Genomic DNA, 115,343 nt, shown 5'->3' with positions numbered 1-115,343 from the left:
CTCTCGATCGCCTTAGTATTCTCTACCTGACCACCTGAGTCGGTTTAGGGTACGGGCGGCTAGAACCTCGCGCCGAGGCTTTTCTTGACAGCATAGGATCACCCAATTCGCGCATACGCGCTATCTATCAGTTCTCAGGCTATGTGAACAGCGGATTTGCCTACTGTTCGCCCTACAACCTTGGACACGGTCAACCATCGCCGTGCTGGGCTACCTTCCTGCGTCACCCCTGTTAATACGCTTACCTAGTACCGGTTCGGGTCGCGCGCCGCTCTCGCGATGYCTCCCGAAGGAGACGGTGCGAGTTAAGGGCGCTTAGCATCACCGGGTTCGGTATGGGCGGTTCTTCGCCGGTAGGAGAATATCAACTCCTTGTCCATCGACTACGCCTGTCGGCCTCGCCTTAGGTCCCGACTTACCCAGGGCGGATTAGCCTGGCCCTGGAACCCTTGGTCATTCGGCGGACGGGTTTCTCACCCGTCTTTCGCTACTCATGCCTGCATTCTCACTCGTGTAGGCTCCACCGCTGGGTTACCCCGCGACTTCACTGCCCACACGACGCTCCCCTACCCATCCACACGCCTGGACCACGAAGGCCTAGCGTTTGTGTGAATGCCACAGCTTCGGCGGTGTACTTGAGCCCCGCTACATTGTCGGCGCGGAATCACTTGACCAGTGAGCTATTACGCACTCTTTCAAGGGTGGCTGCTTCTAAGCCAACCTCCTGGTTGTCTGTGCAACTCCACATCCTTTCCCACTTAGCACACGCTTAGGGGCCTTAGCTGGTGGTCTGGGCTGTTTCCCTCTCGACTATGGAGCTTATCCCCCACAGTCTCACTCCCGCGCTCTCACTTACCGGCATTCGGAGTTTGGCTGACGTCAGTAACCTTGTAGGGCCCATCGGCCATCCAGTAGCTCTACCTCCGGCAAGAAACACGCGAGGCTGCACCTAAATGCATTTCGGGGAGAACCAGCTATCACGAAGTTTGATTGGCCTTTCACCCCTAACCACAGGTCATCCCCCAGGTTTTCAACCCTGGTGGGTTCGGTCCTCCACGTAGTCTTACCCACGCTTCAACCTGCCCATGGCTAGATCACTTCGCTTCGGGTCTAGACCCAGCGACTCATTCGCCCTATTCAGACTCGCTTTCGCTACGGCTTCCCCACACGGGTTAACCTTGCCACTGAGCACTAACTCGCAGGCTCATTCTTCAAAAGGCACGCTGTCACCCCTGCTAGGGAGGCTCCAACGGATTGTAGGCACACGGTTTCAGGTACTATTTCACTCCCCTCCCGGGGTACTTTTCACCTTTCCCTCACGGTACTGGTCCGCTATCGGTCACTAGGTAGTATTTAGGCTTAGCAAGTGGTCTTGCCGGATTCACACGGGATTTCTCGGGCCCCGTGCTACTTGGGATCCCCTTCGGGAGGCCACGTCATTTCGTCTACGGGGGTCGCACCCTCTGTGCCGGGCCTTTCAATGCCCTTCGACTATAACGCGACTTTCTGACTCCCTGACCGGGTACCAGCCCGGTCTGAAAGGTCCCACAACCCCGCCCATGCAACGCCTGGTAGCTATCACACATGAACGGTTTGGCCTGTTCCGCTTTCGCTCGCCACTACTCACGGAATATCTCTTCCTGTCGGTACTGAGATGTTTCACTTCCCGACGTTCCCTCCACACACCCTATATATTCAGGTGCGGGTCACTGGACATGACTCCAGCGGGGTTTCCCCATTCGGAGATCCTCGGATCACGGTTCGTTTGCCAACTCCCCGAGGCTTATCGCAGGCTACAACGTCCTTCATCGGCTCCTAGTGCCAAGGCATCCACCCTGTGCCCTTAAAAACTTGACAACAAAAAATTGCAGAGAACAAAGATAAATCTTTGATCTTACAAAGATGCTCGCGTCCACTGTGCAGTTCTCAAGCTACGGACGATCCCACCCGCTCCCACGGCCTACCAACACAAGGTYGGCGGTTCACCCAGGAGACGCGATGGCCCGTTCAGAGCGACCCCACCCATGCGGGCGGTTCCCTCAGGACCCAACAGTGTGCTTGGCAAACCCCATCCCCCGTACCCGTGATGTTCCACCACCCACGCAAAGTGGACAGGTACTGACACGAACCGTCTTGGACGAAGCTCTTCGTTAATGTTCCACCCTTGAGCAACCATCCACCCACACGTTCGGTGAGCGCCATGGCCTCTGCACAACCAACCCGAGGGCCGGCTGTGAGTGATGCTCCTTAGAAAGGAGGTGATCCAGCCGCACCTTCCGGTACGGCTACCTTGTTACGACTTAGTCCCAATCGCCAGTCCCACCTTCGACAGCTCCCTCCACAAGGGTTGGGCCACCGGCTTCGGGTGTTACCGACTTTCGTGACTTGACGGGCGGTGTGTACAAGGCCCGGGAACGTATTCACCGCAGCGTTGCTGATCTGCGATTACTAGCGACTCCGACTTCATGGGGTCGAGTTGCAGACCCCAATCCGAACTGAGACCGGCTTTTTGGGATTCGCTCCACCTCGCGGTATCGCAGCCCTTTGTACCGGCCATTGTAGCATGCGTGAAGCCCAAGACATAAGGGGCATGATGATTTGACGTCATCCCCACCTTCCTCCGAGTTGACCCCGGCAGTCTCTTATGAGTCCCCACCATRACGTGCTGGCAACATAAGACGAGGGTTGCGCTCGTTGCGGGACTTAACCCAACATCTCACGACACGAGCTGACGACAACCATGCACCACCTGTACACCGACCTTGCGGGGCAACCATCTCTGGAAGTTTCCGGTGTATGTCAAGCCTTGGTAAGGTTCTTCGCGTTGCATCGAATTAATCCGCATGCTCCGCCGCTTGTGCGGGCCCCCGTCAATTCCTTTGAGTTTTAGCCTTGCGGCCGTACTCCCCAGGCGGGGCACTTAATGCGTTTGCTGCGGCACGGAACTCGTGGAATGAGCCCCACACCTAGTGCCCAACGTTTACGGCATGGACTACCAGGGTATCTAATCCTGTTCGCTCCCCATGCTTTCGCTCCTCAGCGTCAGTTGCGGCCCAGTGACCTGCCTTCGCCATCGGTGTTCCTCCTGATATCTGCGCATTCCACCGCTACACCAGGAATTCCAGTCACCCCTACCGCACTCTAGTCTGCCCGTACCCGATGCAAGCTCAAGGTTGAGCCTTGAGTTTTCACACCAGACGCGACAAACCGCCTACGAGCTCTTTACGCCCAATAATTCCGGACAACGCTTGCGCCCTACGTATTACCGCGGCTGCTGGCACGTAGTTAGCCGGCGCTTCTTCTGCAGGTACCGTCACTTGCGCTTCTTCCCTGCTGAAAGAGGTTTACAACCCGAAGGCCTTCATCCCTCACGCGGCGTCGCTGCATCAGGCTTGCGCCCATTGTGCAATATTCCCCACTGCTGCCTCCCGTAGGAGTCTGGGCCGTGTCTCAGTCCCAGTGTGGCCGGTCGCCCTCTCAGGCCGGCTACCCGTCGTCGCCTTGGTAGGCCATTACCCCACCAACAAGCTGATAGGCCGCGAGTCCATCCCAGACCGATAAATCTTTCCAGACACTCCCCATGCAGGGGCRTCTCATATCCAGTATTAGACCTCGTTTCCAAGGCTTATCCCAGAGTCTGGGGCAGGTTACTCACGTGTTACTCACCCGTTCGCCACTGATCCGACCAGCAAGCTGGTCATCACCGTTCGACTTGCATGTGTTAAGCACGCCGCCAGCGTTCGTCCTGAGCCAGGATCAAACTCTCCGTAAATGTTTGCTATCAACCCCCGAAGRRGCTAACAACCATACGAAGCGGACCCGAAGGTCCATAATCATGGCTACAAACCGAAAACATGACGTTTTCAATTCATACCAAATAAGAAGTCTCAACACGAACACACAACACACACCGAAGGTGCACACCATGCGCCCATGCAGGACAATTGGCATTAACTATCAAGCACACTGTTGAGTTCTCAAGCAACCGACACGCACCGACTCCAACCCGTTTCCAGGCCTTCACTCGGGGCAACTTCTTCAATTGGCATTAACTATCAAGCACACTGTTGAGTTCTCAAGCAACCGACACGCACCGACTCCAACCCGTTTCCAGGCCTTCACTCGGGGCAACTTCTCTAATCTACCAGACTCTTTCCGGCTTCTCAACCCACCGTTTCCGGTGAAGAAGATCTACCTGAGCCGACCTCCCAGGCGATCATCGAGCGACGCATGAGTGCCTCGTCAAGATCTTCAGGGTGGTCACCCGGGGGTTCCAGCCACTTCGCGGCGGCTCCTAGGAGCTTCGCAGTGGTGTCTGTTCCTCCCTGCCGGGCTGACTTCGAGAACATTACGTGGTGCGCCTCGGCTCCGTCAACTCCGTCCGGCTCGGCACCCCGTCGCCCCCTCCCCCTGCCCCGGGCGGGCGGCACGCAGGGGCGAGCGTCCGCGGCGCCGGTGGCTCACGGCCGGCCCGCCTGCATCACGGACCGGACGGCGCCGATCGCGCGGACCGGAACGAGACCTTGTCCCCCGGTCGGAGCTGTGCCGCGGTGTCGAGAGCATCCGCAGCGACCACCGCGATCACCGGGTAGCCGCCCGTGACGGGATGGTCCCGCAGGAACAGCACGAGGTTCCCGTCGGGCGGGACCTGGATCGCGCCGGGCACGAGTCCCTCGCTCGGCAGCTCACCGCCGCGACGGTGGATCGTCGGGCCCGAGAGGCGCAGCCCCACGCGGTTGCTCGCGTTCGAGACCTCGAACTCGCCCGCCAGCAGCGCGGCCCAGGCGTCGCCGCCGAACCAGTCGGAACGCAGCCCCGCACGCACTTCCAGGGCGACCCCCACGTCGCTCGTCGCCGAGGGCACGAGCCCTGCGGGCACCAGGTCGACGACCGGCAGGGCGGAGGGCCGCGGCCCGATCGCCACGAGGTCACCCGCGCGCAGCGGGGCCGGGCCGAGCTCGGCAAGGACGTCGTACGAGCGCGACCCGAGCACCGCAGACGCGGCGAACCCGCCACGCACACCGACGTACGTACGCGCTCCACGGACGGGGAAGCCCAGCCTCAGTACCGATCCGGGCCGCGCGAGGAGCAGCGCCTGCATCCCCACCGGCGTCCCGTCGAGCGTCGCGGGCGCCGGTGCTCCCGCGAGGGCGAACGTCGCCCGTTCGTGGAACCGCACGGCGAGCCCACCGAGCGTCACCTCGAGCACGGCCGCCGACTCGTCGTTCGCGAGCAGCCGGTTCACCAGGCGGAGGGCGCCCCGGTCCGTGGCACCCGACCGCCCGACGCCCGCGGCGGACCACCCCGGGCGTCCCCCGTCCTCGATCAGCGTGAGGAGCCCGGGCGCGAGGACCTCGACGCCGCGCGGCTCGTGGTGCCCGACCGGGGCGGTCCGCTCGGCGGCGCCGGGACTGCCGTGCACGGGTGCGTCCTGGAGGGATCGCCCCAGGCCGCCGGCCCGGGCACGGACGCCGGCCCCGGCGACATCGGCATCGGCACCGACACCGACACCGACACCGACACCGACACCGAGGTGATCACGGCCCCGCACCAGCCCGTCACCGTCAACACCACCGTCGCCACCGCCGTCACCACCGACCCTGATCCCGTCCCCCTCGGACGCAGCGCCCGGCTCGTCGGCGTCCAGCCGCTCGACCGCACGGAACCGCACCCTCGTGCCCGCGGTGAGCAGCGCGGGCGGGTCGCGGTCGACGTCGAAGAGCTCGACGTCCGTCCGCCCGAGCAGGCGCCAACCGCCCGGCGTCGCACGCGGGTAGACCGCCGTGAGGTCCCCCGCGAGCGCGACCGACCCCGCGGGCACGCGCGTCCTGGGCGTCGCGAGGCGGGGTGCGGCGATGGCAGGGTCCACCTCGCTCAGGTACCCGAAGCCCGGCATGAAGCCGCCGAACGCGACGACATACTCGCGTCCCGTGTGGCGTGCGACGACCTCGGCGACCGACAGGCCGGACCACGCGGCGACGTCGGGCAGGTCCTCCCCGTCGTAGACGACGGGGATCTCGACGACCGCGGCCTCTCCCGGGCCCACGTCCGCCCCCGGCGCCACGCCGCCCGGTCCGCCGGCGTGCGAGGCGACGCCCGTCCCCCCGTCCGCGCGTCGGGCGACCGAGGCCCAGGCCGCGCGGACCTCACCCTCGACGCGGCCCAGGTCCGCGGTGGTCGCCACGTCGTCGAGCAGCACGAGGACCGTGCGCGCCGCGGGCACGACGTCCGCGACGCCCTGCACGCGCCGCGCCCGCAGCGCGGCGGCGAGCGCGTGGACCTCGTCGAGCCCGGGCAGGTCGACCATGAGCGCCCGGTCGCCGTAGGGGCGCACCGGCAACCGGCTCGTCCCGTCCGCCGTGCCGCTCGTGGTCGCTCCGTTCGTCGCGGTCTCCCCCGCACGGTCCGCCGGCGTGCCACCGAACCGCGACCCACCGGCGCCGGTCGGCCTGCTCATCCGCCGAACCGCTGCACGACGACGCCGCTCGCCTCGAGCGTCCGGCGCACCTCGGTCAGGAGCGCGACCGCCCCGGGGGTGTCGGAGTGGATGCACACCGAGTCGGCCTCGACCGCGATCTCGCTGCCGTCGGCCGCCACCACCACGCCCTCGGTCACGAGGCGCAGCGCACGCTCGGCGACCTCGGCCGGGTCGTGCAGGACCGCACCCGGGGTGCCCCTCGGCACGAGCGACCCGTCGGGCGCGTAGCCACGATCGGCGAAGACCTCGTGCACCACGGGCAGCCCCGCCTCCCGGGCGAGCCGCAGCACCGCCGAGCCGGACATCCCGACGACCGGGAGCGTCGGGTCGTATCCCGCGACCGCGTCCACCACGGCGCGCGCCTGCTCCTCGTGCCGGACGATCGCGTTGTAGAGCGCGCCGTGCGGCTTGACGTACCGGACCCGGTCCCCCGCCAGGCGCGCGAACGCGTCGAGAGCACCGAGCTGGTACACGACGTCGGCCGTCAGGTCCGCGGGAGCCACGGCGAGGAAGCGGCGCCCGAAGCCCGCGAGGTCGCGGTACGCGACGTGCGCACCGATGTTCACGCCCCGCTCGACGGCGGCGCGTGTCACGGCGCGCATGATCATCGGGTCCCCGGCATGGAACCCGCACGCGACGTTCGCGCTGGTCACGAGGTCGAGCAGGGCGTCGTCGTCCGCGAGCGCCCACGGCCCGAACCCCTCGCCCAGGTCTGCGTTGAGGTCGATGCGGCGCGCGTCGGGCGCCGTGAGGTGTGCCATGTCCCCATCATCGCCGAGAACGCGTGCGCCCAGCAGGGTCCTCGACAGGTGTACCGCGGGCCTCGGACGACCCGGCGGGGGTCCTGAGCACGGCTGTCGGCCGTGACCTTCGTGGTCACGACCGGCTGTGTCCCGGGTTCGTCCGGCCCCGGTGGCCCTCGTCCTTGCGCTGGGAAGTGTCCTCAGGCCATCGAGGGTTCGGCGTCGACCAGGTCCGCACGGATCTCCTCACGCAGCTGGGGCGTGGGTTCGTGTCCGTGCTTGCTGATCATGTGGTCGTACGCGGCGTCGAGGACTTCCTCCTCCTCGCCGGCGATCGTCAGCGTGCAGTTGATCTCGCTGGGCGTGGTCCGGCAGTCGACCATCTTCCTCATGTGTTCTCACCTCCCCTCACGCGGGTCCCGTCGTCGGGGCTCCGGGCGGGGCGGCGTCCGTGGGCTGGGCGGGCGACGTCTCCGGTGCTTCCACCGTCCTCCGTGCGGGGCGAGGTGTCAACGGACGGCAGCGCTGCGGGCGTGGGGCACGCGCAGCACGCAGGCCCGACGGCGGAGCGCACCTCCCGCTCGTCGGTGCGCCCGGGTAGATTGCCGCGGGTGACGACCTCCCTGCGCCTCGCGACCCCCGACGACGCCGAGCGCCTCGCGGCGCTGGCCGCGATCACCTTCCCCCTCGCGTGCCCGCCCGGTTCCGACCCCGCGGCCGTCGCCGAGCACATCCGGACGCAGCTCTCCCCGGCACGCTTCGTGGCCTGGGCGAAGAGCGCCGACCACGCGCTGATCCTGGCCGAGGTCAGCGTCCCCAGCACCGGCACCGACACCGACGACAGTCCCGACAGCAGCAGCACAGGACGCGCCGACAGCGCCTCGGACTCCCGTCTCGTCGGCTACGCCCTGCTCGTGCGCGGCGTGCCCGACGACCAGGACATCGTGGCGGTCGTCGGCGACGAGCCCACGGTCGAGCTCTCCAAGATCTACGTGCACCCCGATTCCCAGGGCACGCGGGTCGCGAGCGACCTCATGCGGGCCGCGCTCGACGCGGCACCGGGACTCGTCGCGGACCGCGCGGTGTGGCTCGGCACCAACGGCGAGAACGCCCGGGCGCAGGCCTTCTACCGCAAGCACGGCTTCGCGGTCGCGGGCTCGCGGACCTACGTCGTGGGCGGCGAGTCGCACGACGACGTCGTGATGGTCCGCCCGCTCGGCTGAGCCACCGCGCGGCGCGCGTCGCGCACCGAGGTGGGCGACGCCGTCGGGCGACGGGACGACGGACGGGGCGGGACCCCGAAGGATCCCGCCCCGCCCGCTGCTGCGGTCGACCGGTCGGCCGACGCCGCCCGTCACTCTCTCGACGGTCCGGGTGATCGACCGGTCACCCGGTCACCCGCAGCTCGCGGCCCCGTAGGCGACGTCGAAGGTCGTCGTCCGACCCCCGGCCGTCGCGGTGACCTGTGCGACCCCTGCCTCCACCGCGCCGGCACGCGCGCTGAAGGACTGGTGCGCGGACTTCCCCGGCGCGACGCCGAGGAAGGTCTTGGTGCCGAACGGCGTCGTGACGACGATGTCCGCGGGGACGTCCTCGTCGTTGACCACACGGACCGAGACGTTGGCGGTCCGCCCCACGCACTGGGACCTGACCGTCGTGGTGACCTCGACCTCGGGCTCCGGCTCGGCCGTCAGGTCCTTGACCTGGACGTTGCGGAACGAGACGTCGTCACCGTTGCCGTGGTTCTGCAGCCCGATGTAGCCGGACGACAGGTCGCGCGACGGTGCGGTCGAGGTGAAGTCGTTGATCAGGGTCCCGTTGAGGAAGACCCGGATCCGCTGCCCCTCGACCGTGATCTCGTACGAGTTCCACTCCCCCGGCGCCTTGAGGACGGCGTCTCGGGCCGCGAGGTCGGCGCTCTGGAACGTGTAGATCGCACCGGTCGTGCGATCGTCGGCGTCCGTCGCGTCGATCTGGATCTCGTAGCCCTGGTTGACCGCGACCCACGGGTCGTTGCCCGGGTCGGGGAACCCGACGAAGACGCCCGAGTTGTCGTCCCCGGCCATCTTCCAGTCGAGCGTGAGGCTGTAGGCCTCGAGCTCCTCGGGGTACCAGAGCAGGCCCATGCCCCCGGTGGACAGCATGGAGCAGTCCTTCTGGAGCTCGAACCCGCCCGGCCCGGCCATCTTCCAGCCGGCGAGCGACTCGGCCGTGCCGTCGAAGAGCATGCGGTAGCCCTCCGCGGGCGTGGCCGGCTCGCAGACCTCGGGCTCGTCCTCGACGAACGTGACGTCGCTGAACGCGACCGTCGTGGGAGCCGTCTGGTTCTTGCCGAGCGCGAACGGCCCCGGCGCGATCCCTGCGAGCGTGTCGTTCGTGACCGGTGCGAGGTCCGTCCAGGTGACGCCGTCGAGCGACCAGGAGCCCGTGAAGGTGTCCTGGTCGCGCGTCAGGCGCACGTGGTACGTCTTGTCGGCCTCGCGGGGCAGGTCGGACACGCCGGGCTGCGGGTCCTGGACCACGTCGCCCTTCTCGCTGCGCGCCTCGAAGCCCACGGTCCCGGCAGCCGCCCCGTTGTGGATCACGCCCACCTTGACGTAGTTGGCCTGGTCCTTGAAGACCATGAGGCCGCCCTGGTGGTAGTTCTGCGTGAGGTCGGACGTGATGGTCGTCTCGACCGTCCACCGGTCACCCGTGACGATCTTGTTGCGCAGGATGTTCGGCACGGTCGAGTTGGTCGCGCCGAACACGTCGTCGTCCGTGGTGGTCAGGCGCAGCGCGCCGTCGCTCACCGCGAGCTTGGACGCGTCGGGGTTGACGACGTACCAGCGGCACGCGTCGAGCTCGGTGCCCTCGAACGTGTCGCTCGCCGTCGTGCCCTCGCACGTGGGCGGCGTGGTGCCGTCCACGAGACGCACGTAGTCGAACGCGACGTCGATCTGCGCCGCGCCCGCGAGCTTGCCGAGCGCGAAGACACCGACCCCGGCGTCCTGGGCCGCCGGGTTCTTCACGCCGCCCGGCAGCGCTGCCCAGGTCTGGCCGTTGTCGACCGAGACCTGGCCCGTGAACGTGTCACCGGCACGGGACAGCCGCAGCTGGTACTCGCCGTAGACCGGCTTGGCCAGGTTGTCGATCCCCGGCTGCGGGTTCTGCGTGACGTCCCCGACCTCGCTGCGCAGCTCTGCGCGCACCGAGCCGTCGTCGTTGCCGACCACGTCGAGCTTCACGTAGTTCTTCTCGTCGAGGTAGACGATGACACCGCCCTGCTGGGCCGACCGGACGAGCGGCGCCGTGAACGACGTCTCCACGGTCCAGGTGTCGCCCGGCTGGTCGGTCGTGACGATGTTGGGCACGGGCGAGTTCGCCGTGCCGTAGAAGTCGTCGTCGGTCGTGGTGACGACCCACTTGCCGTCGCGCACCTCGGCGAGGTCCGGGCGGTAGTTGTGGACGTCCCAGCGGCACGCGTCGATCGACGCGCCGAGGAACTCGTCCTCCGGCCCGCGCTGCGGGTCGGGCTCGGTGCACTCGAGCGCGCCGAACGTCGTCACCTTCACGGTGCCCGACGCCGAGGCGCCGGCCGGGTCGGTCACGGTCACCTTGGCCGTGAACGCGCCGCCCGTGGTGTAGGTGTGCGCGACCTGGGCACCGGTCCCGGTGCCGCCGTCGCCGAAGTCCCACGCGTAGGTGAGGTCGTCGCCGTCCGCGTCGGTCGCCGTGGCCGTGAAGGTCACGTCGAGCGGGGCGTCGCCCGTGGTGGGCGTGCCCGTGACCGCCGTGAGCCTCGGTGCCACGTTGTTCGCGGCCCCCTTGCCCGCGAAGTGGAGCGAGTCGACGTCGAACATGTCTCCCGAGCCCCCCGACGCCGAGCGCGCGACGAAGAACAACGTGTTCGTGCCGCCCGGGTCCGTGATCGGCACGACGTCGGACGACGCGTGCGTCTCCCAGCTGCCCGTCGAGCCCATCGTGATGGTCCCGAGGAGCGGACCGTCCGCCGCTCCGACGCGGACGTCGATCAGACCGCCCGCGTTGCCCGACGTGTAGCGCGCCGAGATGCCCGTGATGTCCTTGAGGTTCATCCGGTCGAACGCGAACCAGTCGCCCGCGGCGATGTAGCCGAGCTGCTTGGCCCCCTCGGCCGCGGCCTTGTCGACGACCTGGACACCCTGCTGGGCCGTGAAGTACTCGGCCTGCTTGGTGCGCGTGTGCAGGACGGCCTCGTCGTCGCTGCTGAGAGCCGGCACGCCCTCGGCGCCACCGTCGGTGTACGTCGCGTTGACGACCCCGAAGATGTTGGCGTCGAGCCCGTGGCCCTCGTCCTTGACGGTCGTCAGGACGCCCTCGCAACCGGTCGCGCTCGACAGCGGGTGACCGTGGTTGTCGTGGCCGAGGATGTACTCGACGACGACGTTGTCGCAGTCGACCTGCGTCCCGTCCTCGGCGTCCGTGACCGTGACCTTGAACGGCACCTGGTCACCGAAGTCGAAGAACTGCCCGTCCTGCGGCAGCTCGAGCGTCACCACGGGGGCGGTGTTGCCGACCGTGATCGTCGTGGTCGCGACGCCTGTCTTGCCGTCGGGGGCCGTGACCGTGAGACGGGCCGTGTACTGGCCCTTGGCGGTGTACGTGTGCGTCACGACGGCCTCGGTCGAGTCGACCGTGCCGTCCGAGTCCACGTCCCACGCGTACGTGAGCGGCAGGTTCTCGGGGTGCTGGGAGGCCGATCCGTCGAGGACGACCTCGAGCGGCACGCCACCGTTGGTCACCGACGCCTCGATCTCGGCGACCGGGGACCGTGAGCCCTTGACGTAGTCGATGCGGTAGACCGCGGAGTCCGCGGCGCCGCCGAAGTAGCCGCTGCCGTAGTCGAGCACGTACAGCGAGCCGTCCGGGCCGAACTCGAGGTTCATGGGCCGACGGATGTTCAGCCCGGTCAGCGCCGGGGCGAAGCCGGCAGGGCTGCCGTCCTCGTTGAGCACGGCCTCCTTGATCCAGCGCCGCTCCCACTCGTACAGCAGGGGCTTGCCGTCGTAGTACTGCGGGAACTTGGTCTCCGAGACGAGCTCGGGGTCGTAGTTGTAGACCACGGCGCCCATGGGCGACTCACCGCCCGAGCCGAAGGCCGGGACGTTGCCGCCGTCGTAGGGCTGCCAGGCGGCGATGGCCGGCGGCAGGTCCACGAGGCCCGTGTTGTTCGGGCTCGTGTTCTTGGGGGCGCTGCAGTCGAACGCCGCGCCCGAGGTGCCCGTCGCGAAGTCGTAGTCGACGTAGGGGACGTTGTCCCCCACGCAGTACGGCCAGCCGTAGTTGCCGGGCTCGGTGATGACGTTGAACTCGACCGATCCACCGGGGCCGCGGTTCGGGTTCGCCCCGCCCGCGTCGGGCCCGTAGTCACCGAGGTGCACGTAGCCCGTGGCCTTGTCGACCGAGAACCGGAAGGGGTTGCGGAAGCCCATCGCGTAGATCTCGGGGCGGGTCTTGTCCGTCCCGGGAGCGAAGAGGTTGCCCTCCGGGACCGTGTACGTCCCGTCGTCCTTCATGGTGATGCGCAGGAGCTTGCCCCGCAGGTCGTTGGTGTTGCCCGACGAGCGCTGCGCGTCGTAGGCCGGGTTGCGCGTCGCCCGCTCGTCGATCGGCGTGTAGCCGTCCGAGGCGAACGGGTTCGTGTCGTCGCCCGTCGACAGGTAGAGGTTGCCCTCGGCGTCGAAGTCGATCTCACCACCGGCGTGGCAGCACGTGCCGCGCGAGGCCTCGACCTCGAGGATCTTCTTCTCGCTCGCCAGGTCGATCGTGTTCTGGTCCGTGAGCGTGAAGCGCGAGAGCTGGTTGTAGCCGTCGAAGGCCTCGAACGACTCGGGGCCGGTCCCGTTCTCCGGGGCGTCGCCCGCGGGCGTGCTCAGCCGCGGTGCGTAGTAGAGGTAGACCCAGCGGTTCTCGGCGAAGTCCGGGTCGACCGCGACCCCCTGGAGGCCGTCCTCGTCGTGCGAGTACACCGGGATGGTGCCCGCGAGAGAGGTCGTCGCGTCCGCGGTCGTGTACCAGACCCGGCCGTCGCGCGAGGTGTGCAGGACGTCGCCCTCGGGCAGGACCGCGAGCGCGATCGGCTCGCCGGTCTTCTCGGCGCCCTTCGCGAGCGTGATCTGCTCGTACGAGCTCTCGACCGTCGCGCCGCACTCGGCGTCGACCGCGCCCGCGGCGGTCTGGATCCCGCCCAGGAGGTGCTGGACGAACACCGGGTCGCTGTACGACTCCTGCGTGTGGCCACCGCCCGTGTACCAGGAGCGGCCGCCGGCCACGTCCTGGCACCAGGCCGTCGGGTGGTCGGCACCCATCGCGCCACCGCCCGGCGAGTACGTCGCCTCGTCGAGGGTCGCGAGCACGTGCACGTCCCCGCGCGGGTTCTCGCGGAAGTTGTACCACTCGTCGTACCGCTCCCACGTCGCCGGCAGGTGCGCGGTCGAGGGGTGGTCCTTGTCCGCGACCACGACGTTCGCGGTCTGGTTCTGCGGGTGGGCCGAGAAGTACGCGCCCACGAGCTCGCCGTACCAGGGCCAGTCGTACTCGGTGTCGGACGCGGCGTGCACGCCCGCGTAGCCGCCGCCGTCCGCGATGTAGGCCTCGAACGCGGCCTGCTGCTCGCCGTTGAGCACGTCGCCGGTCGTCGAGAGCCAGACGACGGCGTCGTAGCCCGCGAGGTTCTCCTCGGTGAACGCCCCGGCGTCCTCGGTCGCGGTCACGGCGAAGTGGTTGTCCACGCCGAGCTGCTTGATGGTCGCGATCCCGGCCGGGATCGCGTCGTGCCGGAACCCGGCGGTCTTGGAGAAGACGAGCACGGAGAACTCGTCGTGGGCGGCGGCGGGTGTCGCCGTCAGGGCCAGGGTCGGGGCAGCGAGGGTCAGCGCCAGGAGCGCGCTCACCCCTGCCCGTCTCCTTCGGTGTCGTACGGTCACAGCTTTCTCCCTTGAAAGTCGATCGTCGTCCTCGGCGGCGACCTGGCCGTCCGCCGGTCCTGCGTGCCGTCCTCACCTCCTCGTGCGCGCGGTGCTCCTGGGTGCCCGCCGGGACTCGGCCCACCCGCAGGTGGTCCCGGCGGGCACCGGTCTAGTGGTCGCTCTCCCCCAGGCTCGCGGCGCCATCGCCTGCGTCGTCCGGGTGGAGCGGGAGGAACACGTGGACGTGCCCCTGGTCTGCGGCGACGCTCAGGTCGTCGAGCTGGGTCGCGGCCATGCTCCACGTGTCCGCGGCGCGCAGGCGCAGGTCGGCCGCGAGCGCCAGGAGCTGCGCCCGGGCCGGCTCGGCCGACCCCTCGGCGAGCTCGAGCGTGTCGAGCGCGTCACCCAGCAGCGCGATCGAGACGCCCAGCCCGTTGCGCGTGACGTTGTACCCCGACGCGCCCGTCGGGAGGGCCTCTGCCTCGGTCGTCAGGGCCGCGAGCTGGTCCCGCCACGCGGCGAGCTGCTCAGGGGTCGCCGGGGTCCCGGGCGCGCCGTCGAGCGGCAGTGCCACGGACAGCTCGTGCATGGTCGGCACGAGCCTCTCCTGGGCGGAGACCGCGAAGTCGGTCACGACGCCCAGGTTCTCGGCGTCGCGCGCCACCTCGGCGGCCTCGAGCTCGGCCACGCGCGCGGGGTCGACGGCGTACGCGCCGGACGCTCCGTCGTCGGGCCCGCGCGTCACGGCCCAGGCGACCGCCGCGACGACCACCGCGGCCACCGCGACCGCGGCGACCACTAGCCACGCGCGACGAGCGCGCGAGAGGTTCCACGGCCACCGGGCGCTCGCGCGCTCCGGTGGCCGCTGCTGGGGACGGCCGGCACCATCCCCGGACCGGGGTCCCGCTCCTCGAGCGGTCGCCGACCGGGCTGCGAGGTCCGCCTTGCTGCGTCGTGCTGCGGTCTTCTGCGCCACGGGTCGGTTCCTGTCTGTCGGGGGCGGGAGGTTCGTGCCGGCGCGGGCGCCCGGCACGAAGACGGAGGTTGATGCGGGTGTACGGAAGAGGCCTGCCGGGAGACCGGGCAGGGAAGCGCTGTCAGAGCCGTACGCCGTCGGGCCGTCACGGGCGGGACGACGTGCGCGGCAGGCGCCGCCCCCGAGGGGGCGACGCCTGCCGTTCGTGCATCAGCCGCAGGAAGCAGCCGCGTAGTCGACCGTGTACGTCGACGTCCGGTCCCCGATCGTCGTGGTGACCGTGACGGAACCCGCCTCGATCGCCCCGAGACGCGAGCTGAACGTCTGCGACGCGGACTTGCCCGGAGCGACACCCGTGAAGGTCTTCGTCCCGAACGGCGTGCTCACCTTGATCGTCGCGGGCGCGTCGTCGGTGTTGACGACCCGCACGTTGACGAGCACCTTGCCTGCGGTGCACTGGGTCTTGGCCACGACCTCGGCCGAGACCCCGCCCTCGACCGCGGGCACCGAGAGGGTGAGCGGCTCGCTCACGTTCCCGGCGACGTCGACCGCGCGGTACGAGACCTCGACGGCCCCGTTCCCGACCACGACCGGCTCGCCGTACGTGAGCCACTCGCCCTCGGCCGTGTCGGCGAGACGGTACTCGACCCGCTCGACACCCGAACCTGCGTCGGCGCCCGCGAGGGTCACCGTGCGCTCGGCGAGCTCGGCCGTGGCCGTCGGCACCGTGGCGTCGATCTTGACCACGTGGGCGACCTCCTCGGAGACGTTGCCCGCCTCGTCGGACGCCCGGAAGGCGAGCGTGTGCTCCCCGTCCGTCGTGAGCGCCACGCCGGCCGTGTACGGGGCCCAGTCGCCGTCGGCGACCTTGACCTCGATCGACGGCGTCTGCGAGACGTCGTCGGTGGCCGTCGCGGAGACCGTCACGGCCCCGGTGTTCCAGCCGGACGCGCCGGCCGCCGGGTCCTGGGCGACGGTCACGACCGGCGCCTGCGTGTCCTCGTCACCCGTGGTGACGTGGAACCAGTCGAACGCCACCGTGACCGGGACCTCCTGCTCGGGGCCGATGGCCACGAGACCGAAGGACGTGAGTGCGGCGTCGTTCGTGACGGGCGCCCCGAGGGACGTCCAGTTCACGCCGCCGTCGCTGACCCAGCCCTGGTAGGTGTTGCCCACCTTCTCCATGCGCAGGTACCAGTAGCCCGACTCGGTGGTGTCGGCGATCTCGAGCTGGCGGTTGCCGCCGCTCGAGGCCGCGTTCTTCTCCGACGCGAGCTCGGCACCCAGGTTCAGCGGGGTGCCCGGCTGGTTCTTGGCGACCACGTCGAGCTTGACGTAGTTGTCGTCGTCGCCGTACGCCATCAGACCCGCGTACTGCCAACGGTGCAGCAGCGGAGCCTTGAAGCGGGTCTCCGCGACCCAGTCGCCCTCGGGGGCAGCCTGGAGCACGAAGTTGCGCGGGCTGACCGGGTTGTTGTTGTTGATGTCACCCGGCTGGGTGGTGATACGCAGCTCGCCGCCGGCGACCTCGACCTTCGAGGCGTCGTAGCGGACCACGTTGTTCCAGCGGCAGCCGTCGAGCGAGGTGCCCTCGAACTCGTCAGAAGGAACCCGCGTTCCGTCGTCCGTCGAGTCCGGCGTGACCTTGAACCAGTCGACCAGCGCGACCGAGTCGGCCGTGCCCGTGTCGCCCGCGGCGATGACGCCGAAGGTCGCGTTCGCCTTGACCGGGGCAGAGCCCGCGATCGCGGTCCACGTCTGGCCGTCCGCCGAGTACGCGGCCGTGATGGCCGTACCCGTCGAGGTCAGCTTGAGGTACACCGACGACGGGAAGCTCGCGGCGACGTCCGTCTGGCCGTGCCACGTGCGCGCACCGCCGGTCTCGGTCTGGAACTCGAGGAAACGAGCCCCGCTCTGGTTCTTCGTGAACGCGAACTTGGTGTACTCGTTGTCGTTCACGTGCACGAGGAGACCCGCGTGCTGCCAGTGCCGTGCGAGCGGGACCTCGACCTTGGTCTGGATCTCCCACGCCCCGGCAGGTGCCGGCTGACCCAGGTAGCTGATCGGGCCCGGGACCGCCTCGTTGATGTCGCCCTGGACGACGGGCAGGACCGCCTTGCCGTCCACGACGGTGATCGACTTCCCGGGTGCGGTGCGCACCACGGTCCAGCGACCGGTGTTGATCGACGGGGCGTCGAACTCGTCGGACTTCTGCGCCGCGCACTGCGGCGGCGTGTCCGTGCCCGGCTCGGTCGGGTCGACCGGGTCGTCGTCGAACGAGAAGTCCTGGAACTCGACCGCGCTCGTGCTCGAGCTGTGCGCCGTCACGAACAGGCCGACGTCCTGGACCGACGCCGCACCCGGCAGGGACACCGGGTCGCCGATCTGGGTGAAGTTCTCGCCGTCCTTGCTCCACGACGCCGTGTACAGGTCGCCGTCACGCTCGATCCGCACCCACGCGGGGTAGCTCGTCGAGCTCGCCGCGGACGACGTCACGAGCTGCCCCGCGGCGTTGCCGCGCAGCCACTCGAAGCCACCGTTCGGACGGATGCCCAGGGCCGCGTAGCCCGGCGACTTGCCCGGCTGCGTCACGTCGTTGCGGACGATGAGACCCGCCTTGGCGGACCCGTTGGAGTTGCCCTGGCTGTTGACCTTGACCGTCGCGGACCACTTCTCGTCCGCACCGGCCTCCTTGTAGATGGCCGAGTACTCGTCGGTGCCCTGCCACATGTTGGCACCCGCAGAGGTCACGAGGTACTTGCCCTCGGACAGCTGCTCGAACGTGCCGTTCGCGTTGGTGTAGGTCTTCATGCCGGCGAACAGGTCACCGACCTGCGCCATGACGATGCGGGACTTCGTGGTGAGGCCCTTGTCGTTCGTGGCGACCGCGGTCAGCTTGTAGTAGTTGTCCGCCGTCACGTTCCACGTCGTCGTGTACGGCGCGGACGTGTCCGTGCCGATCGACTGGCCGTTGACGAAGAACTCGACCTGCGTGACCGTGTTCTCGGCGTCCGTCGCGTCTGCCGAGACCGTGATCTCGCCCTGCTCGAGCTGGACGCCCGCCTCGGGGGCGGTCACGACGACCTCGGGACGGGTCGTGGCCGAGATGCCCTTGCCGTGCGCCTCGATGAAGTTCAGGCGACGCTCGCCCGCACCGGGGAACACGACGTACAGGGTGAAGCTCTCGCCCGGGTCCGCCACGTCGACGCGCACGTCGGTGAAGGTCCCCAGCCCGGTCTCCGGGACGGAGGCCGTGGCGAGGAGCTCGCCGTCGGGAGCGTCACGACGCAGCTCGACGGTGCCCGCCTGGGCTGCCGAGACGCGCAGCGACAGCGCGCTGATCTGGTGGAGGTTGAACGGGTCGTACGAGGACCAGGCCCCGTCCTTGCCCGTGATGACCGAACCGCCGCCCTCGACGTCCCGGCTCGGGAGCTGGGTCGTGCCCTGCGAGGCCGTCTGGAACTCGGCCTCACGCTTCTTGCCGAACACCAGCGTCGTGTCGGAGCCGGTCAGCGCGGGCACGCCGCCCTCGCCGCCACCGTCGGTGTAGCGGGCGTCGAGCACGTAGAAGACGTTCATGTCCTCGCCGTGGCCACCGCCCAGGCCCGTCTCGACCGAGCCCGTCGTGCCGTGGAGCGGCTCGGACGGGTGCGCGTGCGCGTCGTGACCGAGGGCCGGCTGGATGATGACGTTCTCGTCGACGATCGAGGCGTCCTCGGCATCGGTGACCGAGACGTCCCAGTCGATCCGGTCGCCGAAGTCGAAGAACGACCCGGTCGGCGGCAGGTTGAAGTCGACCTCGGGGCGCGTGTTGCCCACCGTGATCGGCGCCGTGGCGGTACCGACCTTGCCCGAGGGGTCCTTGACCGTGAGGCGGGCGTCGAACACGCCGTTCTCGGTGTAGGTGTGGGTCGGCTTGGCCTCGGTCGAGTCCGTCGTGCCGTCACCGTCGAAGTCCCACGCGTACGTGAGCGCCTCGTTCTCGGGGTCCGTGCTCGCCGAGCCGTCGAACGTGACGGTCAGCGGGGCCGTTCCCGAGTCCGGCGTGGCGGCCGGCTTGGCCACCGGGGAGCGCGAACCGGAGATGTAGTCGATGCGGTGCAGGCCCGAGTTCGGGTTGTCACGGCCGAAGCCGCCGCCCCAGTCGAGCACGTAGAGCGCGCCCTCGGGGCCGAACGTCGAGTCGATCGGAGCGAGGAACTGCTCGTTCGACAGGAAGGGGTTGACCTTCTCGACAGCAGCGCCCTGCGGCGTCGCGTCCTTGAGGTCGATCGAGTACATCTTGTTGCGCGCCCACTCGTAGAAGAAGGGCTTGCCGTCGTAGTACTCCGGGAACTTGGTGTCCGACACGAGATCGGCGTCGTAGCTGTAGAACGGACCACCCATGGGTGCGAGACCGCCGCCGGCGTTGATGACGCCGGGGGCCGAGGTGCGCTGGTAGCCGTAGTACATGTCCGCGGGCTGGGCCGGCGGGAGCTGCGTCAGACCCGTGTTGAGGATCGAGTCGTTGACCGGGTTGGCGCAGTCGAAGAAGGCGCCGACCGTGACCGGGTTGGTGCGGTAGTCGACGTCGCGGAAGGGCTCGTTCTTGCCCATGCACAGGGGCCAGCCGAAGAAGCCCGGCTCCTGGATGTAGTTCCACTCGGCGATGCCCGCAGGGCCGCGGTTCGCGAGGTTGTCGGAACCGTTGTCGGGCGAGTAGTCGGCCACGCCGAGGTTGCCCGTGGCGGGGTCGATCGTGAACCGGAACGGGTTGCGGAAGCCCATGGCGTAGATCTCGGGCAGCGTCTTGTCGGTGCCCGGGGCGAACAGGTTGCCCTCGGGGATCGTGTACGTGCCGTCGGCCTCGGGGTGGATGCGGAGCACCTTGCCGCGCAGGTCGTTGGTGTTGGCCGACGTCGCGCGGGCGTCGTGCTGCTGCCCCGGGCGCTCGGAGATCGGCGCGTAGCCGCCCGAGGGCTCGGAGTGCGGGTTCACGTCGTCGCCCACGCCGATGTACAGGTCACCGGTGCGGTCGTCGAAGATCAGGCTGCCACCGGTGTGACCCGGCTCGTCGGGCAGACGCCCGGCCGGGACCTCGATGAGGACCTTCTCCGACGCCGGGTCGATCACGGTGCCACCGGGACCGCCGTCGGTCACGGTGAAGCGCGAGATCCGGTTGAAGAAGTTCGCCGGGTCGGAGTCGTTGGCGCTGGCCGGCGAGTAGTACTGGTACAGGTACCCGTTGGTCGCGAAGTCCTTGTCGAGCGCGATGCCCAGCAGGCCGTCCTCACCACCGGAGTACACGGGGATGGTGATCGCGGTCGAGGTGTTCTGGGTGCGCGGGTCGTAGACGCGGATCTGACCGCGCACGAGCTCGGTGAAGAACACACGGCCGTCGGGAGCGACGTCCATGCCGAACGGTGCGCTCGTGTTCGTGTCGAGCGCGACCTTCTCGAACTGGCCCCAGTCGGTGCCGCCGCAGTCGCCCGCGACCTGGCCGGACGCCCACTGGACGCCGCCCACGATGTGCTGGACCAGGTCCGGCTCACCGGTGAAGTGCGCACCGAAGTGGCCCATGCCGGTCATCCAGGCGCGGCCGCCGTCGTAGGGCTTGCACCACGAGATCGGGTGGTCGGCGCCCATCTTGTTGCCGCCGGCGTCGTAGGTCGACTCGTCCATCGTGGCGAGCACGTGCGCGCTGCCGCGGACGTTGGCCGAGTAGTTGTACCACTCGTCCGCGCGGTTCCAGCGCTGGTCGAGGTGGCTGGTCGAGGGGTGGACGCGGTCCTCGACGCGGACCGTGCCGGGCAGGCCGGGGCTGTTGCCCGTGGCCGCGTGACCGGGCATGAGCGCCCCGATCATGTCGTCCCACCAGCCGTAGTTCCCGCGCATGTCGGTCGCGTTGTGGATCGCGACGATGCCGCCGCCGGCCTGCTGGTAGCGCTCGAGCGCGGCCTTCTGGTCGGCGTTCCACGGGTCGCCCGACGTCTGGAACATCACCAGCGCGTCGTACTCCGCCAGGCCCGCGTCGGTGAACACCGAGGAATCCTCGGTGTGGTCGGACGCGATGCCGACGTCGGCGAACGCGGCCTCGAGCACCGGGGTGCCCTGCGTGATCGCCTCGGAGTGCCGGAACTGGGTCGTCTTGGTGAAGATGAGGACCTTGCGGTCGTCACCGGGTTCGTGTGGTCCGTCGTGGGCAGCTGCCATGGTCACGGGCGCGAGGGTGAACGCCAGTGCTCCGATGGTCAGCGCCGCGACGGCTCTTCCCCGCAGGGGAAGTCGCGCAGCCTTCATGTGTCTTGCCTCCAGGGCAGTCGGCACGTGGTTTGCGTGCCCTGTTCGTCGGTGAACGGGGCGCACGTGCTGTGAAGAGATACGTCGTCCCACGGCGTGCCGGCGCCGTCGGTGTTCCTACCGATCGATCAGCCGCGCATCAGTCCCTTCAGGAAGTCCAGGCCATCGACTGCGATGGCGTCCTGGGTGGGGGCGAGCGGACGCCAGATCGAGGCGGCCGTCGCGATGGTCGCGTTGTCGGCGGTGAACGACTCGATGCACAGGGAGCCGTCGTAGCCCGTGGCGTCGAGCGCGCCGAGGAACGCGTGCCAGTCGAGGTGGTCGCTGCCGGGGGCCCCGCGGTCGTTGCCGCAGACCTGCACGTGCGCGATCCGGTCCCCGGCGCGCGTCACTGCGGCCGCCAGGTCCGTCTCCTCGATGTTCATGTGGTAGATGTCGAGCATCAGCCCGATCCCGGCCGACGGCAGCGGCGCGACGACCGCGAGCCCCTGGTCGACCGTGTTGACGAGGCTCGTCTCGTAGCGGTTGAGCGGCTCGAGGCCGATCCGTACGCCCGCGGCCATCGCGTGGTCGACGACGGGGGCGAGGTGCTCGACCAGCTCGGCGTTGGCCGCCTCACGCTGGGCGGGGGTCAGCCGCCAGGTGCGCCCGACGGACGCGTACGCGGGTCCGCCGATCACGCCCGAGCCCACGGTGGCCGCCATGTCGATCACCTGGCGCAGGTAGTCCTGGGTCCGGCGGACCGTGCCGGCGTCGGCCGCGACGAGCTCGCGGCCGGGGCCCATGACGAGGGACACCGACGCCCCGAGGTCGTTGTCCGCGAGGACTCGCGCGGCCTGCTGCGGGTTCCAGTCGGTCACGTCCTCGACGGGCAGCTCGAGGACGTCGAATCCCCACCCGGCGACGCGCGGTGCGATCTCGCGGAGGGAGCCGTCGGTCAGGGGTGAGGTCCACACCCAGGTGTTGACCCCGAGGGGGCGCGTGCGAGCCACGTTGCTCTCTTTCGTCGGTGGGTGCGTCACCCGGGTGCCCGACGCCGGAGCTCGCCCTCGCGCGGAGGGCGGGCTGCGTCGTCGGGCACCGTGGGTGGGACGTGCGGGTCGTGCTCGGGTGGGCCGTGCCCGGCCCCTCGAGCTGGTCGAGGGGCCGAGCCGCGGGCTACCCGTGGTGCGGTCGGGCCGTCGCTGGGGTCAGCGGTCGGTCCAGGCCTCGGGGTAGCCGGGCAGGTCCTCGCCACCGAACTTGGCGTAGTGCAGCGACGGCATGTCCTTGTTGGCCTCGAGGTAGGCGTCCAGGTCCTCGCCCGTGATGGGCGACTGCGGCAGGACCCACTCGGCCGGGACCTGCTCGCCGTTCCAGCCGATACATGGTCTTCATGGGTGNTCGAGGTAGGCGTCCAGGTCCTCGCCCGTGATGGGCGACTGCGGCAGGACCCACTCGGCCGGGACCTGCTCGCCGTTCCAGATCTTCTGGGCTGCGAGGATCGGGGTGCGCCACTGGAAGTTGGAGTACACCGCACCCAGGGCGGTCATGTCCGTCTCCTGCCACTTGCGCATGAAGCTCAGCTCGTCCTCGCCCATGAACACGGGGTAGGGCTTGCCGGCGTCCTCGAACGCCTCGACNGGCGGTCATGTCCGTCTCCTGCCACTTGCGCATGAAGCTCAGCTCGTCCTCGCCCATGAACACGGGGTAGGGCTTGCCGGCGTCCTCGAACGCCTCGACCGCCGCGACGGCGCCGTCACCGGCGTCCATCCAGATGCCGTCCACGTCACCGCGCTGCAGGTACTGCGTCACGATGTCCTTGATCTTGGCGCCGTCACCACCGGTGAACTCCTGGCCCACGACCTCGATCTCGCTGTCGGAGAAGATCTTGTCCGCGGCGGCCCAACGGTTCTCGAGCACGTCGACACCGGGGAGGATGCGCAGCGCGAGGACCTTCGAGCCGGGCTCGAGGTTCTCGACGAGGAACTCGGCGCCGTCGGCGCCGTAGGCGTAGCCACCGATCGGGTGGATGTAGGTGACCATGCAGTCGGAGTTCACGCCGCGGTCGAACACGATCACGGGCTTGCCGCTCTCGCACGCCGCCTCGACCGCCGGGGTCAGGGTCGCGGTGGTCGAGGGCGAGATGATGATCGCGTCGNCCGCGGTCGAACACGATCACGGGCTTGCCGCTCTCGCACGCCGCCTCGACCGCCGGGGTCAGGGTCGCGGTGGTCGAGGGCGAGATGATGATCGCGTCGCAGTCACCGGCCTCGACGAACGCCTGGATGTCGGAGATCTGCTTGTTGTCGTCGTCGGCCGCGTCCGAGACGCGGAACTCCGAGATCTCGCCCGAGGCCTTGAGGACCTCGACCTGCTGCTGCATCGTGATGAACCCCGTGACACGCCACGGGTTGGAGACCGAGGCATTGGAGAAGCAGAGCTTCTTGCCCCCCTCCTTCGCGTACTGCGCGGTGTCCACGAACTCGGGGTCGATCGCCTGCAGCCACGGCTGGTCGGCCGGGCCCTCGGGGACCGCCGAGCGCTGCGCGAGCTGGCGCTCGTAGTCGGCCTGCACGAACCACTCGGCTGGTCGGCCGGGCCCTCGGGGACCGCCGAGCGCTGCGCGAGCTGGCGCTCGTAGTCGGCCTGCACGAACCACTGGCTGTTCGCACCGGACTCGTTGGACTCCTCCGTGGACTCCTCGGTGGCCGCGGCACCCGCGTCCGGGGTGTCGGCGGGCGCGTCGGTGGTGCACGCAGCGGTGAACAGCAGTGCCGCGGTCGCGGCCCCTGCCATGAGAACTCGAGAGCGTCGCATGTTCCTTCTCCTGATGATCGAGAGACTTCTTTGTCCTGCCGTCGCAGCGGGTGCGACGGCCTGTCGGGGACGGATCTGTGTGGCGTTCCGGGGGGTGACCGGAGGACTAGGGCGCTGCTGGCTGGGGCTCCTTGGGGACGGTGGGTTCGGGGACCCCTGCCGGGGTGGTCGGGGCGCTCGGAGACGCTGCCTTGGACTTGCGCGGCATCGCGGCGTAGGCCACGGCCGCGATGATGATCACGCCCTGGACCGCGGGGCGGATCGTCGACGGCAGGCTGAGCTGGTTGAAGAGCGTGAACAGCGCCTCGAGGGTCAGCGCGCCGGCCATGGCCGCGACGACCGACCCACGGCCGCCACCCAGCACCACGCCGCCCAGGACGACCGCCGTGATCGCCATGAACTCGAGCCCCTCGCCGACCTGGGCCGTCACACCGGCGTAGCCGCCGATGAGGATGCCCGCGACCGTGGCCATGAAGCCCGAGAACAGGAAGGCACGCGTGCGCACCCACCAGACCGAGGCGCCCGAGTAGGAGGCCGCCACGTCGTTGTCGCCGGTCGCGACCAGCGTGCGACCGTACGGGCGACGCATGACGATCACGGCGACGACGCCGAGGACGAGCGTGATGAGCACCGCGTACGGCACCTGGAACTGACCGGGCGTGTCCGGGAACCCGCCGCGCCCCCACTGGCGGAAGCCCTCGGTCAGGGAGCCCGTGGGTGCCCCACCGGTCCAGAGGCGGATCGCCCCGTAGAGGACGAGCATCATGCCGAGCGTCGTGATGAACGACGGGACCTTGAGCAACGTGACGATCAGACCGTTGATCAGCCCGATCCCCAGGCCGAAGAGGACCATCAACCCGATCACGGGCCAGGTCATGGACTCCTCGCCGTCGATGAGCTTGGCCGCGATGACGACCTGCGCCCCCACGAGCGAGCCCACCGAGAGGTCGAACTCCCCGGAGACGATCACGAAGTACTGGCCGATCGCCAGGACGATCAGCGGCGCCGCCTTCTTGAGGAAGGCCATGAGCGACATGGGCTCGCCGAACGACGGGTTCATCACGAGGATCGCGACGAAGACGACGATCAGCAGGGCGTAGACGGTCCAGGAGCTGCCCGACGTGGCGCGCTGCACCAGGCGGGAGAAGCCGCTGGGCGAAGACCCCGGCTGCGGTGCGCCGGACGCGCCGGTGCCGCTCGGCGTGGTCGCGGACGTGCTCGCGGTCATCGGGTGGCCTCCTTGCCGGACGAGGTGGACGTGGACGGGGCGGACGTGGACGTGGAGCCCGGAGGGGCCTGCCCGCCCCGCGCGCCGCCAGGACGGACGGACTGGGCCAGTGCCCGGAACCTCGCCCTGCTGCTCGCGGGGTCGATCTGACGACGGGCGTACATCGCGACCGCGGCGATGATGATCGCGCCGCGCAGGACGTCCTTGAAGAACGGGCTGACGTCGAGGACGTTGAACACCGTGTCGAGCGAGGCGAGGATCAGGACACCCGCGATCGTGCCCATGATCGAGCCGCGCCCACCCATGAGCAGGGTCCCGCCGAGCACGACGGCCGCGATCGAGTTGAGGTCGTAGCCGTAGGTGTAGACCAGCGCGTTGCCCGTGCCGAAGCGAGCCGCGATGAGGAGACCGGCGACGCCCGCGCACAGCGAGCACAGGACGTGGGCCAGGATGATCGACCGGTCGGTGCGGATGCCCGAGAGCCGGGCGACGTCGATGTTCCCGCCGACCGCGAACATGTGATAGCCGGGGCGGGTGCGGGTCAGCAGGACCACACCGAGCACCATGACGACCGCGAGCACGATGACCGAGATCGGCACCGGGCCGATGCGCGTGTAGCCGAAGGACTGGAACGCCTTGGGGATCTCGCCCGACGGGCCCTTGTACTGGGTGTCGAGGTAGCCCTTGATGATGAGGCCGACGCCGAGCGTCGCGATGAACGAGTTCACGCGGAGCTTGGAGATCACCAGGCCGTTGACCAGGCCGACTCCCGCGGCGACCGCGAGGGCCGCGACCACGCCGAGCCAGATGCGCGACGGGTCACCGGCCATGGTCGTGGCGGCGACGAGCGACGACCAGGCCACGACGTAGCCGACCGACAGGTCGAGCGACTTGCAGAGGATCACGAACGTCTGCCCGATCGCGACGAAGCCCAGCAGGCTCGTCTGCGACAGCAGGTAGAACAGGTTGCCCTGGCTGAAGAAGTTGCCGCCCTGGGCCGCGACCAGTCCTGCCGAGATCACGAGGATCCCGACGAGGGCGAGGTAGACGATCCCCGTCGAGCCGAGCCGGCGCCGGCGCGGGCCGGAGGTCGACTTCGCGCTCCCCGTCGAGGGCGAGGCGGTGCTCACCGCGGTGCTCATTGGTCCTCCTGGGTGGTGTCGCGCTGCGCGTGCCGGGGTGAGGCGGGCTCTCCGCCGGGCAGCACGGACTGGGGTGCGCGGGCTGCGTTGCCCACGGGTACGTCGAGGGCGGAGAGGTCGACCTCGAGGTGCTCCGAGGTGTCCCCCGCCCCGGTGGCCATCGCCATGATGGTCTCCTCGTCGCTGCCCGCGGGAAGCTCCCCGGCCAGGCGGCCGTCGCGCATCACGAGGATGCGGTCGGCCATGGCGACGACCTCGGGGAGCTCCGAGGAGATGAGCAGGATCGCGACCCCGCGAGCCGTGAGGGTCCGCATGAGGTCGTAGACCGCACGCTTGGCGCCGACGTCGATCCCTCGCGTGGGCTCGTCGAGCACGATCACCGAGGGGTCGGTCACGAGCCACTTGGCGAGGACGACCTTCTGCTGGTTGCCACCCGAGAGGTACTGCACCTCGGCGTCCTTGGAGCGCGAGACCAGGTCGAGCGACGAGAGGATGCCGGGGATCGCCTTGGCGCGGCGGTCGGAGGACCCCGGGGTCACGGAGTCGAGCACGAGCCGCGCGTTCGCGGAGATCGACTGCTCGAGCGCGAGCCCCTCGGCCTTGCGGTCCTCGGTCACGAGCGCCAGGCCCTTGCGGACCGCCTCGCGGGCCGAGGAGACCGTGACGGGCTTGCCGTCGAGCAGGATCGTGCCGCGCGTGAAGGGGGCGACGCCGAACACGCCGTGCGCGATCTCGGTGCGGCCGCTGCCCTGGAGGCCCGCGAGCGCGACGATCTCGCCCGCACGGACCTCGAGGTCGATCCCGTCGACCTGGGTGTTGCCCGCGCCCTCGAGCGCGAGCTTGACCGCGCCGGGCACCGTGCCGGGATCCTTGTCCGGGTAGTAGCCCGCGAACTCGCGCCCGACCATGGTCCGCACCAGGCGGTCCGGGGTGATGTCGGCCGTCGCGGTCGTCAGCACGAAGTCGCCGTCCTTGAGCACCGTGATGGTGTCGCAGAGGTCGAAGATCTCCTTGAGCCGGTGCGAGACGTAGAGGATCGCGACGCCGCGCGCCCTCAGCTGCTCGACGAGCGCGTAGAGGAGCTCGACCTCCTGGTCGGCGAGCGCGGCCGTGGGCTCGTCCATCGAGATGATGCGCGCGTCGTAGGAGACGGCCTTGACGATCTCCACGATCTGCTGCTCGGCGACGGACAGCGAGCCGACCCGCATCCAGGACGCGAGGCCGTGCAGGCCGAGGTCCGCGAGCAGGGCGTCGGTGTCACGGGCCATGCGCCCTGCGTCGACGATCCCGAGCCGGCGGGGCTCCCGGCCGAGGTAGACGTTCTCGGCGACCGTGCGCTCGGGCAGGAGGTTGAACTCCTGGAAGACGGTCGAGACGCCGGCGGCCTGGGCCGCGAGCGGCGAGGCGAACGCGACGGGCTTCCCGTCGAGCTCCATGGTGCCCGAGTCGGGCTTGTGGACCCCGGCGATGATCTTCATGAGCGTGGACTTGCCGGCGCCGTTCTCCCCGACGAGCGCGTGGACCTCACCGGGCCGCACGTCGAGGTCGATGCCGCGCAGGACCGAGTTGCCGAAGAAGACCTTGCCGATGCCCCGCAGCTGCAGGATGGGCGCGCCCGTGGTGCTCGCGCCTCCCGCTGCCGTCGATGCGGTCATGCTCCTACCTCCACCCAGGTGCCGGTGCGTGCGGATCGGGCGACGGCCTCGGCGAGGTGCGCGGCCCGGAGCCCGTCGGCGAACGTGGGCAGCCCGTCGGGCGTCTGCCCGTTGATGGCCGCCGCGGTGTCGCCGACGAGGGCGTTGAAGCAGTCCTGGTATCCCTGCGGGTGTCCCGCGGGGAGCCGGGAGTAGCGGGCAGCCTCGGGCGAGAGGGCCTCGGGGTTGCGGATGAGCAGGCGGCTCGTGTCGCGGCGACCCTCCCAGAGGGTCTCGGGACCCTCCTGGTCGAACGCGAGCGTCGACTCGGAGCCCGAGATCTCGAGGAAGAGCCGGTTCTTGCGGCCGGCCGAGACCTGGCTGATGACCGCCGAGCCGAGCGCCCCGCCGTCGGTCTCGTACTGCAGGGTCACGGCGTCCTCGGTGCGGACCGCGGCGGGGCGCCCGTCGGCGCCCGTGCGCTCGGCGTTGATCGTCGCGGTCTGCGCGACGAGCCGCACGATGCGCTGGCCCGTCGTGAACTCGAGGAGGTCGCAGAAGTGCGAGCCGATGTCCCCGAACGCGCGGCTCGCGCCGCCGAGCGCGGGGTCGACGCGCCAGTTGTCGTCGCTGGCCCGCAGGAGCCAGTCCTGGAGGTAGGAGCCGTGCACGAGGCTGATGGTGCCGACCGCGCCGCTGCGGACCCGGGCGCGAGCCTCGCGGACCATGGGGTGGAAGCGGTAGGCGAAGGGCACGACGGCGACGCGGCCGTCCGCGGCTGCGGCCTCCTCGGCGAGACCGGCGAGCGCTACCGCGCCCTCGAGGTCCATCGCGAGGGGCTTCTCGCACACCACGTGCTTGCCCGCGGCCAGCGCTGCCGTGGCGAGCGGGACGTGCAGGAAGTTGGGGGTGCAGATGTGCACCACGTCGATGTCCGGGTCGTCGATGAGCTCCTGCGACGTGGCCGCGTACCCCAGCGCCCCGAGGTCGGCGGCGGCCTCTCGCGCCCCCGGTGCGTCGATGCCGGCGACCGAGACGAGGTCTCCCCCGGCCGTGCGGATCGCGCGGGCGTGGACCTCGCCGATGAACCCGGTCCCGATGATCCCTGCGCGGTAGCCCGCGGCGGGCAGTCGGCTCGGGAGCAGGTCGCTCGCGGGGTGGACATGAACTGGGGTGGTCGCGGCGTCCACGACGGCACGGCCGTTCAGGGAGGACGGCTCCGTCCTGGTGGTGGGGGCGCTGACAGCCCCGTGGTCCCGCGCGACTTCTTCGGCTCGCATGTCCCATACCGTAGGGCCGACTTATGTCGAGCGTCAAGCAAAAGCCGAATGTTGGATGTCACCGTTAGGTAACTCCATCGGTTAAACAATTGCCGAGGCCTACTGTCGTGCGGTGGAACCGTGACGCACAGCGTGCCGGGACGTTCTGAGCCCGGGTGCCGAACCCTGTCCAGGGCACGCAGGAAGGGCGCCCTCCCTGGTGGGAGGACGCCCTTCTGGTGCTCGTGTGCTGCCTGCTCCTGCTTGCTCCGGCCTACTCCTTGGTCGAGAACGCCGCGTCGAACGCCGCGTCGGGAGCCTCGAACGCGTACTGCTTGACGAACGCCAGGGCCTCGGGCGCGCCCACGAGGCGGTCCATGCCCGCGTCCTCCCACTCGACCGAGATCGGGCCGTCGTACCCGATGCTGTTGAGCATCCGGAAGCTGTCCTCCCACGGGACGTCCCCGTGGCCCGTCGAGATGAAGTCCCACCCACGACGCGGGTCGGCCCAGGCCAGGTGCGAGCCGAGACGGCCGTTGCGGCCGTTGTGCATGCGCTTCTTGGTGTCCTTGCAGTCCACGTGGTAGATCCGGTCCTGGAAGTCCCAGAGGAACCCCACCGGGTCCAGGTCCTGCCAGACCATGTGGCTCGGGTCCCAGTTCAGGCCGAAGGCCTCGCGGTGGCCGATCGCCTCGAGCGTGCGGACCGTCGTCCAGTAGTCGTACGCGATCTCGCTCGGGTGGACCTCGTGCGCGAAGCGGACCCCGACCTCGTCGAACACGTCGAGGATCGGGTTCCAGCGGTCCGCGAAGTCCTGGTAGCCCGCGTCGATCATGGCCTGCGACGCCGGCGGGAACATCGCCACGTACTTCCAGATCGAGGACCCCGTGAAGCCGACGACCGTCTTGACGCCCAGCTTCGCCGCGAGACGCGCCGTATTCTTCATCTCCTCGGCCGCGCGCTGACGCACGCCCTCGGGGTCACCGTCGCCCCACACCCGGTCCGAGAGGATGTCGCGGTGACGCTGGTCGATCGGGTCGTCGCACACCGCCTGTCCCTTGAGGTGGTTCGAGATGGCGTAGACCTTGAGCCCGTGCGCCTCGAGCAGCGCGAGCTTGCCCGCGACGTACTCGTCGTCGTCCCAGCGCCAGGGGTCCAGGTGGTCGCCCCAGCAGGCGATCTCCAGACCGTCGTAGCCCCAGCCGGACGCGAGGCGTACGACCTCCTCGAAGGGCAGGTCGGCCCACTGGCCGGTGAAGAGGGTGATCGGTCGTGCCATGTCGGTGTCTCCTTCGTTCCGTCGTGCTGCGGGTGCGCCCTGGTGCGGCGTGCACCCGGGTGCGCTGTGGTGGGCTGTGGTGCGGCGTGCTCGGTGGTCACCGCCGCGCCTGGGTTCAGGGGCGCTTGGCAGCCGTGGCCCGACGGCGGAGCACCAGCACGGCTCCGGCGGCAGCGAGCAGCACGACCGCACCGACGACGATCGCGGTCGTCGGGACACCGGTCCCGTCGTCCTCGCTCGTCGCCGAGGCCTCGTCGCCCTGGCCGGCGGCGTCCGCCTCCGTACCGGCGTCCTCCGCGGGAGCGGGCGGGGCCGCCGGGGGGACCACGTCGATCTGCGTCGTCGCGGTCGTCGCGACGGGCGTCGTGGTCGTCGCGGTCACGGTCCAGTTGCCCTCGCCCAGGACGTCCGGGGCGGACGTGTACCAGCCGACGCCCTCGGAGGCCGAGGAGAGCTGGATCGGGCCGACCTCGGTGCCCTCCGCGGAGACCGCGGTGACCATGACGTCGACGATCTCCTCGACGGGGTGCCCGTCGGTCTTATACGTCACGTTGACCGACACCCCGCCGGCACCGTCGCCGCCGATCGACAGGATGATCTCCCCGCCGTGGGCGCTCGCGGGGGCTGCGCCGAGCACCGAGGCGAGCAGCAGGACGGCCCCTGCCAGGACCGCACGCAGCGCGTGCGAGAAGGGGCGGGGGCGTGGGGTACGCGTCCGGTCGGGACCGGAGCTCCGGTTCGCCTGCTGAGTCATGTCGCTCATCACCTCGTCGTGAAAGAAAGGGGTCGTGCGTCGGGCTGCGCGGCCCGGCGGGCCGCGCGGTGGTGCTGGTCCTGCGGGTGGTGCTGGTCGTACGGTAGGTGGCTCCCGGCACCAGCCGGAGCACCGGGTTCCGGTGCCGGGAGCCGGCACCTCCTCGTCGTCGACGCGGAAGTGCCAGACGTGCTGACGAGCCTCGGCCATGGTGCCGACGTCCCGGCCGAAGGGTCGTCGACGCCACACGTCGGTCGAGGCTCCTCAGCCCGCCCGTCAGGGGCGGTGGGGCCGCGGTTCACCGCGGCCCCACCGGTGATCGGTCAGCCGCAGCTCGCCGCGGCGTGGTCGATCGTGTACGTGCTGGTCCTCCCCTCGGCGTCGGTCACCGTGACGGTGACCTGACCGGCCTCGATCGACGCTGCACGGGTCGCGAACGACTGGTGGGCGGACTTGCCCGCCGCCACGCCCGTGAAGGTCTTGGTGCCGTAGGCCGAGCGCACCACGATCGTGACCGGGGCGTCGCCCGTGTTGACCGCGGTGACGCCGAGCGTCACCCGGTTCGCCACGCACTTCGGTGCGGCCGTGACGGTCGCGGGGACCAGCTCACCTGCCGGCACCTCGAGCGAGGAGGCCGTGACGTTCCCGGCCGCGTCCGTGGCCCGGTAGGCGAGGGTCGCCGCGGCGTCGCCGACGGCGACCGGTGCCTCGTACGCGACCCAGGTCGTGCCGTCGAGCGAGTACTCGACCGACGCGATCCCCGAGACGTCGTCCGTGGCCGTGATCTCCACCGTGCGGTCCTCGCGCAGCGTCGCCGCCGCGGTCGGTCCGTCGCCGTCGATCTTGACCGCCACGTCGGCGCCCGTCACGTTCTCGGTGCCGGCCGAGGCCCGCACCTTGATCGTGTGCTCACCCGGTGCGTCCACGACCACGGGGGCCGTGTACTCGGCCCACGCTCCGCCGTCGAGCTGGTACTCGCGGTAGACCTGCTGGCCCGCCGCACCGCCCGTGGTGGCGACCGTGACGGTCACCGGACCGGTCCACCAGCCGTTCGCGCCCGACGGCGAGGCCGGGTCGAGCGACCCGCTCACCGTGAGCGGCTCGGCCTGGGGTCCCACGACGCGGAAGTACTCGAACGTCGCGGTCGCGGAGGCCTTCTGGCCCGCCCCGAGGGCGTAGAGACCGATCTTCGCGTCCGCCAGACCGGGGTTGGTCACCTTCTGGGTGATCTCGGTCCAGGTCACGCCGTCGGCGCTGTACGAACCCGTGTAGGTCGTGCCCACCTTGGCCATGCGCAGCCACCAGACACCCTGCGTCAGGCTGTTGACGTTGGGCTGCGGGTTGAGGACGGTCGAGCCGGCCTCGCTGCGCATCTCGATCCCGCGGTCGATCGCCGCGCCGGGCTGGTTCTTCGTGATGAAGTCCAGCTTGACGTAGTTGTCGTCGTCGCCGTAGAGGATCAGACCACCCTGCTGGTACTGCTGGTCGAACGTCGAGCCGTCGACCTTGGTCTCGACTGTCCAGTCACCTGCCGGCTGGTCCTGCAGGACGATGTTCGGCACGTCGGTGTTGCCCGTACCGAAGATGTCCGTCGGGGTCGTGTCGATCTCGAGCTTGCCACCGGCCACCCGGAGGCCCGACGCGTCAGGACGGACCACGGAGCTCCAGCGGCAGCCGTCGAGCGACGTGCCCTCGAACTCGTCGTCCGGCCCGGCCGCGGTGGCCGTGTCGTCCGGCGTGATGTGGAACCAGTCGAACTTCGCGTCGACCACGTCCGGGACGGAACCGTCGTTCGCGAACGCGACGAGCCCGATCTTCGGGTTCACGAGCCCGTGCAGCGACTTGGTCTCCGACATGGCCGTGAAGTCCAGGCCGTCGGCCGAGTAGTACGCCCGCAGGTTCGACCCGTCGCTCGTGTAGCGCACGTAGAACGTGTCCGGGAAGTCCGTCGTGATGTTCACGTTGGACGCCGCGACCTCGTTCGGCGCGCCGTTCTCCTCGCGGATGAACTGGAAGACGCGCGAGTTCGGGTTGGCCCCGGTCCCGCGGCCCTGGATGACCATCTTGGCGTAGTTGTCCCCGTCGCCCCACAGGAGCAGACCGGCCTGCTGGTACTGCGCGCGTGCCGGGAAGGTGACCTTGGTGGTCGCCGTCCACGGACCCGAGGGCAGGTCCTGCAGGACGATGTTGGACACCGGTCCCTCGCCCTGGCCGTGGAAGTCCGCCTTGCTCGCGGGGATCACCAGGTGACCGTCCGCGACCGCGAGCTTCTGGTCCCGACGGATGATCGTGGACCAGCGGTCCTCGTCCACCGCGGTGCCCGTGAAGTCGTCCGAGCGGCCCGAGAAGCACATGACCGGACCGGACTCGTTGACCTTGATGTTCACGTACTTGACCGTGTAGGCGCCGCCCGCGTCGGTCACGCGGACCTGCAGACGGTAGGTGCCCGCCGCGGTGTACGTGTGCGAGAACTCGGGGCCGCCGTCGACGAACCCGCCGCCCAGCCCGTCGTCCCACGCGTAGACCAGGTCGGAGGCCTCGCCGTCGGGGTCGGAGCCCGTCGCGGTCGCGGTGACCGTCAGCGGGGCCGAGCCGACCAGGGTGGGCACGTCGAGCTCGACGTCGGGACGGATGTTGTCCGTGACGCCGCGGCCGTCGATGTCCATCCAGTTGACGTTGATGCCGCCCGAGAGCAGGACGAAGTAGAGCGTCCCGCTGCCTTCCGGCACGTTCGTGAGCGGCGTCGAGACGTCGCGGTAGACCTGCCAGTCCCCCGTGTTCGGCACGGTGATCCGTCCGACCTCGGGGCCGTCCGGCGCGTCCCAGCGCAGCGAGACCACGCCGTTCGCGTTGGGCGAGGCGACGCGCAGGCTGATGGCCTCGACGTTCGTCAGGCTCACGGGCTCGTGCGCCCACCAGTCACCGGGCTCGATGTAGCCCAGGTTCTGACCGCCGCCCGCGGAGTCCGAGGTGGTCTCCTTCTGGACGCCAGGGGTGCCGCTGGTCCCGATCGAGGTCTCGCGACCCGTCGAGGTGTAGAACTCCGACTGGACGCGCTTGGGCTGGAGCACCTGGAGCGCGTTGCCCGTGAGGGGCACGCCGGCCTCGCCGCCGTCGTCGGTGTAGGAGCCCTCGATGACCCAGAAGATGTTCGACTCGATGCCGTGACCCTCGTCGCGTGCGGTCTGGAGGACCCCCTCGCAGCCGTACAGCTCCTCCATGGGGTGAGCGTGCGAGTCGTGTCCGAGCGAGGTGCGCAGCGCGACCGACGAGCAGTCGACGTCGCCGTCGGGGTCCTCGACCGTGATCCGGTAGCGGACCTGGTCGCCCCACTCGAAGAACCCGCCGTTGTCCGGGAACTCGATCTTCACCGTGGGCGCCTGGTTGCCGACGACCACCGTGACGTTGGCGACGGCGAACTTGCCCTTGCTGTCGGTCGCGGTGAGCTGGGCGGTGTAGGAGCCGTTCTCGGTGTAGGTGTGGGTCGGGTTCGCCTCGGTCGAGGGCGCGGAGCCGTCGCCGAACGTCCACTGGAGGGCGATCGGTTCGCCCGCCGGGTGACGCGTCCCCTCGGAGGAGAACTGGACCGTCAGGGGAGCCGCACCGCTCGTCACGTCCGCACGGGCGTGAGCGATCGGCGAGGGGTCGCCCTGGACGTAGTTGACCTTGTAGACCGCGCTCGAGTCGTTGTTGCCGCCGAAGCCGGAGCCCCAGTCGATCACGTACAGCGCGCCGTCAGGACCGAAGTCGAAGTCCATGGGGCGGTCGAACCCGTTGGACGGGTCGAGCACGCCCGGCATGATCCGGTTGATGTCGACGATCTGGTCACGCTTCTCGCCGTCGAGCTGGATCGAGAACATCGTGCCGTGGTTCCACTCGCCGAACAGCGCCTTGCCGTCCCAGTACGCGGGCCACTTCACGTCGGAGTCGAGCTCGGGGTCGAACTCGTAGACGGGGCCGCCCATGGGCGCACCGCCGCCCCCGATCTCGGGGAACTGCGGGTTGGCCGCGCCGGTGTACCAGATCTCGGCGGCGATGGCGGCCGGGAGCTTCTGGATGCCCGTGTTGTTGGGCGAGTCGTTGGTCGTGCCCGCCGCGCAGTCGAACGACGCACCGGACTGGCCGGTCGCGAAGTTGTAGTCGACGTACGACGTGTTGGCGCCCGTGCAGTACGGCCAGCCGTAGAAGCCCGGCTCGCTCACGACGTTCCACTCGACCGCGCCGCGAGGACCGCGAGCGGGGTCGGCCGCACCCGAGTCAGGACCGTAGTCGCCGACCAGGACGTTCCCGGACGCGTTGTCGATACCGATGCGGAACGGGTTGCGGAAGCCCATGGCGTAGATCTCGGGCCGTGTCTTGTCCGTGCCCGGGGCGAACATGTTGCCCTCGGGGATCGAGTACGTGCCGTCGTCCTCGGGCGTGATGCGCAGAACCTTGCCGCGCAGGTCGTTCGAGTTCGCCGAGGAGCCCTGGGCGTCGTAGTTCTTGCGGCCGGGACGCTCGTCGGTCGGCGTGAAGCCGCCCGACTCGAACGGGTTGGTGTTGTCGCCCGTCGCGAGGATCAGGTTGCCGTCCTCGTCGAAGATCATGTCCCCGCCCGCGTGGCAGCACGTGTCGCGCTGCGTGGTCACGGTCAGGAGCTTCTTCTCGCTCGTGGGGTCGAACGTCCTCGACGCGGTGTCGTAGGTGTAGCGCGAGATCCGGTTGTGCGGGCCGTCCGACCCCACGTTCGCGGGCGACCAGTAGGCGTAGAGCCAGCCGTTCGTCGCGAAGTCCGGGTCGAGCACCAGGCCCAGCAGCCCGTCCTCGTTGGCCTGCGTCACGTTGAGGCTGAGCGCCGTCGTCGTGACGTTGGCGTCGTGGTCGATGCGACGGACCCGTCCGTCACGCTCGGCGTAGAACACCGTGCCGTCGGGCGCGACGTCGAGCATCATGGGGTTGCTCGTGTCCTCGTCGAGCGCGACGCGCTCGAAGCTCGCGCTCTGCGTCGCGTTGCAGTCCGAGTCGACGACGCCCGCTGCGGTCTGGATGCCGCCCAGCAGGTGCTCGACGAATCCCGGCTCGGTGTAGCTGGCCTGGGTGTGCCCGCCGCCGGTGTACCAGGAACGGCCGCCCTCGTAGGTCTGGCACCACGCGATCGGGTGGTCCGAACCCATCTTCGCGCTGCCCGCGTCGTAGGAGGTCTCGTCGAGGCTCGCGAGCACGTGGACCGTGTCGCGCGGGCTCGTGCGGAAGTTGTACCACTCGTCGTGGCGGTCCCAGCGGGACGGCAGGTGAGCGGTCGAGGGGTGGACGCCGTCCTCGACCTTGATCGTGGCGTCCTGGTTCTGCGGGTGACCCGAGAAGTAGGCGCCCACGAGGCCGCCGTACCAGGACCAGTCGTACTCGGTGTCGGACGCCGCGTGCACGCCGGCGTAGCCGCCGCCGTTCGCGATGTACCGCTCGAACGAGGCCTGCTGCTCGGTGTTGAGCACGTCCCCGGTCGTCGAGAGCCAGATCACGACCTCGTACTGCGCGAGGTTCTCGTCGTTGAAGGCGGCCGCGTCCTCGGTGACGTCGACCGTGAAGCCGTTCTCGGTCCCGAGCTTCTCGATCGCGGCGATGCCTGCCGGGATCGCGTCGTGCCGGAACCCGGCGGTCTTGGAGAAGATCAGCGCGTCGAAGGGGGCCGCGGCGGCCTCCTGGGGCACCACGACGGACGTGGTGGCGGACTGGGCGGCACCGGGGGTGGCAGCGAACGCCGCCGCCCCGGTCGCCATGGACAGTGGGAGCGCCACCGCGGTAGCGGCGACGGCCGCGACCGTGCGCATCGTTGCGCGCGGGGCTCTCCAGAGCACGTTTCTCACCTAGGACTCCTTGTGATGATGGGACAAGGGTGCTGCGCTCCGGGGTGTCGACGGCTTCGGCCGTGACCCGTCGTCACCGGTGGCGGACCTGCTCCGCCGGGCACCGTGCACCACGTCGCGCGTCGGCGCGTGGCCCCCGCTCGTGGCGGGTCGAGGGACCTCCTCTCAGATCTGCTGCCAGTCGCTGTCGGACGCAGCGCTGCGCTCGACGGCTTCGAGGATTCGCTGGACGGCCAGGCCGTCGGCGAAGGACGGGGTGGGCTGGGTGCCGGCCGCGACGTCGCGCACGAGGTCGACGGCCTGGTGCGTGAACGCGTGCTCGTACCCGAGCCCGTGACCGGCGGGCCACCAGCTCGCGATGTACGCGTGCTGCGGCTCGGTCACGACGATGCGCCGGAAGCCCGCGACCTGCGCGTCGTCCGAGGCGTCGAAGAAGTGGAGGACGTTCATGTCCTCGAAGTCGAACGCGACCGACCCGCGCGACCCGTTGATCTCGAGGCGGATCGCGTTCTTGCGGCCGTAGGCGAAACGGGTGGCCTCGAAGACGCCGAGCCCGCCGCCCGTCAGCCGCGCGAGGAAGACCGCGGCGTCGTCGACCGTGACGGGGCCCTTCTCGGTGCCGCCCGTGCCGGACAGGCCCGAGAAGTCCGTGGCGATCGGACGCTCGTCGACGAACGTCTCGAGGATGCCCGAGACCCCCGTGATCGACTCGCCCGTGATGAACTGCGCGAGGTCGATGATGTGTGCGCCGATGTCGCCCAGGGCACCCGAGCCGGCCTTGGTCTTGTCGAGGCGCCACGAGAGCGGCACGTTCTCGTCGGCGATCCAGTCCTGGAGGTACTGGGCACGTACGTGGCGGATCGTGCCGATCCTGCCGTCCGCCACGAGCTGGCGGGCGAGCTGGACCGCGGGGACCCGACGGTAGGTGAAGCCCACCGTGGAGAGCACGCCACGCGCGGCGGCGGCCTCGGCGGCCGCGACCATGAGCTCGGCCTCGGCGACCGTGTTGGCCAGCGGTTTCTCGCACAGGACGTGCTTGCCCGCCTCGAGCGCCGCGATCGCGATCTCGGCGTGCGTGTCGCCCGGTGTGCAGATGTCGACCAGGTCGACGTCGTCGCGCGCCACGAGCTTGCGCCAGTCCGTCTCGACGTCGTCCCAGCCGAGCTTGTGCGCAGCCGCCGTGACGGCTGCGGCGTTGCGGCCGGCCAGCACGCGCATCTCGGGCGCGAGCGGCAGGTCGAAGAACCGCGGTGCGGTGCGCCATCCCTGCGAGTGGGCAGCCCCCATGAACGAGTACCCGACCATGCCGATCCCGAGGGTCGGGTGACCGTTTTCTGCCATCTCAGGCACTTCCTTTCGTGGTGGACGTCGCGGCGGGGCGCCCGCCGGGGCGCTGCGCCCCGCCGGCGACGTCAGGGGTGGGTCGTGCTCAGGACTCGAAGGCCGACGGCAGGTACTCGTCGACGTTGTCCTTGGTCACGACCGGCGCGAAGAGCTGGATCTGACGCGGCACGCCGATCGAGGCGAGGTCGCTCATCGACTTGCCGTGCTCGATCAGACGGGCCAGCTTGATGCCGTCGGCCGCCTGGGTCGAGGGGTAGATGACCGTCGCCTGGAGGACGGTGTCGTCGGCCTCGATCGAGCGCATGACGTTCGCCGAGCCGGCGCCGCCGACCATGAAGAACTCGTCACGGCCCGCGTTGTCGATCGCCGCGAGGACGCCGACGCCCTGGTCGTCGTCGTGGTTCCAGATCGCGTCGATCTTGGGTGCGGCCTGGAGCAGGTTGGCAGCGGCCTGCTCGCCGCCCTGGACCGTGAAGTCCGCCGCGACGCGGTTGTTGACCTCGAGCCCGCAGCCCTCGAGCGCGTCGGCGAAGCCCTTGCTGCGGTCCTGGGTCAGGGGCAGCGAGTCGATCCCGGCGATCTCCGCGACGACCGCGTCCTTGTTGTCGCCCAGCTGCTCGCAGATGTAGGTGCCGGCGCTCACGCCCATGCCGTAGTTGTCGCCGAGGACCGTGGAGCGGGCCGCGAACGGGCTCGAGAACTCGCGGTCGACGTTGATGACCGTGATGCCCGCCTCCATGGCCTCGGTCGCGACCTCGGTGAGGGCTGCGCCGTCGAACGGGAGGATGACGATCGCGTCGACGCCGTCGTTGATGAACGTCTCGATCTGGCTGATCTGGAGGTTGACGTCGTTGGTGCCCTCGGCGACCTTGAGCTCGACGTCGTCGTACTTGGCTGCCTCGGCCTGGGCGGCCTTGGTGATGGCACCCATCCAGCCGTGGTCGGCGGCGGGGGCCGAGAAGCCGATGACGACCTTCTCGCCCGAGGCGTCGTTGTCCGACGACGCGCCCGGGGCTGCGGCAGCGGCGCTGGTCTCCGCGGGGGCCGGCGTGTTCGAGGTGCAGGCCGAGGCGAACAGCGCGACCGAGGTGAGCGCGACGGTCGCGAGGGCCAGACGGCGTGGCATCGGGGTACGGGTACGAGCGGACATGAGGATCTCCCTTGATTCTGGTCCTGCTGGTGCTGGTTGGGACGTGCTGGACGTGCTGGGGTCCGGCCCCGCGGGGCGGGGTCGTCGTGCGGTGGTGCGGTGCGAGAAGTCCCGACGGCGGGTCTAGTCGGATCTGGTGCGCGAGGCGAAGCGCTGCTGGAGGAGCACGGCGACCACGATGATCACGCCCTTCGCCACGTTCTGCGCCGAGGTCGACATGTTGTTGAGCGTGAAGATGTTGGTCAGCGTCATGAAGATCAGGACGCCGAACACCGTGCCGACGATCGTGCCGCGGCCGCCCACGAGGAGCGTCCCGCCGACGACGACGGCCGCGATGACGTCGAGCTCGTAGAACAGGCCGTTCGTCGAGGACCCGGCTGTGGTGCGGCCGAGCATCATGACCGCTGCGATGCCGGCCGTGAAGCCCACGAGGCAGTAGAGGTACATGAGGTGGCGCTTGACCTTGATGCCCGCGAGGCGGGCGGCCTCGGGGTTGCCGCCGACCGCGATGGTGCGTCGGCCGAACGTCGTGCGGTTGAGGAGGATCCACCCCGCGACCGCGACCACGACGAACATCCACACGAGGACCGGGATCCCGATGAAGTCGGCGCGGAAGAAGGTGAGGAACGGCTTGACCGTGACGATCTGCGTCTGCCGGTTGGAGATCATCTCGGCGAGCCCTCGGGCGGCGACCATCATGGCGAGGGTCGCCATGAACGCGACGACCTTGCCGTAGGCGATGAGGACGCCGTTGATGAGCCCGCAGACCGTGCCGACCGCGAGGGCCGTGCCGACCATGACGATCCAGTGGGTGTCAGCGGCCATGGTCTGGGTCGCGAGCGTGCTGGCCCAGACGGTCGACAGACCCATGACGGAGCCGACCGAGAGGTCGATGCCGCCTGCCGTGATGACGAAGGTCATGCCGATGCTCAGGACGCCGATCACGGCGGCCGACCGGAGGATCGTCAGGACGTTGTCGATGCTCGCGAACCGCTCTCCGGCCGTGACGTAGCCGACGATGCCGAGCGCCACGAGGGCGAGGACCAGGCCGACGTTCCGACCCATCGATCCATTGAACAAATTCCGGCGCGCCGACGCGGGACCGGACGAACCGGAGCTCCCGGCGTGCGCCGACCCGTCCACGACGGTTGCGGTGGACACCTCCTGCTCGCTCACGCGGCACTTCCTTCCATGACGAGGTCGAGCACACCGTGCTCGTCGATCGAATCTGCTGGTCCCTGGTGGACGACGCGGCCCTCCGAGATCACGAGGACACGGTCTGACAGACCGAGCACCTCGTCGATCTCGCTCGAGACCACGAGGACAGCCGCCCCCGAGGCCGCGAGGTCGCGGATGAGGTTGTAGATCTCGGCGCGTGCCCCGACGTCGACGCCACGGGTGGGCTCGTCGAGCAGCAGGACACGGCAGCCGCGGACGAGCCAGCGCGCCAGGAGCGCCTTCTGCTGGTTCCCGCCGGACAGCGTCCGTGCGTGGCGTTCGACGCCGGCGGGGCGCAGGTCGAGCGAGACCGCCTGCTCCTGCGCCGCCGACTTCTCGGCCTGCTCGTCGAGGAAACCTCCCTTGGCGAAGCGCCCGAACGTCGAGAGGGTGATGTTGCGGTACACGGGCTCGTCGAGGAGGAGCCCCTGGCTCTTGCGCTCCTCGGGGCACAGGCCGATGCCCGCGCCGACCGCGGCCGCGACCGATCCGGCCCGGAGCTGCTTGCCGCCGACCACGACGGTCCCCTCGGTCGCGTGGCGCGCGCCGTAGACGGTCTCGAGGATCTCGGAGCGGCCCGAGCCGACGAGACCGGCGAAGCCGACGACCTCGCCCGCACGCACCTCGAAGGAAACGTCCGAGAACTCGCCCTTGAGGCCGAGCGACTCGACCGCGAGCAGCACCTCGGCCTCCTCGGCGACCGGCTCGCGGGCCGGGAAGACGTTGTCGACCGCGCGGCCCGTCATGAGCTTGATGAGCTCGGCGGTGGGCGTCTGCGCGACCTGGAGGTTCTGAGCGACCGTGCGCCCGTCCTTGAGGACGGTGATCCGGTCGCCGATCTGCCGGATCTCCTCGAGCCGGTGCGAGATGTAGACGATCGCGACGCCGCTCGACGTGAGCTCCTGGACCACGCGGAAGAGGTTCTCGACCTCTTCGCTGTCGAGCACCGCGGAGGGCTCGTCCATGACGATGACCCGCGCGTCGTGCGAGAGGGCACGGGCCATGGACACGATCTGCTTGCCCGCGGCGGACAGCTCCCCCACCTCGCGGTGGGGCGAGATCTCGGGGTGCCCGAGCCGCTTCATGAGCGCGCGGGTGTTCTTGGCGACGAGGCGCCGGTTGGAGAAGCCGACGGTCGACAGCTCGTGCCCCAGGTAGATGTTCTCGGCGACGGTCAGACCGTCGACGACGTCGAGCTCCTGGTACATGGTGGCGACGCCGAGCTTGAGCGCGGCGACGGGGTGAGGGATGGTGACGGGCTCCCCGTCGATGAGGATCTGCCCCTCGTTGGGCTGGTGTGCACCGGCGAGCACCTTGATGAGGGTCGACTTGCCGGCACCGTTCTGCCCGAGGAGGCAGTGCACCTCTCCGGGGAGGATGTCGAGATCGACGCCGTCGAGTGCTCGGGCGCCGGGAAACTGCTTGACGATGCTCCGCATCTGCAGGAGCGGCCTGGTGGGCTGAGGGTCTGCGTTGACCATGTGAGAGAAACTAGCCGACCTTTTGACGAGCGTCAATCAGAAGGTCTCGATCTTTTGCTTCGTTACCGACCCGTGACCAGCAAAAGTGGGCGCGGGGGTGCGGCGCGCCGGCCGAGACTCTGACTCACGTGCGGCCGCGCGAGCAGGCCGGGACGAGTCGATCAGGAGAGGCAACAAGGGCAGAATGTCGGGGTTCTCACGCTACTGACAGGGAGAGGTGCGAGACTCCGTCCGCCGCGGCGTCGCTGCCGCGGCAAACCACACGCTAGGTCGGCTTCTGTCGATCGTCAAGCAAAAGCCGAAGATCGCAGTACGCTAGAGAGCGCCACCACTGCGTAGTAACGAGAGGCTCCGTGATACATCGTGCCCACCGAGGAACTGCTGAAGTTCGCCCCACGCCCCACAGGCGCCGGGGACATGTTCCAGCTGCTCCGCGACGGCCAACCCCGGACACGGGCTGACCTCGCAGCGATCACCGGGCAGGCGCGGTCCACGATCGCCGCCCGCATCGACCTGCTGATGGCCTCGGGGCTCATCGCGCCCGCGGGCGAGGCGAGCTCGACCGGTGGGCGCCCCCCGGTGACCTTCGCCTTCAGCCCCGGTGCACGGATCGTCCTCGCGGTGGACCTCGGCGCGACGCACGCGCGCCTCGCGGTCACGGACCTCGCCTCGAACGTCCTCGCAGAGATCGACGCACCCCTGTCGATCTCCGAGGGGCCGGAGACGGTCCTCGCCTGGGTCGCGGAGACGGGTGAGAAGCTCATCGCCGCGGCGGGACGCGACCTCAAGGACCTCGTGAGCGTCGGCGTCGGTCTGCCCGGCCCGGTCGAGCACTCGACCGGCCGGCCCATCAACCCGCCCATCATGCCCGCGTGGGACGACGTCGACGTCCCCGCGATCCTGGGCAAGACCTTCGACGCCTCGGTCCTCGTGGACAACGACGTCAACATCATGGCGCTCGGCGAGCACCGCACGGCCTGGCCCACGGTCAGCGACATGCTCTTCGTCAAGGTCGCCACGGGCATCGGCGCGGGCGTCATCTCGGACGGCGAGCTCCGCCGCGGCGCCCAGGGGGCCGCGGGCGACATCGGCCACATCGCCGTCCCCAACGCGACCGACACGCCCTGCCGGTGCGGCAACATCGGCTGCCTCGAGGCCGTCGCGAGCGGCCAGGCCATCGCCGGCGCGCTCAAGAAGGAGGGCCTCGAAGCCCTCAACAGCGGCGACGTCGTCACGCTCGTGCGCGGCGGCGACCTCATGGCGAGCCACGCCGTCCGTCAGGCCGGTCGCGACATCGGGGCCGTCCTGGCCGCGTGCGTGAGCCTGCTCAACCCCTCCATGATCGTGGTCGGCGGCATCATCGCGGAGGCCGGGGAGCACCTGATCGCGGGCATCCGCGAGATCGTCTACCAGCGCTCGCTCCCCCTCGCCACGCAGCACCTGCGCATCGTCACGTCGCAGGCGCGCGGGCAGGCGGGCGTGCTCGGTGCAAGCGCCATGGCGATCGATCACGTACTGTCTCCCGCAGCGATCGATGCCCTGATCGCGTGAGCGCCAACGGAGGACTCATGAGCGTGCCGGACCGTCGGGCCCTGATCGTCCGGGGAGGATGGCCAGGCCACTCCCCCGAGGAGAGCACCGACCTCTTCCTCCCCTTCCTCGAGGAGTCGGGCTTCGACGTCGACGTCGAGTCCTCGCTCGAGGTCTATGCCGACGCCGAGTACATGGCGGGCGTCGACCTGATCGTCCAGTCCTGGACCATGGGCGAGATCCTGCCCGACGAGATGCGCGGTCTGCGCGAGGCCGTGACCAACGGCGCCGGTCTCGCCGGCTGGCACGGCGGGATCATCGACTCGTTCCGGATGGCCACGGACTACCTCCAGATGCTCGGTGGGCAGTTCGCCGCCCACCCCGGCGACCTGGTCGAGCACACCGTGGAGGTCCTGCCCGAGCACGCGGACCATCCGCTCGTGGCCGGCCTCGGCCCGTTCCACCTGAACTCCGAGCAGTACTGGGTGCTCGCGGACTCGCTCAACGAGGTCCTCGCGACCACCACGATCCAGCCCACGGCCGACTCGCCGTGGCGCTCGCCCGTGGTGTCGCCGTCGATCTGGACCCGGCAGTGGGGCGCGGGCAAGATCTTCGTGTGCGCTCCGGGTCACCAGCTCTCGGACCTCGAGAGCCCGGACCTGCGCACCGTGATCGAGCGCGGCCTGCTGTGGGCCAGCCGGTGAGGCACCGCCTCTCCTGAGCACCGACGCGAACGGTCGGCACCCCTTCCGGGCTGCCGACCGTTCGTGCGTCCTGCCCGACGCCGGAGCGCACCCTCGCCGTGCGGGTGCGCCCGGGCGCGTGGCCGAACCGGTCGCGACCTACCAGGCGCGCGCGACCGCGGCGTGCAGCTCGAGCAGGGGCGCGGTGCGCTCGCTCGGGCCGCGCCCGAACCCGCACTCGGTCCCGACGCCGATCTCGCGCTCGCCCAGGACCTGCGCCGCGGCCGCGAGGCGGCGCAGCGCACCCTCCTGGCCGTCCTCGTGGTGGACCACACCCAGGTAGAGCTCGGTCGCCGGGTCGATCGCGAGGTCGGCGAGCGGCGCGACGTACTCGACGTCGTCGCGCTCGATCGGCACGGGCAGGTGGAACCAGTCGATCTCGCGGGTCACGGTCGTGGCGAGCCCGTTCGCGACCTCGACGAGCCGGCGCGCGTCGGCGGGCTCGACGAAGTGCTTCTCGGCCACGTCGCCGTAGCAGAGGTGGAACCCGAGCTCGACGCCCGCCGGGACCGCGGAGGCCACTCGGGCCGCGCGCGCGACGCACCCGGCGAGCACCTCGTCGGAGTCGACCGCGAACCACGCCTGCGCGGGTCCGGCCCCGAGGTTCGCGCCCTCGACGAGCGCGAACTCGCTCGCGAGGTCGAGCTGGATCGCCAGGTCCTCGGCGGGGATGGCCGCGACGATCGCCTCGATCTCGCGCAGCATCGCCGCCTCGTAGGCCGTGTGGACGGCCGGACGCGCGTCGGGCACGGCGAACGCCACGACCGGGGCGAGCGGCGTGGGCAGGCAGACCTGGAAGCGGGTCCCGGCCGGGATGACGCCCTCGTCGCGCAGTCGCGCGAAGTCCGCGTACGAGGACGTCGCGGCCGCCGCGTAGCCCAGCTCGCCGAAGGTCAGGTCTCCCGGGGCGACCGAGCCGTCGAGCACGTGCGGGCGCACGTCGAACCCGGCGACGATCACGGGGTCGATCGGGAGGCGCGCCAGGCCGGGCACGGCCTCGAAGCGCGCGCCCTGGAACAGGATCCAGTGGAACCTCTCGCCGACCTCGCCGTCGGGGATCCGCCGGAGGTGGGTGCCCGCGTGCGCGGCGACGGTGCGGAACGTGTCCTCGGCGGTGGGGAGGTTCACGGAGCCCACGAGGTGGGCGCCACGCACGAGCGTCGAGGTGTCGGCGGGCGCGACGAGGTCAGGGATCAGGTCCTGGGTCATGGTCGCCATGGTAGGCGCGGGCAACGATCGGACGGCGGGACGTTCATCCCTCGGGCCCGCTCGTGTGGCAGCATCGCGCGGATGACCGTGCCGTCGCCCTTCAGCGGGCTGCTCGCCTATCCGATCACTCCCCTGGACCAGGCCTCGGGCGCCCCGGACCTGGGAGCGCTGGCGGGCCTCGTGGCGGGCGCGGTACGCGCAGGGGTCGACGGCGTCACGGTCCTCGCGTCGTCGGGCGCGGGCACGTCGTTCTCCCCCGAGGAGCGCGCCGCGGTCGTGGGCACGGCCGTCCGGGCCGCGCGCGACGCCGGGCCGGGCCGCTCGGGGAGCCGGGTCCCGGTGCACGTCGCGGTCGCGGCCGCGTCGGCCGCCGAGACCGTACGGAACGCCGTCGCCGCGCAGGCGGGCGGCGCCGACGGGCTCGTGCTCACGCCCTTCTCGTACGTCCCGCTGGTCGACGACGAGGTCGTGGCCCTGTTCGAGGCCGTGGCCGCCGAGACGGACCTGCCCGTGTGCTTCTACAACCGGCCTGCTCAGAGCGGGTACGACGCGACCCCCGAGGTCCTGGCTCATCTGGCGCGCCACGCCCGGCTCCGGGGACTCAAGGACCCGGCCGGGAGGGAGGGCGTGAGCACTCGCCTGGACGAGGTCCGGGCCGCGGTCGACGACGAGGCGTTCGCGGTCGGGCTGAGCGGGGACCTCGCGATGACCGAGGGGGCCTTCACCACCCTGCCTGCGAGCGATGCCTGGCACACCGGGGTCGCGGCCCTCGTGCCCGCCGAGTACGCCAGGCTGCGCCGGGCGCACGTCGAGGGTCGTCCCCTCGATGCGGTCGCCGAGCGCTCGTGGCTCCTCGCCCTGGCCCGCGAGCTCGGACGGCTGCGCCCCGTCGCGGGGCTCCACGCGCTCGCCGAGCTGCTGGGCGTGCCGACCGGACCTCCTCGCGGACCGCTCCTGGCGACTCCGCCCGAGCAGACCGCGGGCCTGCGGACCGCGCTGTCGCGCCGTCCGGCCGCGGGGTCGGGGGCCACGGGGCCGGTTTCCTCCGGACCGAGCGCCACGGACGCCACGAGGTAGAGGCCTCCCGTCGAGGGAGAGGCCTCGAGCCCTCTACCTCGACGAAACCCCTCTGTCTCGACGCATCCCCGGGCCGTCAGTCGGCGTCGGTCCCCTCGCTGCCGTCAGTGCCGTCAGTGCCGTCGGGAGCGCCCGCCTCCTCGGCCCGCGCGTCGCCCACCGCCTCGGGCCCACCCGCGAGGAGAGCCACGAACCCGGCCTCGTCGAGGATCCGCAGGCCCAGGTCCCGGGCCTTGGTCTCCTTGGAGCCCGCGTTCTCGCCCACGACCACGTAGTCGGTCTTCTTGGACACCGAGCCCGAGGCCTTGCCGCCCGCCGCGAGGATCGCCTCCTTGGCACCGTCGCGCGAGAACCCTTCGAGGCCCCCGGTGACCACGACGGTCAGGCCCGCGAGCGGGCCGGTCGGCTGCTGGCGCGCGCCGGGACCGGGGTGGCCCGGGGTCTCGAACCGGACCCCGTCCTCCTTCCAGGTCTTGACGATCTCCTGGTGCCAGTCCACGTCGAACCAGGCCAGCACCTCGTCGGCGATGACCGGTCCGACCCCCTCGACCGCGGCGAGCTCGTCGCGGCTCGCCGACCGGATCGCGTCGAGCGAACCGAACCACTCCGCGAGCGCCCGGGCGGCGACCGGCCCGACGTGGCGGATGTTGAGGCTCACCAGGATGCGCCACAGGTCCTTGGTCCTCGCGACGCGCAGCTCGTCCACGAGCGTCTGCGCGGTGGTCGACGGGCCGTACACCGGGAAGTCCTTGCGGACGCCCGCGGCTCGACGCTCGGCGGGCGTCGCGTCCTCGAAGCCGGGCGGGTAGGTGCGGGCGGCGACCTTCTGGAACGGCCGGACGACCTTGGCCAGCAGCACCGAGCCGTCGGACATCTCCACCTCGCCCGACTCCCCCACCCCTTCGAACGGCCGGGGCAGCCCGGTCTCCGGGTCGCGGACGACCACGCGGATCGGTGCGAGCTGGTCGACCGTGAGCCCGAACAGGTTCTTCTCGGTGCGCAGCGGCGGATCCGCGGGCTCGTAGGGCTGCGTGAGCGCGGCCGCGGTGACCTCGCCCAGCGCCTCGATGTCGAGGCCGCCGCGCGAACCGATGTGCTCGACCCGCCCGCGGACCTGCGCCGGGCAGCTCTCGGCATTGGGGCAGCGCAGGTCGACGTCGCCCTCCTTCATGGGGCGCAGCGGCGTGCCGCACTCGGGGCACTCGGCGGGCATGACGAACTCCGTACGCTGCACGCCGTCCTCGCGCAGCGCGGCGACCGGCCCGAGGATCTCCGGGATGACGTCCCCGGCCTTGCGCAGCACCACGACGTCGCCGATCAGGACGCCCTTGGCGCGCACGACGTCCTGGTTGTGGAGCGTCGCCTGACGCACGGTGCTGCCCGCGACGAGCACGGGCTCCATGACGGCGTACGGGGTTGCCCGTCCGGTCCGCCCGACCCCGACCTGGATCGCGAGCAGGCGCGTGTTGACCTCCTCGGGCGGGTACTTGTACGCGATGGCCCACCGGGGCGCGCGGCTCGTCGCGCCCAGCCTGCGCTGGAGCGCGAGCTCGTCGACCTTGACGACGATCCCGTCGAGCTCGTGCTCGATGCTGTGCCGGTGCTCGCCGAAGTACGCGATCATCTCCTGCACGCCCGCGAGCCCGTCGACGACCCGGTTGTGCGGCGAGACGGGGACACCCCACTGCTCGAACAGCGCGTAGGCGTCCGACTGGCGCGCGAGCTCGGCGTGCTCGCCCTCGTCCCACTGGAGCGCCCCGACGCCGTGCGCGTACATGCGCAGGTTACGGCTCGCGGTCACGGCCGGGTCCTTCTGGCGCAGGGAGCCGGCCGCGGTGTTGCGCGGGTTGGCGTACGGTGCCTGCCCGGCCGCGACGAGCGCCTCGTTGAGGGCCGCGAAGTCCTCGACGCCCAGGAAGACCTCGCCCCGGACCTCGATCACCGCGGGGTGCGTGGCCGGGTCGCCCGCGAGCTGCTGCGGGATGGTCGTGATGGTCCGGACGTTGGCCGTGACGTCCTCGCCCGTGCGCCCGTCGCCTCGCGTCGCGGCCCGCACCAGGCGCCCCCGCTCGTACAGCAGCGCGATCGCGAGGCCGTCGATCTTGACCTCGCACAGGTACTCCACGGAGGCCTCTGGCGAGACGCCCAGGTCGCGGTGCACGCGGGCGGCCCACGCGGCGAGGTCCTCCTCGGAGAACGCGTTGTCGAGCGAGAGCATGCGCTCGAGGTGCTCGACGGTCGCGAAGCCCGTCGCGGCCCGTCCGCCGACCCGCTGCGTGGGCGACTCGGGGGTCTGGAGCGCGGGGTGGGCCGCCTCGAGCGCCTCGAGCTCGCGCATGCGCGCGTCGTACTCGGCGTCCGACGACACAGGCGCGTCGGCCTCGTAGTAGGCCCGCTGGTCGGCCTCGACCTGGGCCACGAGCTCGGCCCAGCGGCGCTGGGCGTCGGCCTCCTCCCGGGCGCCGAGCGCAGGAGAAGCGTGGGGCTGGGAAGCCGTGGCGAGGTCGCCGGGGACCTCCGGGGCGGCGTCGGCAAGGGTCGCGGGGCGCGGCGGGGTGGCGTCGTTCACGTGCCCATCATCGCGTGGACCGCCCACACCCGCTCGGGCCTGCGCGTCCTGCCCGACGACGTCGCTCACCACACGGTCCCTGCCCACCACGCGAGGCGCGTGCGCCGCAGGGGGTCGCTGCGGCGTCGGGCGGTCACTCCCCCGGCCCCCTCCCGGGCGCGGGAGCCGCGGAGGGCGCCCGGCGCCGTCGGGCCCACCGAACAGAGCAGCGCCCCGCGCTGGAGGACGCGGGGCGCTGCGTGCGGGACAGAGGCCAAGGGGGGAAGCCTCGGTCCCGGGTGGGTGGCGCCACCCGGCAGGACGCGCCACCCGACCGTGACCCGTACCGCTCGGGTCGACGTCGGGCTACCGGCGTCAGGGCTGCTCCCCGGACGCCGGTGCCCAGATCACTCCGAGGTCTCGGCGGCCGCGGCGAGCGCGAGCGCCTCCTCGGTGGCCTTGCGCTCGGCACGGACCTCTTCGCGGCTCGTGCCGTAGTAGGCCGCGACCATGATGTCCTTCATGTCCTCGAGCATCGGCAGGCGAGGGTTGGCCGGGGCGCACTGGTCCTCGTAGGCCCGCATCGCCAGGGCGTCCAGCCCCCCGATGAACTCGCGCTCCGAGACACCCTGCTCCTTGAACGAGTGCTCGATCCCGACCTTGGCCCGCAGCTCCTCCACGGCCCGGGCGTACGACTCGACGGCCTGCTCGGGCGTCGAGGCCGGCAGCCCCAGGTGCTTGGCGATCTGCTGGTAGCGCTCGTGCGCGATGTACTTCTCGGCCTTGGGCCAGCCCGTGACCTTGGTCGGGATCTGCCCGTTGTAGCGGATCGCGTGCGGCAGGAAGATCGCGTTCGTGCGGCCGTGGACCAGGCCGAACGACGAGCCGACCGTGTGGGCCATCGCGTGGACGATCCCGAGGAACGCGCTGCCGAACGCCATGCCCGCGATCGTGGCCGCGTTGTGCATCTTCTCGCGGGCCTCGGGGGCTGCCGCCCCCTGCGTGACCGAGGCCTCGATGTGCTCGAAGACCAGCTTGATCGCGTGCAGCGCCAGGCCGTCCGTGAAGTCGTTCGCGTAGACCGACACGTAGGCCTCGGTCGCGTGCGTCAGGGCGTCGAAGCCCGAGTCGGCCGCGAGCTTGGCCGGCATGGTCGCGGTCAGGACCGGGTCGATGATCGCGACCGACGGGGTCAGCGCGTAGTCGGCGAGGGGGTACTTGTACCCGGTCGCGTGGTCCGTGATGACCGCGAACGGCGTGACCTCCGAGCCCGTGCCCGACGAGGTCGGGATGCAGACCAGCTTGGCCAGGTCACCGAGCGTGGGGAACTTGAACGCGCGCTTGCGAACGTCGAAGAACTTCTCGCGCAGGTCCGAGAACGCCATCTCCGGGTGCTCGTACTTGAGCCACATGACCTTGGCCGCGTCCATGGGCGACCCGCCGCCGATCGCGACGATCGTGTCGGGCTTGAAGTCGCGCATCATCTCCGCGCCCTTCTCGACCGTCTCGACGCTCGGCTCGGGCTCGACCTGGTCCATGATCTGGATCGAGACCTTGTTGGGGCGGCGACCCAGGACGTCGAGGACCTTGTCCACGATCCCGATCTGGCTCATGACCTTGTCCGTGACGATGGTGACGCGCTCGACGTCGGGCATCTGGGCCAGGTACTGGATCGAGTTCGGCTCGAAGTAGGTCTTCGGCGGGATCTTGAACCACTGCATGTTGTTGTTCCGGCGTCCGATCCGCTTGACGTTGATGAGGTTGACCGCCGACACGTTGTTCGACACCGAGTTGTGCCCGTACGAGCCGCACCCGAGGGTCAGCGACGGGATCAGCGCGTTGTAGATGTCGCCGATGCCGCCGAGGGCCGACGGCTGGTTCCACAGGATGCGCACGGCCTTGACGCGCTGGCCGAACTCCTCCGCGATGTCCTTGTCCTCGGTGTGGATCGCACCCGAGTGACCCAGGCCGTCGAACTCGACCATCTGCTCGGCGAGCGAGATGCCGTGGTCGGTCGACTGGGCGCGCAGCACCGCGAGGACGGGGCTGAGCTTCTCGCGCGTCAGGGGCTCGGCGGGGCCGACCTCGGCGCACTCGGCGAGGATGATCGAGGTGCCGTCCGGGACGGTGAAGCCGGCCTGCTCGGCGATCCACTGGGGGCTCTTGCCCACGATCGAGGCGTTGAGCTTGGCGCCCGCGCAGTTCGCGCCGCCGGCCTCGACGCCGAAGATGAAGCGCTCGAGCTTGGCCTTCTCCTCGGGGGTCGCGAGGTAGGCGTGCATGTGGGCGAACTCGGCCAGGGCCTCGTCGTAGATCTCGGTGTCGAGGATGACGGCCTGCTCCGAGGCGCACACCATGCCGTTGTCGAAGCCCTTGGACAGGACCACGTCGTTGACCGCGCGGCCGAGCTTGGCGCTCTTCTCGATGTAGGCCGGGACGTTGCCCGCGCCGACGCCCAGGGCGGGCTTGCCCGCCGAGTAGGCCGCGCGGACCATCGCGTTGCCGCCCGTGGCGAGGATGAGCGAGACGCCGTCGTGGTTCATGAGCGCCGAGGTGGCCTCGAGCGAGGGCTGCTCGACCCACTGGATGCAGTCCACGGGGGCGCCCTCGGCGACCGCGGCGTCCCGCACGATGCGGGCTGCGGCGACCGAGCACTTCTGGGCGCTGGGGTGGAACGCGAAGATGATGGGGTTGCGCGTCTTGAGCGCGATGAGGGCCTTGAAGATCGCGGTCGAGGTCGGGTTCGTCACCGGGGTGATGCCCGCGACCACGCCGACCGGCTCGGCGATCTCGACGATGCCCGTGAGGTCGTCGCGGCCAATCACGCCGACCGTCTTGAGGTTGGCCATCGAGTTCGGCACGTGCTCGCACGCGAAGATGTTCTTGGTGGCCTTGTCCTCGAAGACTCCGCGCCCGGTCTCCTCGACCGCGAGCTGCGCGAGGCGGCCGTGCTCGTGGAGGGCCGCGACGGACGCCTTCTTCACGATGCGGTCGATGTCCTCCTGGGTGAAGGCGTCGTACTGCTTGAGCGCCTTGAGGCCCCGGTCGACGAGGGCGTCGATCTCGGTGACTCCGGCGAGGGCCTTGCTCGTGCTGCTCACGTTGGTAGCTCCTCCAGTGACCCGAGCGGCCGGGTCTGCGTGGTGTCTTTCCCTTGCTTGTGAATACTTTCACAAGGTACGGATAGATGCAAGAGGCCTCGATGGATGTGGCACGGGCCACAGTCACCGCCCCCTGTCGGGTCGTCCCTGCCGGGACGACCCGTCGGACCGGTCACCTAGGGTGTTGGCATGAGTGCTGAGAACGCCGTGACCGACACGCCCACCGCACCGCCGACCACGCCGCACGACCCGTACCTGTGGCTCGAGGAGGTCGAGGGCCGCGAGGCCATGACCTGGGTCCAGGGACGCAACGCCGAGACCGCCGCGACCATCGAGGCCACGAACGAGTTCGCCGCGACCGAGCAGGCGATCCGCGAGGTCCTCGACTCCGACGACAAGATCCCCGACGTGTCCCGGATCGGCGAGCACTACTACAACTTCTGGCGCGACGCCCAGCACGAGCGCGGCGTCTGGCGCCGCACGACGCTCGACTCCTACCGCACCGACCACCCCGCGTGGGAGCTCGTGCTCGACCTCGACGCGCTGGGTGAGGCCGAGGACCAGAGCTGGGTCTGGCACGGCGCGAGCGTGCTGCGCCCCGAGCCCGGCCAGGAGTGGCGCCACGCCCTGATCGACCTGTCCCCCGGCGGCTCCGACGCCGACGTCACGCGCGAGTTCGACCTCGTGACCAAGACCTTCGTCGCGCCTGAGGACGGCGGGTTCCTGCGCGAGGAGTCCAAGGGCGGGCTCGGCTGGATCGATGCGGACACGGTCTACGTCTACACCGACTTCGGTCCCGGCTCCATGACCCCGTCGGGGTACCCCCGCGTCGTCAAGCGCTGGCACCGCGGCACGCCCGTGACCGAGGCGACCATCGTGTACGAGGGTGAACCCGAGGACATGTACATCATGGGCTGGCGCACGCACTCCCGCGGCTTCGAGCGCGACTTCGTGGGCCGCTCGATCGCCTTCTACGACAGCGAGACGTACCTCGTCCAGGACGCGAGCACCCCTGACGAGAAGCTCGTCAAGATCGACGTCCCGCGCTCGGCCGAGGTCGGCGTCAAGCGCGAGTGGATGCTCGTCGAGCTCCGCGACGACTGGACGGTCGACGGCGCCACCTACCTGGCCGGCTCGCTGCTCGCGACGCGCTTCGAGGACTTCCTCGCAGGGGCCCGCGGCTTCACGGTCCTGTTCGAGCCCACGCCCTCCACCTCGCTCGCAGGCGCCACGTGGACCGCGCACCACCTCGTGGTCAACGTCCTCGAGGACGTCAAGAACCGCCTGCACGTGCTGACCCCGCCGCCTCTCGCCGAGGGCCCGGACGTCCTCTGGACCCGCAGCGAGCTACCGGGCCTGCCGACCATCGGCACGGTCGTCGTGGGCGCGGTCGACTCCGAGGAGAGCGACGACGTCTGGCTCGTCACGACCGACTACCTCACGCCCTCGACGCTCTCGCTCCTGAGCGTGGGCGCGGGCACCGCCCCCGAGGTCCTCAAGTCGAGCCCGGCGTTCTTCGACGCGCAGGGCCTGGTCATCGACCAGCACTTCGCGGTGTCCGACGACGGCACGCGCGTCCCGTACTTCGTCGTCGGGCGCGAGGACCTCGTCCGGCCCGGGGCCGGTGCAGGCTCGAGCGGCGCCCCCGAGGCCGCTGACGGGGTGACCGGTGCGCGCCCGGGCGCGGCCCCCACGCTGCTCTACGGGTACGGCGGCTTCGAGGTCTCCCTGACCCCGGGCTACTCCGGGACGCTGGGCCGCGCCTGGCTCGCGGACGGCGGCGTCTACGTCGTCGCGAACATCCGCGGCGGCGGCGAGTACGGACCGGCCTGGCACCAGGCGGCCCTCAAGGCCAAGCGCCACAAGGCGTACGAGGACTTCGCGGCCGTCGCGCGCGACCTCGTCGCCCGCGGGATCACGACCCCCGAGCACCTGGGCATGGAAGGACGCAGCAACGGCGGGCTCCTGGCCGGCAACATGCTCACGCAGTACCCCGAGCTCTTCGGCGCCGTGATCGTGGGCGTCCCGCTGCTCGACATGCTCCGTTACACGCACCTGCTCGCGGGCGCGTCCTGGGCCGCCGAGTACGGCGACCCCGACGACCCCGCGCAGTGGGAGTTCATCAGGACGTTCTCGCCGTACCACCTGTTCGACGCCGAGCGCGAGTACCCGCCCGTGCTCTTCACGACGTCGACCAAGGACGACCGCGTGCACCCCGGGCACGCGCGCAAGCTCGCCGCGAAGATGCTCGCGGCCGGCAAGGACGTGACGTACTACGAGAACGTCGAGGGCGGGCACGGCGGCGCGGCCAACAACGCGCAGGCCGCGCACATGGCCGCGATCCACTACCGCTTCCTGCGGGAGCAGCTCGGCTGACGTCCGAGCACCGACGCCGAGAGGGCGGGTCCAGGTGGACCCGCCCTCTCGGCGTCTGCGGGCGGTCGGTGACGGCCGCGCCGGCCGACCCGCGCTACGAGTGCGGCACCTGGGCCGTGATGAGCGTCCCGTCCTCGCGGCGGTTGCCCGTCAGGTCGCGCAGGCTCGGGGTGCCGTGGAGCACGGGCCCCTGGCCGTCGAGCGCGACCGTGACGGTCTCGCCCGCACCGACGTGCACGGCCTCGCCCCGCACGAGCACGTCCGCTCCCTCACCCGTCTCGCACACGAGCTCGATCGCGTCGACCGTGACCGTCACCTTGAGCCGGGAGCCGCGCAGCGTGACCCGGAACGTCAGGGACTCCCACTCCTGGGGCAGGCGGGGGTCGAAGCTGATGCGCCCGCAGTCGTCGCGCATCCCGCCGAACCCGAACGCGAGCGCCGACCAGGTGCCGCCCGCCGAGGCGACGTGCACGCCGTCGGCCGCATTGGCGTGGCGGTTCTCGAGGTCGACGAGCAGCGACGACGTGAAGTACTCGAGCGCGAGCTCGTGGTACCCGACCTCGGCCGCGATGATCGACTGGACGACGCCCGACAGGGTCGAGTCGCCCGTGGTCAACGGGTCGTAGTACTCGAAGTCGGCGAGCTTCTCCTCGGGTGTGAACTCTGCCCCCTGGAGGAACAGCGCGAGCACCACGTCGGCCTGCTTGAGGACCTGGTAGCGGTAGATCACGAGCGGGTGGTAGTGCAGCAGCAGGGGTCGCTTGTCCGCGGGGGTCGCCGCGAGGTCCCAGATCTCGCGCTCGAGGAAGTGCGAGTCCTGCGGGTGGATGCCCAGGTGCTCGGCGAACGGGATCGACATGTGCTTGGCCGCGCGCTGCCACTCGGCGGTCTCCTCCTCGCTCACGCCGAGCCGGATCGCGAGCCGCTGGTACTCGTGCGGGGCGTCGCGCCGCATGGTCTCGAGCGTCTCGGCCGCGACCCGCAGGTTGAAGCGGGCCATGACGTTGGTGAAGAGGTTGTCGTTGACGACCGTCGTGTACTCGTCGGGTCCCGTGACCCCGTGGATGTGGAAGTAGTCGTCGCCGTTGGCCCGCCAGAACCCCAGGTCGGCCCACATCCGCGCGGTCTCGACGAGGATGTCGACGCCCTCGCGCTCGAGGAAGTCGAGGTCGCCCGAGGCCCGCACGTACTGCATGACGGCATAGGTCACGTCGGCGTCGATGTGGTACTGCGCGGTGCCCGCGGCGTAGTACGCCGAGGCCTCCTCGCCGTTGATCGTGCGCCACGGGAACAGCGCGCCCTGCTGCGAGAGCTGGCCCGCGCGGCGTCGGGCGGCGTCGAGCATCTGGTAGCGGAATCGCAGCGCGTTGCGCGCGTATCGCGGGCTCGTGTACGTCAGGAACGGGAGCACGTAGATCTCGGTGTCCCAGAAGTAGTGCCCGCCGTACCCGGAGCCCGTGAGCCCCTTGGCGGGCACGCCGTTGCCCTCGGCACGGGCCGTGGCCTGGGCGAGCTGGAAGATGTTCCAGCGCACGGCCTGCTGCACCTCGGGCTGCCCGGGGATCTCGACGTCCGAGCGCGCCCAGAACTCGTCGAGCCACTCGCGCTGCTCGGCGTGCTGGAACGCGATGCCCTCCTCGCGCACGCGGTCGAGCGTGCGACGGCAGCGGTCGATCAGCTCGATCGCGGGCACGCCGCGGGACGTGTGGTAGGCCACGGTCTTGGTCAGACGCACGGGCTTGCCCGGCTCGGCCTGGATCCGGTAGACGTGCTTGGCCAGGTCCTCGTCCACCTGGGTACGCACGTCGTACGAGTTCTCGGTCGCCAGGTCGTCGTCCGCGGCGACCGCGAGGGTCATGCCCGAGTTGGTGCAGCGGTAGGAGAGCACGAGGCGCTGGTCGTCGCCCCACTGCGCCTGCGGCTGGAGCACGCGGTCGGTGAACTGGTTGGCCTTGCGCGGGTCGAAGCCCTGCCCCATCGCGGCCGAGGGGACGTGGTACTCGTCCTGCCCGTCCTGCCGGTTGAGGATCTGGGACGAGATCGCGATGGGCGCCGGGTCGTCGAGCATGGTGACCTCGAACGTGAGCACGGCCAGGTGCCGCTCGACGAACGAGACCATGCGCTCGGACTTCACCAGCACGCGCTTGCCCGACGGCGTGCGCCACAGGAGCTCACGGCGCAGCACGCCGTCGGCCATGTCGAGCGAACGGTCGTAGGTGATCAGGTCCGCGACGGGTAGCAGGAGCGGCTCGTCGTCGACGTAGAGGCGGATGATCTTGACGTCGGGGACGTTGACGATCGTCTGCCCGACCTCGGCGAAACCGTAGGCCTCCTCGGCGTGGTGGATGCGCCAGGTCTCGTGGAAACCGTTGATGAAGGTCCCCTGCGTGTGGGACTCGCGGCCCTCCTCGACGTTCCCGCGCATGCCGAGGTACCCGTTGGCGACCGAGAACAGCGTCTCGGTCACCCCGAGGTCGTGCGCGGCGTACCGGCTCTCGGTGAGCTTCCACGGGTCGGCCGGGAAACGGCTGCGGTCGATCGTGCCGTCGAACCCGTGCTCGAACCCGCCCATCAGCGGACCTCCTCGCGGGCCGGGCGGTCGAGGACCGTCGCGTCGAGCTCGCCCAGGTCGCTCACGACCAGGTCCGCGCCGTGCTCGGTCAGGACGTCGGCCCCGACCCCGCGGTCCACGCCGAGCACGAGGCCGAAGTCGCCCGCCGCCCCGGCCTGGACGCCCGAGATCGCGTCCTCGACGACGACCGCCGCGGTCGTGGGCACGCCCAGCAGCTCGGCCGCGTACTCGTAGGTCGCGGGCGACGGCTTGCCGTCGAGGCCGTGCGCGGCCGCGACCGTGCCGTCGACGACGACCTCGAAGCGGTCCGCGATCCCGGCCGCGGCCAGGACCGACGGCGCGTTGCGCGAGGACGAGACCACGGCCACCTGGGCACCGGCGGCCGTCACGGCGTCGAGGAAGGCGATCGAGCCGGGGTACGGGGAGATGCCCTCCTCGACGAACATGCGGTTCACGATCTCGTTCTTCTTGTTGCCCAGCGCGCACACCGTGCCCCCGCCGGGCGCATCGTCGATCGTGCCCCAGGGCAGCTCGATCCCGCGCGAGGCGAGGAAGGTCGCGACCCCGTCGAAGCGCGGCTTGCCGTCGATGTGCGCGAAGTAGTCCGCCGACGTGTACGGCGCGACCCCCCGCTCGACGCACAGGGGCGCGAACAGGCGCTCCCAGGCGCGCATGTGGACCTCGGCCGTCGGGGTCAGGACCCCGTCGAGGTCGAAGAGGACGGCGTGCAGAGCGGGCATCGCGCTCCTTCGGGAGAGTGGACGGACGAGGGAGCGCCGCGAGTTCGGCACCACTCTCCGAGCCTACGCACCGCGGGCCGTCACGGCGAAAACGAACCGGCGCAGCGGACGAACGGCAGCCCGGCTGCCGAACCCGTCGTCCGGGCCACTGCAGGCCCGCGCCGCTCAGTCCTGCGCCCGCTCCGCGAGCATCTCCGCGACCCGCCCCAGGTTCCCGAGCATCGCGCGGTTCTCGTCGGTGCTCCCGAGCCGGCTCCCCGACCCCAGCCCCACGCCCCCGGCGCGAGGCGCTGCGAGGAGAGTGACGTCGTCGAGCCCCGAGGCCGGGAGACCGATCCGGCGCCACGGGACCGTCACGAGCGACGCGAGCTCGCCGAGGTTCGGCCCCGAGCACTGCGAGACCTTCGCGGGCGGCAGGCCTGCCCAGACACCGGTGCCGCGCTCGACCGCGCGCGCGACCAGCTCCCAGCCCTTCTCGTCCCAGCCCGTGCCGCGCGCGGCCAGGTCGAGGCCCACGGCGTCGGCGCCTGCGAGCACCACGGGCGCGATGCCCACCCAGGCAGGCCCCACGTGCACGACGCTGCGCGCCCCCCAGCCGCGCACGGCGTCCAGGACCCCGGTGAGGCCCTCGACGATGTCCGGTCCTTCGACCGCGCGCAGGCGCGAGTACCCCGAGAAGGTGGGCAGCACGCCCGCGTTGATCTGCCCCAGGAGCGGCTCGGACACCTGCACCACGAGCTCGGCGCCGGGCACCTGGCGCTGCACCTCGTCGAGGTGCGCGCGCAGCCCGACGGCGAGCGAGCCCGCCAGGTCGGCCGCCGCACCGCGGTCCGAGAGCACGCGGTCGCCCCGCGCGAGGTAGAGCTCGGCCGCGAGCGTCCACGGCCCGACGACCGACACCGCGAGCGGTCCGGAGTACCCGTGGCCCGCGATCGCGAGCGCGCCGAGGTCCTCGCGCAGGAACGCCTGCGCGCGCCGCTCGTCCATGCCGGGCCGGTCGGCGAGCTTCCAGCCGTGCGGGCCGATCTCGACGGGCAGGTCGGCGAGCAGGGTCGCGGTGTGCCCCACGCCGTCGGACCCCGGCCCCCGCTGGGGCAGGCGCACGAGGAACGGGACGGGCGTGACCCCCGTGGGCACCTCGGCGAGGTCCCCGAAGATCATCTGCTGCGCCTCGAGCACGTCGGTGCCCTCACCGCCCGGCCACGGTCCGTGCCCGCTGACTGACGTCATGACGTGAGCTCCTTGCTGTGATGTGTCGTGCCGAGAAACTGCTCTGCCGGCCGCGCTGCACGGTCCGTGGGGGGGTATCGCGAGGATCTCACCCGCGCATCACCCGCACGAACCCTTGCGGCGGCCCTCTCTCCGAGTGAAGGGTGATGAGTATGCACCACAGACCGTGACGACGCGGTGGCCGTTGGACGACCCCGCCGGACGAACGAGGCGGACATGAGAAGCAACCACGAGGCGGAGCCCTCGGTCGGCACGGCCCACGAGGCCACCGCGACCAACAAGGCCACAGCGATCGCCGTGCACACCCAGGCGATCCCGGGGAACCACGCGCAGGCCCTGGCGGCGCTGGTCGCCGCCGACTTCCACAACCACGACCCGGCCCCCGGGTCCTCGGGCGGGCTCGAGGGGCTCGTCGCGACCATGCACTGGTTCTCCGACGCGTTCTCCGACCAGCACGTCGAGGTCCTGCACGCCGTGGCCGAGGGTGACCTGGTCGCGCTGCACGTCGCGTTCAGCGCCCGGCACACCGGCTACTTCCGGGGGCTGGCCCCCACGGGCCGTCACTTCACGGTCCGCGAGATGCACATGCTCCGGTTCGCGGACGGCCGCGAGGCCGAGCACTGGGCGGTGCGCGACGACGCGTGGCTCGTGCGCGAGCTGAGCGAGCACCCCGTGGTGCCCACGAGCGCGGTCCTCGCCGCGACCCAGCCGGGCGCGGCCGTGGGGAGCGCCGTGCCCGTCGCGGTCTGAGAGACCCGCACCGCGCCGTCGAGCCACGCCGGGCTCAGCCCGCGAGGCTCGTGGCGCGCGCGGCCCGGTAGGCCCGCTGCACGGTCGACTGCCCGATCACGCGCGTGCCCTGGTACACGACGAGGGACTGCCCCGCGGCCACGCCGCGCAGCGTCTCGCCCGTGAGCTCGACCTCCATGCCGGCGCCCTGCGCGGACGCCGCACCGGTCGGGTCCTCGGGCGCTCCCGCCCCAGGCCCGACGACGGCGCGCACCCGGGCCGGGACCGGTACCCCGTGGGCACGCACCTGCACGGTCGCCTCGAACCAGTCCGACGCCGCGGAGGTCGACGCGTCCCAGCCCGCGCCCGCGAGGACGTCGTCCGCGAGCCACACCGACCGGTCCCCCACGATCCGGTCGACCGTGAGCAGCTCGGCGGGCCCCACGACGACGCGGTTGGAGACCGGCTCGACCTCGAGCACGTAGCGCGGCTTGCCGTCGGCCGCCGGACGGCCCAGGGCCAGACCCTTGCGCTGGCCGACCGTGAACGCGTACGCACCCTCGTGCTCGCCCAGGACCTCGCCCTCGGTGTCGACGATGTCGCCCGTGCGCGCGCCCAGGCGAGACTTCAGGAATCCCTGGGTGTCGCCGTCGGACACGAAGCAGATGTCGTACGAGTCGGGCTTGTTCGAGACCGACAGCCCGCGCCGCTCGGCCTCCTCGCGCACCTCGTCCTTGGACGCGAAGCCCCCCAGCGGGAACATCGAGCGGGCCAGCCGCTCTGGCCCCATGACCGCGAGCACGTACGACTGGTCCTTGGCCTCGTTGGGCGAGCGGTGCAGCTCGTGGACCGTCCGGGTCACGGGCTCGCCGTCCGGCCCGGGCTCCGTGACCTCGCGCGTGAGGACCTGCGCGTAGTGCCCCGTCGCGACCGCGTCGAACCCGAGCGCGGTCGCCTTGTCGAGCAGCGCCTCGAACTTGATGTGCTCGTTGCAGCGCACGCACGGGTTGGGCGTGCGCCCGGCCTCGTACTCGGACAGGAAGTCGGCGACGACCGTGTCCTCGAAGCGCTCCGAGAGGTCCCACACGTAGTACGGGATGCCCAGGACGTCGGCCGCACGCCGCGCGTCGCCCGCGTCCTCGATCGAGCAGCAGCCGCGCGACCCGGCGCGGAACTGCTCGCGGTTGCGGGACAGCGCCATGTGCACGCCGACCACCTCGTGGCCGGCCTCGACGGCCAGTGCGGCCGCGACGGCGGAGTCCACCCCGCCGGACATCGCTGCCAGGACTCTCATGCGGGCCTCCTCGTGGTGCTCGTGGTGGTGCTCCGGCCTGCGCCCGCCGAGGACGCGAGACCTGCGGCCTGCGCGCGCGCCACGACCTGTGGCAACGCGTCCAGGAGCCGTTGCACGTCGGCGTGCGTCGACGTCGCGCCGAGCGAGAACCGCAGCGCACCGCGCGCGTCCTCCTCGGGAACGCCCATCGCGAGCAGGACGTGCGAGGGCTGCGGGACCCCGGCCTGGCACGCCGACCCCGTCGACGTCTGCACGCCCGCCGAGTCCAGCAGGTACAGCAGCGAGTCGCCCTCGCAGCCGGGGAACGTGAAGTGGGCGTTGCCGGGCAGGCGCCGCGACGGGTCGACCAGGGGGTCCGGCCCGCGCAGGACCGCGTCGGGGACGGCCGCGCGCACGCCGCGCACCAGCTCGTCGCGCAGCCCGGCCAGGTGCTCGGCCCGCTCGGCGCGCGCCCCGACCGCCTCGGTCACCGCGACCGCGAACGACCGGATGGCAGGGGTGTCGAGCGTGCCCGACCGCACACCCCGCTCCTGCCCGCCGCCGTGCAGCACGGGCGTGAGCGGCAGGCCACGCTTGGCGAGCAGTGCCCCCACGCCCACCGGGCCGCCGAGCTTGTGGCCCGTGAGGGTCAGGGCGTCGAGCCCGCTCGCGGCGAAGTCGACCGGGACCTGGCCCACGGCCTGCACCGCGTCGGAGTGCACGGGGATCCCGTAGGGGCGCGCGATCTGCACGACCTCCTGGACGGGCTGGATCGTCCCGACCTCGTTGTTGGCCCACATGACCGAGATGAGCGCGACCTCGTCCCCCTTGGTCGCGAGCTCGGCCCGCAGGGCGTCCAGGTCGAGGCGTCCCTCGTCGTCGACGGGCAGCAGCACGATCTCCGCGCCCGTGTGCTCGGCCATCCAGAACGCCGGGTCGAGCACCGCGTGGTGCTCGACCGCCGAGACGAGGATGCGCCGCCGTCGGGGCTCGGTCGTGCGACGCCCCCAGAACAGGCCCTTGACCGCGAGGTTGTCCGACTCGGTGCCGCCCGCGGTGAAGATCACCTCGCTGGGGCGCGCGCCGAGCGCCGCTGCCACGGCCTCGCGCGACTCCTCGACGACACGGCGCGCAGCCCGGCCCGCCGAGTGCAGCGAGGACGGGTTGCCGGTCGCCGTCAGCTCCGCGACGAACGCCTCGATCGCCGCCGGCGACATGGGGGTCGTCGCGGCGTGGTCGAGGTAGGCGCCGGCGCCGGGCGCGGCAGGGGTGGAGGTCATGGGGCGATCACAGTCGTCCAGTCTACGAAGGGTTCCTGGGGCTCGCTGTCACGGGGCTCGTGGGGCCGTCGGCCGACCCGTGGGATGGCGCTGGACAGCCCAGGAAAACGCGATATCTTGACAGATGCCCGATCGCTCTCGGATCCAGGTCCCCGGCTCGTTCCACGCCGCGGACCGCACCCGGGACGCCTTCGCGCGGTTCCCCCCTCAGACTCCCCTCCTCACCTTGTGAGAGTGCTACGCCCCATGCCCGACGACGTCGCGACCACCGCCGTGGTCCGCTCACCGGAGGACCCGCGCGCCCACGCGAGCGACCGGCTGCGCTGGGCGCAGCTCCCCGCCGAGCTGCGCGACGAGATCGAGGCGACCATGAACGCCCGGGTCGTGGAGGAGATCAGCGTCGTGAGCGGGTTCAGCCCGGGCATGGGCTCGCTCGTGCGTCTCTCGACGGGCGACCAGGTCTTCCTCAAGGCTGCCCGCACGCTCGACGCGCCCGAGTCCGCGGACCTGCACCGGGCTGAGGCCAAGATCTCGGTGCGCCTGCCCGCGGCCGTCCCCATGCCGCGCTTCCTGTGGGGCCACGGGGACGGTGACTGGATCGTGCTCGCGTACGAGGCGATCGACGGCTACCCGCCCCGCATCCCGTGGGACCCCGCGGTGCTCGGTCGCGTGCTCGACACGCTCGACGACCTCGCGCGCGTCCCGGGCGCGCGCCAGATCCCCCTGCCACCCGCGGGTCCCCAGCTCGCGTCGGCCACGATCGGCTGGGGCCGCGTCCAGCGCGAGCCGTACCCGCACCTCGAGCACGTCTCGCCCTGGGCCGCACAGCACCTCGACCGGCTCGTCGAGACCGAGCTGGGCGTGCTCGTCGCGTGCGAGGGCGAGTCGATCGTGCACGGCGACATGCGGGCCCAGAACCTCGCCGTGACCGACGACCACGTCTACGTCCTCGACTGGCCCCACGCCATGCGCGGGGCAGCCTGGCTCGACCTCGCGCACCTGCTCGTCACGGTCGGCGCACAGGGCGTCGAGGGAGTGTTCGAGCCCGTCGACGTCGAGATCCCGTGCGACGGCGGGCCGCCCCTCGTGCACTGGGACGACGCCGAGCGCGCCGGGGCCTGGCTCACGGCCGTGTTCGACGACCACCCGCTGGGTGCCGAGGTGCACCCCGAGGACCTGCGCTCGATCGTCGGCGGGTACGCAGGATTCTCCCTGGACACCGCGCGCCGCCCCGCTCCCCCGGGCAGGCCGTGGCTCCCGGAGAGGGCCCTGGGCCAGGCGCTCGCAGGCCTCGCCTGGCTCGAGCACCTGGGACTCTGACCCGCTCCTGGGGCCTTGCTCCGCCGTCGGGCCCGGGTGACGCAGCCCGCAGCACTCCCCGGACGCGCGGACGCCCCGGCAGGCGAGCCTGCCGGGGCGTCCGTGGTCCGTGCGAGCGGTCAGCCCTTGTGCTCCCGGATGACCTTCGCCGCCTGCGGCAGGACCTCCGCGAGGTCGCCGACGACCGCGAAGTCGGCGATCTCGAACAGCGGGCAGTCCGAGTCGTTGTTGACCGCGACGATGACCTGCGAGGCCTGCATGCCACCGCGGTGGTGCGGTGCCCCCGAGATGCCCGCGCCGATGTACAGGCGCGGCGCGATCGTCACGCCGGTCTGGCCGATGAACGTGTCGAACCAGCCCTCGTAGACCGCGTCGCGGGTTGCGCCCACGGCCGCGCCGAGCGCGTCCGCGAGCTCCTCGACCGGCGCGAAGTCACCGTCGGTGCCGCGCCCGCCGGCCACGACCGTGGCGGCCTCTGCGAGGCTCGGACGCCCGCCCTCGACGACCGGCTTCTCCTCGCGCGAGACGACCGTGACCCGCGTGGCCGAGGCCGGGACCTCGACGGGGAACCCGATGACCTCGGTCGCGACCGAGGTCTCGGCAGGCTCCGGCACGACCGAGTTGGCGCGGACCGTGAAGACCGCGACGTCCGTCGAGACCTCGCACGAGGTGTCCCACGAGCCCGCGAAGACCCGCTTGTGGCCCACGGCCTTGCCGTCCTCGGCACTGACCGCGGCCGCGTCGATCACGAGGCCCGCGCCGAGCTCGTACGCGAGGCGGGCAGCCGCCTCCTTGTTGGGGAACGTCGCCGAGAGCAGCACGACGTCGGCGTTCGCGCGGCGCACCGCGGTCGCGAGCGTCTGCGAGACGACGGCCGTCAGGTGCTCGGCGCCGGGGCTCAGGGACGTGGGCAGCTCGGCCTGGAGGACCGTGTCGACGCCGTAGGCGCCGAGCTGGGCGAGCGTCGTGACGCTCGGGCTGCCGAGCGTCACGGCCTTGGGGCGCCCGAGGCTGCGGGCGATGGTGAGGAGCTCGAGGGCCGCGGAGCGCAGCTGCGTCTCCGGGGAGTCGAGCAGGACGAGGACGTTGGTGGTCACGGTGTTCCCTCTCAGACCAGCTCGTTGCGGATGAGGAACTCGGCCAGCGCCCGGCCGCCCTCGCCCTTGTCGACGACGACCTCGACCTCGGGGCGCGGCGGGCGGGGCGTGGCGCTGAGGACGTGCGTGCGCGCACCGGCGTCGCCCACCGTGGCGGGGTCGACGCCCAGGTCCGCGAGGTCCCAGACTTCGATCGGCTGCGTGCGCGCGGCCATGATGAGCTTGAAGTTCGGGAAGCGCGGCCAGTTCGCGTGGTCCGTCACGGAGACCACGGCGGGCAGCGGCGCCGAGAGCTCCTCGAGCGCGTCGTCGAGCTCGCGCGTGACCTGGGCGGTCCGCGCCTGAGCGTCGACCTCGAGCTTGCCCGCGAGCGTGAGCTGCGGCAGGTCGAGCTCGGCGGCGAGCAGCACCGGGACGACGGACCCCAGCCCGTCGAGCGCGGCCATGCCCGTGACGACCAGGTCGACCGGGCCCTCCTCCTCGAGCTTGCGGATCGCGGCGGCCAGGGTGCTGACCGTCCCGAAGTAGTCCGAGCCCGCGAGCGCCTCGTCGCTCACGCGCACCCCGCGTCCGACGCCCATCTGGTAGGCCTTGCGGATCGCGGTGTCGGCCTCGGGGCCGGCCATGGTCAGGACGACGACCTCGGAGGACGCCTGCTCGTCCTCGGGCAGCGACTCGACGATCTTCAGGGCTGCCTCGATCGCGTTCTCGTCGAGCTCGTTGAGCGTCCCCTCCTCCGACGAGCGCACGACGCGGCCCTCGTCGAATCGGCGGTCGGCGTGGATATCGGGAACATACTTGACGGCGACGACGATCCTCATCGTGATGAGCTCCGTGGGTGGGCGACGGTGGACCCGGGACGAACCCGCACGCCAGGCCCCTTGCGAGGACGCGGCACAGTCGAAACCCTACCGGGCAGGGCGCCGCAGCCGGGTGAGATCTTGCGCACGACCACGTGCTGAGCACGAACCGTCCACGACCGGGCGTCACAATGGAGGGGTGCAAGCGCTTGCCCCCACCCCCCGCCCCCGCCCCTCGCACGGTCCGGTCGCGCCGCTCGGCGTCCACCTCGCCGGAGACGGCGTCGACGTGGCCGTGCTCGCGTCGCACGCGAGCGCCGTCGACCTGTGCCTGCTCGACGTCTCCCCCGACGGCGAGATCCACGAGAGGCGCGTCGCGCTCGACGGGCCGAGCTACGGCGTCTGGCACGCCCGTGTGCCCGGGGTGCGCGAGGGCCAGCGCTACGGCTTCCGCGCCCACGGCCCCTGGGACCCTGCGGCCGGGCTCCGGTACAACCCCGCGAAGCTGCTCCTCGACCCGTACGCTCGCGGGCTCCTGGGCGAGCTCGACGAGGACCCCTCGACGCGCGGGCACGTGACCGAGCGCGACGCGTCGGGCGTGCTCGTCGGCGACCCGGAGGGCCCGGCCGACCCGCGCGACTCCGCGACCCACGTGCCGCACTCGGTCGTCGTGGCCCCGCGCACGAACCACCCGCCCGTGCGCCGCCCGCAGGTCCCCTGGGCCGACACCGTGCTGTACGAGGCGCACGTGCGCGGCCTGACCATGCAGCTCGAGGCCGTGCCCGAGCCCCTGCGCGGCACCTACGCGGGGCTCGCGCACCCTGCCACGATCGCTCACCTGCGGGACCTGGGTGTCACGACGATCGAGCTCCTGCCGATCCACGCGTTCCTCTCCGAGCCGCACCTCTTGGCCCAGGGCCTCACCAACTACTGGGGCTACTCGACGGCTGGGTTCTTCGCGCCGCACGCGCCCTACGCGACGCGCGCCGCGCAGAAGGCCGGGCCGGGGGCCGTGGTCGACGAGGTCCGCGGCATGGTCCACCTGCTGCACGAGGCCGGGATCGAGGTCGTGCTCGACGTGGTGCACAACCACACGTGCGAGGGCGGGGTCGACGGGCCTCACCTGTCGTGGCGCGGCCTCGACAATCCCGTCCACTACCTGCACGACGGCGCGACGCCCGCCCGGCTGGCGGACGTCACCGGGACGGGCAACAGCCTCGACTTCCGGCGTGCCCGCGTGGTGCAGGCGACGCTCGACTCGTTGCGGTACTGGGCGCAGGAGATCGGGGTCGACGGCTTCCGGTTCGACCTCGCGGTGACCCTGGGCCGGGGGCCCGGCGGGTTCGACCCCGACCACCCGTTCCTCGTCGCGCTCCAGACCGACCCCGTGCTGAACGGGCTCAAGCTGATCGCCGAACCGTGGGACGTGGGCCCGGGCGGCTGGCGGACCGGGCAGTTCCCGGCCCCCCTGGCCGAGTGGAACGACCGCTTCCGCGGGGCCGTGCGCCAGTTCTGGCTCGCCGACCCCCGCGAGGCCTCGCACGGGCGTCTCGGCCAGGGCGTGCGCGAGCTCGCGACCCGCCTGGCAGGGTCCGCGGACCTGTTCGGTCACAGCGACCCGCCGCTGATGCGCGGACCGGTCGCATCGATCAACTTCGTGACGGCCCACGACGGCTTCACGCTCGCCGACCTCGTCGCCTACGAGCACAAGCACAACGAGGCCAACGGCGAGGGCAACCGGGACGGCAGCGACGACAACCGGTCCTGGAACCACGGCATCGAGGGGCGACTGTCGGACGAGGACGCCACGATCCGAGGGCTCGAGCACGGAGGCTTCGAGCCCGGGCTCGTCATCGCTCCCCTGCGGCGGCGCTCGATCCGCAACCTCATGGCCACGCAGATCCTGGCGGCCGGCACGCCCATGCTCACGGCGGGCGACGAGATGGGCCGCACCCAGCGGGGCAACAACAACGCCTACTGCCAGGACGGGCCGCTGTCCTGGGTGAGCTGGGACCTGTCGCCCTGGCGCAAGGACCTGCTCGCGACCACGACCCACCTGCTGGCGCTGCGCCGAGAGCACGCCGCGCTGCGCAGCGACGCGTTCTTCCACGGCAGACCGCGGCATGCCGCCGAGGACGCCGTGCCGGACCTCGCCTGGTTCGACGCGGCGGGGCGCCCCCTCGACCACGACGCCTGGCACGACCCCGGCTTCCGGGTCCTGCAGATGCTGCGCACGGGCCCGGGCGAGGGGGACAAGGACGTGCTCGTGGTGGTCAACGGGGCGCTCGACACGGTCGAGGTCACGCCGGCCGCGGTCCCGGGTCGGGGCGAGGACGGGGCAGCGGGATGCGCCTGGGAGCTCGCGTGGGACTCCGACTGGGAGCACCCGACCGAGGGCGAGCACGGGGTGGACGGCCTCGAAGGCAGCGGGGGCGGCGAGGGCACGGCCTCCGCCGACCGGGCTCCGGCCGACCGGGCTCCGGCCGACCAGGCCGACCAGGCCGACCAGGCCGACCCTGCCGACTCGCCGTCCGTCCTGCTCGAGCCCCTCAGCATGCAGGTCTACGTCTCGGCCGAGCGCCCCTGAGGCCGCCGAGGTAGAGGGCTGGCGTCGAGGTAGAGGTCCTGGGACCACTACCTCGACGCCCGGCCTCTACCTCGCGACCGGGCGCGGGGTCTAGTCTCTGCGCATGAGTGACAACGACGTCAGCATCCCCGACCCGACCGCATCGCGCCCTGCCCCCGGGAGCGCTCCCAGTCCCGGAGCGACCGACTCTGCCGAGGTCATCATCGTCGGCGCGGGCCTGTCCGGGCTCGTCGCCGCGACCGAGCTCACCGCGGCGGGCCGTCACGTGATCCTCCTCGACCAGGAGCCCGCCGCGAGCCTGGGCGGGCAGGCCTTCTGGTCCTTCGGCGGGCTGTTCCTGGTCGACTCGCCCGAGCAGCGCCGCATGGGGGTCAAGGACACCCCCGAGCTCGCCCTCGACGACTGGCTCGGCTCGGCGCAGTTCGCGCCGGGGGCCGCGGAGGGCACGGGGCCGGACCGCTGGGGCTACGCCTGGGCCCGGGGTTTCGTGGACTTCGCCGCGGGGGACATGCGCTCGTGGCTGCACGGCAAGGGCGTGCGCTGGTTCCCTCTCGTCCAGTGGGCCGAGCGGGGCGGCTACCCCGCGGGCGGGCACGGCAACAGCGTGCCGCGGTTCCACGTCACGTGGGGCACCGGTCCGGGCATCCTCGAGCCCTTCGTCCGCGCGGCCCTCGACGCCAGGGAGGCCGGGCTGCTCGACATCCGCTTCCGGCACCGCGTGACCGAGCTCGTGGTGACCGACGGCGCCGTCACCGGGGTCCGGGCCGAGATCCTGGCCGACGACCCGGTCGAGCGCGGCGTGCCCTCGGTGCGCGAGGTCGTGGGCGAGGTCGAGCTGTCGGCGAGCGCCGTCGTCGTCTCCTCCGGGGGGATCGGCGCGAATCACGACCTGGTCCGCGCGAACTGGCCTGCGAGCGCGGGCGTCCTGCCCCAGCGCATGCTCTCGGGCGTCCCCGACTCGACCGACGGGCTCATGCTCGGCGTCACGCGTGACGCCGGCGCGGCCCTGGTCCACGAGGACCGCATGTGGCACTACCCCGAGGGCATCGCGAACCACTCGCCCGTGTGGACCCACCACGGCATCCGCATCCTGCCCGGACCCTCGTCGCTGTGGGTCGACGCGCACGGTCACCGGTTGCCCGCCCCGCTGTTCCCCGGGTTCGACGCGCTGGGCTCGCTCCAGCACGTCACGGGCCGCGCCGACGACCACTCCTGGTTCGTGCTCAACAAGGCCATCATGGAGAGCGAGTTCGCACTGTCGGGCTCGGAGCAGAACCCCGACCTGACCGGCCGGAGCGTGCGGCTGCTGGCCCAGCGGGTGCTGCCCGGGGCGGTCGGGCCGGTCGCCCGGTTCGCGGCCGAGTCCCCCGAGTTCGTGTGGGGCGCGAACCCGACCGAGCTCGCCGCCGGGATGAATGCCCTGACCGACGCGACCCCCGGCTCGCAGGGGCACATCGACGCGGTCGAGCTCGAGCGGCTGGTCCGGCTGCGCGACGACCAGGTGCGCTCGGGCCTCGGCAAGGACCACCAGGTCGTCGCGACCGCGATGGCCCGCAAGTTCTTCGTGGACCGGGTCATCCGCGTCTCCCCGCCGCGCCCGCTCACGACGCCCAAGGACGGGCCCATGCTCGCCGTGCGGCTCTCGGTCCTGACCCGCAAGACGCTCGGCGGCCTGCACACCGACACCGACGGTCGCGTGCTGCGCCCTGACGGCTCGGTGTTCGAGGGCCTGTACGCCGCGGGCGAGGCCGCGGGGTTCGGGGGCGGGGGCGTGCACGGCCACCGGGCGCTCGAGGGGACGTTCCTCGGCGGGTGCCTGTTCTCGGGGCGGACGGTGGGGCGCGCGCTCGCGCGGAGCCTGTAGGTCCGGGGGCGGCCGCACGTCCGGCGAGGAAGGACCGCGCCCGTCACCAGTCCGCGGGCATCTGCACCGGGTCGCCCGGGCTCACGCGCGACGCGCGCAGCCCGGGCACCTCGAGCAGCGCCGCGACGAGCTCCTCGCTGCCCCCGAGGTCGGTGGCCACGGTGTCGAGCTCGGTGCACACGAACCAGGACCGGTCCTGCGGCCACCACAACGTGGGCGACTGGTGGAGCGACGCGAACGCGGCGGCCTGCGCGAGCGGCCCGTGCCACAGGTGGTAGGCGCGGTGCGGCAGCTCGAGCATCGGCGCCGCGGGGCGCTCGACCTGGTGCGCGGCCCGCAGCGCGCGCACCCGGGCCTCGGCCTGCGCCTGCGCGAGCGCGAACGAGGACCCCGGCGCGTCCCCCTCGCCCACGTCGTCGATCCCGAACGAGAGCAGGGCGAACGACGTCGAGTCCTCGGGCCGTGCCGCGTGGTCGTACAACCACCCGTACCCGGTCCACAGCGCGAAGTGGCACAGCTGGTCGCCCGTGAACGGCGCGAGGGCGTCCATCAGCAGATCCATCTGCTCGGGTCCCGACTCGTCGCTCCGACCCAGGTAGAGCGACCCGATCCCCTCCTCCTCCTCGGCCCACGCGGGCACGTCGGGGATGCGCGCGTACGCGGCGTAGCCCGACGGGACGCAAGACCCGACGGTCCCCCACTCCCCCAGCCGGGGTCGGATCCAGTCGCCGGCCGACGCGTCGTCGTCCCACGCGACCTTGCCGAAGGGCGGGGGGAGGTCGGGGAGGTGAGCGACGTCGTCGGGCATGAGGCGAACGTAGCCGCGGCGAGGCCGCCCGGCCAGCGGACCGCGCTGCCGGTACGCTCCCGGCATGAACCTGCCCGACGGCGCCGCTCCCCCCGGTCCCCCGGCCGACGGTCCGGGAACGGCCGAGCTCGACGTCGCCGGCTGCGAACGCGTCCTGCGACGCAACGGTCTGCCCCTGCTCCTCGAGGACCACTCGGCGCGCCGCGACGTGTTCGGCCGGTCGGCCCCCTTCCTCGTCGTCGTGCTGCTGCTCGAGCTCACGGGCGCCGTGAACGGCGGGTGGACGTGGTGGGGCAACCTGCTCGCCGTGGCCGGCGGCGCGGTGCTGATCGCCGCGGCCTACGTGGGGCTCAACGTGCTGCGCGGCCGGCACTGGTCGACGCTGCCGCAGGACGTCGGCGGGCCAGAGCTCGCGTTCTTCGTGCTCGTGCCGGCCGTGCTGCCCGCGGTGTTCGGGGGCGAGTGGGGGGCCGCGCTCGTCACGGCCGGCGGGAACCTGCTGCTGCTGGGGCTCGTGTGGATCGTGGTCGCGTACGGCGTCGGCTCGTCGCTGTGGTGGGGGCTCGCGCGCATCGTCGACGAGCTCGGGGCGTCGCTCGTGCGGCTCGTGCGGCTCCTGCCGCTGCTGATGGTCTTCTCCCTCGTCCTGTTCTACAACGCCGAGGTGTGGCAGGTCTTCAGCCGGACCGGCGGGGCCGCGGGCGTGATCCTGGGGACGTTCTTCGCCGGGCTCATCGTGCTGTTCGTGGGGCTGCGCCTGCCGACCGAGGCCCGGAACGCCCTGCGCGCGGCCGCCGACGGGGTGCCGGGGGCCGCGGCGCTCCCGCCGCTGACCCGCAGCCAGCGGTTCAACGTGGCCGCGATGATCGGCGTCTCCCAGCTCCTGCAGGTGCTCGTGGTCAGCGCCGGCATGGGGCTCTTCTTCGTCGCGCTCGGGACCCTGACCGTGACGCCCGAGGTCATGGACCTGTGGGGCATCGACGGGCAGCGCGTGCTGCTGACGTTCGACCTGTCGGGGAGCCCGCTCGTGGTCACGCAGACCCTCGTGCGGGTGTCGGTCGCGATCGCGACGTTTACTGGCCTGTACTACGCGATCTCGGTCCAGGTCGACGCGGTGTACCGCGAGGAGTTCGTCGAGGGGATCGGGGAACAGCTGCGGGAGGTGCTCGCGACGAGGGTGCGGTACCTGGGGCTGCTCGGGGGCGCTTCTGCGTCGAGGCGCGAGGCAGAGGGCTGACGTCGAGGGTGACGTGTTCCGTCGAGATAGAACCTACTGCGTGAGGTAGAACGCGCTGCGTACTACTTCGACCAGGACGTTCTACTTCGCCCCCCGGTTGTCCACAGATACCCAGTCGCCCCACCCCATGCCTTCGATCACGGGCACGCTGAGCAACATGGCACGACCAGAAACCACTCGTCAGGTCCCGCCCGCGCTGCGCTACGAACCGGCGACCCGGGCTCGGCTCGAGAGGAGCCGACGCGCCGGACAGGTGGTGCGTGTCCGCCCAGGGGTCTACCTGCCGCTCCCGACCGGCGAGGGGCACGCACGGCGACGCGAGGCCGAGGTGCTCGCGAGCGTGCGAGGAGTCGTGGAGAGGCTCGCCACCTCCTACTGGCTGAGCCACGAGACAGCAGCCCTCCTGTGGGGGTGCTGGACCTGGCGGCTGGGGCGGCTGGTCCATGTGACACAGCTTGCGAATCCCAGCGTGCGCCGCGACTCCGACCCGGCCACCCGACGGCACTGGACGGCTTTGCCAGAGCGTGACCGGCACGACCTGGACGGTATCCCGGTCACCTCTCTGGAGCGGACCGTGGTCGACTGCGCTCGTTCGCTGCGGCCGTCCAGCGCCCTGGTCGTCGCCGACTCTGCGCTGCGTCTCGGTGCCGACGTCCGGCTGCTCGACCAGATCCTCGACGAGTCGGCAGGAAAGCGCGGGGTGATCCAGGCGAGGCAGGTCCTCCAGCTTGCCGATGCCCGGTCGGAGTCCCCCGGTGAGACCCTCGTGCGCTGGTTTGCTCTCGACGCCGGCCTCCCGCCGCTCGTCCCCCAGTTCTGCGTCAAGACCTGGCGCGGCGAGTTCCGGCTCGACCTCGCCTGGCCCGAGCTTCGCGTCGGGCTCGAGTTCGACGGCGTGGTCAAGTACGCCGGTGGTATGGGCGACCCTGCAGGACGCCTGCTCGCCGAGAAGAAGCGCGAGGACGCGCTTCGAGAGGCAGGGTGGACGATCCTTCGCGTGACCTGGGAGGACCTGAAGGATCCAGAACGCCTCGTGGGTCGGCTCCGTGCGGCCAGACGGCTGGCTCGCGAACGTGCGAGGTAGAACGCGCCGCGTGAAGTAGAACGTAGGGGGTTCTACCTCGCGCAGCGCGTTCTATCTCGACAGCGTTCTACCTCGGCAGCACAGCCGGTCAGGCGTTCGCGACCAGCCCCAGCTCCGCGACGCTCGCGAGCCCCTCGTGCTGGGGGACGATCCGCACGGTGTACCCGAACGGACCCGACGCCTCCAGCCGCACCGACCCGGCGAACGCCGCCCGCCCCGCCTCGTACGTCTCGGCGAGCTCGAGCGGCTCGGCCGTGAAGGTCTCGATCACGTCGGCCTCGGTCACGCGACCGTGGACCACCTGGACCTCGACGTCGCCGGGCTGCAGGTCGCCGAGCGACACGTAGGCCTTGACCGTCAGGAGGTCGCCGACCTGCGGGACCTCGCGGATGCCGCTCGACTCGACGTGGTCCACCCGGACGCGCGACCAGTCGCCGCGCACGTGCTGCTTCCACGCCGCGAGCTCGCGAGCGGGCTCGAAGCCCGGGGCGTTGAGCGTGCGCCCGGCGACCGCCGCGGGCCCGTACAGGCGGTGCACGTAGTCGGCGACCATGCGCGTGGCCTGAACCTTGGGGCCCAGGGTCGCGAGCGTGTGCCGCACCATCTGGAGCCAGCGCCCCGGCACGCCCTGCTCGTCTCGGTCGTAGAAGCGCGCGGCGACCTGGGTCTCGATGAGGTCGTAGAGCGCGGCCGCCTCGAGGTCGTCACGACGCTCGGTGTCCTCGACGCCGTCCGCCGTGGGGATGGCCCAGCCGTTCTCGCCGTCGTACCACTCGTCCCACCACCCGTCGAGGATGGACAGGTTGAGCCCGCCGTTGAGCGCGGACTTCATGCCCGACGTGCCGCTCGCCTCGAGCGGGCGCAGCGGGTTGTTGAGCCACACGTCGCAGCCCGGGTAGAGCGACTGCGCCATGCCGATGTCGTAGTTCGGCAGGAACACGATGCGACCACGCACGTCGGCCTCGTCCGTGAACCGGACGAGCTGCTGGATGAGCCGCTTGCCCTGGTCGTCGGCGGGGTGGGACTTGCCGGCGACGATGAGCTGGACGGGCCGCTCGGGGTCGAGCAGCAGCGAGCGCAGGCGCTCGGGGTCGCGCAGCATGAGCGTGAGCCGCTTGTAGGTGGGCACGCGGCGCGCGAACCCGATGGTCAGGACGTCGGGCGAGAGTGCGTCGTCGACCCAGCCGAGCTCGGCGGGGCTGGCCCCGCGCTCGCGCCAGGACCTGCGCAGCCGGTTGCGGGCCTCGTCGACGAGCTGCCCGCGCAGCTCGCGGCGCATGTCCCACAGCTCGGCGTCGGTCACGGCGTCGGGGTTCAGCCAGCCCGACGACGCGGCGTCGGCCGTGAGCTCGTCGAGCCCCAACTTCTCTGACTCGAGCGCAGCCATCCTGGGGTCGACCCACGTGGGTGAGTGCACGCCGTTGGTCACCGACGTGATGGGGACCTCGCGCGAGTCGAAGCCCGGCCACAGCCCGTTGAACATGCCGCGCGAGACCTCGCCGTGCAGGAGCGAGACGCCGTTGGCGCGCCCGCCCAGGCGCAGGCCCATGACGGCCATGTTGAAGACCGTCGGGTCCCCGCCGTCGTAGTCCTCGGCGCCGAGCGAGAGGACCTGCTCGACATCGATGCCGGGGATCTGGTTGTCCCCGCCGAAGTACTGCGAGACGAGGTCCCGGCCGAACCGGTCGATGCCCGCGGGCACGGGCGTGTGGGTCGTGAAGACCGTCGCGGCCCGTACGGCCTCGAGGGCCGCGTCGAACGTGAGGCCCGCGCCCGTGACGAGCTCGCGGATGCGCTCGACGCCCAGGAACCCGGCGTGCCCCTCGTTGGTGTGGTAGACCTCGGGCTCGGGGGCCCCCGTCAGCCGTGACCACAGGCGCAGCGCGCGCACACCGCCCACGCCGAGCAGCAGCTCCTGCTGGAGCCGGTGCTCGCCGCCGCCGCCGTAGAGGCGGTCGGTGACCTTGCGGGCGGCCTCGTCGTTGCCCGGCACGTTGGAGTCGAGCAGCAGCAGCGGCACACGGCCGACCGCCGCGACCCACACGTGCGCGTGCAGGACGCGCCCGCCGGGCAGGTCGATCGAGACGCGCGCGGGGGTGCCGTCGTCCTCGCGCAGGATGGTCAGCGGCAGCCCGTCCGGGTCGAGCAGCGGGTAGGTCTCGACCTGCCAGCCGTCGCGTGTGAGGGACTGGCGGAAGTAGCCCGCGCCGTAGAGCAGCCCGACGCCGACGATGGGCACGCCCAGGTCGGACGCGCTCTTGAGGTGGTCGCCCGCGAGGATGCCGAGCCCGCCCGAGTACTGCGGCAGCACCGAGGTGATGCCGTACTCCGGGGAGAAGTAGGCGATCGCCGCGGGGAGCGCCTCGCCCCCCGCGACCTGCTGCTGGTACCACAGGGGGTCCTGGAGGTACCGGTGCAGGTCCGCTGCGGCCGCGCGCACGCGCTCGACGAAGCCGTGGTCGGCTGCGAGCGCCGCGAGCCGGTCCGGCCCGAGCGCTCCCAGCAGCGCCACGGGGTCGCGCTTCACGGAGTCCCACAGCTGCGGGTCGATCCCGGAGAAGAGCTCGCGCGTGGGGGCGTGCCAGGACCAGCGCAGGTTGAGGGACAGCTCGTCGAGGTCGTGCAGCTCGGCGGGCAGGACGGTGCGGACGGTGAAACGTCTGATCGCTCTCACGGGTCCGACAGTACGCAACAGTCGGTCGCGGCACACCCCCTGCCCACCACCTCTCTGTAACGCTTGCATGAACTTTCACCCGCCTGTCGGGCGACGAGCGGGTGGAGGTTCGGCGCCACACCCGCTCTGTGGGTGCCGCTCACGGCCCACGCTCGATACCTTGTGCAGGTGCCTGAGAACCTCGCGACCCCCGCGACCGCCCGCCCGAACGCGTCCGCCGTCGCCTCCACGACCGCGTCCCCCCGCAGGACGAGCACGGTGCCCCCTACGGCGCCCCGCCCGGTCCCCCCGGTGGCTCCCCGGCAGGCTCCCCCGATCGCGCCGGCCGCCCCGATCGGTCGCATCCCGGTCCTCGACGTCTCCCCCGTCGTCGAGGGCGGGCGCTGGCCCGCCAAGGCCGCGGTCGGCGAGGTCGTCCCGGTCGAGGCCACGGTGTTCCGCGAGGGGCACGACGCGGTCGCGGCGACCGCGGTGCTCGTCGCCCCGGACGGCAGCGACCACTCGTGGGCGCACATGGTCGACGTGGCCCCGGGCCTCGACCGCTTCCGCGCGACGCTCTCGCCCGACGCCCCGGGCGCCTGGTCGTTCCGCGTCGAGGCGTGGTCCGACCCGTACGGCACCTGGGCGCACGACGCCGCGATCAAGGTCGCGGCGGGCATCGACGTCGAGCTCATGCTCGCCGAGGGCGTCGCGCTCTTCGAGCGCATCACGGCCCTGGCGGGGCTGAGCCCGCAGGACGCGAAGACCCTGCACGACGGCGCAGCCGCCCTCGCGGACCCGTCTCGTCCCTCGCCGGCTCGTCTCGCGGCGGCCCTGTCGCCCGAGGTGCGCGACGCCCTGGCCCGCACCCCGCTGCGGGACTTCGTGACGCCGTCGGGCACGTACCCGCTCGTGGTGGACCGGCCGCTCGCCCTCGCCGGGGCCTGGTACGAGATGTTCCCCCGCTCCGAGGGCGCGCGACGCCTCAAGGACGGGACCTGGCGGTCGGGCACGTTCACGAGCGCCGCGCGGCGCCTGCCCGCGATCGCCGCCATGGGCTTCGACGTGGTCTACCTGACGCCCGTGCACCCCATCGGCACCGCGCACCGCAAGGGTCGCAACAACTCGCTCACCGCGCTCCCGGGCGACCCGGGGTCGCCCTACGCGATCGGCTCGAAGGACGGCGGGCACGACGCGATCCACCCCGAGCTCGGCAGCGAGCGGACCTTCAAGGCCTTCGTGAAGGAGGCCCGCCGCCTGGGCATGGAGGTCGCGCTCGACCTCGCGCTCCAGTGCTCGCCCGACCACCCCTGGGTCACCGAGCACCCCGAGTGGTTCACGACGCGCGTCGACGGCTCGATCGCCTACGCCGAGAACCCGCCCAAGAAGTACCAGGACATCTACCCGCTGAACTTCGACAACGACCCGGCGGGCATCTACGCCGAGGTGCTGCGCGTCGTGCGGGTCTGGATCGCGCGCGGCGTCACGGCGTTCCGGGTCGACAACCCGCACACCAAGCCGCTCGAGTTCTGGGAGTGGCTGCTGGCCGAGGTCCGCGCCACCCACCCGGAGGTGATCTTCCTGTCGGAGGCGTTCACCAAGCCCGCGATGATGCTCACGCTCGCGCACATCGGGTTCCACCAGTCGTACACGTACTTCACGTGGCGCAACGAGAAGACCGAGCTCGCGGAGTACCTCGCCGAGGTCTCGGGGCCGGCCGGCTCCTCCATGCGTCCGAGCTTCTGGCCCACGACGCACGACATCCTGCCGCCGTACCTGCAGCACGGCGGCGTCGCCGGGTTCGCGGTGCGGGCCGTGCTCGCGGCCCTCGGCTCGCCCACCTGGGGGATCTACTCGGGCTACGAGCTCGTCGAGAACGTGCCGCGCCCCGGCGTCGAGGAGCAGATCGACAACGAGAAGTACGAGTACAAGCCGCGCGACTGGGCGCTCGCGGAGGAGATCGGCATCTCGACCCTCCTCACGCGGCTCAACGAGGTGCGCCGCGAGCACCCCGCGCTGCGTCAGCTCCGCAACCTCACGATCCACCCCACGAGCAACGACCAGGTCCTCGCGTTCTCGCGTCACCTGCCGGCGCGCGTGTCCCCGGCCGGGACGCCCGAGCCCGCGGACACCGTGATCGTGGTCGTCAACCTGGACCCGTGGGGCACGCAGGAGTCAATGGTCCACCTCGACCTCGCGGCGCTGGGCGTGCCGGCCGAGCACGGGCAGTTCGTCGCGCACGACCTCCTGAGCGGTACCTCGTACGGGTGGGGGCAGGACGTGTACGTGCGGCTCGTGCCGCAGGAGCAGGTCGCGCACGTCATCCACGTGGGCGCGCCGTGACGGCGCCCCCGTACCTGTCGTCCCCCGGGGGCCAGGGGCCGTCCGCCACGTCGGGCGGAGTGCCGGGCGGCACCTCGGGCGGTGCCGCCCGGGACGGGCACGCCGCCGGCCCGGCTCCCGTCGCGCCCGCGACGGCCCCTGCTCCCCTGCCCGTGGGCGCACTGCCTCCCCAGCGGCAGCCGGCCGCGCCCCTGGCGCAGCGCGGGGGCCTGTCCGACGACCCCTCCTGGTACCGGACCGCGGTGTTCTACGAGGTCCTGGTCCGCGCGTTCTCGGACTCGTCGGGCGACGGCTCGGGCGACCTGCGCGGGCTCATCGAGCGGCTCGACTACCTCCAGTGGCTCGGGATCGACGCCCTGTGGCTGCCGCCGTTCTACCCCTCGCCCCTGCGCGACGGCGGGTACGACGTGGCCGACTACACCGCGATCGCGGGCCAGTACGGCTCCATGTCCGACTTCACCGAGCTCATCGCCGAGGCCCACTCGCGCGGCATCCGGATCGTGATCGACCTGGTCATGAACCACACGAGCGACCAGCACCCGTGGTTCCAGGCCTCGCGCGCCGACCCCGAGGGCCCCTACGGCGACTTCTACGTGTGGAGCGACGACAACACGCGCTACCAGGACGCGCGCATCATCTTCGTGGACACCGAGACGAGCAACTGGACGTTCGACCCGGTGCGGCGCCAGTACTTCTGGCACCGGTTCTTCTCGCACCAGCCGGACCTCAACTTCGAGAACTCGCGCGTCGCGGACGCCATGCTCGACGTGACGCGGTTCTGGCTGCAGGTGGGCGTGGACGGGTTCCGGCTCGACGCGGTCCCGTACCTGTTCGAGGCCGAGGGCACCAACTGCGAGAACCTGCCCGAGACGCACCGGTTCCTGCGGCGCGTGCGCGAGATGGTCGACACCGAGTTCCCCGGCCGGATCATCCTCGCCGAGGCCAACCAGTGGCCCGCGGAGGTCGTGGACTACTTCGGCACCGAGGAGGAGCCGGAGTGCCACATGTGCTTCCACTTCCCCGTGATGCCGCGCATCTACTACGCGATCAAGGACCAGCGGGCCAACCAGATCGTGGACATCCTGCGCGACACCCCGCCCATCCCGGCGGGCGCCCAGTGGAGCACGTTCCTGCGCAACCACGACGAGCTCACGCTCGAGATGGTCTCGACCGAGGAGCGCGCGTCGATGTACGGGTGGTACGCCCAGGACCCGCGCATGCGCGCGAACGTCGGCATCCGCCGCCGCCTGGCCCCGCTCCTGGACAACTCGCGCAAGGAGATCGAGCTCGCGCACGCGCTGCTCCTGTCGCTGCCCGGCAGCCCGTGCCTGTACTACGGCGACGAGATCGGGATGGGCGACAACATCTGGCTGCCCGACCGCGACGCGGTCCGCACGCCCATGCAGTGGACGCCGGACCGCAACGCGGGCTTCTCGACGGCCGACCCGGGCAAGCTCTACCTGCCGCCGATCCAGTCGCTCGTGCACCACTACGGCTACGTCAACGTCGAGGGCCAGCTCGCACAGCCCACGTCGCTGCTGCACTGGGTCCACGGGATGCTCGCGGTGCGCCGCCTGCACCCCGCGTTCGGCGACGGCGCGCAGGTCACGCTCAGCACCGACAACGACGCGGTGCTCGCGTTCCTGCGCCGCAACGAGGCCGAGACGATCCTGTGCGTCGCGAACCTCGCGTCCACGGCGCGCACCGCCACGATCCACCTGCCCGAGCACGCGGGGGCGACGCTCACCGACGTGTTCGGCGGGGCACCGTTCCCCCCGGTGGGCGAGGACGGCGACGTCGTGATGACATGGGGGTCGAGGGACTTCTACTGGCTCACGGTGTCGTAGATGCCGACGTCGACGGCGTCGTAGGGACCGGGCCGGCAGCCCTCGCCCGGACGGCAGAAGGAGCTGACGTGGTGCCGAAGACCGTCTCGTCCCCGCCCGTCGCGTCCCGCCACGGACCGCTCGGGTCGCCGCAGCGCGCTCCGGTGCCCGACGCGCGCCTGCTGGGGCTGCTCGACGCATGGCTGCCGGCCCAGCGCTGGTACCCCGTCAAGGGGCTCGCGGTGCGCCACGTCCCGTGGCTGAGCTTCGCGCTCACCGATCGCTGCACGCTGCACCTGCTGCGCGTCGTGGGCGAGGGCCTCGACCTCGTGATCCAGGTCCCGCTCGTCCTCACGCCTGCGGGTCGGCTCGCGGCCTCAGGCGAGCCGGCCTCTCCCGACGCCGGGCCCGCCACGGGCGCCCAGGACCCGGCTCGCACGCCCCTGCCGGGCTTGGTCGGCTTCGTCCCGGGCCCGCCCGCCCGGCCCGGGGACCCGCTCGGCGCGCCGCTCGCGGTGCACGACGGCGCCACGCACCCCGACCTGTGGGTGGCCCTCCTCGCGGCGCTCGAGCCGGCTGAGGGTGACCGTGCGGGAGGACCGGGCGAGAGCCCGGACCTGGCCGGGGCCCGGACGGTCGGCGGCGAGCAGTCCAACACGTCGGTGATCCTGCCCGGCGTCGTGGGGGGCTCGATCCTCAAGATCCTGCGGACGGTCGCGATCGGCAAGCACCCCGACGTCGTGGTCCCGGACGCGCTCGCGCGGGTCGGGTGGACCGGCGTCCCTCGCCCGCTCGGCTGGGTCGAGGCCTCGTGGGACGCGGTCGACGTCCCCGGCCGACCCGCCGGGCCGGGCGCGCCGGGCCCAGGGCCGGCGGCCGGGCAGGCCGGGGCGACCGCACGGACGGCGCACCTCGCGATCCTCAGCGAGCTCGTGACCGACGCCCAGGACGGGTTCGAGCTCGCGTGCGCCTACGCGTCCCAGGACCGGTCGTTCGCCGATCTCGCGGCCGACCTCGGCGCGACGCTCGCGAGCATGCACGGCGCGCTGCGCGTGGCCCTGCCGACCGGGCCACCGCTCGAGGCGGGCTGGCTGCTGGGCGACCTGCGCCGTCGGGCCCGTGAGGCCTGCGCGGGCTCGATCCCGCTCGCACGGCGTGCCCCGCTCGTCGAGGCGTTCCTCGACCAGGTCGGCGAACGCCTGGCGCGCGACGACGCTCCCCCGCCCCTGCTCCAGGCGATCCACGGTGACATGCACCTGGGCCAGGCGCTGCACGCGCGCGGCGACGGCTGGAAGATCCTCGACTTCGAGGGCGAGCCCCTGCGGCCCGTGTCCGAGCGCACGCGCCCGGACCTGCCGCTGCGCGACGTCGCGGGGATCGTGCGCTCGCTCGACTACGCGGCGGCGGTCGGCGGTGCCCGCTCACCTCGCTGGACGACGACGGCGCGCACCGCGTTCGTCGAGGGCTACCGGCGGGCCGTGGGCGAGGACGACGGGACGGCCGGGCTCTCGCTCGCGACGACCGAGGCCCTGCTGCGGGCGCTCGTCCTCGACAAGGCCCTGTACGAGGTCGTGTACGAGTCGCGCAACCGGCCCGCGTGGGAGCCGATCCCGCTCACGGCCGTGGACCGGCTGCTGGGCGGGCGGTAGGCAGGGCAACGCACGACGCCCGTTCCCCGGTGTCGCCGCACGCACCGGTGCGACCGGGAGCGACGCGCCCCGAGGCATGATGGTGCCGCGGTTCGACGACGATCCCTCACCCTTGGAGCCACCCGTGACCTCGGCCCCCGCCTCCCCCACCCCGACGGCGCTCGACGGCGACACGTCTCCCCTGCGGAGCCTCGAGCGCCGCGAGCTGCACACGGGCTGGACCGTGCGGGCCGTGGCCGGCCCTGTCCCGGCCCACCTCGCCGCACGCCTCGACGCCCCGGTCCCCGCGACCGTCCCCGGCACGGTGCACACCGACCTCGTCACGGCCGGGATCGTCCCCGACCCCTACCTCGACGACAACGAGCACGTGCTCGCCTGGATCGGTCGCTGCGACTGGGAGTACCGCACGACCTTCGAGTGGTCCCCGGACGGCCACGAGCGCCACGACCTGGTCGCCGACGGGCTCGACACCGTCGCCGCCGTGAGCCTCAACGGATACCTGCTCGCCGAGACCGCGAACCAGCACCGCACCTACCGCCTGCCGGTCGACGAGCACCTGCGACCGGGCACCAACGAGCTCGTCGTCCGGTTCGCCTCGCCGCTCGCGTACGCCGCGGCGCAGAGCGTGGCCATGAGCTACCGCCCGCACACCAATCCCCACCCGTTCAACGCGATCCGCAAGATGGCGTGCAGCTTCGGGTGGGACTGGGACCTGGAGACCGCGACGTCAGGCATCTGGCGTCCCCTCGCGCTCGAGGCGTGGTCGGGCGCCCGGCTCGCGGCCGTGCGGCCCGTGGCGACGGTCGAGGGCTCGGCGCACACGCCGCCCGTTGCCGACGCCCCGGTCGCGGCACGCCTCGCCGTCCACGTCGACCTCGAGCACGCGGTGCGCGCCGAGGGGAGCGGCGGCGTGGCCGTCGAGATGCCTGCTGCCGTCGACGTCCGGGTCGCGGTCCACGTCGCGGGTCTCGTGACGACCGCCCTGGTCCCGGCGGGCGCCACGTCCGCGGTCGTCGACGTCGACCTCCCGGCCGTGCGGCGCTGGTGGCCGCGCGGGTTCGGCGAGCAGCCCCTGTACGAGGTCACGGTCGAGCTCCTGGCCGACGGGGGCGCCGACGCCGTCGTCGCCCCCTTCCCGACGACCGAGCCGACCACCTCCCCGGCTGCCGCCGCACCGCGCGAACCGCGCGCCGTCGTCGGGCCCCTCGACGTGCGACGCCACCGCGTGGGCTTCCGCACCGTCCGCCTCGAGATGGAGCCCGACGAGCACGACGGAGAGCCCGGCACGTCCTTCGTGATCGTCGTCAACGACCAGCCCGTGTTCGTGCGCGGCGCCAACTGGATCCCCGACGACGCGTTCCCGCACCGCGTCACGCGCGAGCGGTACGCCGCGCGGATCGCCCAGGCCGAGCAGGCGAACATCAACCTCCTGCGGGTCTGGGGCGGCGGCATCTACGAGGCCGACGACTTCTACGACCTGTGCGACGAGCGCGGCATCCTCACGTGGCAGGACTTCCTGTTCGCGTGCGCGGCCTACGCCGAGGAGGAGCGGGGGTCTCGCGGCTGTCCATGCCGGACAAGGATGCGACGAGCGCGGCATCCTCACGTGGCAGGACTTCCTGTTCGCGTGCGCGGCCTACGCCGAGGAGGAGCCGCTGCGCAGCGAGGTCGAGGCCGAGGTCCGTGACAACGTGGTCCGCCTGGCCCCGCACCCGAGCCTCGTTCTGTGGAACGGCAACAACGAGAACCTGTGGGGCTTCCACGACTGGGACTGGCAGCCGCGCCTCCAGGGCCGCACGTGGGGCCTGGGCTACTACACCGGGCTGCTGCCCGCGCTGCTCGCGGAGCTCGACCCGGGCCGCCCCTACACGCCGGGCAGCCCGTGGTCGGGGACGCTCGAGCTGCACCCCAACCTCGACGCGCACGGCTCGGTGCACCTGTGGGACGCGTGGAACCGCCAGGGCTACGAGGTGTACCGCGACCACGTCGCGCGCTTCGTCGCCGAGTTCGGCTGGCAGGGCCCGCCCACCTGGTCGACGCTGCGCGACGCCCTGTCGGACGACCCGCTCACGCCCGAGTCGCCCGGGATGCTCGTGCACCAGAAGGCCGCGCAGGGCAACGACAAGCTGACCGACGGCCTGCTCCCCCACTTCGCGCTGCCCGACGACATGGACGACTGGCACTGGGCCATGTCCCTCAACCAGGCGAACGCCCTGACGGTCGGGATCGAGCACCTGCGCTCGTGGAGCCCCCGCTGCGCGGGCTCGATCGTGTGGCAGCTCAACGACTGCTGGCCCGTCACGTCGTGGGCCGCGGTCGACGGCGCGGGTCGCGCCAAGCCGTTGCTGTCCGCGCTCCGGCACGCGTACCGGGACCGCGTGGTCACGCTCCAGCCCCGCAGGCCCGACGGCGGCGCACACGTCCCCGGTGGCCCCTCGGTCCTCGCGGTGGTCGTCGTCAACGACTCGCCCGACGCCTGGGGCGGGACGCTCGTCCAGCGCCGCGTGCGCTACGACGGGACGGTCCTCGCGGAGACGAGCGCCGTCGTCGGGCTGGCGCCGCGCGAGACGCGCACGCTCCTGCTGCCCGACGACGTCGCGACGGTCGCGAGCGCTCGCGACGAGCTGGTCGTCGCGACCCTGGGCGACGAGCGCGGGCTGTGGTTCTTCGCCGAGCCGCGCGACAGCGCGCTCACCGGCTCCGGCCCGGACGCCTCGGTGCGGGTGCTGGAGCGGGCGGGCGACCCGGCGCTCCCCGTGCCCGGGTCCCTGCGGACCGCCGCCCGGTCGAACGGGCCCGCATACCGCTACGAGGTCGCCGTCACGGCCCGCGAGCTCGCGCGCGACGTCGCGCTGCTGGCCGACAAGGTGCACCCCGACGCGACCGTGGACGACCAGCTCGTGACGCTCCTGCCCGGCGAGAGCGTCACGTTCACCGTGACCTCCCCCGAGGCCCTCGACCCCGAGGCACTCGTCTCCCGCAGCGTCCTGCGCTCGGCCAACCAGCTCGTCCCGGGCACCGACGCCACGCGCGGTGACGCGTGACCCCACCCGCCTGCCGCGACCCCGACCGCGGCCCCTCGACCCCCGCGCCGCCCCTCGGCCCGGGTGAACCCGGGCCGCCACCGCCGCGACGCGGCGCGGGGAGTGCACAAGCAGCCCGGCGACGTGGAAAGGTTGGGCCATGACCGGGTCATCGACACCTCCGAGCTCCCTCCCACCGCTCCCCGTCGTCCCTGCCGATCCCGCGGCGCTCGCGGCCGTCGCGCAGGGACGGTCCTTCGACCCGCACGGGGTCCTCGGCCCGCACCTGACGGCCGTCCCGCTCCCCGGCGGCCGCACCGGCGGCGCGGCCACGGTGCGCGTCCTGCGCCCGCTCGCCGACGAGGTCACGATCGTGACCCTCGACGGCGAGTTCGCCGCGACGCACGAGCAGGACGGGATCTGGGTCGCGGTCGTGCCCGCCGCGGTCGACGAGCCGCTCGGCGCCGACGCCCAGGCGGCGCCCGTGCTGCACGCCCCGGACTACCGGGTCCGCGCGCGCTACGGCGAGACCACGACCCTCCAGGACGACCCCTACCGGTTCCTCCCGACCCTCGGCGAGGTCGACCAGCACCTGCTGCGCGAAGGCCGCCACGAGGAGCTGTGGACGGTCCTGGGTGCCAACCCCACGACCTACCCGAGCGTCCTGGGCGAGCCCGGCTCCCCCGGCACCACGAGCGGCACCGCGTTCGCGGTCTGGGCCCCCAACGCGCGCGCCGTGCGCGTCATCGGCGACTTCAACCACTGGCAGGGCACGACGCACGCCCTGCGCGCTCTGGGCGACACCGGGGTCTGGGAGCTGTTCGTGCCCGGGATCGGCCCCGGCACGCTCTACAAGTACGAGATCCTCACCCCTGGCGGGACGTGGCTCCAGAAGGCCGACCCCCTGGCCAAGGGCACGCAGGTCCCGCCCGCGAACGCGAGCGTCGTGGTCGAGTCCCGGCACGAGTGGACCGACGCCGAGTGGATCGCCGAGCGCACGGCCCGCGACCCGCACACCGGTCCCGTGAGCATCTACGAGGTGCACCTGGGCTCCTGGCGGCAGGGGCTGAGCTACCGCGAGCTCGCGGAGCAGCTCACCGCGTACGTCCTCGAGACGGGGTTCACGCACGTCGAGCTCATGCCCGTGGCCGAGCACCCCTACGGCGGCTCGTGGGGCTACCAGGTCACGAGCTACTACGCCCCGACCTCGCGGTTCGGGCACCCCGACGACTTCCGCCACCTCGTCGACACGCTGCACCGCGCCGGGATCGGCGTGATCCTCGACTGGGTCCCCGCCCACTTCCCCAAGGACGAGTGGGCGCTCGCGCGGTTCGACGGCACCCCGCTCTACGAGCACCCCGACCCGCTGCGCGGTGAGCAGCCCGACTGGGGCACGTACGTGTTCGACTTCGGGCGCAACGAGGTGCGCAACTTCCTCGTCGCCAACGCGACGTACTGGTTCGAGGAGTTCCACGTCGACGCGCTGCGCGTCGACGCCGTCGCCTCGATGCTCTACCTCGACTACTCGCGCAACCCCGGCCAGTGGCACCCCAACGTGCACGGCGGGCGCGAGAACCTCGAGGCCATCGCGTTCCTGCAGGAGACCAACGCGACGGCCTACCGCCGCACGCCCGGCGTCATGATGATCGCCGAGGAGTCCACGGCCTGGCCGGGCGTGACGCGCCCCACCGACGCGGGCGGCCTCGGGTTCGGGCTCAAGTGGAACATGGGCTGGATGAACGACTCCCTGCGCTACGTCGCCGAGGAGCCCATCAACCGGCGCTACCACCACCACGAGATCACGTTCTCGATGGTCTACGCCTACTCCGAGCAGTTCGTCCTGCCCATCAGCCACGACGAGGTCGTGCACGGCAAGGGCTCGCTCTACGGCAAGATGCCCGGCGACGACTGGCAGAAGCGGGCGGGCGTCCGCTCGTTCCTCGCCTACCAGTGGTCCCACCCCGGCAAGCAGCTGCTCTTCATGGGCTGCGAGATCGCGCAGCACGCCGAGTGGAACGAGGCCGCGAGCCTCGACTGGGCGGGGCTCGGCGACCCCGGCAAGGCCGGGGTGCAGCGCCTCGTGCGCGACCTCAACGACCTCTACCGGCGCACGCCCGCCCTCTGGGCGCTCGACCACGACCCGGCGGGCTTCGAGTGGCTCGACGCCGAGGACGCCGACCACAACGTCCTGGCGTTCCTGCGTCGCGACGGGGCCGGGAACCAGGTCGCCGTCGTCGTGAACTTCGCGGGGACCCCCCACGAGGGCTACCGCCTCGCCCTGCCGCACGGCGGGCGCTGGCGAGAGGTCCTCAACACGGATGCCGAGGTCTACGGCGGCTCGGGGGTCGGCAACCTCGGCGAGGTCGAGTCCGAGCCGCGGCCCTGGAAGGGCCGCGCGTCCTCGGTCGTCCTGCGCGTGCCACCGCTCGGGGCGCTCTACCTCGAGCCCGTCCCGAGCGACTGAGCCCAACCCGCTCGCGGGGCCGCGTCGGCGCTCCGGCGAGCTCCGGTCGGGTGGCTCCCTGAACGACGAAGGGCCTCGGCACCGAGGTCGACGACCACGCCGTCCTCCGCGAGGATCACGCGGTCGGCGGGCACGCCCGTCTTGGGGGCCGAGGATCTCGAAGTAGTCGACGAGGCGCAGGCGCAGCGTCTCCTTGTCCTCGGCGCTCGCGCCGGGCAGGAGGTCGAGCAGACGACCGAACGCGTCCTCGACCTTGCCGCCCAGCATGTCCATGTCCGCGACGTCGAGCTGCGCGGCGAGGTCGCTGGGCCTCGCGGCGGCCGCCTCGCGCGTCGCCTGGAGGTCGAGGTCGCGCGTGCGGCGCAGCAGGCCCACCTGTGCGAGGCCGGCGGCCGCGAGGTGGTCCCGCGGGTCTTGCTTGATGGCCTTCTGGTACGCCGCGACGGCGGCCTCGAGGTCGTCGCGCTCGATCGCGTCGAACGCCTCCTGGTGCAGCGGCGGGAGCTCGGGCTCGGGCTCCGCGGCCACCTCTGCGTCGGGGTTCGGTGCCCCCTGCGCGGGAGCACGGCCCGTGACGCCGTTGCCCTCGGCGATCTGCAGCACCTGCTGCAGGACCGCGCGGACCTGGTCGCCTGCGGCGGCACCCTGGAAGAGCGGGACCGGCTGGCCCCCGACGATCGCCACGACCGTCGGGACGCTCTCGACCTGGAAGGCCGCGGCGATCTGCGGGTAGGTCTGGGCGTCGACGCGGCCCAGGAGGAAGCGGCCCGCGAACTCCTCCGCGATCGCCCCCAGCTCGGTGCCGAGCTGCGCGTTCGCCTGGTCGGTCGGGATCCACAGCAGGACCACGACCGGGTACTGCGTGGAGTCCTGGACGAGCTGCGGGAACGTCTCCTCGGTCACGTCGACGACGTAGCCGCCGGCCTCGGGCGCACCGCCGGGCGTCCCGGGCGGGGGCGCCGACGGACGGTTCAGGGACGACAGGTCGACGGCGCCGCGCACGTCGAAGTTCGGCTGCTGGCTCGGTTGGCTCATGCGCTCATCCTAAGGAAGATCGTGCTGCCGCGACGCGGCAGCTCGGCGAGGGGGTCCGACGACGACCGGCGGTCGCCGAGGTCCGACGGCGACAGGGCTGCATGCCCCGACCTGCCGGACCTCGGCACCGACCTACGAGGTCGCGACAGACGTGACGATGTTCTCCATGCCGAGCACCTGGACGCCCGTGGTGGCGTCGGCCGGCGGGATGTACATCGCGACCATGGTCGTGTAACCCACGTTGAGGACGTTGGTCGGAGGAGTCGCCCCGAAGAGGGCCTTCTCCGTCTCGGTGCCGGGCGTGATCTTCGCGCCCTCCTCCGCGGTGCGGGTCTCGAGTGCCGTCATCGCGGCCATGACCATCGCTCCGCCGTCGGCCGTGCGCACCGCGCGCGCCTCGTCCGGCGTGGGCGTGAACGTCATGGTCTGCGTGCCCGCCGCCGTGGCGAGCGGTGCCGCCTGCGTCTCCGCGTTGGTCGCGACCCAGGCACGCAGCGGGTCGTCGGCGAACGAGGCTGCGAAGCCCGAGCCCGCCCCCAGGTTGAGGACGTCGGCGTACTGCGCGACGGCGTCCGTGGGCGTCATGAGGAGCGACGGGTCGTCGAGCGGGACGGACTCGCTGCCCACCGCGGAACCCGCGAAGCTCGGCAGCTTGACGCTCGGGAACAGGCGCACCCAGGCCCACAGCTTGTACGGGTCGCGCGCCGTTGACTGCTCGTACCCGAGGAGCCGCGGGGACTGGAGGTCCTCGGGCTGCTCGGTCACGGCGTAGGCCTGCCGGGGCCAGGAGTCGGTCGTCGTGATGATGTCCTGCTGGACGGCCGTGGGCAGGACCGTCACCAGGTCGCCGTTGCCGCGGGCCGCGGCCACGCCGAGCTGGCTGGTGCGCAGCGACAGCGCGGGCCCCGTGAGCCGGGTGGCGAGCTGGGAGGGGTCGCTGTTCGCGTTGGCCGCCTCGAGGGTCGCGCCGACGGCCTCACGGACCTCGGCCATCTGCTCGACGGTCAGCGCGGGCTCTGCGCTCGCCGAGCTGTCGTCGACGGTGGGGGTGGGAACGGGCGACGTGCAGCCTGCGAGCAGGATCGCGCCGAGGACGGCGCCGGCCACCGCGGCCGTGCGGGCCGTGGAGCGGCGGGAGTTGCGCTGGCTCATCGGTCTCCTCCGGTCGAGTCGGGGTTCTGGGTCTGGTCGTTCTCGTCGGACGCGGCGGGCTGGGCGGCCTGCGTCTGGCCGAAGCCCCACGCCTGGCGCCACGCGTCGGCTCGGGCGGTGGCCGAGCTGCCACCGGCGGATCCGGCGTCCTTCTCGGCCGAGGGGCCGGGGACGACCGGCTGTGCGGCCGTGGCGTTCTTCTCGCGTCGCACGACCGGGATCTGACCTGTCATCCATCGATTCCGCGGACGCTGTGCCCGCGCGTCCTCCTGGGCGCGGCGCTCGGCCTCGAGACGATCCCTCTCGGCCTTCTCGCGTAGCTCACGGCGAGTGAGGGTCCCGGTCGCGCCGGTCTGGGCGGGCGGTTCCGGCGCGATCGTCTGTGGCTGCCCGTCGGACTCGGTCGACGTCGCCACGCGGCCGGGCCATCCGGCGTCGGCGCGACGCTCGGTCGGTGCGGCTGGGCTGGTGTCCCCGGTGCCGCTCGTGCTCTCCGGTGCCCCGGAGCCGGTACCGGTGCGAGCCGTCCGACTCTTGCCCTTCGTGCGGCTCTTCTTCTTGCTGCCGCCGCCGTTCGTGTCCTTGTCCTTCTTACCACCCATGAACGAGAGGACACCGATGGCCAGCCCGGCGACCAGGAGCAGCGAGCCACCCGCGATCCCCGGCCACTGCCATGGGGTCGAGACCTCACGGGCCCAGGTCAGGGTCACCACGGGGCTCGCCGGGTCCTCGCCGGTGCCGGCCGCGAGCAGGCTCCAACGGCCCGGACGGTCGGACCAGCGCAGGCTGACCTCTCCCGCACCGGCAGTCTCGGCGAACCACATGTCGGAGCCGGCGGGGTCCACGCCCACGGCGGGCGCCTCGGTCGTGGCGTCCACAGCGGCGTCGCCCTCCGCGGGTGCTTCCCCCTCGGCAGGCGCCTCGCCCTCTGCGGGTGCTTCCCCCTCGGCAGGCGCCTCACCCTCTGCGGGGGCTTCCCCCTCAGCAGGAGCCTCACCCTCTGCGGGGGCTTCCCCCTCAGCAGGAGCCTCACCCTCTGCGGGGGCTTCCTCCTCGGCGGGCGTCGTCGTGGCGACCGACTTCGTCGCGAGCGTGTCCCAGTCGGTGAGGCCCGTGATGACGGAGTGCGCGTCCGTGCCGACCCACCCGGTGACATCGACGTCGCGCCCGATCACGAGCGTGACGGGCTTCCCGTCCGCTGTCTTCGCCGTGACGGTCACGTCACCGTCGACCAGGTCGAGGACCCCGGGCTCCGAGACGACCAGCGGCGACGAGCCGTCGGCAGCGGCCGTCGCGACGACCGTCTCGCTCTCGCGCCAGAGGGTCGCAGAGGCGACTCCTGTGCCGATCCCTACCAGGCCGAGCACGATCAGGCCGGCGGCCAGGATTCGTTGAAGCACCGAGTTTCCCTTCGTCATGGACATTCCACAATAGAGGCGAACGCCTGCTGGATTCGAAAGTTCGCCGGATGGCGACGATCGCCGCAGACCCTTCACGAAGTCCCCGCGACACCGTGACGCTACCCATTCCGGGTATTCAGGACACAGTTGGGCCACGTATCCTGGGTGACGATCCACAGGTCGGGCGACCCGGTACCCCCACCGAACGATACGTCCCGACAACAGCGCTGGCGTGGACCAGCCCGAAGCGGAAGGTCGACCCGTGTCCGACGAACGCACACTGTTCCCCATCACCATGCGCGGCTACGACCGCATCATGGTGGAAGGCCAGCTGGCCAAGCTCGAGAAGGACCTCGAGGCGGCCCGTCACCGGGCCGAGTCCGCCGACGCCCGGGCTGTGCAGCTCACGTCGGACCTCCAGGACGCTCAGCGCCAGCTGCGCGAGTCCGACCGCCCCTCCTACTCGGGACTGGGGTCGCGCATCGAGCAGCTCCTGCGTTCCGCCGAGGAGCAGTCGGCCGACATCCTGGCCCAGGCCAACGCCCAGGCCGTCGACATCATGTCGCGCGCCAAGGTCGCGGGGGGCCAGATCCGCTCGCGCGCCGAGAACGAGGTCGCCGAGCTGCTCTCGGGCGCTCGTCGCGAGGCCGAGGAGATCCGGTCCACGGCCGCCTCGGAGACCGAGAGCACCCTGGTCGGCGCGCAGCGCCGTGCGGAGGAGTTCGTGGGTTCCGCCGAGCGCGAGGCCGCCCGCATCCAGAGCGCCCTGAACACCGAGGAGAGCGAGCGCCGGTCGAGCCTCGAGCGCGAGCTGGGCACCCTGCGCGCCCAGGTCGAGCGCGAGACCACCGAGCTGCGCGTCGCGACCGAGCGTGAGACGGCCGAGCTGCGCGCCCGCGTCGCCGCCGAGACGGCCGCGATGCGAGAGGCTGCCGAGCGCGAGACCACCGAGCTGCGCGAGACCACGCGTCGCGAGGCCGAGCGCCAGGTCGCCGAGGCCAAGCGTGCGGCGTCCGAGGCCGCGAACGCCGTGACCTCCGAGATGGAGGAGCTGCGCGAGAAGGCGCGGACCGCCCTGGCCGAGGCCGAGCTCGACATCGCCCGCCGCCGCGAGGAGGCCGAGCTGGAGAGCGCGCAGCGCCACCAGACGGCCAAGGAGGAGACCGAGAAGCTCGTCGCGACGGCCGAGGCGCACGCGTCCGACGCCGAGCACCGCGTGGTCACGGCTCTCGAGCAGGCCGAGAAGGTCCGCACCGAGTCCGACGACTACGTCAAGGAGGTCATCGCGACCGCGCGGCACAACGCGGACCGCGTGGTCGCCGAGGCGCGCGAGTTCGCCGAGCAGACCGTCGGGGACGCCAAGGCCGAGGCCGAGCAGCAGCGGGCGGCCGCACAGCGTCAGCTCGAGGACCTCACGCGTCAGCACGAGTCGATCAACACCTACCTCGACGAGCTGCGCGGGCTGCTCGGCGACGGCGAGGGCGGCGCGGCCAAGTCCAAGGCGGCTCCCGCCGTGGCCATCGCGGGCACCCCGGCGCAGCGTGCTCGCGCAGCGAACCTCATGACCGCGGAGTTCCCGCAGGTCGAGGTCGAGGGCGAGGAAGGTGAGGACACCTCGTCCTCGAAGTCCTCGGATTCCTCCGCCTCCGCGAAGGCCTGAGCACGGCCATGACGCACGACGGCGACGACACCGGGAGCCTGCCCGGGTCGTCGCCGTCGTCTGCTCCCGGCCCGCTCGGCTCCGCAGCCAGCACGCCCGGCACGGCTGCGACGAACGACGCCGGCGGCACCGCCGACGCGCTCGGCGGCACCACAGGGCGAGCAGCGAGCAGCACCACGCCCGACGACGTCGCGGCCTGGCGTGCTCAGCGCACCGAGGCGGCGGCTCACCAGGCGAACGAGCTCGAGCGTCGCCGCGCGCTGGAGGCTGCCGAGGCCGCCGAGCTGCTCCGCGAGTTCGTCGCCGAGGCCGAGCGTCGCGGCATCGCCCCGGTCCTGCTCCAGGCCCGCTCGTACGCGGGGGACGCGACGTACCGCACCAGGACGCTCGGCTGGTACCTGCGCAAGAACCGGACGCTCGCCGTCGGTACCGACGCGTCGTTCTACATCCTCAGCGTCCAGGGCGGGCTCTCGGCCCGGCTCCGCGGTGCGACCCTCGTCCCGTCGGACCCGCCGCTCGTGCTCGGCAAGGGCGGGCGCGACGGCGAGTCCATCTCGCTCGCGGACGCGATCGAGCTGGTGCTCGACCGCGGCTGACGACCCGGCGACGATCGCCGGACCACGGCCAAGGACACGGCCGGACCACGGGACACCTCCCGCAGCCCGGCCTGAAGTGCCAGGTCCCGGACGTCAGTCCCGGGCGACGGCCCAGAGGTCACCGATCGCGTTGGCGACCGCCGGTGCGTCCTCGACCGCGCTCATGTGCCCCGCGGCGGGCACCACGACGAGCGTCGCCCCGGGGGCTGCGGCGACCAGGTGCTCGGCCGCCTCGATCGGGGTGAGCGTGTCCTCCTCGCCCACGACCACGGCCACCGGGCCCGCGAAGCGGGCCAGCACCTCGGTGCGGTCCGGGCGGGCGGCCATGGCACGCTGGGCCCACGCGACGCCGTCGGGCCGCTGGGAACGGATCCACTCCTCGAGGCGAGCCGTCAGACCACGGCGCGCGACCTTGCTCGTCGCGCCCAGCAGCGCTCCCGGCATCCCGAGGACCGCGTCGACCGTGCGGCTCTCGCTGACCGCGTCCGCGATGCGCAGGCGGTTCGCACGGGCCGCGTCGTCGTCGGCCGTCGACTTGGTGTCCACGAGGCCCAGTGCCACCACGAAGTCCGCATGGCGCTCGGCCGCGGCGAGCGCGACGTAGCCTCCCATCGACATGCCCACGACCACGGCGCGCTCGATCCCGGCGGCGCGGGCCGAGGCGACCACGGCGTCGGCTGCGGCCTCGATCGAGGGCGGCTCTCCACCGAGCGGGCTCTCGCCCAGGCCCGGGAGGTCGACCGCGAGGACCGTGATGCCGCTCGGCAGCGCCGCGGCGGCGTCCTCCCACATGCGGTGGTCGAGCGGGAAGCCGTGCACGAGCAGCACGGGAAGCCCGTGCCCCTCGCGCAGGGTGTGCAGGGCGAGGTGCGGGGTGGTGGTCATGGTGTCTGTCCTGTCGTCGTCGGCTGGACGTGCGTGCGGCTCGCGTCGTACGAGGCCTGGTCGGAGGCTTCGGTGTCGGTGCCCGTCTCGGTCTGCGCGTCCCACGTCGTGGGGAGCGGCACCGGGAATCCGGGGCGGACGTGGGAGACGATCTCGTCGAGGACCCGGCGCACCGACGGCTCCCCCACCCACAGGTGCTTGGCGCCCTCGACCGCGATGACCTCGGCCTGGGGCACGCGCGCGAACCGGCGGCGGGCCTCCTCGGGGCGCAGGTAGTCGTCGAGCTCGGGGACCAGCACCACGAGCGGCTTGCCGAACGCGGCCCACCGGTCCAGGTCCTCGTCGGTCGCGCGGTGCAGGGGCGGGGAGAGCAGGATCGCGCCCTCGATGCCGGGGTCCGTGCCGTGCTTGAGGACGAGCTCGGTCCCGAACGACCACCCCACGAGCCACCGGTGGGGCAGGTCGTGGAACTCGGCCAGCTCGATCGCCGCAGCGACGTCGAAGCGCTCGGCCTCGCCGCCGTCGAACGTGCCCTCGCTCGTGCCGCGCGGCGACGACGTGCCGCGCGTGTTGAAGCGCAGCACCGCGAGGTCCGCGAGCGCTGGCAGGCGCCACGCGGCCTTGCGGTAGACGTGGGAGTCCATGTAGCCGCCGTGCGTGGGCAGCGGGTGCAGGGTGATCAAGGTGCCCGACGGCGCAGCGTGCGCCGGGAGCGCGAGCTCGCCCACGAGCGTCAGGCCGTCGGCGGTGTGGAGCTCGACGTCCTCGCGGTGGGCCGGCAGGACCGTGAGCGAGCGGATCGGGGCGCCGTGCTCGGCGGGCTTGCCCTCGGGGGCCGTGGGCATCTCCGGGGACGGCGCTGCGGGCGCGGCTGGACGGTCGGTCGCGGGGTCAGGACTGTGCGCGTTCATCACGACCGAGCCTAGCCGGGGTCTCCCTCAGCGGCGCCGGGCGCGCGCCTCCCAGCACCCCGTGTGCCAGTGGCGGCGGTCCTCGAGCGCGGACTGCGCGCCGAACATCGAGTCCTTGGCCCACGCGACGACGTGGCTCGTCCCGGCGGGGACGTTCTGCCGGCATCCCGGGCACACGTACGACTTGTCGCTCTGCCGGACGGTGCGGACGGTCCACTCGCCGTCGGGCCCGGACTCGGACCGCATGCCGCCCAGGGCACGGTTGAGGTCGAGCGGAGGGGGTTCCGCTCCCCAGGGACGACGGCGTGAGGGACGTTTCGAGGGCACGGTTCCATTGTCCACGGTTGCGACAGCGACGAGTGCTCGCGGTCGCGACAGCGACGAGTGCGCTCAGGTCGCGACAGCGACGAGTGCTCGCGGTCGCGACAGCGACGGGCGCGTACAGGTTGCGACAGCGACAAGCACCCGCGTCCGTTTTCAGCACACTCCCAGAGAGTGCGGCTAGAGTTGCGGGGCCCGCCACTCCCGTGCTCGTCGCCGTGTTCACTCCCGGTCGTGCGCGGACACCCCCGAACGAAGGATCCTTGTGAAGCTCCGTACCTCTCGCGGCCTCGTCGCGATCGCCCTGGGTACCGCCCTCGTCCTGTCCGGTTGTGCGTCCGGAGACGGCGGGAGCGCCAGCCCGTCCCCCAGCGAGTCGGCACCGGCAGACACCGGCGTGGCAGCCCCCACGGCGGAGGACATCGCCGCGGTCGAGTCCATCAAGGTCACCGGTGACATCGGCACCGAGCCCACCGCGACGTTCGAGAAGCCCTTCACCGTCTCCACGGCCACGGCCCGCGTCGACGTCGAGGGAACGGGCGAGGACCTCGAAGAGGGGCAGCAGCTCACCATGAAGTCGGTCGTCTACTCCGGTGAGACCGCCGAGGTCCTCGGCTCGATGTGGGGCGACGAGAGCCAGGTGGACACCATCACGCTGGGCGACCCGTCGCTGTACCCGGTGCTCAACGAGGTCCTCACGGGCCAGAAGGTCGGCACGCGGTTCATCTTCGCCGCGCCCGGCCAGGACGGCAAGACGAGCATCTCCATCGTCGAGGTGACCGGCGCCAAGAGCATCCCGGAGCGCGCCGAGGGCGAGGCCGTGACGCCGGCTGACGGCCTGCCGGTCGTCACCCTGGACGACACCGGCAAGCCCAGCATCGACATCCCCGAGGGCTACGCCGACCCGACCGAGCTCGTCGTGCAGACGCTCATCAAGGGCACCGGCCCCGAGGTCACGGCTGACCAGACGATCACGGCGCACTACACGGGTTGGACCCTCGACGGCGAGCCCTTCGACTCGTCGTGGGAGAAGGGCGCTCCCGCGAGCTTCCCGCTGACGGGCGTCATCCAGGGCTGGACCGAAGGCCTTGCTGGACAGACCGTCGGCAGCCAGGTGCTGCTCGTCATCCCCGCCGCCATGGGCTACGGCGCCGAGGCCAGCGAGTCGAACCCGCTCGCGGGCAAGACCCTCGTGTTCGTCGTGGACATCCTGGACGCTTCCTGATCCACCTGCCTTCCTGACGGCTGAGCCGTCGGGGGGCCGTCGGATCGTCGAAGGGCCACCTCCCGCTCGCGGGAGGTGGCCCTTCTCGCGTGCTGGACGGTGACGTCCGGTACGAGCCGTTGGGCAGGCCACCTCACAGGGGCTGCCCCTAGGCTCTGTCCATGAGCACAGAGCGCGAAGTCATGACGTGGGAGCTGTTCGGCACCGCGTCCAGGCAGCTGGCCGAGCAGGTGGTCGCGGGCGGCTTCCAGCCCGACGTCGTGGTCGCGATCGCTCGCGGCGGGCTGCTGCCCGGCGGGGCCGTGGCCTATGCGCTGGGCACCAAGGGCGTCGGGACGCTCAACGTGGAGTTCTACACGGACATCGGTCAGACGCTCGCGGACCCCCGCGTCCTTCCCCCGCTCATGGACACGTCGGAGCTCCCGGGGTCCAAGGTCCTCGTGGTCGACGACGTCGCGGACTCGGGCCGGACGCTCGCCCTGGTCATGGACCTGCTCGCCGAGCACGGCACCGAGGCGCGCTCGGCCGTGCTGTACACCAAGCCGCGCACGATCCTCCAGCCGGACTTCTCCTGGAAGGAGACCGACCGGTGGATCACGTTCCCGTGGTCGGCCGAGCCTCCGGTCGAGGGCGCGCTGGCGCGGCCGAACGACTGAGCCCCTGACCTTTCGGCAGCACGGATCACCGCCGCCGGTTCGCCGGCCGCGCTGGTCGGGCCCTGCCGACGCCACCGATCCTGGGTATGACGGACGCCCCGCCGCTCCTTCCGGAGTTGCGGGGCGTCCGTCGTTCGATCGTGGTCAGCCCATGAGTGCGGTGCTGACGGGCGGGATCAGAAGTCCCAGTCGTCGTCCTCGGTGTTCACGGCCTTGCCGATCACGTAGGACGAGCCCGAGCCGGAGAAGAAGTCGTGGTTCTCGTCGGCGTTCGGGGACAGTGCGGACAGGATCGCCGGGTTGACGTCGGTCTCGTCCTTGGGGAACAGCGCCTCGTAGCCCAGGTTCATGAGGGCCTTGTTGGCGTTGTAGCGCAGGAACTTCTTGACGTCCTCGGTGAGGCCCACGCCGTCGTAGAGGTCAGCGGTGTACTGGACCTCGTTCTCGTAGAGCTCGAACAGGAGCTCGTACGTGTAGGCCTTCATCTCGTCACGCTCCTCGGGGGTGAGCTTCTCGAGCCCCTTCTGGAACTTGTAGCCGATGTAGTACCCGTGCACGGCCTCGTCGCGGATGATGAGGCGGATCAGGTCGGCCGTGTTGGTGAGCTTGGCGCGGCTCGACCAGTACATGGGCAGGTAGAAGCCCGAGTAGAACAGGAAGGACTCGAGCAGCGTGCTCGCGACCTTGCGCTTGAGCGGCGAGTCGCCCTTGTAGTACTCCATGACGATCTCGGCCTTGCGCTGGAGGTTGGGGTTCTCCTCCGACCAGCGGAACGCCTCGTCGATCTCGCGCGTCGAGCACAGCGTCGAGAAGATCGACGAGTAGCTCTTGGCGTGCACGGACTCCATGAAGGCGATGTTCGTGTACACGGCCTCCTCGTGCGGGGTGATCGCGTCAGGGATGAGCGACACGGCGCCCACGGTGCCCTGGATGGTGTCCAGGAGCGTGAGGCCGGTGAAGACGCGCATGGTGAGCGTCTTCTCCTCCTCGGTGAGCGTGGCCCAGCTCTGGATGTCGTTCGAGACCGGCACCTTCTCGGGGAGCCAGAAGTTCCCGACGAGACGGTCCCAGACCTCGGCGTCCTTGTCGTCGTCGAGACGGTTCCAGTTGATCGCGGACACGCGATCGATGAGCTTGAGCTTCCCAGTGGGTGACATGTCGTTCTTCTTCTTTCTCAGCACGGTGCCTGCGACGAGACGAAAGGTCCTGCGGGCGGCGGGAACGGGAGGGGCGCCGGTCGTGGTCGGGCCTGGCGGGGGCCGCGAGGCACGAGCGGCCCGGGAAGACCGGCGCCCCTCCCGTGGACGTCGCCGTCAGGCGACGAGGGCAATCACAGCATGCAGGAGACGCAACCCTCCACCTCGGTGCCCTCGAGCGCGAGCTGGCGCAGGCGGATGTAGTACAGGGTCTTGATGCCCTTGCGCCATGCGTAGATCTGCGCGCGGTTGACGTCGCGCGTGGTCGCGGTGTCCTTGAAGAACAGCGTGAGGCTCAGGCCCTGGTCCACGTGCTGCGTCGCCGCGGCGTACGTGTCGATGATCTTCTCGTAGCCGATCTCGTACGCGTCCTGGTAGTACTCCAGGTTGTCGTTCGTCAGGTACGGCGCCGGGTAGTAGACGCGCCCGATCTTGCCTTCCTTGCGGATCTCGATCTTGGCGGCGACCGGGTGGATCGACGACGTCGAGTTGTTGATGTAGCTGATCGAACCGGTCGGTGGGACCGCCTGGAGGTTCTGGTTGTAGATGCCGTGCTCCTTGACGGACGCGGCCAGCGCCTTCCAGTCCTCCTGCGTGGGGATGTGCACGCCGGCGGTCTCGAAGAGCTCCTTGACGCGCGGCGTCGCGGGCTCCCACACCTGGTCCGTGTACTTCGCGAAGTACTCGCCCGAGGCGTAGGTCGAGTCCTCGAACCCGCCGAACGCGCGGCCCCGCTCGATCGCGAGGCGGTTGCTCGCCGCGATCGCGTGGTAGGCCACCGTGTAGAAGTAGATGTTCGTGAAGTCGATGCCCTCTTCGGAGCCGTAGAACACGCGCTCGCGAGCGAGGTACCCGTGCAGGTTCATCTGGCCGAGGCCGATCGCGTGGCCCGACTCGTTGGCGCGCTTGATCGACGGGACGGACTCGATGCTCGTCTGGTCGGACACGGCCGTCAGAGCACGGATCGCGGTGTCGATGGTCTTGGCGAAGTCCGGCGAGTCCATCGTCTTGGCGATGTTGAGCGAGCCGAGGTTGCACGAGATGTCGCGGCCGACGTGGTCGTACGACAGGTCCTCGTTGAACGTCGAGGGCGTCGAGACCTGGAGGATCTCCGAGCACAGGTTCGAGTGCGTGATGCGGCCCTTGATGGGGTTCGCCTTGTTGACCGTGTCCTCGAACATGACGTACGGGTAGCCGGACTCGAACTGCAGCTCGGCGAGGGTCTGGAAGAACTCGCGCGCCTTGATCTTCGTCTTGCGGATGCGTGCGTCGTCGACCATCTCGTCGTACTTCTCGGTCACCGAGATGTCGGCGAAGGGCTTTCCGTAGACGCGCTCGACGTCGTACGGCGAGAACAGGTACATGTCCTCGTTCTTCTTCGCCAGGTCGAACGTGATGTCGGGGATGACCACACCGAGCGACAGCGTCTTGATGCGGATCTTCTCGTCGGCGTTCTCACGCTTGGTGTCGAGGAAACGCATGATGTCGGGGTGGTGCGCGTGCAGGTAGACCGCGCCGGCGCCCTGGCGGGCACCGAGCTGGTTCGCGTAGGAGAAGGAGTCCTCGAGGAGCTTCATCACGGGGATGACGCCCGAGGACTGGTTCTCGATGTGCTTGATCGGGGCGCCGTGCTCACGGATGTTGCTCAGGAGCAGGGCCACGCCGCCGCCGCGCTTGGAGAGCTGCAGCGCGGAGTTGATGCCGCGTGCGATGGACTCCATGTTGTCCTCGATGCGCAGCAGGAAGCAGGACACGGGCTCGCCGCGCTGCGCCTTGCCGATGTTGAGGAACGTGGGGGTCGCGGGCTGGAAGCGACCGGCGACGATCTCCTCGACGATGTCGAGCGCCGTCTGCTCGTTGCCGTCCGCCAGGCCGAGGGCGACCATGGACACGCGGTCCTCGAAGCGCTCGAGGTACCGCTTGCCGTCGAAGGTCTTGAGCGTGTACGAGGTGTAGTACTTGAACGCGCCGAGGAACGTGTCGAAGCGGAACTTCTTGGAGTAGGCGAACTCGAACAGCGTCTTGACGAAGTCGCGGTCGTACTTGTCGAGGACCGCGGGGTCGTAGTACTTGTTCTCGACCAGGTACTCGAGCTTCTCCTCCAGGCTGTGGAAGAAGACCGTGTTCTGGTTCACGTGCTGCAGGAAGTACTGGCGCGCTGCCTGGCGGTCCTTGTCGAACTGGATCTCGCCGTCGGGGCCGTACAGGTTGAGCATCGCGTTGAGCGCGTGGTAGTCGAGCTCGACGCCCGCCGCCACCGTGCTCACGCTGGAATCCGTGACTGTCGTTGCCAAAATCGTCCCAATCCGTCGCGGACGCGCTCGACGTCCTCGGCTGTTCCCAGAAGTTCGAAGGCGTACAGGTAGGGCACCTGGCACTTCGAGGAGATGATGTCGCCGGCGATGCAGTAGGCCTCGCCGAAGTTGGTGTTGCCCGCGGCGATGACGCCGCGGATCAACGACCGGTTGTGTGAGTCGTTCAAGAACCTGATGACCTGGCGGGGCACCGCCCCGCCCTCGTTGCCGCCGCCGTACGTCGGGACCATCAGGACGTAGGGCTCGTCGACCCGCAGGAACTCGTCCTTGGGTCGCAGCGGGATGCGGTGGACCGTGCAGCCACGGTCCTCGAGGACCAGTCGCTGGACGAACCGGTGGGTGTTGTCCGACGCGCTGGAGAAATAGACGAGCGATCCCATGTCACACCTCGCAGCGGGGACCGGTGGGACGAGCTGTTCAGGCGACGGGAGCGACCTTCGTCGCGAGAGCGTTGATCTGGTCGGGGCGGAAGCCCGACCAGTGCTCGTCGCCCGCGATGACGACGGGTGCCTGCAGGTAGCCGAGGCCGCGCACCAGCTCGAGTGCCTCGGCGTCCTGGCTGATGTCCACGACGGAGTACTCGATGCCCTTCTTGTCGAGGGCGCGGTACGTCGCGTCGCACTGAACGCAAGCCGGCTTGCTGTAGACCGTGATGCTCATCTGGTCAGTCTCCTCGGGTAGGGGATCGAGCTTCCAGCGGGGGCGCTCAGGCCGACTCCCTGCTGGGGTCCTGACCTCGAAGAACGCTGATGGAACTACGACCGTGTGTTTTGCCGGGGAGACGATCGCTCCCTGGTGTTGACCACTATACCTAGTGGGCGGGTTCCGCGCTCGGCACTAGATGTCGTGGTCGGACGATCTTCGCCGCCTCCTCCTCGAGACGCGTCGAAGTGTGCTACAAGCACGGATCCATCCTCCCAGGAGGCACTGACACTCCCCCGGATGCACCCCGTCGTCCACCGGTACAGGAGCCCGCGAACGGCTTGTCCGAGCGGCCCCGAGGACTTCTCCACAGCTTGTGGAAGCCCTCCGTCCACATGCTGTGCAGAGCGCACGAAGAGGTCCGGAGCGCCGGTCGGCCCCGCGGTGACGCGGGGAACGACCGACCTCCGAACCAGACAAGCCGGACACGATTTCCCCCGCGTGTCATGTTCCGTCGGCGTGTCGCGCCGCGACCGTGACAGGTGCGAGATAGATCACCGGCGACGTCGACCACCGCTGTCAGCCGACCTCCGCCACCCCGGGCAGCACCGAGGTCGTCGCGAGCCGGCGGTACCAGTGCGCCGAGTCCTTCCACGTGCGCTCGAGCGTGTCGTAGTCGACGCGGATGATCCCGAACCGACGGTCGTAGCCGTAGCCCCACTCGAAGTTGTCGAGCAGCGACCACGCGAAGTACCCGCGCACGTCGGCCCCCGCGTCGATCGCAGCGCCCACCGCGTCGATGTGGTCGTGCAGGTAGGCGACACGACGGTCGTCGTGGACCCGCGCGGTCCCGTCGGCGTCGACCGTGACCTCGTCGTCGAACGCCGCACCGTTCTCGGTGACCATGAGGGGCTGGCCCGGGTACGCCCGGTGCACCGAGAGGAGCAGCTCGGTCATCCCGGCGGGCTCGATGTTCCAGCCCATCGCGGTGTACGGGCCCGCCTGCGTCACGAACTCGACGTCCTCGACCCCGATCCACGGGCTGTGGCTCGATGCGCCGTGGCCGTCGTTCTCCGCGCGCTCGCCGTCGCCCGCGAAGTGGCGGACCTTGGTCGTCGAGTAGTAGTTGATGCCGAGCACGGACAGCGGCTGCCGGACGATCTCGAGGTCGCCGTCCTGGACGAACGACCAGTCGGTCACGTGCGCGGTGTCGGCGAGCAGGTCGGCCGGGTAGGCGCCGTCGAGCAGCGGGCCGAGGAACGCCCGGTTGGCGAGCCCGTCGATCTTCCGGACCGCGTCCAGGTCGGCCTCCGACGTGGGGTCGTCGGGCCGGATCACGTGCAGGTTGAGCGTCACGGACGTCATGGTGTCGTTGCCCAGCTCGTCGCGGATCGCGAGGCACGCGAGCCCGTGGGCGAGGTTGAGGTGGTGCACGGCCGCGAGCGCCGCGACGGGCTCGGTGCGTCCCGGGGCGTGCACGCCCGAGCCGTAGCCGAGGTAGGCCGAGCACCACGGCTCGTTGAGCGTGGTCCACACGTCGATCCGGTCGCCGAGCTCGCGGGCCATGCGGCGCGCGTACTCGGCGAACGCGTGCGCGGTCTCGCGGTTCGCCCAGCCGCCGCGGTCCTCGAGCTCCTGCGGGAGGTCCCAGTGGTAGAGCGTGACGACGGGCTTGACGCCCGCCTCGAGCAGCGCGTCGACGAGGCGCGAGTAGAACGCGATGCCCTCGGGGTTGAACTCTCCGGTGCCGCCGGGCTGGACGCGCGACCAGGAGATCGAGAACCGGTAGGCGCCGAGCCCGAGGTCCTTGATGTGCTGCACGTCCTCGGCCCACCGGTGGTAGTGGTCGTCGGCGACGTCGCCCGTGTCGCCGTTCAGGGTGCGGCCAGGGGTGTGGGAGTAGGTGTCCCAGATGGACGGTCCGCGCCCACCCTCGGCGGCGGCGCCCTCGATCTGGTAGGCGGCGGTGGCCGACCCCCAGAGGAAGTCGGTCGGGAAGGCGCGGGGCGCGGGGGCCTGGACGGGGTCGGCATGGGTGGCGACGTTGCTCACGGTGTTCCTTCGGTGGTTCTGGGATGGACGGCCCGTGCAAGCGTGGGAGCGCTCTCACGTATCGATTCGATCAGGGTACCCACGCGCGGGGGCGACGTCGAGGCCCAGGGTGAGCGGCGCCGTCGGGCAGGGCGCTTCCTGCCCGACGGCGCCACTCACCTCTCCCCTCGCCCACAGCGGCGGGAGGAGCGTCAGATGGACAGCTCGACGCTCCCCGCCCCCTCGGCGCGGACGACGTGCTCGCCGAGCTGGACGGCCCACGGCGCGCGGGCGTCGCTGGACGTGACCGTGATCCTCGCGCCCTCGCGGCGCGTGCGGAACGTCGTCGGGTCGCCCGTCTCGGACGGGACCGTGGTCGTCGAGTCGTGTCCGTCGGGCAGCTCGAACAGGCGCAGGGTCACGCCGTCGGCCCACTCGTAGTCCGGGCGGTCCGTGCGTGCACCCACGGGCAGCACCGTGCCCGGGCGGACCAGGAGCGGCAGCGAGTCGAACCCGTGCCTCTCGGCGACCCACCGAGGTCCGGAGAGCGTGCTCCCGTCGAGGAGGTTCGTCCACGTCCCCTCCGGGACGTAGACCTCGACGTCACCCTCGGCCGTGAAGACCGGTGCCACGAGCAGCGAACCGCCCAGCATGTACTGCGTGTCGACCCCGAAGCCCCCGCGGTCGTGGGGGAACTCGAGCACCATGGGCCGCATCATCGAGATCCCGTCCCGGTGCGCCTCCTCCGCGACCCCCGCCAGGTACGGCATGAGCGAGAGCTTGAGACGCGTGAACCTCCGGGTGACGTCGACCGCCTCCTCGTCGAACGCCCACGGCACGCGCACCGAGTCCGAGCCGTGCAGACGGCTGTGGGAGGACAGGAGCCCGAAAGCCAACCACCTCTTGAAGACCCCCGCGTCCGGGACCCCCTCGAAGCCGCCGATGTCATGGCTCCAGTACCCGAACCCGGACATCGCGAGCGAGAGCCCCCCACGCAGCGACTCGGCCATCGACGCGTACGTCGAGTCGCAGTCGCCGCCCCAGTGGACGGGGAGCTGCTGACCCCCCGCAGTGGCCGACCGCGCGAACAGCACCGCGTCCCCCTCGCCCCGCTCGCGCTCGAGGAGCCGGAAGACGGCCTCGTTGTAGAGCTGTGCGTAGTAGTTGTGCATCTTCGCGGGGTCGGACCCGTCGGACCAGACGACGTCGTCGACCGGGACACGCTCGCCGAAGTCGGTCTTGAAGCAGTCGACCCCCTGGTCGAGCAGGCCCTTGAGCTTGCCCAGGTACCACTCGGTCGCGTCGGGGTTCGTGAAGTCGACCAGGCCCATGCCCGCCTGCCACTTGTCCCACTGCCACACTCCACCGTCGGCCGTCCGGAGCAGGTAACCTGCCGCCCGCGCCTCCTCGAACAGCGGCGAGCGCTGGGCGACGTACGGGTTGATCCACACGCAGATCTTGAGGCCCTTGTCCTTGAGCCGGCTCAGCATGCCCTCGGGGTCGGGGAACGTGCGGGGGTCCCACTCGAAGTCGACCCACTGGTACTCGCGCATCCAGAAGCAGTCGAAGTGGAAGACCGACAGCGGCAGGTCCCGCTCGGCCATCCCGTCGATGAACCCGCTCACGGTCTGCTCGTCGTAGCTCGTCGTGAAGGACGTCGTGAGCCACAGCCCGAACGACCAGCCCGGGACGCGCGCGGGGCGCCCCGTCAGCGCGGTGTACCGCGTCAGCACGTCCTTGGGCGTGGGCCCCGCGACCAGGTAGTACTGGAGCGCCTGCCCCTCGACCGAGAACTGGGCACGCGTGTTGATCTCCGAGGCCACCTCGAACGACACGAGCTCCGGATGGTCGACGAACACGCCGTAGCCTCGGCTGCTGACGTAGAACGGCACGTTCTTGTACGCCTGCTCGCTCGAGGTCCCACCGTCGGCGTTCCAGACGTCGACCGTCTGGCCGTTCTTCGCGAACGGCCCGAACCGCTCCCCCAGACCGTACAGCTGCTCGCCCGGGGCGAGGCTGAGCTGCTCGTGCACGTAGTGCGCGCCCCCGTGCGCGGCGTCGGCCTGCACCGAGCCGACCGCCTTGTGCAGGCTCGACGTCACGACCCGCCCGTCCTGCTCGACGTCGACGCGCCACCCACCCTTCCGGTGCACGCGCACCGCGAGCGGCCCGGAGCGCAGGAGCCCGTGGGTCTCGTCGACCGAGACCTCCGGCCGGAAGCCCTCCTCGTGGTGCAGCTCGAAACGCGGTCCCCGGTCGATCCCGCCCCGGTGGTGCTCGATCCGGACGCCGATCACGCCCGGCGCGGGCGACGAGTAGGTGATCGTCAGGAGGGGCCGGTTGAGCGTGTCACCACGACGCCGGATCACAGCGGTCGGGGCGTACACCGTCAGGGTGCCCGCCTCGGGGTCGGCGCGGACGTCGTCTACCTGGGCCGGGTGCAGCGGCGAGAAGCCGTCGCGGACCTGCCAGTAGCCGTCGGTGAACTTCATGGTTGCTCGGTTCCTTCGGGATAGGTGCGGTCACTTCACGGCGCCGGCCGTGACGCCTCGCGTCAGGGTGCGCTGGAAGATGAGGAAGAAGATGACGGCGGGGACGAGCGAGACCAGGGCGCCCGCGTTGGTCGTCGTGGCGTCCATCATCCGGTCGCCCTGGAGCGAGGCCAGCGCGATGGGGATCGTCTGGGTCGCGTTCGTGGTGAGCATGACCAGCGGGATGAAGAACTCGTTCCAGGTCCAGATGAAGAAGAAGATCATCAGGACCGAGAGCGTGGGACGGACGACCGGGAAGACGATCTTCCACAGGATCTGCCAGCGGGAGGCGCCGTCGAGCGCGGCTGCCTCCAGGAGCGCGGGCGGGAACGTCCCCAGCACCGACGAGAGGAGGTACGTGCCGAACGCCGACTGGATGACCGTGAAGATGATGATCACGGACCACTGCGAGTTCGAGAGCCCCACCTGCTGCGCCATGGTGAACAGCGGGTAGACCAGCGCCTCCTGCGGGAGCATGTTCGCGAGCAGGAACAGCATGATGATCCACAGCCTGCCCTTGACCCTGCCCACGCCGATCGCGTAGGCGTTGAGCAGCGAGAGCAACGTGCCCCCGATCGCGACCGCGGCCGAGATCCAGATCGAGTTGAGCAGCTTCTGCGGGAAGTCGACCCGCTCCCAGAACGCGACGACGCCGTCGAGGTACAGGTGCGTGGGCAGGCTCAGCGGCCCGTCCTGCGAGTACTCGGCCGGAGACTTGAACGCGTTGAGCAGCATGATGACGAACGGCGCGAGCATGAGCAGCGCGAACAGGCCCGCCGCTGCGAGCACGAACCAGCGCGTGACACCCCGGTGGTGGCGCTGGTCGGGACGGGTCGACCGGAGGACCTGGGCCTCCTGCGGCTTCTCGACGGACGGGTTCAGCGTGTCGGTGGCCATCAGCGGCCTCCCTCTTCACGGCGCTCGGCGCGGGCCTGCAGGGCGAGGATGACCAGGGCGACCACGACGATCACCAGGGTCAGGACGGTCGACACGGCAGCGCCGTAGCCGACCTTCGACTTGTCGAAGAAGTTGAGGTACGAGTAGTAGCTGGGCACGAGGGTCGAGCTCTCGGGGCCGCCGCGGGTCAGCACGTAGATCGGTCCGAACACCTTGAGCGCCGCGACCGTGCACGTCAGGACGACGACGAAGGTCTCGGGGCGGATCTGCGGCAATGTGATCGCGCCGAAGCGGCGCCACCACCCCGCACCGTCGAGCTCGGCAGCCTCGTACAGCTCCGGGTCGACCCGCTGCAGCGCCGACATGAAGATCACGACCGGGTAGCCGATCTGGACCCAGACCAGGACCGCCATGACCGTGGGCAGGGCGGTGGTCGTGGACCCCAGCCAGTTCGGCGGGCTGTCGATGCCGATCGAGCGCAGGATCACGTTGAGCGCTCCGGTCTGGGAGTTGAGGATCCAGTTCCACAGCACGCCTGCCACGGCGACGGGCAGGATCTGCGGCAGGTAGTACGTCGCCCGCAGGAAGGCCGCGACACCCCCGCCGAACCGCCGTCCGAGGTAGTCGAACAGCACGGCCGCGAGCACGAGGCCGATCAGCGTCGGGACCACGACCATCGCGAGGATCATCGCGACCGAGTTCCGGAACGAGGTCCAGAACTGCTCGTCTGCCATCAGGGCGGAGTAGTTGTCGAGCCCGATGAACTTCATCGGGGCCATGCCGCCCTTCCACTTGAAGAGGCTGTAGTACACGTTCATGCCGAACGGGATCAGGATGACCACCGTGAACGCGACCGCTCCCGGGATCAGGTAGGGCAGATAGCCCACCCAGCGGGGTCTGCTGCGCCGCGAGCGCGCGGCTCCTGCTCGCTCGACCGCGGGGGCCGGCGTCTTGACAGTGCTCATGGACTTTCCTCGTCGCTCGTGATCGTTCCTCGTCGTCGGGTCCCGGGCCCGACGGGCGGTCGCCCGCCCGTCGGGGCACCGGCCCGCTGATCAGTCCTCGAGCAGGTCCGCCTTGCCCTCCTCGTACGGGCCGGACAGCCCGTCGAGCACCTCGGCCGGGGTCTTGGACTTGTTGACGAGCGACTGGAGCTGGCTCACGAGCACGTCGTAGTAGCCTGCGACGGGCCAGTCGGGGTAGAACGCGAGGCCGTCGGCGGCCAGGATGTCGTTGAAGTTCTGGGTCAGCGCCTGGGTGCGCTCGTCGGTGATCGCCGAGACGTCACCGGCGACCGGGAGGCCGCCCGCCTCGCCCAGGATGTTCTGCACCTCGGGCCGCAGCGTGATGTCGATGAACTCCTCGGCGAGCGACTTCGAGTCCGCGTTCGTCGGCACGACCCACAGGTTGCCCGACGAGCCCACCTGGAGCGTGTTGCCCGGGAAGTTGAACTGGCCCCAGTCGGCGTCCATCTCCTCGACGATGCGTCCGAACCACCACGAGCCGGAGACCATCATCGGGTAGGTGCCGTTGATGAACGAGACGCCCATGTCCTCGGCCGTCAGAGCTGCCGAGTCGGAGGCGATGTAGCCCTTGTCGATCCAGTCGGCCAGGGTCTCGGTGGCCTGGGTCATCTCGGGGCCCTGGAAGTCGACGTCACCGTCGAAGAGCTGGTAGGAGTCGACGAACTCCTGGTCGGCGTTCGCGAGGACGAGCTCGTACCAGAGCTGGCCGAGCGGGTACTCGGCGCCGGCCTCGGCGAGCGGCGTGATGCCCGCGGCCTGGAAGGTCGCCATCGCGGTCTCGAGCTCGGCGAGCGTCGTGGGGATCTCGAGCCCGTGCTGCGCGAACATGTCCTTGTTGTAGTAGACGCCGACGAACTCGCCGTAGTTCGGCACCCCGTACCAGTCGCCCGATCCCATGAGGCCGTTCTCGTCGTACGTCGCGGTCGTCTGGAGCGAGCCGCTGAGCGTGGTGTCCCAGCCCCGCTCCTTCGCCGCATCGGTCAGCGGCGTGAGCAGCCCCTGCGAGGCGAGCTGACCCGCGGTCGCGTTGCCCTTGTTGTACTCCATGACGTCGGGCACGTCGTCGCCCGTGAGCACGATCTTGGCGTTCTTCTGGATCTGCTCGAACGTCTGCTTCTCGACGACCACCTCGACGTCGGGGTTCTCGTCCTCGAAGATCTCGATCGCCCGTGCCCAGGCCTGACCCATGGCCGACTCGTCGGACTCGTAGTGCCAGATCGTGAGGGTCTTGTCGTCGGAGTCGCCGCCGCTGCCCCCTCCTCCGGCGCACCCGGCCAGGGCGAGTGGGAGCGCTACCAAGGCAGCGACAAGAGGCTTCCGTGCACGCAACATGACTTTCTCCTCATCATTGAGCGTCGGCGTCGGCGCCGATCGTCTGGTCCTGCACCGGCGAGGCCGGCGGTCGTGCCCCTCGGCGACGGCCGAGGGCGTGACCCCGTCCCGCTGGTCGGGCCGGGGGTCGGGGTCGAGCACCCGGGGTCAGGTCCCCCGGACAGGGGCGGGGCCGACGCTCGCGCCGGCCTCGAGGTCGCACGTGACCAGGACGGGCGCGTGCGCCCGACCGGCATCGTCGATCCGTGCGACCAAGGACTGCACCCCGAGGCGCCCGAGCTCAGCGCCCGGCGCATGCATCGTGGTCAAGGGTGGCGTGCTCATCGCTCCCACCCCGGGGGAGCTCACGATCCCCAGCACCGAGACGTCGGTCGGGACCGCGAGACCGCGTGCCTGCAGGCCGGACATGACACCGAACGTCGCGATCTCGTTCATCGTGACGAACGCGGTGAGCAACGGGTCCTGCTCGAGCAGCTCGCCGACCGCCGAGCGCCCGGCCTCGGCCGTCTCGTCGCACAGGAGGTCGCGACCCACGAGCCCACGGCGCTCCATGGCCGCGACGAACCCTTCGCCTGCACGCAGGGTCGGACCGTAGCCCGCCGCGGCACTCTCGGCCGAGTGGTTGATGAACGCGATGTGACGGTGGCCGAGCCCGACGAGGTGATCGACCGCCGCCTCGGTGGTCGCGGCGAAATCGATGTCGACGTACGGGCGGCCCTCCAGCTCTCGCGTCCGCCCGATCATCGTGTAGGGCACGCCTGCCTCGTGGAGCACCTCGACCCGTGGGTCGTCGAGACGGACCTCCATGAGGAGGACGCCGTCGGCCATCCCCTGCTGGGTCAGGTCGCGGATCCCTGTCGCCTCGTGCGCCGCGAAAGGCCAGAGCACCAGGTGGTAGCCGGCCTCGCGAGCCGCTGCGGTGGCACCCGTGACGAACTCCGCGACCGTGCCGCCGATCCCCGTCTTGGTCGCAGGGAAGATCAGCGCGAGCACGTGGCTGCGGCGCGAGGCGAGCCCACGGGCCATGGCGTTGCGGCGGTAGCCGAGGTCGCTCATGGCCGCCTCGATCCGAGCGCGCGTCTCGTCGGAGATCTTGCGTGTCCCGTTGAGCGCGTACGACACCGTGCTGAGCGACACGTTCGCTCGGGCGGCAACGTCCTGCATCGTCACCATCTCGCCACCTCCTCGTGGTCGGCTCCCTCAGGGGAGAATCTGTCGAAGCGCTTCGTCGAAGCGCTTCGATGAATACGAGTATTGACTGAACTATTGCGATCCGTCAACCCTGCCCGTGACAGACCGGCGGCCCGGCCCCGAGCGATCGCTCGGGGCCGGGCCGCCGGTCGGGTGAAGCCGCAGGTCAACCTGCGTCAGTCGGTCACCAGCGCTCCCCCGCGCCACACCGCGAGGGGCGTCAGGTCGGCGTCGGCCACGACGACGTCGGCACGTCGCCCGGCCTCCAGCGCTCCGATGTCCGAGCGTCCCAGGACGCCCGCGGGCGTGCAGGAGGCAGCCTTGACCGCATCGACCAGCGGGATGCCGAAACTGGTCGTCGCCCGCACCACGTCGAGCAGGTGGAACGTGCCGCCCGCGATCGAGCCCTCGGGCGTGCCGTCGTCGAGCCGCGCGACGCCGTCCGCGACCGTCACGGCCATGGGGCCGAGCTGATAGGTGCCGTCGGGCATGCCCGCGGCGGCCATGGCGTCCGTGACGAGCACGATCGCGTCGGGCCCCACGAGCTCGAACACGCTGCGCACGGTCCCGGCCGCGAGGTGGGTGCCGTCTGCCACGAGCTCGACCACGAGCTCTCCGCGCGCCGCGGCCGCCAGGCACGCCGCGACGGGGCCAGGCGCCCGGTGGTGCAGGGGACGCATGCCGTTGAACAGGTGCGTCGCGGTCAGGCGCGGCGCGGGGCCTACCGGCTCGCCCGCCGCGGCCAGCGCTGCTCGACGCGCCGCGAGGGCCGCGACCCCCTCGACGATCGCCGCGTCCGTCTGCTCGGACGAGGCGTCGGTGTGCCCGATCGACGGGACCGCGCCGACCTCGACGAGCGCCTCGACGACACCCCCGGGACCGGTGTTCCCCGGGACCTCGGGCGCGAACGTCATGGTGCGGAAGTGTCCACGCCCGGCCTCCGCGATGGCCCGGACCAGCTCGACGTCTCCCGCGAGCATGTCGTGCGGGTTCTGGGCGCCGCACCGCACCTCCGACAGGAACGGTCCTTCGAGGTGGATGCCTGCGATCTCACCGGCGTCGCCCAGGTCGGCGAGCGTCGCGACCCGGCGCAGGAGCGTCTCGCGCTCGGCCGTCACGAGCGAGGCGACGAGGCTCGTCGTCCCGTGACGCCGGTGCTCGCGCACCGCGACGAGCGCCTGCTCCGCGTCCTCGGCGTCGGGGAAGCTCGCTCCGCCGCCGCCGTGGTTGTGCAGCTCGACGAGCCCCGGCAGGACGACCTGACCGTCGACGGGAGCGTCGGCCGCGTCGACCTCGGCGCCGTACCCGGCGGCTGCCGCGTCGCGACGGTCACCGACCCACGCGATCGTCGCCCCGTCGAGGACGACGACGCCGTCCTCGACGACCTCCTGCGGGGTGACCACGCGCCCGCGCAGGGCGGAGCGGGCGGCTCCTGCGGACGACGGGACGATGGGCTGCGGGGCGGCGTTCGACGTCATGTCCTCATTCTTGCGCACTTCGTTCGGACGACGCACGAATGGTCACCGCACCTGCCGGTCAGCGGTCGAGGACCGAGACGGCCCGTCAGCCCTCACGCAGGAGCCTGCGTGCCGCCCGGGCGAGGTGCGCGATGTACAGCCGCTGGAACGTCGGGACGAACAGACGCAGAGCCGAGACCCAGCGGACCGCGGGGTTGCTGAAGACGTCGACCACGAACCACACGTCCCCGGCGGCGTCCCGCTCGACCACGAACGCCTCCTCGCCCACGAACACGTGGCCGGGCAGGGTCCCGTAGCCGAACCCGATGCGCTGCTCCTCGCGCTCGACCCACACGATCTCGCAGGGCTCGTCGAGCCGCACCCTGCCCACGCCGAGCCGCGTGACGACACGGCCCCCCGGCTCCGCGACCGGGGCCGACGTCTCGATCCGCACGTGGGCGGCCGCGTGCACCTGCCAGGTCAGGAGCTGCTCGCCCAGTCGTCCGAGCTCCGCGACCGTGCAGGGCCGCTCGGACAGCCGGTGGCGCAGGCGGAGGTGGGCGTACCCTGCGGGCAGCTCCGGGGCGCGCGTCGCACCCACCTCGGGGTAGGTCGTACGGCTCTGCGTCATGCCTGTCTCCGTCCTGGGGTCCTGCTGGGTCTGTGTGGCCGGATGGCCGTTCCTTGCAGCGCGGGGCCCGCGGGCCCCCTGCGCTCGATCCGCTCCCCCGCCGCGCCCCGGACCGCTCGGAGCCCCAGCAGCGTGCACAGCGCGAACCCGACCGCGTTGGCCACGCCGTGCGTCGCCGCCATCTGCCCGATGCTCGGGTGGGGCAGCCCCGTCGCCTCACCCACTGCCCACCACATCGCGAGCAGCATCGAGCAGGCCACCGCGACGGATCCAGTGACGAGCAGTCCTCGTGCCCAGCCCCGGGCCGCGAGCCCGAGGACGGCCCACGCGGTGCACCACAGCGCCCCCGTCAGCACGAGCGCGCCGACCAGCTCGGCCGCGTCACCCACGAAGTAGCCCATGAGCACGAGCCCCGTGCCGACCGGGACGCCCCACGCGCCCGCTCGCGCGGCGCGGCCCCGGTCCGGGGCCCGGTGGGTGTCGGAAGTGTCCGGGTCGCGGGGGTCGTCGTGCCCGGCACCTTGCCCGGCGACGAGCCCCGCGACCAGGGCCGCGGCGAACCCCGCGAAGAGCATGTGCGGGACCGTCAGCGCGAGGTAGGTCCCCGAGAAGCCGAGCAGCCCCCGGCCGCCGCGGTCGGCGAGCATCGCGGCAGCACCGACGCTCGGCAGGGCGAGCGCCACGCCGACGGCGAGCCGCACGCCGAGCGGGCGTGGCGCCGTCGGGCCGGGGAGCGCCGCGCGGACCGCGGCGACGAGCAGCACCGCCGATCCCACGAAGAAGGGGACGGTCGCGACCTGCGCCCACAGCCCGTGCGGGAGCCACGCCCCGGCGGCGGCCGCCGCCCCGGCCGCGGGCCACCACGGCCCGCCCGCCCCGGGCACGACGCGAGGCCCGAGCAGCGACAGCCCGAGCGGGAGGACCACGACGAGCCCGAACGCGACCACGAGGTCCACGAGCAGGGCGGTCGATGCGGACACCTCAGCCTCGAAGGGACGACGTCAGGCGCACGACGTCGTCGACGACCCCGCGGGCGACCGGGAGACGGGACAGGCGCACGAGCTTGCCCACGATCGGGCTCGCCCCGGCGACCAGGCGCCGCGTGCGCGCAGAGCCCGACGACGAGTCCTGGACCCAGAAGAGCGTCACCCCGAGCTGGGCGAACCACAGCAGCTCGGGGAGCTGCGCCCGCAGGGAGGGCGGCACCGCGGGCGAGGCTCCGGCGACGAGGTCCTCGAAGATCCCGAGCGAGAGCTCGCGAGCCTCGCGCGACGCCTCGCTGAACGGGTTGGCGGCCGCGCCCGGCCGGATCGCCACCGAGACGAACTCCGCGCCGAACGAGTGGTAGGGCGCGAAGACGTCGATCGACGCGTCGAGCACGCGGCGCAGCCGGTCGGCGAGGGACCCGCCCTGCGCGAGGATCTCGTCGGCGGCGACCCGGTGCGCACGCAGGACGTCGAGGTAGAGCTCCTGGACCAGGTGGTCCTTGGACGGGAAGTAGTAGTAGGCGTTGCCCGTGCTCACGCCCGCCGCGGACGCGATGGACCGCATGGTCGTGGCCTCGTAGCCCTGCTCGCGCAGCATCGCGAGGGCCACCCCGAGGACCTTGGCCCGGGTCTCCTCCGACTTGGGGGTGGGGCTCACGAGGTCGCCTCGGTCGCTGTGCGCGGGTTTTTGAACATGTTCAAAAATGTAGCACGAGAGAAGCCCGCACACCGCGCGGGTGTGCGGGCTCCGGGTCAGAAGAGGCGCGAGTCCACGTCGTCGACCCCGCGCATCGCGTCGTAGTCCAGGACCAGGCAGCCGATCCCCCGGTCGGTCGCCAGGACGCGCGCCTGCGGCTTGATCTCCTGCGCCGCGAACACGCCGCGCACGGGGGCCAGCAGAGGGTCGCGGTTCAGCAGGTCGAGGTACCGCGTGAGCTGCTCGACGCCGTCGATGTCTCCGCGGCGCTTGATCTCGACCGCGACCGTCGCGCCGTCCTTGTCACGGGCAAGGATGTCGACCGGACCGATCGCCGTGGGGTACTCCCGGCGGATCAGGGTGTGCCCCGTCCCGAGGAGCTGGATCTGCGCCGCGAGCATCTCCTGCAGGTGGGCCTCGACGCCGTCCTTGATGAGGCCCGGGTCGATCCCGAGGTCGTGAGCCGAGTCGTGCAGGACCTCGTGCAGCTCGATCTCGAGGCGGTCGTCGCTCTTGGCGTGCTGAACCGCCCAGACCTGGGTCACGCCGCGCTCGCGTGCCGTCTCGTCGGGCTCGGTGACCGCCATGGAGCACGGGGGGCTCATCCAGTTCAGCGGCTTGTACGAGCCGCCGTCCGAGTGCAGGAGCACGCTGCCGTCCGCCTTGACGAGCAGCACACGGGTCGCGAGCGGGAGATGGGCCGAGAGCCGACCCGTGTAGTGGGCCGAGCACTGGGCAACCACGAGACGCACGAAGAACTCCTCAGACCGGGATGACGCAAGACCGGGGACGACGACGGAGAGCGACGCTGGCACAGCGCCGACCGGGACGGACGGGTGAGCCACCAGCTCACGGGGTGCGGCGCCGGC

73 protein-coding genes, 2 rRNA genes and 1 pseudogene (1 of these 76 cut by a window edge) are annotated in these 115,343 nt (G+C 71.2%); 21 read left to right on the top strand and 55 right to left on the bottom strand.

The window, feature by feature from the left end; all coding sequences use genetic code 11:
- The 5 genes from ASE27_RS04780 to ASE27_RS04760 all read right to left on the bottom strand — a co-directional run.
- Positions 1-1,857: ribosomal RNA gene (locus tag ASE27_RS04780) — 23S ribosomal RNA — on the bottom strand; it reaches 1,251 nt to the left of the window's first position.
- Between the two features lie 394 nt (positions 1,858-2,251).
- Positions 2,252-3,772: ribosomal RNA gene (locus tag ASE27_RS04775) — 16S ribosomal RNA — on the bottom strand.
- Together the 16S and 23S rRNA genes form the textbook arrangement of a ribosomal RNA operon.
- 708 nt (positions 3,773-4,480) lie before the next feature.
- A complete protein-coding gene (locus ASE27_RS19690; RefSeq protein WP_082608497.1) occupies positions 4,481-6,457 on the bottom strand; it encodes an urea amidolyase family protein in 1,977 nt (658 codons plus the stop codon).
- The gene (locus tag ASE27_RS04765) at positions 6,454-7,239 is read right to left on the bottom strand and encodes a LamB/YcsF family protein (protein ID WP_056646377.1); all 786 of its coding nucleotides are present in this window, start codon (positions 7,237-7,239) and stop codon (positions 6,454-6,456) included. Before ASE27_RS04765 ends, ASE27_RS19690 begins: the two co-directional genes overlap by 4 nt.
- A gap of 182 nt (positions 7,240-7,421) precedes the next feature.
- Positions 7,422-7,613, bottom strand: a complete 192-nt coding sequence (locus tag ASE27_RS04760; RefSeq protein WP_056646374.1) for a DUF1059 domain-containing protein — start codon at positions 7,611-7,613, stop codon at positions 7,422-7,424.
- 219 nt (positions 7,614-7,832) lie between these two features.
- Between ASE27_RS04760 and ASE27_RS04755 the strand changes: the two genes are divergently transcribed.
- Complete coding sequence (locus ASE27_RS04755) at positions 7,833-8,444, top strand: N-acetyltransferase (RefSeq protein ID WP_056646371.1); 612 nt, start codon at positions 7,833-7,835, stop codon at positions 8,442-8,444.
- A gap of 171 nt (positions 8,445-8,615) precedes the next feature.
- On the opposite strand, the gene ASE27_RS20555 is transcribed toward ASE27_RS04755, so the two are convergent.
- The 17 genes from ASE27_RS20555 to ASE27_RS04670 all read right to left on the bottom strand — a co-directional run bounded on the left by ASE27_RS20555 (position 8,616) and on the right by ASE27_RS04670 (position 42,539).
- Positions 8,616-14,135: a ThuA domain-containing protein gene (locus ASE27_RS20555; RefSeq protein WP_082608496.1), complete on the bottom strand. Its 5,520-nt coding sequence runs from the start codon at positions 14,133-14,135 to the stop codon at positions 8,616-8,618.
- A 184-nt stretch (positions 14,136-14,319) separates the two neighbouring features.
- Positions 14,320-15,126 carry a hypothetical protein gene (locus tag ASE27_RS04745; protein ID WP_157257369.1) on the bottom strand — a complete coding sequence of 269 codons (807 nt, stop codon included), beginning with the start codon at positions 15,124-15,126 and terminating at the stop codon, positions 14,320-14,322.
- A gap of 210 nt (positions 15,127-15,336) precedes the next feature.
- Complete coding sequence (locus ASE27_RS04740; protein ID WP_235535356.1) at positions 15,337-21,318, bottom strand: ThuA domain-containing protein; 5,982 nt, start codon at positions 21,316-21,318, stop codon at positions 15,337-15,339.
- 215 nt (positions 21,319-21,533) lie between these two features.
- Complete coding sequence (locus tag ASE27_RS04735; RefSeq protein WP_056646363.1) at positions 21,534-22,397, bottom strand: sugar phosphate isomerase/epimerase; 864 nt, start codon at positions 22,395-22,397, stop codon at positions 21,534-21,536.
- A gap of 631 nt (positions 22,398-23,028) precedes the next feature.
- Positions 23,029-23,508 (bottom strand): substrate-binding domain-containing protein (locus tag ASE27_RS20815; RefSeq protein ID WP_369818983.1); only part of this gene is annotated, 480 nt, incomplete at its 3' end.
- Between the two features lie 38 nt (positions 23,509-23,546).
- The coding region (locus ASE27_RS20810) for a substrate-binding domain-containing protein (protein ID WP_255354694.1) at positions 23,547-23,770 on the bottom strand (224 nt) is incomplete at its 3' end.
- Between the two features lie 540 nt (positions 23,771-24,310).
- Positions 24,311-25,432 carry an ABC transporter permease gene (locus tag ASE27_RS04720; protein WP_056646354.1) on the bottom strand — a complete coding sequence of 374 codons (1,122 nt, stop codon included), beginning with the start codon at positions 25,430-25,432 and terminating at the stop codon, positions 24,311-24,313.
- Positions 25,429-26,574, bottom strand: a complete 1,146-nt coding sequence (locus ASE27_RS04715; RefSeq protein ID WP_082608495.1) for an ABC transporter permease — start codon at positions 26,572-26,574, stop codon at positions 25,429-25,431. Before ASE27_RS04715 ends, ASE27_RS04720 begins: the two co-directional genes overlap by 4 nt.
- Positions 26,571-28,229 (bottom strand): sugar ABC transporter ATP-binding protein, encoded by a 1,659-nt coding sequence (locus tag ASE27_RS04710; RefSeq protein WP_056646351.1) that lies wholly within the window; start codon positions 28,227-28,229, stop codon positions 26,571-26,573. The genes ASE27_RS04715 and ASE27_RS04710 overlap by 4 nt, the downstream gene beginning before the upstream one ends.
- The gene (locus ASE27_RS04705) at positions 28,226-29,488 is read right to left on the bottom strand and encodes a Gfo/Idh/MocA family protein (RefSeq protein ID WP_082608494.1); all 1,263 of its coding nucleotides are present in this window, start codon (positions 29,486-29,488) and stop codon (positions 28,226-28,228) included. The genes ASE27_RS04710 and ASE27_RS04705 overlap by 4 nt, the downstream gene beginning before the upstream one ends.
- A 253-nt stretch (positions 29,489-29,741) precedes the next feature.
- The gene (locus tag ASE27_RS04700; protein WP_056646348.1) at positions 29,742-30,746 is read right to left on the bottom strand and encodes a sugar phosphate isomerase/epimerase; all 1,005 of its coding nucleotides are present in this window, start codon (positions 30,744-30,746) and stop codon (positions 29,742-29,744) included.
- A gap of 115 nt (positions 30,747-30,861) precedes the next feature.
- Positions 30,862-31,509, bottom strand: a complete 648-nt coding sequence (locus ASE27_RS04695; RefSeq protein WP_056646345.1) for a hypothetical protein — start codon at positions 31,507-31,509, stop codon at positions 30,862-30,864.
- A gap of 314 nt (positions 31,510-31,823) precedes the next feature.
- The gene (locus ASE27_RS04690) at positions 31,824-37,346 is read right to left on the bottom strand and encodes a ThuA domain-containing protein (protein WP_235535347.1); all 5,523 of its coding nucleotides are present in this window, start codon (positions 37,344-37,346) and stop codon (positions 31,824-31,826) included.
- A 165-nt stretch (positions 37,347-37,511) separates the two neighbouring features.
- On the bottom strand, positions 37,512-38,687 hold the full coding sequence (locus tag ASE27_RS04685; RefSeq protein WP_056646342.1) for a Gfo/Idh/MocA family protein: 1,176 nt from the start codon (positions 38,685-38,687) through the stop codon (positions 37,512-37,514).
- A gap of 88 nt (positions 38,688-38,775) precedes the next feature.
- Positions 38,776-39,816, bottom strand: coding sequence for a substrate-binding domain-containing protein (locus ASE27_RS04680; protein WP_235535346.1), 1,041 nt, complete (start codon positions 39,814-39,816; stop codon positions 38,776-38,778).
- A gap of 147 nt (positions 39,817-39,963) precedes the next feature.
- On the bottom strand, positions 39,964-41,016 hold the full coding sequence (locus tag ASE27_RS04675; protein WP_369818982.1) for an ABC transporter permease: 1,053 nt from the start codon (positions 41,014-41,016) through the stop codon (positions 39,964-39,966).
- Positions 41,013-42,539 carry a sugar ABC transporter ATP-binding protein gene (locus tag ASE27_RS04670; protein ID WP_056646336.1) on the bottom strand — a complete coding sequence of 509 codons (1,527 nt, stop codon included), beginning with the start codon at positions 42,537-42,539 and terminating at the stop codon, positions 41,013-41,015. The genes ASE27_RS04675 and ASE27_RS04670 overlap by 4 nt, the downstream gene beginning before the upstream one ends.
- A gap of 417 nt (positions 42,540-42,956) precedes the next feature.
- On the opposite strand from ASE27_RS04670, the gene ASE27_RS04665 reads away from it, so the two are divergent.
- Both ASE27_RS04665 and ASE27_RS04660 read left to right on the top strand, forming a co-directional pair.
- Positions 42,957-44,090, top strand: a complete 1,134-nt coding sequence (locus ASE27_RS04665; protein ID WP_056646836.1) for an ROK family protein — start codon at positions 42,957-42,959, stop codon at positions 44,088-44,090.
- Positions 44,091-44,107: 17 nt separating this feature from the next.
- On the top strand, positions 44,108-44,773 hold the full coding sequence (locus ASE27_RS04660) for a ThuA domain-containing protein (RefSeq protein ID WP_056646333.1): 666 nt from the start codon (positions 44,108-44,110) through the stop codon (positions 44,771-44,773).
- Positions 44,774-44,911: 138 nt separating this feature from the next.
- Here the strand turns inward: ASE27_RS04660 and ASE27_RS04655 are convergent, their stop codons facing one another.
- A complete protein-coding gene (locus ASE27_RS04655) occupies positions 44,912-46,021 on the bottom strand; it encodes a hypothetical protein (RefSeq protein ID WP_056646833.1) in 1,110 nt (369 codons plus the stop codon).
- A gap of 81 nt (positions 46,022-46,102) precedes the next feature.
- Here ASE27_RS04655 and ASE27_RS04650 point away from each other — a divergent pair, with 81 nt between their 5' ends.
- Complete coding sequence (locus ASE27_RS04650; RefSeq protein WP_056646330.1) at positions 46,103-47,098, top strand: dihydrodipicolinate synthase family protein; 996 nt, start codon at positions 46,103-46,105, stop codon at positions 47,096-47,098.
- 76 nt (positions 47,099-47,174) lie between these two features.
- Here ASE27_RS04650 and ligA read toward each other — a convergent pair whose 3' ends face one another.
- Both ligA and adhE read right to left on the bottom strand, forming a co-directional pair.
- Positions 47,175-49,667: an NAD-dependent DNA ligase LigA gene (gene ligA, locus ASE27_RS04645; RefSeq protein ID WP_082608491.1), complete on the bottom strand. Its 2,493-nt coding sequence runs from the start codon at positions 49,665-49,667 to the stop codon at positions 47,175-47,177.
- Positions 49,668-50,053: 386 nt separating this feature from the next.
- Positions 50,054-52,747, bottom strand: a complete 2,694-nt coding sequence (gene adhE, locus ASE27_RS04640; protein ID WP_056646327.1) for a bifunctional acetaldehyde-CoA/alcohol dehydrogenase — start codon at positions 52,745-52,747, stop codon at positions 50,054-50,056.
- 189 nt (positions 52,748-52,936) lie between these two features.
- On the opposite strand from adhE, the gene ASE27_RS04635 reads away from it, so the two are divergent.
- On the top strand, positions 52,937-55,123 hold the full coding sequence (locus ASE27_RS04635) for a prolyl oligopeptidase family protein (RefSeq protein ID WP_056646324.1): 2,187 nt from the start codon (positions 52,937-52,939) through the stop codon (positions 55,121-55,123).
- Positions 55,124-55,217: 94 nt separating this feature from the next.
- On the opposite strand, the gene ASE27_RS04630 is transcribed toward ASE27_RS04635, so the two are convergent.
- From ASE27_RS04630 to ASE27_RS04620, 3 genes are all read right to left on the bottom strand, one after another.
- A complete protein-coding gene (locus ASE27_RS04630; RefSeq protein ID WP_056646321.1) occupies positions 55,218-57,695 on the bottom strand; it encodes a glycoside hydrolase family 65 protein in 2,478 nt (825 codons plus the stop codon).
- Positions 57,695-58,435, bottom strand: a complete 741-nt coding sequence (locus ASE27_RS04625; RefSeq protein ID WP_056646318.1) for an HAD family phosphatase — start codon at positions 58,433-58,435, stop codon at positions 57,695-57,697. The genes ASE27_RS04630 and ASE27_RS04625 overlap by 1 nt, the downstream gene beginning before the upstream one ends.
- Before the next feature lie 165 nt (positions 58,436-58,600).
- Positions 58,601-59,665, bottom strand: coding sequence for a hypothetical protein (locus ASE27_RS04620; RefSeq protein WP_056646315.1), 1,065 nt, complete (start codon positions 59,663-59,665; stop codon positions 58,601-58,603).
- Between the two features lie 216 nt (positions 59,666-59,881).
- On the opposite strand from ASE27_RS04620, the gene ASE27_RS04615 reads away from it, so the two are divergent.
- Positions 59,882-60,415 (top strand): ester cyclase, encoded by a 534-nt coding sequence (locus tag ASE27_RS04615; RefSeq protein WP_056646312.1) that lies wholly within the window; start codon positions 59,882-59,884, stop codon positions 60,413-60,415.
- A gap of 34 nt (positions 60,416-60,449) precedes the next feature.
- Here ASE27_RS04615 and mnmA read toward each other — a convergent pair whose 3' ends face one another.
- Both mnmA and ASE27_RS04605 read right to left on the bottom strand, forming a co-directional pair.
- Positions 60,450-61,688 carry a tRNA 2-thiouridine(34) synthase MnmA gene (gene mnmA, locus ASE27_RS04610; protein ID WP_056646310.1) on the bottom strand — a complete coding sequence of 413 codons (1,239 nt, stop codon included), beginning with the start codon at positions 61,686-61,688 and terminating at the stop codon, positions 60,450-60,452.
- Positions 61,685-62,947: a cysteine desulfurase family protein gene (locus tag ASE27_RS04605; RefSeq protein ID WP_056646307.1), complete on the bottom strand. Its 1,263-nt coding sequence runs from the start codon at positions 62,945-62,947 to the stop codon at positions 61,685-61,687. The genes mnmA and ASE27_RS04605 overlap by 4 nt, the downstream gene beginning before the upstream one ends.
- Before the next feature lie 246 nt (positions 62,948-63,193).
- On the opposite strand from ASE27_RS04605, the gene ASE27_RS04600 reads away from it, so the two are divergent.
- A complete protein-coding gene (locus ASE27_RS04600; RefSeq protein ID WP_056646303.1) occupies positions 63,194-64,267 on the top strand; it encodes a phosphotransferase family protein in 1,074 nt (357 codons plus the stop codon).
- A gap of 119 nt (positions 64,268-64,386) precedes the next feature.
- Here the strand turns inward: ASE27_RS04600 and ASE27_RS04595 are convergent, their stop codons facing one another.
- Both ASE27_RS04595 and ASE27_RS04590 read right to left on the bottom strand, forming a co-directional pair.
- Positions 64,387-65,364 (bottom strand): electron transfer flavoprotein subunit alpha/FixB family protein, encoded by a 978-nt coding sequence (locus tag ASE27_RS04595; protein WP_056646300.1) that lies wholly within the window; start codon positions 65,362-65,364, stop codon positions 64,387-64,389.
- An 11-nt stretch (positions 65,365-65,375) separates the two neighbouring features.
- The gene (locus ASE27_RS04590; protein ID WP_056646295.1) at positions 65,376-66,185 is read right to left on the bottom strand and encodes an electron transfer flavoprotein subunit beta/FixA family protein; all 810 of its coding nucleotides are present in this window, start codon (positions 66,183-66,185) and stop codon (positions 65,376-65,378) included.
- 178 nt (positions 66,186-66,363) lie between these two features.
- Between ASE27_RS04590 and glgX the strand changes: the two genes are divergently transcribed.
- Together glgX and ASE27_RS04580 are read left to right on the top strand one after the other, a co-directional pair.
- Positions 66,364-68,751, top strand: a complete 2,388-nt coding sequence (gene glgX, locus ASE27_RS04585; RefSeq protein ID WP_056646292.1) for a glycogen debranching protein GlgX — start codon at positions 66,364-66,366, stop codon at positions 68,749-68,751.
- Between the two features lie 103 nt (positions 68,752-68,854).
- Positions 68,855-70,615: an FAD-binding dehydrogenase gene (locus ASE27_RS04580; RefSeq protein ID WP_082608490.1), complete on the top strand. Its 1,761-nt coding sequence runs from the start codon at positions 68,855-68,857 to the stop codon at positions 70,613-70,615.
- A gap of 43 nt (positions 70,616-70,658) precedes the next feature.
- On the opposite strand, the gene ASE27_RS04575 is transcribed toward ASE27_RS04580, so the two are convergent.
- On the bottom strand, positions 70,659-71,423 hold the full coding sequence (locus ASE27_RS04575) for a hypothetical protein (protein WP_056646288.1): 765 nt from the start codon (positions 71,421-71,423) through the stop codon (positions 70,659-70,661).
- A gap of 64 nt (positions 71,424-71,487) precedes the next feature.
- Between ASE27_RS04575 and ASE27_RS04570 the strand changes: the two genes are divergently transcribed.
- Positions 71,488-72,660, top strand: a complete 1,173-nt coding sequence (locus tag ASE27_RS04570; RefSeq protein WP_056646285.1) for a hypothetical protein — start codon at positions 71,488-71,490, stop codon at positions 72,658-72,660.
- A 157-nt stretch (positions 72,661-72,817) separates the two neighbouring features.
- A complete protein-coding gene (locus ASE27_RS20125; RefSeq protein WP_157257368.1) occupies positions 72,818-73,744 on the top strand; it encodes a hypothetical protein in 927 nt (308 codons plus the stop codon).
- Between the two features lie 88 nt (positions 73,745-73,832).
- Here the strand turns inward: ASE27_RS20125 and glgP are convergent, their stop codons facing one another.
- On the bottom strand, positions 73,833-76,418 hold the full coding sequence (glgP, locus tag ASE27_RS04560; RefSeq protein ID WP_056646279.1) for an alpha-glucan family phosphorylase: 2,586 nt from the start codon (positions 76,416-76,418) through the stop codon (positions 73,833-73,835).
- Between the two features lie 168 nt (positions 76,419-76,586).
- On the opposite strand from glgP, the gene ASE27_RS04555 reads away from it, so the two are divergent.
- The 6 genes from ASE27_RS04555 to glgB all read left to right on the top strand — a co-directional run bounded on the left by ASE27_RS04555 (position 76,587) and on the right by glgB (position 87,702).
- Positions 76,587-78,740 (top strand): alpha-1,4-glucan--maltose-1-phosphate maltosyltransferase, encoded by a 2,154-nt coding sequence (locus tag ASE27_RS04555; protein WP_082608554.1) that lies wholly within the window; start codon positions 76,587-76,589, stop codon positions 78,738-78,740.
- A gap of 146 nt (positions 78,741-78,886) precedes the next feature.
- Positions 78,887-80,587, top strand: a complete 1,701-nt coding sequence (gene treS / locus ASE27_RS04550) for a maltose alpha-D-glucosyltransferase (protein WP_056646824.1) — start codon at positions 78,887-78,889, stop codon at positions 80,585-80,587.
- 68 nt (positions 80,588-80,655) lie between these two features.
- Positions 80,656-82,215, top strand: a complete 1,560-nt coding sequence (locus tag ASE27_RS04545) for a hypothetical protein (RefSeq protein WP_056646277.1) — start codon at positions 80,656-80,658, stop codon at positions 82,213-82,215.
- A 124-nt stretch (positions 82,216-82,339) separates the two neighbouring features.
- Complete coding sequence (locus ASE27_RS04540; protein WP_056646274.1) at positions 82,340-83,902, top strand: glycoside hydrolase family 2 protein; 1,563 nt, start codon at positions 82,340-82,342, stop codon at positions 83,900-83,902.
- A gap of 4 nt (positions 83,903-83,906) precedes the next feature.
- Positions 83,907-85,259: a hypothetical protein gene (locus ASE27_RS04535; RefSeq protein WP_056646270.1), complete on the top strand. Its 1,353-nt coding sequence runs from the start codon at positions 83,907-83,909 to the stop codon at positions 85,257-85,259.
- 139 nt (positions 85,260-85,398) lie between these two features.
- Complete coding sequence (gene glgB / locus ASE27_RS04530) at positions 85,399-87,702, top strand: 1,4-alpha-glucan branching protein GlgB (RefSeq protein WP_056646267.1); 2,304 nt, start codon at positions 85,399-85,401, stop codon at positions 87,700-87,702.
- A gap of 129 nt (positions 87,703-87,831) precedes the next feature.
- Here glgB and ASE27_RS19675 read toward each other — a convergent pair.
- The 3 genes and pseudogenes from ASE27_RS19675 to ASE27_RS04515 form a co-directional block, all read right to left on the bottom strand.
- Positions 87,832-88,737 (bottom strand): annotated as a pseudogene (locus ASE27_RS19675) (tetratricopeptide repeat protein); the annotation flags it as partial.
- 132 nt (positions 88,738-88,869) lie between these two features.
- Positions 88,870-89,889 carry a hypothetical protein gene (locus ASE27_RS04520; RefSeq protein ID WP_056646261.1) on the bottom strand — a complete coding sequence of 340 codons (1,020 nt, stop codon included), beginning with the start codon at positions 89,887-89,889 and terminating at the stop codon, positions 88,870-88,872.
- Positions 89,886-91,307, bottom strand: a complete 1,422-nt coding sequence (locus tag ASE27_RS04515) for a hypothetical protein (protein ID WP_056646257.1) — start codon at positions 91,305-91,307, stop codon at positions 89,886-89,888. Before ASE27_RS04515 ends, ASE27_RS04520 begins: the two co-directional genes overlap by 4 nt.
- A 244-nt stretch (positions 91,308-91,551) precedes the next feature.
- Here ASE27_RS04515 and ASE27_RS04510 point away from each other — a divergent pair, with 244 nt between their 5' ends.
- Together ASE27_RS04510 and ASE27_RS04505 are read left to right on the top strand one after the other, a co-directional pair.
- Entirely contained in the window at positions 91,552-92,949 is a 1,398-nt protein-coding gene (locus ASE27_RS04510; RefSeq protein ID WP_056646254.1) for a hypothetical protein, read from the top strand.
- A gap of 8 nt (positions 92,950-92,957) precedes the next feature.
- Positions 92,958-93,545 (top strand): hypothetical protein, encoded by a 588-nt coding sequence (locus ASE27_RS04505; protein WP_200955876.1) that lies wholly within the window; start codon positions 92,958-92,960, stop codon positions 93,543-93,545.
- A gap of 93 nt (positions 93,546-93,638) precedes the next feature.
- Here ASE27_RS04505 and ASE27_RS04500 read toward each other — a convergent pair whose 3' ends face one another.
- The 3 genes from ASE27_RS04500 to ASE27_RS04490 form a co-directional block, all read right to left on the bottom strand.
- Entirely contained in the window at positions 93,639-94,430 is a 792-nt protein-coding gene (locus tag ASE27_RS04500) for an alpha/beta fold hydrolase (RefSeq protein WP_056646251.1), read from the bottom strand.
- Positions 94,427-95,275 carry an alpha/beta hydrolase gene (locus ASE27_RS04495; RefSeq protein ID WP_056646248.1) on the bottom strand — a complete coding sequence of 283 codons (849 nt, stop codon included), beginning with the start codon at positions 95,273-95,275 and terminating at the stop codon, positions 94,427-94,429. Before ASE27_RS04495 ends, ASE27_RS04500 begins: the two co-directional genes overlap by 4 nt.
- 93 nt (positions 95,276-95,368) lie before the next feature.
- A complete protein-coding gene (locus ASE27_RS04490; protein ID WP_056646246.1) occupies positions 95,369-95,668 on the bottom strand; it encodes a hypothetical protein in 300 nt (99 codons plus the stop codon).
- Positions 95,669-96,059: 391 nt separating this feature from the next.
- Between ASE27_RS04490 and ASE27_RS04485 the strand changes: the two genes are divergently transcribed.
- Positions 96,060-96,887, top strand: a complete 828-nt coding sequence (locus tag ASE27_RS04485) for an FKBP-type peptidyl-prolyl cis-trans isomerase (protein WP_235534434.1) — start codon at positions 96,060-96,062, stop codon at positions 96,885-96,887.
- A gap of 161 nt (positions 96,888-97,048) precedes the next feature.
- On the top strand, positions 97,049-97,543 hold the full coding sequence (locus ASE27_RS04480; protein WP_056646240.1) for a phosphoribosyltransferase: 495 nt from the start codon (positions 97,049-97,051) through the stop codon (positions 97,541-97,543).
- Between the two features lie 176 nt (positions 97,544-97,719).
- Here the strand turns inward: ASE27_RS04480 and nrdF are convergent, their stop codons facing one another.
- The 15 genes from nrdF to nucS all read right to left on the bottom strand — a co-directional run bounded on the left by nrdF (position 97,720) and on the right by nucS (position 115,226).
- On the bottom strand, positions 97,720-98,700 hold the full coding sequence (nrdF, locus tag ASE27_RS04475) for a class 1b ribonucleoside-diphosphate reductase subunit beta (protein WP_056646237.1): 981 nt from the start codon (positions 98,698-98,700) through the stop codon (positions 97,720-97,722).
- Positions 98,701-98,873: 173 nt separating this feature from the next.
- Entirely contained in the window at positions 98,874-101,033 is a 2,160-nt protein-coding gene (gene nrdE, locus ASE27_RS04470) for a class 1b ribonucleoside-diphosphate reductase subunit alpha (protein ID WP_369800615.1), read from the bottom strand.
- A complete protein-coding gene (gene nrdI / locus ASE27_RS04465; RefSeq protein WP_056646230.1) occupies positions 101,003-101,434 on the bottom strand; it encodes a class Ib ribonucleoside-diphosphate reductase assembly flavoprotein NrdI in 432 nt (143 codons plus the stop codon). Before nrdI ends, nrdE begins: the two co-directional genes overlap by 31 nt.
- A 37-nt stretch (positions 101,435-101,471) precedes the next feature.
- A complete protein-coding gene (nrdH, locus tag ASE27_RS04460; RefSeq protein WP_056646227.1) occupies positions 101,472-101,714 on the bottom strand; it encodes a glutaredoxin-like protein NrdH in 243 nt (80 codons plus the stop codon).
- A gap of 561 nt (positions 101,715-102,275) precedes the next feature.
- Entirely contained in the window at positions 102,276-103,748 is a 1,473-nt protein-coding gene (locus ASE27_RS04455) for a GH1 family beta-glucosidase (RefSeq protein WP_056646224.1), read from the bottom strand.
- 191 nt (positions 103,749-103,939) lie between these two features.
- A complete protein-coding gene (gene yicI / locus ASE27_RS04450) occupies positions 103,940-106,219 on the bottom strand; it encodes an alpha-xylosidase (RefSeq protein ID WP_056646221.1) in 2,280 nt (759 codons plus the stop codon).
- 30 nt (positions 106,220-106,249) lie between these two features.
- Complete coding sequence (locus ASE27_RS04445; protein ID WP_056646218.1) at positions 106,250-107,155, bottom strand: carbohydrate ABC transporter permease; 906 nt, start codon at positions 107,153-107,155, stop codon at positions 106,250-106,252.
- The gene (locus ASE27_RS04440; protein WP_082608489.1) at positions 107,155-108,120 is read right to left on the bottom strand and encodes a carbohydrate ABC transporter permease; all 966 of its coding nucleotides are present in this window, start codon (positions 108,118-108,120) and stop codon (positions 107,155-107,157) included. The genes ASE27_RS04445 and ASE27_RS04440 overlap by 1 nt, the downstream gene beginning before the upstream one ends.
- A 90-nt stretch (positions 108,121-108,210) precedes the next feature.
- Entirely contained in the window at positions 108,211-109,479 is a 1,269-nt protein-coding gene (locus ASE27_RS04435) for an ABC transporter substrate-binding protein (RefSeq protein WP_369800616.1), read from the bottom strand.
- 180 nt (positions 109,480-109,659) lie between these two features.
- Complete coding sequence (locus tag ASE27_RS04430) at positions 109,660-110,685, bottom strand: LacI family DNA-binding transcriptional regulator (RefSeq protein ID WP_056646211.1); 1,026 nt, start codon at positions 110,683-110,685, stop codon at positions 109,660-109,662.
- 194 nt (positions 110,686-110,879) lie between these two features.
- The gene (locus tag ASE27_RS04425) at positions 110,880-112,181 is read right to left on the bottom strand and encodes an N-acetylglucosamine-6-phosphate deacetylase (RefSeq protein ID WP_056646208.1); all 1,302 of its coding nucleotides are present in this window, start codon (positions 112,179-112,181) and stop codon (positions 110,880-110,882) included.
- An 85-nt stretch (positions 112,182-112,266) separates the two neighbouring features.
- A complete protein-coding gene (locus tag ASE27_RS04420; protein WP_056646205.1) occupies positions 112,267-112,791 on the bottom strand; it encodes a DUF1990 family protein in 525 nt (174 codons plus the stop codon).
- Complete coding sequence (locus tag ASE27_RS04415; protein WP_056646202.1) at positions 112,788-113,771, bottom strand: YndJ family transporter; 984 nt, start codon at positions 113,769-113,771, stop codon at positions 112,788-112,790. Before ASE27_RS04415 ends, ASE27_RS04420 begins: the two co-directional genes overlap by 4 nt.
- Position 113,772: 1 nt before the next feature.
- Positions 113,773-114,435: a TetR/AcrR family transcriptional regulator gene (locus ASE27_RS04410; protein WP_082608488.1), complete on the bottom strand. Its 663-nt coding sequence runs from the start codon at positions 114,433-114,435 to the stop codon at positions 113,773-113,775.
- 95 nt (positions 114,436-114,530) lie between these two features.
- Positions 114,531-115,226 carry an endonuclease NucS gene (gene nucS / locus ASE27_RS04405; RefSeq protein ID WP_056646199.1) on the bottom strand — a complete coding sequence of 232 codons (696 nt, stop codon included), beginning with the start codon at positions 115,224-115,226 and terminating at the stop codon, positions 114,531-114,533.
- Positions 115,227-115,343: the final 117 nt, after the last annotated feature.

Source organism: Oerskovia sp. Root918, from assembly GCF_001428945.1.
Classification (GTDB): domain Bacteria; phylum Actinomycetota; class Actinomycetes; order Actinomycetales; family Cellulomonadaceae; genus Oerskovia; species Oerskovia enterophila.
Note: the sequence above shows the minus strand (reverse complement) of the source record. Positions and strands in the feature narration are given on the sequence as shown.

Excerpts from the sequence above, each read along its gene's own strand:
- ASE27_RS04720 (WP_056646354.1), bottom strand. The coding sequence starts at position 25,432 with ATGACCGCGAGCACGTCCGCGACCACGCCGAGCGGCACCGGCGCGTCC.
- ASE27_RS04685 (WP_056646342.1), bottom strand. The coding sequence starts at position 38,687 with ATGGCAGAAAACGGTCACCCGACCCTCGGGATCGGCATGGTCGGGTAC.
- ASE27_RS04520 (WP_056646261.1), bottom strand. The coding sequence starts at position 89,889 with ATGAGCCAGCGCAACTCCCGCCGCTCCACGGCCCGCACGGCCGCGGTG.
- ASE27_RS04500 (WP_056646251.1), bottom strand. The coding sequence starts at position 94,430 with ATGACCACCACCCCGCACCTCGCCCTGCACACCCTGCGCGAGGGGCAC.
- ASE27_RS04420 (WP_056646205.1), bottom strand. The coding sequence starts at position 112,791 with ATGACGCAGAGCCGTACGACCTACCCCGAGGTGGGTGCGACGCGCGCC.
- ASE27_RS04570 (WP_056646285.1), top strand. The coding sequence starts at position 71,488 with ATGAACCTGCCCGACGGCGCCGCTCCCCCCGGTCCCCCGGCCGACGGT.
- ASE27_RS04445 (WP_056646218.1), bottom strand. The coding sequence starts at position 107,155 with ATGGCCACCGACACGCTGAACCCGTCCGTCGAGAAGCCGCAGGAGGCC.
- ASE27_RS04440 (WP_082608489.1), bottom strand. The coding sequence starts at position 108,120 with ATGAGCACTGTCAAGACGCCGGCCCCCGCGGTCGAGCGAGCAGGAGCC.
- ASE27_RS04630 (WP_056646321.1), bottom strand. The coding sequence starts at position 57,695 with ATGGGCGGGTTCGAGCACGGGTTCGACGGCACGATCGACCGCAGCCGT.
- ASE27_RS04605 (WP_056646307.1), bottom strand. The coding sequence starts at position 62,947 with ATGACCTCCACCCCTGCCGCGCCCGGCGCCGGCGCCTACCTCGACCAC.
- ASE27_RS20125 (WP_157257368.1), top strand. The coding sequence starts at position 72,818 with ATGGCACGACCAGAAACCACTCGTCAGGTCCCGCCCGCGCTGCGCTAC.
- ASE27_RS04700 (WP_056646348.1), bottom strand. The coding sequence starts at position 30,746 with ATGGCACGACCGATCACCCTCTTCACCGGCCAGTGGGCCGACCTGCCC.
- ASE27_RS04665 (WP_056646836.1), top strand. The coding sequence starts at position 42,957 with ATGTTCCAGCTGCTCCGCGACGGCCAACCCCGGACACGGGCTGACCTC.
- glgB (WP_056646267.1), top strand. The coding sequence starts at position 85,399 with ATGACCGGGTCATCGACACCTCCGAGCTCCCTCCCACCGCTCCCCGTC.
- nrdF (WP_056646237.1), bottom strand. The coding sequence starts at position 98,700 with ATGTCACCCACTGGGAAGCTCAAGCTCATCGATCGCGTGTCCGCGATC.
- ASE27_RS04660 (WP_056646333.1), top strand. The coding sequence starts at position 44,108 with ATGAGCGTGCCGGACCGTCGGGCCCTGATCGTCCGGGGAGGATGGCCA.
- ASE27_RS04615 (WP_056646312.1), top strand. The coding sequence starts at position 59,882 with ATGAGAAGCAACCACGAGGCGGAGCCCTCGGTCGGCACGGCCCACGAG.
- ASE27_RS04655 (WP_056646833.1), bottom strand. The coding sequence starts at position 46,021 with ATGACCCAGGACCTGATCCCTGACCTCGTCGCGCCCGCCGACACCTCG.
- ASE27_RS04625 (WP_056646318.1), bottom strand. The coding sequence starts at position 58,435 with ATGCCCGCTCTGCACGCCGTCCTCTTCGACCTCGACGGGGTCCTGACC.
- ASE27_RS04695 (WP_056646345.1), bottom strand. The coding sequence starts at position 31,509 with ATGAGCGACATGACTCAGCAGGCGAACCGGAGCTCCGGTCCCGACCGG.
- ASE27_RS04650 (WP_056646330.1), top strand. The coding sequence starts at position 46,103 with ATGACCGTGCCGTCGCCCTTCAGCGGGCTGCTCGCCTATCCGATCACT.
- ASE27_RS04495 (WP_056646248.1), bottom strand. The coding sequence starts at position 95,275 with ATGCCCACGGCCCCCGAGGGCAAGCCCGCCGAGCACGGCGCCCCGATC.
- ASE27_RS04715 (WP_082608495.1), bottom strand. The coding sequence starts at position 26,574 with ATGAGCACCGCGGTGAGCACCGCCTCGCCCTCGACGGGGAGCGCGAAG.
- ASE27_RS19690 (WP_082608497.1), bottom strand. The coding sequence starts at position 6,457 with ATGAGCAGGCCGACCGGCGCCGGTGGGTCGCGGTTCGGTGGCACGCCG.
- ASE27_RS04760 (WP_056646374.1), bottom strand. The coding sequence starts at position 7,613 with ATGAGGAAGATGGTCGACTGCCGGACCACGCCCAGCGAGATCAACTGC.
- nrdI (WP_056646230.1), bottom strand. The coding sequence starts at position 101,434 with ATGGGATCGCTCGTCTATTTCTCCAGCGCGTCGGACAACACCCACCGG.
- ASE27_RS04600 (WP_056646303.1), top strand. The coding sequence starts at position 63,194 with ATGCCCGACGACGTCGCGACCACCGCCGTGGTCCGCTCACCGGAGGAC.
- ASE27_RS04425 (WP_056646208.1), bottom strand. The coding sequence starts at position 112,181 with ATGACGTCGAACGCCGCCCCGCAGCCCATCGTCCCGTCGTCCGCAGGA.
- ASE27_RS04575 (WP_056646288.1), bottom strand. The coding sequence starts at position 71,423 with ATGCCCGACGACGTCGCTCACCTCCCCGACCTCCCCCCGCCCTTCGGC.
- ASE27_RS04710 (WP_056646351.1), bottom strand. The coding sequence starts at position 28,229 with ATGACCGCATCGACGGCAGCGGGAGGCGCGAGCACCACGGGCGCGCCC.
- nrdH (WP_056646227.1), bottom strand. The coding sequence starts at position 101,714 with ATGAGCATCACGGTCTACAGCAAGCCGGCTTGCGTTCAGTGCGACGCG.
- ASE27_RS04765 (WP_056646377.1), bottom strand. The coding sequence starts at position 7,239 with ATGGCACACCTCACGGCGCCCGACGCGCGCCGCATCGACCTCAACGCA.
- ASE27_RS04580 (WP_082608490.1), top strand. The coding sequence starts at position 68,855 with ATGAGTGACAACGACGTCAGCATCCCCGACCCGACCGCATCGCGCCCT.
- ASE27_RS04705 (WP_082608494.1), bottom strand. The coding sequence starts at position 29,488 with ATGCGAGCCGAAGAAGTCGCGCGGGACCACGGGGCTGTCAGCGCCCCC.
- ASE27_RS04505 (WP_200955876.1), top strand. The coding sequence starts at position 92,958 with ATGACGCACGACGGCGACGACACCGGGAGCCTGCCCGGGTCGTCGCCG.
- yicI (WP_056646221.1), bottom strand. The coding sequence starts at position 106,219 with ATGAAGTTCACCGACGGCTACTGGCAGGTCCGCGACGGCTTCTCGCCG.
- ASE27_RS04590 (WP_056646295.1), bottom strand. The coding sequence starts at position 66,185 with ATGAGGATCGTCGTCGCCGTCAAGTATGTTCCCGATATCCACGCCGAC.
- ASE27_RS04430 (WP_056646211.1), bottom strand. The coding sequence starts at position 110,685 with ATGGTGACGATGCAGGACGTTGCCGCCCGAGCGAACGTGTCGCTCAGC.
- ASE27_RS04635 (WP_056646324.1), top strand. The coding sequence starts at position 52,937 with ATGAGTGCTGAGAACGCCGTGACCGACACGCCCACCGCACCGCCGACC.
- ASE27_RS04620 (WP_056646315.1), bottom strand. The coding sequence starts at position 59,665 with ATGACGTCAGTCAGCGGGCACGGACCGTGGCCGGGCGGTGAGGGCACC.
- ASE27_RS04480 (WP_056646240.1), top strand. The coding sequence starts at position 97,049 with ATGAGCACAGAGCGCGAAGTCATGACGTGGGAGCTGTTCGGCACCGCG.
- mnmA (WP_056646310.1), bottom strand. The coding sequence starts at position 61,688 with ATGAGAGTCCTGGCAGCGATGTCCGGCGGGGTGGACTCCGCCGTCGCG.
- ASE27_RS04515 (WP_056646257.1), bottom strand. The coding sequence starts at position 91,307 with ATGACGAAGGGAAACTCGGTGCTTCAACGAATCCTGGCCGCCGGCCTG.
- ASE27_RS04670 (WP_056646336.1), bottom strand. The coding sequence starts at position 42,539 with ATGGTCAACGCAGACCCTCAGCCCACCAGGCCGCTCCTGCAGATGCGG.
- ASE27_RS04740 (WP_235535356.1), bottom strand. The coding sequence starts at position 21,318 with ATGGCAGCTGCCCACGACGGACCACACGAACCCGGTGACGACCGCAAG.
- ASE27_RS04680 (WP_235535346.1), bottom strand. The coding sequence starts at position 39,816 with ATGCCACGCCGTCTGGCCCTCGCGACCGTCGCGCTCACCTCGGTCGCG.